At 72.1% G+C, this 115,343-nt stretch carries 97 protein-coding genes, 1 tRNA gene and 1 pseudogene (1 of these 99 running past the window's edge); 67 read left to right on the top strand and 32 right to left on the bottom strand.

Annotated features, from left to right (window positions below; all coding sequences use genetic code 11):
• Window positions 1–98: 98 nt before the first annotated feature.
• Window positions 99–1,061: an LLM class F420-dependent oxidoreductase gene (locus HTV45_RS25310; RefSeq protein WP_215208185.1), complete on the bottom strand. Its 963-nt coding sequence runs from the start codon at window positions 1,059–1,061 to the stop codon at window positions 99–101.
• Between the two features lie 144 nt (window positions 1,062–1,205).
• On the opposite strand from HTV45_RS25310, the gene HTV45_RS25315 reads away from it, so the two are divergent.
• The 13 genes from HTV45_RS25315 to HTV45_RS25375 all read left to right on the top strand — a co-directional run bounded on the left by HTV45_RS25315 (window position 1,206) and on the right by HTV45_RS25375 (window position 11,085).
• Window positions 1,206–2,849 (top strand): FAD-dependent oxidoreductase, encoded by a 1,644-nt coding sequence (locus HTV45_RS25315; protein ID WP_308309750.1) that lies wholly within the window; start codon window positions 1,206–1,208, stop codon window positions 2,847–2,849.
• The gene (locus HTV45_RS25320) at window positions 2,846–4,696 is read left to right on the top strand and encodes a transketolase (RefSeq protein ID WP_215208186.1); all 1,851 of its coding nucleotides are present in this window, start codon (window positions 2,846–2,848) and stop codon (window positions 4,694–4,696) included. The genes HTV45_RS25315 and HTV45_RS25320 overlap by 4 nt, the downstream gene beginning before the upstream one ends.
• Window positions 4,693–5,619 (top strand): non-homologous end-joining DNA ligase, encoded by a 927-nt coding sequence (ligD, locus tag HTV45_RS25325; RefSeq protein ID WP_215208187.1) that lies wholly within the window; start codon window positions 4,693–4,695, stop codon window positions 5,617–5,619. Before HTV45_RS25320 ends, ligD begins: the two co-directional genes overlap by 4 nt.
• Window positions 5,620–5,725: 106 nt before the next feature.
• Complete coding sequence (locus tag HTV45_RS25330; protein ID WP_215208188.1) at window positions 5,726–6,121, top strand: gas vesicle protein; 396 nt, start codon at window positions 5,726–5,728, stop codon at window positions 6,119–6,121.
• Window positions 6,122–6,174: 53 nt separating this feature from the next.
• Complete coding sequence (locus HTV45_RS25335) at window positions 6,175–6,609, top strand: gas vesicle structural protein GvpA (protein ID WP_215208189.1); 435 nt, start codon at window positions 6,175–6,177, stop codon at window positions 6,607–6,609.
• Complete coding sequence (locus HTV45_RS25340; protein ID WP_215208190.1) at window positions 6,606–7,379, top strand: GvpL/GvpF family gas vesicle protein; 774 nt, start codon at window positions 6,606–6,608, stop codon at window positions 7,377–7,379. Before HTV45_RS25335 ends, HTV45_RS25340 begins: the two co-directional genes overlap by 4 nt.
• A gap of 4 nt (window positions 7,380–7,383) precedes the next feature.
• Complete coding sequence (locus HTV45_RS25345) at window positions 7,384–7,647, top strand: gas vesicle protein GvpG (protein ID WP_215208191.1); 264 nt, start codon at window positions 7,384–7,386, stop codon at window positions 7,645–7,647.
• Window positions 7,644–8,246 carry a DNA primase gene (locus HTV45_RS25350; RefSeq protein ID WP_215208192.1) on the top strand — a complete coding sequence of 201 codons (603 nt, stop codon included), beginning with the start codon at window positions 7,644–7,646 and terminating at the stop codon, window positions 8,244–8,246. Before HTV45_RS25345 ends, HTV45_RS25350 begins: the two co-directional genes overlap by 4 nt.
• Window positions 8,243–9,466 (top strand): SRPBCC family protein, encoded by a 1,224-nt coding sequence (locus tag HTV45_RS25355; protein ID WP_215208193.1) that lies wholly within the window; start codon window positions 8,243–8,245, stop codon window positions 9,464–9,466. The genes HTV45_RS25350 and HTV45_RS25355 overlap by 4 nt, the downstream gene beginning before the upstream one ends.
• Window positions 9,463–9,804 carry a gas vesicle protein gene (locus HTV45_RS25360; RefSeq protein ID WP_215208194.1) on the top strand — a complete coding sequence of 114 codons (342 nt, stop codon included), beginning with the start codon at window positions 9,463–9,465 and terminating at the stop codon, window positions 9,802–9,804. The genes HTV45_RS25355 and HTV45_RS25360 overlap by 4 nt, the downstream gene beginning before the upstream one ends.
• Entirely contained in the window at window positions 9,801–10,580 is a 780-nt protein-coding gene (locus tag HTV45_RS25365; protein WP_215208195.1) for a GvpL/GvpF family gas vesicle protein, read from the top strand. Before HTV45_RS25360 ends, HTV45_RS25365 begins: the two co-directional genes overlap by 4 nt.
• Window positions 10,577–10,765 carry a gas vesicle protein gene (locus HTV45_RS25370; RefSeq protein ID WP_103544850.1) on the top strand — a complete coding sequence of 63 codons (189 nt, stop codon included), beginning with the start codon at window positions 10,577–10,579 and terminating at the stop codon, window positions 10,763–10,765. The genes HTV45_RS25365 and HTV45_RS25370 overlap by 4 nt, the downstream gene beginning before the upstream one ends.
• Window positions 10,762–11,085: a gas vesicle protein K gene (locus tag HTV45_RS25375; protein ID WP_215208196.1), complete on the top strand. Its 324-nt coding sequence runs from the start codon at window positions 10,762–10,764 to the stop codon at window positions 11,083–11,085. Before HTV45_RS25370 ends, HTV45_RS25375 begins: the two co-directional genes overlap by 4 nt.
• Window positions 11,086–11,170: 85 nt before the next feature.
• On the opposite strand, the gene HTV45_RS25380 is transcribed toward HTV45_RS25375, so the two are convergent.
• On the bottom strand, window positions 11,171–11,992 hold the full coding sequence (locus HTV45_RS25380; protein ID WP_215208197.1) for a methyltransferase domain-containing protein: 822 nt from the start codon (window positions 11,990–11,992) through the stop codon (window positions 11,171–11,173).
• 152 nt (window positions 11,993–12,144) lie between these two features.
• Here HTV45_RS25380 and HTV45_RS25385 point away from each other — a divergent pair, with 152 nt between their 5' ends.
• A complete protein-coding gene (locus HTV45_RS25385) occupies window positions 12,145–13,764 on the top strand; it encodes an ABC-F family ATP-binding cassette domain-containing protein (RefSeq protein WP_215208198.1) in 1,620 nt (539 codons plus the stop codon).
• A 116-nt stretch (window positions 13,765–13,880) separates the two neighbouring features.
• On the opposite strand, the gene HTV45_RS25390 is transcribed toward HTV45_RS25385, so the two are convergent.
• Window positions 13,881–14,987: a Vms1/Ankzf1 family peptidyl-tRNA hydrolase gene (locus tag HTV45_RS25390; protein ID WP_215208199.1), complete on the bottom strand. Its 1,107-nt coding sequence runs from the start codon at window positions 14,985–14,987 to the stop codon at window positions 13,881–13,883.
• Window positions 14,988–15,047: 60 nt separating this feature from the next.
• On the opposite strand from HTV45_RS25390, the gene HTV45_RS25395 reads away from it, so the two are divergent.
• Window positions 15,048–15,335 (top strand): DUF6158 family protein, encoded by a 288-nt coding sequence (locus HTV45_RS25395; protein ID WP_215208200.1) that lies wholly within the window; start codon window positions 15,048–15,050, stop codon window positions 15,333–15,335.
• A gap of 280 nt (window positions 15,336–15,615) precedes the next feature.
• Here HTV45_RS25395 and HTV45_RS25400 read toward each other — a convergent pair whose 3' ends face one another.
• Together HTV45_RS25400 and HTV45_RS25405 are read right to left on the bottom strand one after the other, a co-directional pair.
• On the bottom strand, window positions 15,616–16,158 hold the full coding sequence (locus tag HTV45_RS25400) for a type 1 glutamine amidotransferase domain-containing protein (RefSeq protein WP_215208201.1): 543 nt from the start codon (window positions 16,156–16,158) through the stop codon (window positions 15,616–15,618).
• 163 nt (window positions 16,159–16,321) lie between these two features.
• A complete protein-coding gene (locus tag HTV45_RS25405) occupies window positions 16,322–16,714 on the bottom strand; it encodes a DUF2795 domain-containing protein (RefSeq protein WP_215208202.1) in 393 nt (130 codons plus the stop codon).
• A gap of 162 nt (window positions 16,715–16,876) precedes the next feature.
• Between HTV45_RS25405 and HTV45_RS25410 the strand changes: the two genes are divergently transcribed.
• From HTV45_RS25410 to HTV45_RS25430, 5 genes are all read left to right on the top strand, one after another.
• Window positions 16,877–17,017: a hypothetical protein gene (locus HTV45_RS25410; protein WP_215208203.1), complete on the top strand. Its 141-nt coding sequence runs from the start codon at window positions 16,877–16,879 to the stop codon at window positions 17,015–17,017.
• Between the two features lie 147 nt (window positions 17,018–17,164).
• Complete coding sequence (locus HTV45_RS25415) at window positions 17,165–17,965, top strand: RNA polymerase sigma factor SigF (protein ID WP_215208204.1); 801 nt, start codon at window positions 17,165–17,167, stop codon at window positions 17,963–17,965.
• Window positions 17,966–18,102: 137 nt separating this feature from the next.
• Window positions 18,103–18,810 (top strand): hypothetical protein, encoded by a 708-nt coding sequence (locus HTV45_RS25420; RefSeq protein ID WP_215208205.1) that lies wholly within the window; start codon window positions 18,103–18,105, stop codon window positions 18,808–18,810.
• 150 nt (window positions 18,811–18,960) lie between these two features.
• On the top strand, window positions 18,961–20,208 hold the full coding sequence (locus HTV45_RS25425; protein WP_215208206.1) for an aminotransferase class I/II-fold pyridoxal phosphate-dependent enzyme: 1,248 nt from the start codon (window positions 18,961–18,963) through the stop codon (window positions 20,206–20,208).
• Window positions 20,205–21,290 carry an MBL fold metallo-hydrolase gene (locus tag HTV45_RS25430; protein WP_215208207.1) on the top strand — a complete coding sequence of 362 codons (1,086 nt, stop codon included), beginning with the start codon at window positions 20,205–20,207 and terminating at the stop codon, window positions 21,288–21,290. Before HTV45_RS25425 ends, HTV45_RS25430 begins: the two co-directional genes overlap by 4 nt.
• A gap of 19 nt (window positions 21,291–21,309) precedes the next feature.
• Here the strand turns inward: HTV45_RS25430 and HTV45_RS25435 are convergent, their stop codons facing one another.
• Window positions 21,310–21,942: a DedA family protein gene (locus tag HTV45_RS25435; RefSeq protein WP_215208373.1), complete on the bottom strand. Its 633-nt coding sequence runs from the start codon at window positions 21,940–21,942 to the stop codon at window positions 21,310–21,312.
• Between the two features lie 38 nt (window positions 21,943–21,980).
• Entirely contained in the window at window positions 21,981–22,754 is a 774-nt protein-coding gene (locus HTV45_RS25440) for an MBL fold metallo-hydrolase (RefSeq protein ID WP_215208208.1), read from the bottom strand.
• Window positions 22,755–22,836: 82 nt separating this feature from the next.
• Between HTV45_RS25440 and HTV45_RS25445 the strand changes: the two genes are divergently transcribed.
• The 8 genes from HTV45_RS25445 to dnaK all read left to right on the top strand — a co-directional run bounded on the left by HTV45_RS25445 (window position 22,837) and on the right by dnaK (window position 32,321).
• Window positions 22,837–23,238, top strand: a complete 402-nt coding sequence (locus tag HTV45_RS25445) for a hypothetical protein (RefSeq protein WP_215208209.1) — start codon at window positions 22,837–22,839, stop codon at window positions 23,236–23,238.
• A gap of 99 nt (window positions 23,239–23,337) precedes the next feature.
• On the top strand, window positions 23,338–25,413 hold the full coding sequence (locus HTV45_RS25450; protein WP_215208210.1) for a phage holin family protein: 2,076 nt from the start codon (window positions 23,338–23,340) through the stop codon (window positions 25,411–25,413).
• Between the two features lie 43 nt (window positions 25,414–25,456).
• On the top strand, window positions 25,457–25,999 hold the full coding sequence (locus HTV45_RS25455) for a hypothetical protein (RefSeq protein WP_215208211.1): 543 nt from the start codon (window positions 25,457–25,459) through the stop codon (window positions 25,997–25,999).
• Between the two features lie 136 nt (window positions 26,000–26,135).
• Entirely contained in the window at window positions 26,136–27,197 is a 1,062-nt protein-coding gene (locus tag HTV45_RS25460) for an ATP-binding protein (protein WP_215208212.1), read from the top strand.
• Window positions 27,194–29,011, top strand: coding sequence for a hypothetical protein (locus HTV45_RS25465; RefSeq protein ID WP_215208213.1), 1,818 nt, complete (start codon window positions 27,194–27,196; stop codon window positions 29,009–29,011). Before HTV45_RS25460 ends, HTV45_RS25465 begins: the two co-directional genes overlap by 4 nt.
• 97 nt (window positions 29,012–29,108) lie before the next feature.
• On the top strand, window positions 29,109–29,537 hold the full coding sequence (locus tag HTV45_RS25470) for an OsmC family protein (protein ID WP_215208214.1): 429 nt from the start codon (window positions 29,109–29,111) through the stop codon (window positions 29,535–29,537).
• 77 nt (window positions 29,538–29,614) lie between these two features.
• Window positions 29,615–30,358 carry a glycerophosphodiester phosphodiesterase family protein gene (locus tag HTV45_RS25475; protein ID WP_215208215.1) on the top strand — a complete coding sequence of 248 codons (744 nt, stop codon included), beginning with the start codon at window positions 29,615–29,617 and terminating at the stop codon, window positions 30,356–30,358.
• An 88-nt stretch (window positions 30,359–30,446) separates the two neighbouring features.
• Window positions 30,447–32,321, top strand: coding sequence for a molecular chaperone DnaK (gene dnaK, locus HTV45_RS25480; protein WP_215208216.1), 1,875 nt, complete (start codon window positions 30,447–30,449; stop codon window positions 32,319–32,321).
• Between the two features lie 401 nt (window positions 32,322–32,722).
• On the opposite strand, the gene HTV45_RS25485 is transcribed toward dnaK, so the two are convergent.
• Window positions 32,723–33,586: a helix-turn-helix transcriptional regulator gene (locus HTV45_RS25485; protein ID WP_215208217.1), complete on the bottom strand. Its 864-nt coding sequence runs from the start codon at window positions 33,584–33,586 to the stop codon at window positions 32,723–32,725.
• Between the two features lie 247 nt (window positions 33,587–33,833).
• Here HTV45_RS25485 and HTV45_RS25490 point away from each other — a divergent pair, with 247 nt between their 5' ends.
• Window positions 33,834–34,259: a hypothetical protein gene (locus tag HTV45_RS25490; RefSeq protein WP_215208218.1), complete on the top strand. Its 426-nt coding sequence runs from the start codon at window positions 33,834–33,836 to the stop codon at window positions 34,257–34,259.
• On the opposite strand, the gene HTV45_RS25495 is transcribed toward HTV45_RS25490, so the two are convergent.
• Window positions 34,241–35,068 (bottom strand): helix-turn-helix domain-containing protein, encoded by an 828-nt coding sequence (locus tag HTV45_RS25495; protein WP_215208219.1) that lies wholly within the window; start codon window positions 35,066–35,068, stop codon window positions 34,241–34,243. The genes HTV45_RS25490 and HTV45_RS25495 overlap by 19 nt on opposite strands.
• A 127-nt stretch (window positions 35,069–35,195) precedes the next feature.
• Between HTV45_RS25495 and HTV45_RS25500 the strand changes: the two genes are divergently transcribed.
• Complete coding sequence (locus HTV45_RS25500; RefSeq protein ID WP_215208220.1) at window positions 35,196–35,501, top strand: 4a-hydroxytetrahydrobiopterin dehydratase; 306 nt, start codon at window positions 35,196–35,198, stop codon at window positions 35,499–35,501.
• Window positions 35,502–35,506: 5 nt separating this feature from the next.
• A complete protein-coding gene (locus tag HTV45_RS25505; RefSeq protein WP_215208221.1) occupies window positions 35,507–36,274 on the top strand; it encodes a class I SAM-dependent methyltransferase in 768 nt (255 codons plus the stop codon).
• Here HTV45_RS25505 and HTV45_RS25510 read toward each other — a convergent pair.
• From HTV45_RS25510 to HTV45_RS25520, 3 genes are all read right to left on the bottom strand, one after another.
• Window positions 36,264–36,989: a peptidase E gene (locus HTV45_RS25510; protein ID WP_215208222.1), complete on the bottom strand. Its 726-nt coding sequence runs from the start codon at window positions 36,987–36,989 to the stop codon at window positions 36,264–36,266. The two genes, HTV45_RS25505 and HTV45_RS25510, sit on opposite strands and share 11 nt — an antisense overlap.
• Window positions 36,986–37,132, bottom strand: coding sequence for a hypothetical protein (locus HTV45_RS25515; protein WP_215208223.1), 147 nt, complete (start codon window positions 37,130–37,132; stop codon window positions 36,986–36,988). The genes HTV45_RS25510 and HTV45_RS25515 overlap by 4 nt, the downstream gene beginning before the upstream one ends.
• Window positions 37,133–37,349: 217 nt before the next feature.
• The gene (locus HTV45_RS25520) at window positions 37,350–40,265 is read right to left on the bottom strand and encodes a glycoside hydrolase family 48 protein (protein WP_215208224.1); all 2,916 of its coding nucleotides are present in this window, start codon (window positions 40,263–40,265) and stop codon (window positions 37,350–37,352) included.
• Window positions 40,266–40,756: 491 nt separating this feature from the next.
• Between HTV45_RS25520 and HTV45_RS25525 the strand changes: the two genes are divergently transcribed.
• Both HTV45_RS25525 and HTV45_RS25530 read left to right on the top strand, forming a co-directional pair.
• Window positions 40,757–42,487, top strand: a complete 1,731-nt coding sequence (locus HTV45_RS25525; RefSeq protein WP_215208225.1) for a glycoside hydrolase family 6 protein — start codon at window positions 40,757–40,759, stop codon at window positions 42,485–42,487.
• 166 nt (window positions 42,488–42,653) lie between these two features.
• Entirely contained in the window at window positions 42,654–43,574 is a 921-nt protein-coding gene (locus tag HTV45_RS25530) for a trans-aconitate 2-methyltransferase (RefSeq protein WP_215208226.1), read from the top strand.
• A 136-nt stretch (window positions 43,575–43,710) separates the two neighbouring features.
• On the opposite strand, the gene HTV45_RS25535 is transcribed toward HTV45_RS25530, so the two are convergent.
• From HTV45_RS25535 to HTV45_RS25545, 3 genes are all read right to left on the bottom strand, one after another.
• Window positions 43,711–44,496 (bottom strand): aldo/keto reductase, encoded by a 786-nt coding sequence (locus HTV45_RS25535; RefSeq protein ID WP_215208374.1) that lies wholly within the window; start codon window positions 44,494–44,496, stop codon window positions 43,711–43,713.
• A 127-nt stretch (window positions 44,497–44,623) separates the two neighbouring features.
• On the bottom strand, window positions 44,624–46,450 hold the full coding sequence (locus tag HTV45_RS25540) for a long-chain fatty acid--CoA ligase (protein WP_215208227.1): 1,827 nt from the start codon (window positions 46,448–46,450) through the stop codon (window positions 44,624–44,626).
• Between the two features lie 395 nt (window positions 46,451–46,845).
• On the bottom strand, window positions 46,846–47,775 hold the full coding sequence (locus HTV45_RS25545; protein WP_215208228.1) for a LysR substrate-binding domain-containing protein: 930 nt from the start codon (window positions 47,773–47,775) through the stop codon (window positions 46,846–46,848).
• A 176-nt stretch (window positions 47,776–47,951) separates the two neighbouring features.
• Here HTV45_RS25545 and HTV45_RS25550 point away from each other — a divergent pair, with 176 nt between their 5' ends.
• Window positions 47,952–49,022 (top strand): bile acid:sodium symporter family protein, encoded by a 1,071-nt coding sequence (locus tag HTV45_RS25550; protein WP_215208375.1) that lies wholly within the window; start codon window positions 47,952–47,954, stop codon window positions 49,020–49,022.
• 402 nt (window positions 49,023–49,424) lie between these two features.
• Here the strand turns inward: HTV45_RS25550 and fdhD are convergent, their stop codons facing one another.
• Complete coding sequence (gene fdhD, locus HTV45_RS25555; protein WP_215208229.1) at window positions 49,425–50,276, bottom strand: formate dehydrogenase accessory sulfurtransferase FdhD; 852 nt, start codon at window positions 50,274–50,276, stop codon at window positions 49,425–49,427.
• A gap of 221 nt (window positions 50,277–50,497) precedes the next feature.
• Here fdhD and HTV45_RS25560 point away from each other — a divergent pair, with 221 nt between their 5' ends.
• Together HTV45_RS25560 and HTV45_RS25565 are read left to right on the top strand one after the other, a co-directional pair.
• Window positions 50,498–51,871: an OFA family MFS transporter gene (locus tag HTV45_RS25560; RefSeq protein ID WP_215208230.1), complete on the top strand. Its 1,374-nt coding sequence runs from the start codon at window positions 50,498–50,500 to the stop codon at window positions 51,869–51,871.
• Between the two features lie 252 nt (window positions 51,872–52,123).
• Entirely contained in the window at window positions 52,124–53,071 is a 948-nt protein-coding gene (locus HTV45_RS25565; protein WP_215208231.1) for a beta-ketoacyl-ACP synthase III, read from the top strand.
• 30 nt (window positions 53,072–53,101) lie between these two features.
• On the opposite strand, the gene HTV45_RS25570 is transcribed toward HTV45_RS25565, so the two are convergent.
• Window positions 53,102–53,773, bottom strand: a complete 672-nt coding sequence (locus tag HTV45_RS25570; protein WP_215208232.1) for a hypothetical protein — start codon at window positions 53,771–53,773, stop codon at window positions 53,102–53,104.
• Complete coding sequence (locus HTV45_RS25575) at window positions 53,770–55,431, bottom strand: serine/threonine-protein kinase (protein WP_215208233.1); 1,662 nt, start codon at window positions 55,429–55,431, stop codon at window positions 53,770–53,772. Before HTV45_RS25575 ends, HTV45_RS25570 begins: the two co-directional genes overlap by 4 nt.
• A gap of 283 nt (window positions 55,432–55,714) precedes the next feature.
• On the opposite strand from HTV45_RS25575, the gene HTV45_RS25580 reads away from it, so the two are divergent.
• The 17 genes and pseudogenes from HTV45_RS25580 to HTV45_RS34490 form a co-directional block, all read left to right on the top strand.
• Window positions 55,715–56,896 carry an ROK family protein gene (locus tag HTV45_RS25580; RefSeq protein ID WP_215208234.1) on the top strand — a complete coding sequence of 394 codons (1,182 nt, stop codon included), beginning with the start codon at window positions 55,715–55,717 and terminating at the stop codon, window positions 56,894–56,896.
• A 261-nt stretch (window positions 56,897–57,157) separates the two neighbouring features.
• Window positions 57,158–58,675: a sugar ABC transporter ATP-binding protein gene (locus HTV45_RS25585; protein WP_215208235.1), complete on the top strand. Its 1,518-nt coding sequence runs from the start codon at window positions 57,158–57,160 to the stop codon at window positions 58,673–58,675.
• The gene (locus HTV45_RS25590) at window positions 58,672–59,691 is read left to right on the top strand and encodes an ABC transporter permease (protein ID WP_215208236.1); all 1,020 of its coding nucleotides are present in this window, start codon (window positions 58,672–58,674) and stop codon (window positions 59,689–59,691) included. The genes HTV45_RS25585 and HTV45_RS25590 overlap by 4 nt, the downstream gene beginning before the upstream one ends.
• A gap of 17 nt (window positions 59,692–59,708) precedes the next feature.
• On the top strand, window positions 59,709–60,755 hold the full coding sequence (locus tag HTV45_RS25595; RefSeq protein WP_215208237.1) for a substrate-binding domain-containing protein: 1,047 nt from the start codon (window positions 59,709–59,711) through the stop codon (window positions 60,753–60,755).
• A gap of 80 nt (window positions 60,756–60,835) precedes the next feature.
• Window positions 60,836–62,044 (top strand): Gfo/Idh/MocA family protein, encoded by a 1,209-nt coding sequence (locus HTV45_RS25600; protein ID WP_215208238.1) that lies wholly within the window; start codon window positions 60,836–60,838, stop codon window positions 62,042–62,044.
• A 15-nt stretch (window positions 62,045–62,059) separates the two neighbouring features.
• Window positions 62,060–63,058, top strand: coding sequence for a sugar phosphate isomerase/epimerase (locus HTV45_RS25605; RefSeq protein ID WP_215208239.1), 999 nt, complete (start codon window positions 62,060–62,062; stop codon window positions 63,056–63,058).
• Between the two features lie 310 nt (window positions 63,059–63,368).
• Window positions 63,369–67,085, top strand: a complete 3,717-nt coding sequence (locus HTV45_RS25610; RefSeq protein ID WP_215208240.1) for a ThuA domain-containing protein — start codon at window positions 63,369–63,371, stop codon at window positions 67,083–67,085.
• Between the two features lie 180 nt (window positions 67,086–67,265).
• Window positions 67,266–68,483 carry an inositol-3-phosphate synthase gene (locus HTV45_RS25615; protein ID WP_215208241.1) on the top strand — a complete coding sequence of 406 codons (1,218 nt, stop codon included), beginning with the start codon at window positions 67,266–67,268 and terminating at the stop codon, window positions 68,481–68,483.
• Window positions 68,480–69,634 (top strand): SCO3242 family prenyltransferase, encoded by a 1,155-nt coding sequence (locus tag HTV45_RS25620; protein ID WP_251692739.1) that lies wholly within the window; start codon window positions 68,480–68,482, stop codon window positions 69,632–69,634. Before HTV45_RS25615 ends, HTV45_RS25620 begins: the two co-directional genes overlap by 4 nt.
• Window positions 69,635–69,711: 77 nt before the next feature.
• Window positions 69,712–70,707, top strand: a complete 996-nt coding sequence (locus tag HTV45_RS25625; protein ID WP_215208377.1) for a sugar phosphate isomerase/epimerase — start codon at window positions 69,712–69,714, stop codon at window positions 70,705–70,707.
• Window positions 70,704–71,441 carry an EboA domain-containing protein gene (locus HTV45_RS25630; RefSeq protein WP_215208242.1) on the top strand — a complete coding sequence of 246 codons (738 nt, stop codon included), beginning with the start codon at window positions 70,704–70,706 and terminating at the stop codon, window positions 71,439–71,441. The genes HTV45_RS25625 and HTV45_RS25630 overlap by 4 nt, the downstream gene beginning before the upstream one ends.
• The gene (locus HTV45_RS25635; protein ID WP_215208243.1) at window positions 71,441–72,331 is read left to right on the top strand and encodes a TatD family hydrolase; all 891 of its coding nucleotides are present in this window, start codon (window positions 71,441–71,443) and stop codon (window positions 72,329–72,331) included. Before HTV45_RS25630 ends, HTV45_RS25635 begins: the two co-directional genes overlap by 1 nt.
• A gap of 3 nt (window positions 72,332–72,334) precedes the next feature.
• Entirely contained in the window at window positions 72,335–73,504 is a 1,170-nt protein-coding gene (gene eboE, locus HTV45_RS25640; protein ID WP_215208244.1) for a metabolite traffic protein EboE, read from the top strand.
• The gene (locus HTV45_RS25645) at window positions 73,501–74,880 is read left to right on the top strand and encodes a nucleotide pyrophosphatase/phosphodiesterase family protein (protein WP_215208245.1); all 1,380 of its coding nucleotides are present in this window, start codon (window positions 73,501–73,503) and stop codon (window positions 74,878–74,880) included. The genes eboE and HTV45_RS25645 overlap by 4 nt, the downstream gene beginning before the upstream one ends.
• A 116-nt stretch (window positions 74,881–74,996) precedes the next feature.
• Window positions 74,997–76,202, top strand: a complete 1,206-nt coding sequence (locus HTV45_RS25650) for a sugar phosphate isomerase/epimerase (protein WP_215208246.1) — start codon at window positions 74,997–74,999, stop codon at window positions 76,200–76,202.
• 351 nt (window positions 76,203–76,553) lie between these two features.
• Window positions 76,554–76,638 (top strand) — tRNA-Leu (locus tag HTV45_RS25655).
• 183 nt (window positions 76,639–76,821) lie between these two features.
• Window positions 76,822–77,281: pseudogene (locus tag HTV45_RS34490) on the top strand (hypothetical protein); the annotation flags it as partial.
• A 271-nt stretch (window positions 77,282–77,552) separates the two neighbouring features.
• On the opposite strand, the gene HTV45_RS25660 reads toward HTV45_RS34490, so the two are convergent.
• Together HTV45_RS25660 and HTV45_RS25665 are read right to left on the bottom strand one after the other, a co-directional pair.
• Window positions 77,553–79,097, bottom strand: a complete 1,545-nt coding sequence (locus HTV45_RS25660) for a hypothetical protein (protein ID WP_215208247.1) — start codon at window positions 79,095–79,097, stop codon at window positions 77,553–77,555.
• Between the two features lie 600 nt (window positions 79,098–79,697).
• Window positions 79,698–80,138, bottom strand: a complete 441-nt coding sequence (locus tag HTV45_RS25665) for a peptidoglycan-binding protein (RefSeq protein ID WP_215208248.1) — start codon at window positions 80,136–80,138, stop codon at window positions 79,698–79,700.
• A 445-nt stretch (window positions 80,139–80,583) separates the two neighbouring features.
• Between HTV45_RS25665 and HTV45_RS25670 the strand changes: the two genes are divergently transcribed.
• The 4 genes from HTV45_RS25670 (at window position 80,584) to HTV45_RS25685 (ending at window position 85,914) form a co-directional block, all read left to right on the top strand.
• Window positions 80,584–81,552, top strand: a complete 969-nt coding sequence (locus HTV45_RS25670; RefSeq protein WP_215208249.1) for a helix-turn-helix domain-containing protein — start codon at window positions 80,584–80,586, stop codon at window positions 81,550–81,552.
• A gap of 688 nt (window positions 81,553–82,240) precedes the next feature.
• Window positions 82,241–83,086 (top strand): hypothetical protein, encoded by an 846-nt coding sequence (locus HTV45_RS25675; RefSeq protein WP_251692740.1) that lies wholly within the window; start codon window positions 82,241–82,243, stop codon window positions 83,084–83,086.
• Window positions 83,071–84,291, top strand: a complete 1,221-nt coding sequence (locus tag HTV45_RS25680; protein WP_308309752.1) for a hypothetical protein — start codon at window positions 83,071–83,073, stop codon at window positions 84,289–84,291. The genes HTV45_RS25675 and HTV45_RS25680 overlap by 16 nt, the downstream gene beginning before the upstream one ends.
• Window positions 84,292–84,555: 264 nt before the next feature.
• Window positions 84,556–85,914 (top strand): GH1 family beta-glucosidase, encoded by a 1,359-nt coding sequence (locus HTV45_RS25685; protein ID WP_215208251.1) that lies wholly within the window; start codon window positions 84,556–84,558, stop codon window positions 85,912–85,914.
• A gap of 106 nt (window positions 85,915–86,020) precedes the next feature.
• On the opposite strand, the gene HTV45_RS25690 is transcribed toward HTV45_RS25685, so the two are convergent.
• Window positions 86,021–86,230 (bottom strand): 4-oxalocrotonate tautomerase family protein, encoded by a 210-nt coding sequence (locus HTV45_RS25690; protein WP_215208252.1) that lies wholly within the window; start codon window positions 86,228–86,230, stop codon window positions 86,021–86,023.
• Between the two features lie 115 nt (window positions 86,231–86,345).
• Window positions 86,346–87,107 (bottom strand): SDR family oxidoreductase, encoded by a 762-nt coding sequence (locus tag HTV45_RS25695; protein ID WP_215208253.1) that lies wholly within the window; start codon window positions 87,105–87,107, stop codon window positions 86,346–86,348.
• A gap of 78 nt (window positions 87,108–87,185) precedes the next feature.
• Here HTV45_RS25695 and HTV45_RS25700 point away from each other — a divergent pair, with 78 nt between their 5' ends.
• Both HTV45_RS25700 and HTV45_RS25705 read left to right on the top strand, forming a co-directional pair.
• Complete coding sequence (locus HTV45_RS25700; protein ID WP_215208254.1) at window positions 87,186–88,055, top strand: helix-turn-helix transcriptional regulator; 870 nt, start codon at window positions 87,186–87,188, stop codon at window positions 88,053–88,055.
• Window positions 88,056–88,204: 149 nt separating this feature from the next.
• A complete protein-coding gene (locus HTV45_RS25705) occupies window positions 88,205–89,272 on the top strand; it encodes a kelch repeat-containing protein (RefSeq protein WP_215208255.1) in 1,068 nt (355 codons plus the stop codon).
• A 378-nt stretch (window positions 89,273–89,650) separates the two neighbouring features.
• Here the strand turns inward: HTV45_RS25705 and HTV45_RS25710 are convergent, their stop codons facing one another.
• The 5 genes from HTV45_RS25710 to HTV45_RS25730 form a co-directional block, all read right to left on the bottom strand.
• Window positions 89,651–92,614: a DUF5682 family protein gene (locus HTV45_RS25710; RefSeq protein ID WP_215208256.1), complete on the bottom strand. Its 2,964-nt coding sequence runs from the start codon at window positions 92,612–92,614 to the stop codon at window positions 89,651–89,653.
• Window positions 92,611–93,735: an AAA family ATPase gene (locus HTV45_RS25715; protein ID WP_215208257.1), complete on the bottom strand. Its 1,125-nt coding sequence runs from the start codon at window positions 93,733–93,735 to the stop codon at window positions 92,611–92,613. The genes HTV45_RS25710 and HTV45_RS25715 overlap by 4 nt, the downstream gene beginning before the upstream one ends.
• 63 nt (window positions 93,736–93,798) lie before the next feature.
• Window positions 93,799–95,250 carry a VWA domain-containing protein gene (locus HTV45_RS25720; RefSeq protein ID WP_215208258.1) on the bottom strand — a complete coding sequence of 484 codons (1,452 nt, stop codon included), beginning with the start codon at window positions 95,248–95,250 and terminating at the stop codon, window positions 93,799–93,801.
• Complete coding sequence (locus tag HTV45_RS25725) at window positions 95,247–96,692, bottom strand: hypothetical protein (RefSeq protein WP_308309753.1); 1,446 nt, start codon at window positions 96,690–96,692, stop codon at window positions 95,247–95,249. Before HTV45_RS25725 ends, HTV45_RS25720 begins: the two co-directional genes overlap by 4 nt.
• Entirely contained in the window at window positions 96,662–97,180 is a 519-nt protein-coding gene (locus HTV45_RS25730; RefSeq protein WP_215208259.1) for a hypothetical protein, read from the bottom strand. Before HTV45_RS25730 ends, HTV45_RS25725 begins: the two co-directional genes overlap by 31 nt.
• Window positions 97,181–97,430: 250 nt before the next feature.
• On the opposite strand from HTV45_RS25730, the gene HTV45_RS25735 reads away from it, so the two are divergent.
• Entirely contained in the window at window positions 97,431–99,047 is a 1,617-nt protein-coding gene (locus HTV45_RS25735) for a phosphodiester glycosidase family protein (protein WP_215208260.1), read from the top strand.
• A gap of 66 nt (window positions 99,048–99,113) precedes the next feature.
• On the top strand, window positions 99,114–100,142 hold the full coding sequence (locus HTV45_RS25740; RefSeq protein ID WP_215208261.1) for an alpha/beta hydrolase family protein: 1,029 nt from the start codon (window positions 99,114–99,116) through the stop codon (window positions 100,140–100,142).
• Between the two features lie 182 nt (window positions 100,143–100,324).
• Here the strand turns inward: HTV45_RS25740 and HTV45_RS25745 are convergent, their stop codons facing one another.
• Window positions 100,325–101,230, bottom strand: a complete 906-nt coding sequence (locus HTV45_RS25745) for an aminoglycoside phosphotransferase family protein (protein ID WP_251692742.1) — start codon at window positions 101,228–101,230, stop codon at window positions 100,325–100,327.
• 250 nt (window positions 101,231–101,480) lie between these two features.
• Entirely contained in the window at window positions 101,481–104,276 is a 2,796-nt protein-coding gene (locus tag HTV45_RS25750) for a glycosyl hydrolase (protein WP_215208263.1), read from the bottom strand.
• 502 nt (window positions 104,277–104,778) lie between these two features.
• Between HTV45_RS25750 and HTV45_RS25755 the strand changes: the two genes are divergently transcribed.
• Entirely contained in the window at window positions 104,779–106,056 is a 1,278-nt protein-coding gene (locus HTV45_RS25755; protein ID WP_215208264.1) for a PQQ-binding-like beta-propeller repeat protein, read from the top strand.
• A 992-nt stretch (window positions 106,057–107,048) separates the two neighbouring features.
• Here the strand turns inward: HTV45_RS25755 and HTV45_RS25760 are convergent.
• On the bottom strand, window positions 107,049–107,810 hold the full coding sequence (locus tag HTV45_RS25760) for a hypothetical protein (protein ID WP_215208265.1): 762 nt from the start codon (window positions 107,808–107,810) through the stop codon (window positions 107,049–107,051).
• 159 nt (window positions 107,811–107,969) lie between these two features.
• Window positions 107,970–108,440: a helix-turn-helix domain-containing protein gene (locus HTV45_RS25765; protein ID WP_215208266.1), complete on the bottom strand. Its 471-nt coding sequence runs from the start codon at window positions 108,438–108,440 to the stop codon at window positions 107,970–107,972.
• Between the two features lie 92 nt (window positions 108,441–108,532).
• Between HTV45_RS25765 and HTV45_RS25770 the strand changes: the two genes are divergently transcribed.
• From HTV45_RS25770 to HTV45_RS25785, 4 genes are all read left to right on the top strand, one after another.
• Entirely contained in the window at window positions 108,533–109,030 is a 498-nt protein-coding gene (locus HTV45_RS25770) for a PaaI family thioesterase (protein ID WP_215208267.1), read from the top strand.
• 118 nt (window positions 109,031–109,148) lie between these two features.
• Window positions 109,149–109,538 (top strand): VOC family protein, encoded by a 390-nt coding sequence (locus HTV45_RS25775; protein WP_215208268.1) that lies wholly within the window; start codon window positions 109,149–109,151, stop codon window positions 109,536–109,538.
• A gap of 354 nt (window positions 109,539–109,892) precedes the next feature.
• Window positions 109,893–111,782, top strand: coding sequence for a DUF2075 domain-containing protein (locus HTV45_RS25780; protein WP_215208269.1), 1,890 nt, complete (start codon window positions 109,893–109,895; stop codon window positions 111,780–111,782).
• 243 nt (window positions 111,783–112,025) lie between these two features.
• Window positions 112,026–114,101 carry a DUF2075 domain-containing protein gene (locus tag HTV45_RS25785; RefSeq protein ID WP_368860933.1) on the top strand — a complete coding sequence of 692 codons (2,076 nt, stop codon included), beginning with the start codon at window positions 112,026–112,028 and terminating at the stop codon, window positions 114,099–114,101.
• A gap of 55 nt (window positions 114,102–114,156) precedes the next feature.
• Here HTV45_RS25785 and HTV45_RS34495 read toward each other — a convergent pair whose 3' ends face one another.
• Entirely contained in the window at window positions 114,157–114,285 is a 129-nt protein-coding gene (locus HTV45_RS34495) for a DUF6408 family protein (protein ID WP_251692743.1), read from the bottom strand.
• A gap of 505 nt (window positions 114,286–114,790) precedes the next feature.
• Between HTV45_RS34495 and pglW the strand changes: the two genes are divergently transcribed.
• Window positions 114,791–115,343: the start of a BREX system serine/threonine kinase PglW gene (pglW, locus tag HTV45_RS25790; protein ID WP_215208271.1), read on the top strand. Its footprint extends 4,172 nt past the window's final position; 553 of the gene's 4,725 nt are visible here — the first part of the coding sequence; the start codon lies at window positions 114,791–114,793; its stop codon lies beyond the right edge, outside the window.

A 115,343-nucleotide genomic window follows, 5' to 3' on the forward strand; every position in this document is an offset into this window, starting at 1 on the left:
CGATGGTCCGCTCCCCCGCCGCGCGGCGGGGGAGCGGACCATCGGCCGTGTCGCAGCCCTTGCCGTGGACCTCGGGAGGCCGCGGCCTCCCGTCCGGCTCAGCCGGCCTGCTGGAGCTGCGGCAGTACCTTGGTGCGGTAGAAGTCGAAGAAGCCGCGCAGGTCCGGGCCGATCTGGTTGACGTAGATCCGGTCGAAGCCCGCGTCGGCGAACCGGCGGAGCTCGGCGACATGCTCGTCCACGTCGTCGCCGCACACCCGGTTCTTCCGCACCATGTCCTCCGTGACCAGCGTCTGTGCCTGTTCGAAGTGCTTCGGTGACGGCAGCACCTGCCCCAGCTCGCCGGGCAGCTGTTCGTTCGCCCAGAGCCGGTGCACGGTGCGCACGCACGCGTCACGGTCGGTGCCGTAGCAGACCTTGGTGCCGCCGCTCACCGGCTTTCCGCCGCCCCCGCCCTTGCGGTACTGCTCGACCATCGGGGCCTCCGGCATCATGGTGATGTAGCCGTCGCCGACCCGGGCCGCCAGCTTGGTCGCCGCCGGACCGAAGCCCGAGATGTCGATCGGGACGGGCTCGTCCGGGACGGTGTACAGACGGGCGTTCTCCACCGTGTAGTGCGTGCCGTGGTGGTTGACCTCCTCGCCGCTGAACAGCCTGCGCATCACCTGGATGGACTCCTCCAGCATCTCCAGGCGGACGTGTGCGGGTGGCCAGTGCGCTCCGACGATGTGCTCGTTCAGGGCCTCGCCGGTGCCCACACCCAGCCGGAACTCCCCGGGCGACATCACCGCGCTGGTGGCCGCCGCCTGCGCCACCACCGCCGGGTGTGTCCGCACGGTCGGGCAGGTCACCGCCGTTCCCACCGGCAGGGACACCGCCTCGGACAGCGCGCCGATCACCGACCACACGAAGGGGCTCTGCCCCTGCGCGTCGTTCCACGGGTGGAAGTGGTCCGAGATCCACAGGGCCTGGAAGCCGGCCTGTTCGGCCATCCGCGCCTGCTCGATCAGCTCTGCGGGGCCGTACTGCTCGCACGAGAGGAAATAGCCGTACTCGGGCATGGGGGGTGCCTCCGCGACATGGGGTGGTTCGGGACGCGGGCCGGGTACCCGGGGGCCAGGGCGGAAACCGGCCGGACGTTTGGCGGTGCCCGCCAGGGGGACGCGGAAGTCTCCCGACGTACGCGACAGCGCCGGAGGCGAACCGTGAGTCGACCCCGCATAGTGATCGTCGGTGCCGGCTTCGCCGGATACCGCACGGCGCAGACCCTGTCCCGGCTGGCCAAGGGCCGCGCCGAGATTATCCTGCTCAACCCGACCGACTACTTTCTCTACCTTCCGCTGCTGCCCCAGGTCGCGGCCGGCATCCTCGAGCCGCGCCGGGTCACCGTCTCCCTCTCCGGCACCCTGCCGCACGTACGGCTGGTGCTGGGGGAGTCCGACCGCATCGACCTGGACGCGCGGCAGGTGCACTACACCGGGCCCGAGGGCGAGGGCGGCACCCTCTCCTACGACCGGCTGGTCCTCGCGGCCGGCAGCGTCAACAAGCTGCTGCCGATCCCCGGTGTCGCCGAGCACGCGCACGGCTTCCGGGGCCTGCCCGAAGCCCTGTACCTGCGGGACCACGTGACCCGTCAGGTGGAACTCGCCGCTGCCACCGACGACCCCGGGAGCTGTGCCTCCCGCTGCACCTTCGTCGTGGTGGGCGCCGGGTACACCGGCACCGAAGTCGCCGCGCACGGGCAGCTGTTCACCGACGCGCAGGTCGCGAAGCATCCCATGCGGACCGGAATGCGGCCGCGCTGGATGCTCCTGGACATCGCCGACCGGGTCCTGCCCGAGCTGGACGAACGGCTCTCGCGCACGGCCGACGGCGTGCTGCGCGAACGGGGCGTCGACGTGCGGATGGGCACCTCCGTGAAGGAGGCCACACACGAGGGAGTGCTGCTGACCGACGGGGAGTTCGTCGACACGCGGACGGTGGTGTGGTGCGTGGGCGTCCGCCCCGATCCGCTCGCCGAGTCCCTGGGGCTGCCCATGGAACGCGGCCGGCTGCTGGTCGACCCTCACCTGCAGGTGCCGGGCCGGCCGGAGGTGTTCGCCTGCGGTGACGCGGCGGCGGTGCCCGATCTGGAGAAGCCGGGGTCGTACACCCCGATGACCGCGCAGCACGCCTGGCGGCAGGGCAAGGTGTGCGGGCAGAACATCGCCGCGTCGTTCGGTGACGGTGAGCGGCGTGCCTACCGGCACAAGGACATGGGGTTCGTGGTGGACCTGGGCGGCGTCAAGGCCGCCGCCAACCCGCTCGGCGTCAACCTCTCCGGGGTGGCCGCGGGCGCGGTCACCCGCGGCTACCACCTCGCCGCGATGCCCGGGAACCGGGTGCGGGTGGCCGCCGACTGGCTCCTCGACGCCGTACTGCCGCGCCAGGCCGTCCAGCTCGGTCTCGTACGGTCCTGGTCGGTGCCGCTGGACACGTCGTCCCCGGAACTGCCACGCGTACCGGGCGGGCCGCGCCGGAAGCGGGAACCGGACCGGGAGTCGTCCCGGCCGGGCGCGGAACCGGCGCAGAGCCGATCGGGCGGTGAACCGGCAGGCAGCCGGCCGGGTGGTGAGCCGGCGAAGAGCCAGCCCGGGGATGAGCCGGCGAAGAGCCAGCCCGGGGGAGAGCCGGCGAAGAGCCAGCCCGGGGGAGAGCCGGCGAAGAGCCAGCCCGGGGGAGAGCCCGCGAGGGACCAGCCCGGGGGAGAGCCCGCGAGGGACCAGCCCGCCGCCGCGCCGCCGCTCGGGCCGGACGTCGCGCCCGGACCCGTCAGGCGTACCGACCGCTTTACCGAAGGAGACTCATGAACACCGGTGAACTCGTCGCTCTCGGGCAGCAGTTGCGCGTAGACAGTGTCCGCGCCGCGTCCGCCGCGGGCTCCGGGCACCCCACGTCGTCCATGTCCGCGGCGGACCTGATGGCCGTCCTGTTCGCCCGCCACTTCCGCTACGACTTCGACCGCCCCGACCACCCGGCCAACGACCGTTTCGTCCTGTCCAAGGGCCACGCCTCGCCCCTGATGTACGCCACCTACAAGGCGGCCGGCGCCATCGACGACGAGGAACTGCTCACCTTCCGGGAGAAGGGCAGCCGCCTCGAGGGACACCCCACCCCCCGGCAGTTGCCCTGGGTCGAGACGGCCACCGGCTCCCTGGGCCAGGGCCTTCCCGTCGGCGTCGGCATCGCGCTGGCCGGCAAGCGGCTGGACCGCACCGGCTACCGGGTCTGGGTGCTGTGCGGGGACAGCGAGCTGGCCGAGGGCTCGGTGTGGGAGGCGGCCGAGCAGGCCGCGTACGAGAACCTCGACAACCTCACGGCGGTCGTGGACGTCAACCGGCTGGGCCAGCGCGGCGCCACCCGGCACGGTCACGACCTCGACGCCTACGCCCGCCGCTTCCAGGCCTTCGGCTGGCACACGGTCGAGGTGGACGGCCACGACGTGGACGCCGTCGACCGCGCCTACGGCGAGGCGCTCTCCACCAGCGGCCAGCCCACCGCGATCATCGCCCGCACCCTCAAGGGCAAGGGCGTCGGGTCGGTCCAGGACCGCGAGGGCCTGCACGGCAAGCCGCTGCCGGAGGCCGAGGAGGCCATCGCCGAACTCGGCGGCCCGCGCGACGTCCGCCTGCGGGTGCAGGCACCGGCGCCGCCCGACGGGGCGCCGGCCGGCCGGCGGACCGGGACCCCGGATCTGCCCCGCTGGGACAAGGGCGAGGAGGTGGCCACCCGCAACGCCTTCGGAGAGGCGCTGACCGCCCTCGGCACCGCCCGTGACGACGTCGTCGCCCTCGACGGAGAGGTCGGCGACTCCACCCGCGCGGAGTTCTTCGCCAAGGAACATCCCGAGCGCTACATCGAGTGCTACATCGCCGAGCAGCAGATGATCGCGGCCGCGGTGGGCATCGCGGCGCGCGGCTGGACGCCGTACGCGTCCACCTTCGCGGCGTTCCTCACCCGCGCCCACGACTTCATCCGCATGGCGGCGGTCAGCGGCTCCGGCCTCGGCCTCGTCGGCTCGCACGCCGGCGTCGCCATCGGCCAGGACGGGCCCAGTCAGATGGGTCTGGAGGACCTGGCGATGATGCGCGCGGTGCACGGCTCGACCGTGCTGTACCCGTGTGACGCCAACCAGACGGCACGGCTGGTCGCCGCGATGGCCGACCTCGACGGCATCCGCTACCTGCGCACCTCGCGAGGCGAGAGCGCGGTGATCTACGGCCCCGACGAGGAGTTCCCGGTCGGAGGAGCCAAGGTGCTGCGCTCCTCCGGCAGCGACCGGCTCACCCTGGTCGCCGCGGGCGTCACCGTGCCCGAGGCGCTCGCCGCCGCGGAGGCTTTGGAGGGCGAGGGCATCGCCGTACGGGTGATCGACCTGTACTCGGTGAAGCCGGTCGACCGCGAGACCCTGCGCGCCGCCGCCGAGGAGACCGGCTGTCTGATGACGGTCGAGGACCACCACCCCGAGGGCGGCCTCGGCGACGCGGTGGCGGAGGCCTTCGGCGACGGACGCCCCGTACCGCGCCTGGTGCGCCTCGCCGTACGGAACATGCCGGGGTCGGCCTCTCCGGAGGAGCAGCTGCACGCGGCCGGTATCGACGCCGCGTCGATCGCGGCGGCCGGCCGGCTGCTGGTGGGGGAGGCGGTCGTGTCGTGAGCGGCGACGGGTCGCGCACCGTACGGGCCGGCCGCCGCACCGTGGAGATCCACCGGCCGGACAAGGTGCTCTTCCCCGGGGGCGCGGGCGTCCCCGAGTACACCAAGGGCGACCTGGCCGACTACCACCTGGCCGTCGCCCCGTACATGCTGCCGCACCTGCGGGGCCGTCCGCTGATGCTGGACCGGCGCCCGGACGGCATCGGCGGCCCCACGTTCATGCAGAAGAACACCCCGGAGGGCTACCCCGGCTGGATCACCCGCGCCGAGGTGGCGAAGGAGGGCGGCACGGTCACCCACACCGTGTGCGACAGTGCCGCCACCCTCCTCTTCCTCGTCGACCAGGCGAGCATCACCCTGCACCGCTGGCTGTCCCGCACCCGCCGGACCGGCCACCCCGACCGGCTGGTGTTCGACCTCGACCCCTCGGGGGACGACTTCGGGACGGTACGGGACGCGGCGCGGCTGCTGGGGGAGCTGCTGGAGGAGCTGAACCTGCCCTCGGCGCTGATGACCACCGGCTCCCGGGGCCTGCACGTGATCGTCCCGCTGACCGGGAACCACGACTTCGAGGACGTCCGCGCCTTCGCCCGCGAGGTCGCCGAGACCCTCGCAGGCGCCCACCCCGACCGGCTCACCACCGCGGCCCGCAAGAAGGACCGCGGCGACCGGCTCTACCTCGACATCCAGCGCAACGCCTACGCGCAGACCGCGGTCGCGCCCTGTACCGTCCGCGCACTGCCGGGCGCCCCCGTCGCCGTGCCCGTCTCCTGGGACCAGCTGGACGATCCGGAGCTGCACGCCCGCCGCTGGACCATCGCCGACGCCGTCGAACAGGCCCGCACCGACCCGTGGGACGGCCTGCTGAGCCGGGGACGCGCGCTGGGTCCGGCCCGGCGCAGGCTGGCGGGGCTGCGGGACTGAATCCGGGAGCACGGGAGCGGCCGGGGTGCCACCCGGCCGTGGCAACCGGGTGAGTGCGGGGAGGTTTGGCGAACAGACTTGCGGCCACACGGAGGGGGAGGTGGCCATGTCGAACACGAAGAACACCGAAGAGTCACAGGGTTCACGGGAGTCCCGGGAAGCACGGGAATCCCGCGGCTCCCAGGACGAACCGAGGTCGCGCAAGCAGACCGACGACAACAGAAACACGAAACGCCCGAGCCCGATGCAGGTGCTGCGCGAGGCGCGCGGACAGCTCGCGGAGCTCACCGGGATGGAAGCCGAGTCCGTGTCGTCCTTCGAGCAGACGGAGGAGGGCTGGGCGCTGGAGGTCGAGGTTCTCGAACTCGAGCGCGTGCCCGACACGATGAGCCTGATGGCGAGCTACCAGGTGGAGCTGGACCCGGACGGGCAGCTCACCGGTTACCGGCGGGTCCGCCGCTACGAGCGGGGACGAGCCGACGCGCGCGGCTCCGGCCGCTGAGCCGCCCGGGCGGACCCGGCCCGTGACCACAGACACAAGGAGGGATGTCCGGCATGACAGTTGTACCGGCACAGCAGTCCGGCGGTGGAGGCGGCAGCAGCGGCCTCTACGACGTGCTTGAGCTTGTCCTGGACAGGGGGCTCGTCATCGACGCATTCGTGCGCGTGTCCCTGGTCGGTATCGAGATCCTGAAGATCGACGTTCGTGTCGTCGTCGCCAGCGTCGACACCTATCTCCGTTTCGCCGAGGCGTGCAACCGCCTCGACCTCGAGGCCGGGCCGCGCAAGAGCCCGGGCCTGCCCGAGATCGTCGGCGAGGTCACCGAGTCCGGTGCCCGCGGCAAGTCCAAGGGCGCTCTCTCCGGTGCCGCCGAAACCATCTCCGACGCCTTCAAGCAGTCGCGTGAGGAGGGCTCCGAGCGCGAGACCGAGTCCCGTCCGCGGGCCCGCAAGAGCACGGCCGCCCGCCGGAAGGAGGAGCAGGAGTGAGCACCTATGTCTACGGCATCACGGCGGCGTCGCACCCGGCACTGCCCGAGGGCATGGGAGGGGTCGGTGATCCGGCGCGTCCGGTGCGCGTCCTGAGGCAGGGCGAGCTGGCGGCCGTCGTCAGCGACGCCCCGGAGGGACTGCGTCCCAAGCGCAGGGAGCTGCTCGCCCACCAGAACGTGCTCAGCGAGATCGGCGCGGCCGGCTGTGTGCTGCCCATGCGGTTCGGCAGCGTCGCCCCGGACGACGACTCCGTCACCGGCGTCCTCGACGAGCGTGCCGAGCACTACCTCGAGCGGCTGCAGGCGCTGGACGACCGGGTCGAGTACAACGTCAAGGCCAACCACGTCGAGGAGGCCGTACTGCACCACGTGATGGCCGGCAACCCGGAGATCCGCGCCCTCGCGGAGGCCAACCGCCAGTCCGGCGGTGGTGGTTACGAGGACAAGATCCGGCTCGGCGAGATGGTCGCCGCGGCGGTCAAGGCCAAGGAGTCCGAGGACGGCACCGCGCTGGAGAACGCCCTGGAGGGGGCCGCCGACGCCGTGAGCGTGGGCCCCGAGTCCACGGGCTGGCTCGCCAACGTCTCATACCTGGTGAAGCGGGAGGCCGCGGAGGAGTTCCTGGCCGCGGTGGAGCAGGTCCGCAAGGACATGCCCCACCTCGACGTACGTCTGAACGGTCCGCTTCCCCCGTACAGCTTCGTCGAGCCCGGTCCGGCCGAGCCGGCGGGGACGTCCGCGGGTGGGGCGGAGACCGGAACGAGGTGACGTGATGGGCCTGATCTCGGAAGTGCTGCTGCTGCCGTTCGCACCGGTGCGGGCAGGCGGCTGGGCCATCGGGCAGGTGGTGCAGGAAGCGGAACGCATCTACTACGACCCTGCCACGATCCGCGCCGAGCTGGCCCGCCTGGAGGAGCAGTTGGAAGCCGGAGAGATCACCGAGGAGGAGTTCGACCGGCAGGAGGACGAGCTCCTCGACCGGTTGGAGACCGCGACGCGCACGGGTGCGGGCAGCGGGGACGGGACGGCACGATGAATCGAATGGGAATGGGCCTCGCGATCGGGGCCGGATATCTCCTCGGACGGACGAAGAAGCTCAAGATGGCGGTCGCCGTCGGCGGGCTGGTGGCGGGCAAGAAGCTGAATCTGAGCCCGCGGATGGTCGCCGATCTGCTGTCCCGGCAACTGCGCGACAACCCGCAGTTCAAGGAGCTCGGCGATCAGTTGCGCGGCGATCTGCGCGGGGTCGGCAAGGCCGCCTCCGGTGCGCTGGTCGAGCGGCAGCTCGGCTCGCTCGCCGACCGGCTGCACGGCCGTACCGCCGAGATGCGCGAGGAGCTGAGCGGCGGCGGCCGGCGGGACCGGGCGCAGGACGCCGAGGACGCCGAGGACGCCGACGGGGAACCGGAGGACCGCGAGGACCGCGAGGACGCCGAGGACCGCGAGGAGGAGCCGGCTCCCGAGCGGCCGGCGAAGAAGGCCGCCGCCAAGAAGGCGCCGGCGAAGAAGGCCGGGCCGGCGAAGAAGGCCGCGGCCAAGAGGACGGCTCCCGCCAAGAAGGCGGCCGCCAAGAAGAGCGCGCCCGGCCCCCGGGCCGAGCGTCCCCGTACGTCGAAGGGAGGCGGTGAGCGATGACCGAGACCCTCGGAAAGGCCGGCTCCGCCGCGCGCGACGGAGCGAACGGGGCCACGGACGGCGCGACGAAGAACCCGCTCGCCGACATCGCCCACAGCGAGGCCGCGGACCGGCTGAAGTCGGAGCTGCAGGAGTACCTCGCGGCCCAGGCCACCCGCATGCTGAGCGGCCTCGGCCACAAGCTCGGCGACACCACGAACAAGCTCAACGACATCGCCGAGGGCAACAGCCCGGGTTTCGCCAAGATCGCCGCCGACGGCGGCCGCAAGCTCGCCGAGGGCAAGGGGCCGCTGCGCAGCGCCGTGGAGGTGGGTGCCTCGCAGGCGAAGGACAAGGTGAAGGACGCGTTCAAGGGTCTGGGAGGCGGCAAGGGCAAGCGCAAGCGCTCGTCCGGCAGCAAGCCCACCGTCATCATGGAGCACATCGACGTCGGGGTGCCGCTGCGCACGGCCTACGACCAGTGGACCCAGTACCAGGACTTCAGCACCTTCGCCAAGGGCGTCAAGAGCGCCGGCAAGGCCGACGACACCACGTCGGACTGGCAGGCGAAGATCTGGTGGTCGAGCCGAAGCTGGAAGGCGCAGACCACCGAGCAGGTCCCCGACGACCGCATCGCCTGGACCTCGGAGGGCGCCAAGGGCTCGACGAAGGGCGTCGTCTCCTTCCACAGCCTCGGCGACAACCTCACCCGGGTCCTGCTGGTCATCGAGTACTACCCGTCGGGCTTCTTCGAGAAGACCGGCAACATCTGGCGCGCCCAGGGCCGCCGCGCCCGGCTCGACCTGAAGAACTTCGCCCGCTTCATCACCATCAAGGGCGAGGCCGAGGACAGCTGGCGCGGTGAGATCCGCGACGGCGAGGTCGTCCGCAGCCACGAGGACGCGCTGGCCGAGGAGGAGGAAGCCGACTCCGGTGAGGGCGAGGCTTCGGAGGACGAGCACCGCGACGACGAGGCCCCGGACGACGAGTACGGCGAGGACCGGGAGTACGAGGACGAGGAGGAGCCCGGCACGGAACCCGAGGACTCCGAGCCCGAGGATTCCGAGGACTCCGAGGAGGAGTACGAGCCGGAGTCCGGGGAGGAGCCCGCCGGCGAGTACGACGAGGACGAGTACCCGGAGGAGGAGTACGAGGACGAGGACACCGAGGCCGAGGCCGGGGCGGATGAGCCCGAGCCGGAGCCCGAGGACGAGCGCGACGAGAGCCGGAGCCGCCGATGACCACCCCCAGCCGGCTCCCCGATCCCTATGGACAGGGCGGCGGCGCCAATCTCGCCGACATCCTGGAAAGGGTGCTGGACAAGGGTGTCGTGATCGCGGGTGACATCCGGATCAACCTGCTCGACATCGAACTGCTCACCATCAAACTGCGCCTGGTCGTCGCCTCCGTCGACAAGGCGAAGGAGATGGGCATCGACTGGTGGGAGTCCGACCCGGCGCTCTCCTCCCGAGCCCGCCGTGACGAACTCACGAGGGAGAACGCGGAGCTGCGTGAGCGGCTGGCCCGGCTGGAGGAACTGGGACTGGAGTCCCGCAGCGCACAGGAGGAGAGCCCGTGACCGGACTGCGGTACGTCTACGCGGTCTGCCGCCCCTTCGGCACGCCGCTCCAGTCGCAGCTGACCGGAGTCGGCGGCGATCCGCCCCGCCTGCTGCCGCACGGGGACCTGGTGGCGGTCGTCAGCCATGTGCCGGAGGCGGACTTCGCGGAGGAGCCGCTGCGCGCGCATCTGGAGGACCTGGACTGGCTGACCGGTGTCGCCCGCGCCCACCAGGGCGTGATCGACGCGCTCACCACCGTCACCACCCCGCTGCCGCTGCGGCTCGGCACCGTGTTCCGCGACGACAGCGGGGTGCGGACGATGCTGCAGGGGCGGGAGGAGGGCTTTCTGCGCACCCTGGACCGGCTGGAGGGCCGGGTCGAGTGGGGCGTCAAGGTGTTCATCGAGGCGGAGCCGGCGCCGGAGACGCCCGCCACGCCGTCGCCGAAGCCGGCGTCCGGCCGGGACTACCTGCGGCAGCGCCGTATGCAGACCAGGTCGCAGGACGACCTGTGGCAGCAGGCCGAGACCTTCGCGACCCGGCTGCACGAGACCCTCTCCGGGAGCGCCGACGACTCCCGGCTGCACGCGCCGCAGAACCCGGCGCTCTCCGGCGCCTCCGGACGCAATGTGCTCAACGCCGCGTACCTGGTGCCCCGGGTGAGGTCGGAGGAGTTCGTGGAGCAGGTGGACCGGACGAAGGACGGGGCCCCCGGCATCCGCGTCGAACTCACCGGACCCTGGGCGGCCTACTCCTTCGCCGGCGAGGAATCGGCGGGGAAGGAGGGCGTGTGACCGTCGTCGAACGCCGCGAGATAGCCCTGGTGGACCTGCTCGACCGGCTGCTGGCCGGCGGAGTCGTCATCAAGGGCGACATCACGTTGCGCATCGCGGACGTCGACCTGGTCCGTATCGACCTCAACGCACTCATCAGCTCGGTGAACGCGCAGGTCCCGTCCCCCTTCGAGGAGTCACCGTGACGACCGCCCCCGACCCCGACCACCCCGTCGAGCCGCACGGCGGCCGGCGGGGGCGGCTCGACCTGGAGCCGGACACGGTCGAACGTGATCTGATCAAACTGGTGCTCACCGTCGTGGAGCTGCTGCGCCAGCTCATGGAACGGCAGGCGCTGCGCCGGTTCGACGAGGGCGATCTGAGCGAGGAGCAGGAGGAGCGGGTCGGGCTGACCCTCATGCTGCTCGAGGACCGGATGGCGGAACTGCGGAACCGGTACGGGCTGCGGCCGGAGGACCTGAATCTGGACCTCGGACCGCTCGGACCCCTGCTTCCCCGGAACTGAGCCCCCGGTCACCGGGCGTCCACCGCGCCGGCAGCCGGGTTCCCCGGGACCGTGGTGTCCCGGGGAACCCGGCTGCCGGCCGTGCTCAGGGCTCCTTGCGGCAGAGGAGCTGCGCATGCAGCACGCCGAACCAGCCGTCCTCCCGCTCGCCCCACGCGCGCCACGCCGCGGCCGTCTTCCGCAACTGTTCGGCGGTGGCGTGGCCTCCTTCGACGGCGCGCTCGGCGTACGCCGACGCCACGGTGCGGTCCGCCCACAGCCCGCTCCACCAGGACCGCTCCTCGGCGGTCGAGAAGGTCCAGGTGTCCGAGCCGGCGGTGATGTCGGTGAACCCCGCGGCAAGCGCCCAGGACTTCAGCCGCCGCCCGGCGTCCGGCTCGCCCCCGTTGGCCCGTGCCACCCGCCGGTACAGGTCCAGCCAGTCGTCCATGCCGGGCGACGGCGGGTACCAGGTCATCGCCGCGTAGTCCGAGTCCCGTACGGCGACGAGCCCGCCCGGCGCGGTCACCCGGCGCATCTCGCGCAGCGCCCGGACGGGATCACCCACGTGCTGGAGCACCTGGTGGGCGTGGACCACGCCGAACGAGTCGTCCGGGAAGTCCAGTGCGTGCACGTCCCCCGCGGCGAAGTCCATGTTGGTCAGTCCCCGTTCGCGGGCCACCGCCCGGGCCTGCTCCAGGATCCGCGGCTCCCGGTCGAGACCGGTGACGTGGCCGTCGGGGACGAGCGCCGCGAGGTCGGCGGTGATGGTGCCCGGCCCGCACCCGACGTCCAGGATCCGCGTACCGGGCTCCAGCGCCCCGAGGAGGTACGCCGCCGAGTTCTCCGCGGTCCGCCATGTGTGCGACCGCAGTACCGACTCGTGGTGCCCGTGGGTGTAGACGGCGGTCTCCCGTGCTTGTGGCATACGGGCCCACCCCTTCCGCTCTCGTCGCTCGTTGGAGAACGCTCACGCTACCCGCACCACCCGCATGATGAGACCCGCGTTTCACATACTGGACACGCGGTCTCCCTTGATCGGTTTGCCACCCGCGTCGGCGACCCCGCACAATCCCCACCATGGGCCACCTGGAAGCAGCACATCTCGAGTACTACCTCCCCGACGGGAGGGCCCTCCTGGGCGATGTGTCCTTCCGGGTCGGAGAGGGCGCGGTGATGGCCCTGGTGGGCCCCAACGGCGCGGGCAAGACCACCCTGCTGCGCCTCCTCGCCGGCGAACTCACACCGCACGGCGGATCCGTCACCGTCACCGGCGGCCTCGGCGTCATGCGCCAGTTCGTCGGCTCCGTCAGGGACGAGACGACCGTACGCGACCTGCTCGTCTCCGTCGCCACACCCCGGATCAGGGAAGCGGCGCACGCCGTCGACCGGGCCGAGCACGCCCTCATGACCGTCGACGACGAGGCCGCCCAGCTCGCCTACGCGCAGGCCCTGGCCGACTGGGCCGAAGCCCGCGGCTACGAGGCGGAGACCCTGTGGGACATGTGCACCACGGCCGCGCTCGGCATCCCGTACGAGAGGGCGCAGTGGCGCCAGGTCCGCACCCTCTCCGGGGGCGAGCAGAAGCGGCTGGTCCTCGAGGCGCTGCTGCGCGGCACCGATCAGGTCCTCCTCCTCGACGAGCCCGACAACTACCTCGACGTACCCGGCAAACGCTGGCTGGAGGAACGGCTCGGGGAGACCCGCAAGACGGTCCTGTTCGTCTCCCACGACCGGGAACTCCTCGCCCGTGCCGCCCAGCGCATCGTCTCCCTCGAACCGGGCCCCGCCGGCGCCGACGCCTGGGTGCACGGCGCCGGCTTCGCCACCTACCACGACGCGCGGCGCGAACGCTTCGCCCGCTTCGAGGAACTGCGCCGGCGCTGGGACGAGAAGCACGCCCAGCTGAAGAAGCTCGTACTGAACCTGCGCCAGGCCGCCGCCAACAGCCCGGACATGGCCTCCCGCTACCACGCCGCCCAGACCAGACTGCGCAAGTTCGAGGAAGCGGGCCCTCCACCCGAGCCGCCCCGCGAGCAGAACATCACCATGCGCCTGAAGGGCGGCCGCACCGGCGTCCGCGCGGTCACCTGCGAGAACCTGGAACTCACCGGCCTCATGAAGCCGTTCGGCCTGGAGGTGTTCTACGGCGAGCGGGTCGCCGTGCTCGGCTCCAACGGCTCCGGCAAGTCGCACTTCCTGCGGCTGCTCGCCGGGGACGACGTGGCCCACACCGGCGGGTGGCGCCTCGGCGCCCGCGTGGTGCCCGGCCACTTCGCGCAGACCCACGCCCACCCCGAGCTGGAGGGCCGCACCCTCCTGGACATCCTGTGGAAGGAACACGCCCAGGACCGCGGAGCCGCCATGTCCCGGCTGCGCCGCTACGAACTCACCGGCCAGGCCGAGCAGACCTTCGAGCGGCTCTCCGGCGGCCAGCAGGCCCGCTTCCAGATCCTCCTGCTGGAGCTCCGGGGTGTCACGGCCCTGCTGCTGGACGAGCCCACCGACAACCTCGACCTGGAGTCCGCCGAGGCACTGCAGGAGGGCCTGGAGGCCTTCGAGGGCACGGTCCTCGCGGTCACCCACGACCGCTGGTTCGCCCGCTCCTTCGACCGCTACCTGGTCTTCGGTGAGGACGGCCACGTCCGGGAAACCCCGGAACCGGTCTGGGACGAACGCCGCGTGGCCCGCTCCCGCTGACCCCCTCAGGGGCGCGGGGACCGCGCGAACGGGGGTCTGGGGGCGAAGCCCCCAGGACGGGAAGGGACGGGAAGGGGCGGCGGGAGCGCAGAAACCCGTGCTCCCCCACTCCCACCTCACCAGCGCAGCAATGCTCCCAGCCCGCCGGCAGGGGCGTCCTGCGGAGGCCCCGCCGCGTCGACCGCCAGCGCGGGCGCATCCGTGGCGACCACCGACCGGATCAGCGCGTCGTCCGCCCGCGCCGCCCAGGAGTTCTGCTCACCCAGCACCTTCAGCTCGGTGCGCCGCACGGCCAGCTGGTCCGGATCCTCACCGATCCACACCTCCCGGTGCGCGTCCGGCCCGTCCGGCCGGATCAGCAGTTCGCCGATCCGGTGCTCCCGCGCGGCCTCCACCAGCGCGGGCACCCCCTCCACCGCCCCGGCGCGACCCTCGTCGCCGCTCCCACGGGCGGCGAGGAACCGCTCCAGCTCGGCGGCGGCGCGACCGTGGACGTGCTCCGCACGGATCCGCTCGACGTCGTCGTCGAGCAGCCTGCTGCCCGCGCCGTGCGAAGCCTCGGCGATCAGATCGTGCAGCCGCTGCGGAAGCCGCTCGCGCACCGCGCGCCGCTCACGGTCGTCACCGACCAGGATCAGCAGATCGGCACCGGTCTCCTCCTGGCAGACCGCGAGCGCGTCGGCGATCTCCGCCGCGTTGTGCTCCCAGGTGTTCTCCACCCGCAGCTGGAAGTGCCGCTCCGACCAGTCCGCGGAGGCGGTCCGGTGCAGCGGCCACTGTCGCCCGGTGACCCCGCCGGCGTCGTCGCGGCCGAGGGCACTGCGCAGTTCGAAGTCCGCACCCCTGCGGTCCACGTAGGCGACCACGCACACCGGGTCCTCACCGGCCAGCTCCAGCAGCGGTGCCACCCGGGGCAGCGGAGCCCACGTGGCCCAGTCCCGCTCGGGGGACCGGGCCAGCGGCGGGTCGAGGACGACCTCGCCGTCCCGGGCGAACAGGGCCCGGCCACGCGGTTCGCCGGAGGGCCGCAGCTCCTCGACGGCGCGCTGCACCGCCTGGCAGGTCGCCTCGTCCGCACCCTGGCCGGCCAGCTCCCGTGCCATCGCGCGGGCCGTCAGCTGCCGTTCCTGGGCGGTGTTCTCCGTGTGCCGGGAGGTGTCGACGTATACGGAGGCCCAGGGGCCGGGACGTTCGTAGAGTGGATTCAGGAATGCGAGTTCCATGGTTCCCTCCCGGTTGCCGTGCGGGTAGTGCTCGTGCCGCCGGGCGGGTACCCGGAGCCCATGGACGCACACGACGAACGGGGCACCACGATGACCGGAGTCGAGCCGGACCGCCTGGACGACCAGCAGCTCATGAAGGAGCTGGAGACCATCCACCGCACGCGCCACGACACGCTGCTGTACGGCTCCAACGGCGCGCTGCGGGCCCACAACGACCGGATGGCGCAACTGGAGGGCGAGTATCTGCGCCGCAACCCGCGCCGCCCGGTGGCCGCGGGCCGCACCCGTGAGGGGGCCCGCGAGCGGAGCGCCGCGAACGCGACGGTACCCACAACTCCGGGAACCTGACCGCGGGCGCCGGGCGCGACGCAGGCCTCCGGCACGGAGCCGGGTGCACCTCACCCGGCCACCGGACCGCGCCGCCACCCCCTGCGACCCCCTGCGACCCCGTCCGCCGGGGACCTGCCTCCGGCCCTCCGGCCACCTGATGCGGTGATGCGTGATGCGGGCAACCGGACCGCGTGTACCGGCCGCACGGACCGCGTGCCACCGCCGCCGCACATGCCGCAGGGGCCCGCGTCCGCGCGAGCCCCTGCGGCATGTGCCGGGCCGTAGGACGTGACGGACGTCAGCCCGCCTCCGCCGCGAACACCTCCAGGTACGTCTCACAGAACGCCTTCAGATCGTCCGGCTTGCGGCTGGTGACCAGTTTGTTCGACCCGTGGTCGCAGATCTTCACCTGCTCGTCGACCCAGGTCCCGCCGGCGTTGCGGACGTCGGTCCGCAGGCTGGGCCAGCTCGTCAGCTCCCGGCCGCGTACGACGTCGGCCTCGATCAGGGTCCACGGGGCGTGGCAGATCGCGGCGACCGGACGGCCCTGTTCGAAGAAGTCCCGCACGAACGCCACGGACTTCTCGTCCATGCGCAGGAAGTCCGGGTTGGCCACCCCGCCCGGCAGCACCAGTCCGCCGAAGGAGTCCGCCGAGGTCTCGCCGACGACCTCCTGCACGGGGAAGGTGTCCGCCTTGTCGAGATGGTTGAACGCCTGGATGCTGCCCGACTGTGTGGACACGAGCACGGCCTCGTGACCGGCGTCCACGGCCGCCTGCCACGGCTCGGTCAGCTCCACCTGCTCGACACCCTCGGGTGCGGTCAGAAATGCGATGCGCATGATGCTTCCCACGTTCCTTTCGTCAGTGTTCCGCGGCTCGTCGGTGTTCCGCGGCGGTCGTACGCGGCTCCCGTACAGGGCGCTGCGGCCGGGGCCCGCCGGTGCCGGCACCACGCCCGGCCGCCCGCGGGACGGCCCGGACGCGACACCGCGGACCGGCCGGTCACGCGGTCTCCGTCTCCCGGGTCCCGGTCAGCGCTTCGGCCAGTTCCTGCACGTTGCCGTAGCGGGCCTGGCGCGGCAGCCGCTCCAGCGCCTCGATCAGTGCGTCGGGGGCGTGCCGCCGGTCCAGGGCGCGCATCAGCTCGCGCGGGCCGGCGGGAAACGTCCCGCGGGTCAGGGTCCTGGCCAGTTCCAGCCGGACCGACTCCAGTGATGTCGGGCCGCGGCCCGGTGTCACCGGGCCGCGGGCGACCTCGGGGTCGTCGTCGGCGAACGGCTCCGGGTCGTTCCACTCCTCGGTGCGGGTGGGGTGCCCGGACCTGAGCAGGCCCTGCAGTTCGTGCTTCATCTCGTCGTCACGGTGGACGCTGAGCCGGTCACTGCCTCGCTGCATGTCTCCCTCCAGATCCTTCGGGGGTCCGCACCGCGTACCCGGCGAGCGGAGGCCGACACGGGGTTCGGGCAGTGGATCGTCATGGCCCGGGGTTTGGCCCCGGGGCCCGGGGAGACCCGAGGGGAGACACCCCCCACGAGCCTCTTTGGGAAAGGTCCGGCGATGGCGGTGCTCGCCCTGCTCGTCCCGTCCTTCATGCTCGGTGTGATCCTTTTGCTGGGCCGCTACGAAGACTTCCTGCTGCCGCCCGTGCAGCCACCTGAGGAACCCGCCGAACCCGGGCTCGGAAGTTTGCGACGGTGACGCGGGGGCACGCGCGGGTGAAGTGCTTCGGACAGGAGGCACGTCCGTGGAAGCGGCCCGGTGCCGCAGCGGGCGCACCTGTTCCCCTGCCGGTGCGCCCTCCCGCGGTGACGTCCCCGAGCACCTCCGAGGGAGAGGCGACGCACCATGGCGATCCGAGCGACCGCGAAGCGCCACCCGCACGACGACGCCCCCGACACCGCGGCCGCCTTCCGCAGGCTCGCCGCACTGCCCGACGGTGAGGAACGCGACGCGCTCCGCGACGAGATCGTCGAGGCCTGGCTGCCCATGGCCGACCGTCTCGCCGGCCGGTTCCGCAGCCGCGGCGAGAGCTTCGACGATCTGCGCCAGGTCGCCGCGCTGGGGCTGGTGAAGGCAGTCGACCGGTACGACCCCGGGCTCGGCAACGCCTTCGAGAGCTATGCCGTGCCGACCGTCACCGGCGAGATCAAGCGGCACTTCCGCGACCACATGTGGACCGTGCACGTACCGCGCCGGGTGCAGGAACTGCGCAACCGCGTCCGCGCTGCCTCCCAGGACCTCTCCCAGAGCATCCCCGGGCGGGCCCCGACCGTGGCCGAGATCGCCGAGCACGCCGGTCTCGGCGAGGAGGACGTACGCACCGGTCTGGAGGCGCTGGAGAGCTTCAGCGCGCTGTCTCTGGACGCCGCGCTGCCGGGCAGCGACGACGGCTACTCGCTGGGCGACGTCCTCGGGGCGCCCGATCCGGCGCTGGCCACCGTGGTGGACCGCGAAGCCGTCAGGGACCGGCTGGCCGCGCTGCCGGAGCGGGAGCGGACCATCCTCTACATGCGCTTCTTCGGCGACATGACCCAGAGCGGCATCGCCGAGGAGCTGGGCATCTCGCAGATGCACGTCTCCCGGCTGATCAGCCGTTGCTGCGGCCGGGTCCGGGAGCAGGTCATGAGCGACTCCGACGAGGACTGACGGGCCTGTTCACCCGCTCGGGTGCGCGGGGGCCCGCCATTGGTGTCCGGCCGCGCGCGGCGCGGTGACGGGCGGGCTGTGATGGCTGTGGGGCAACCGATCGCCGTGTCCCGCCGTCGCTCGAAGGAGCCCGCACCATGCGTCGCACCGCCCGTGCCCTGTCCCTCGCCGCCGTCGCCGGTACGGTCCTCGGCGCGCTCGCCCCGGCCGCGTGCGCGGGGACGGCGCCGGGCGGCGGACCGTCGTGGGGCACGGCCTCCCACTCGCCCTGCCCGGAGCCCGGCGGGCACGGCCGGGAAGGGTACGCGCCGCACAGCGCCCAGCCGGGCACGGCCGACGGCGAGGTCCCGGGACCGGAGGTCCTGGAGGCGGAGCCCCCCGGAGAGGAGGCCCTCGGCGAGAGCCTCGAGGGCGAGCTCCTCGATCCGGAGGCGATGATCCCGGACGCCGTCCCCGAGGACGCCGAGATCCCGCCCCCGGCGGGCGACGAGGCCGCGTCGCAGGCCCGGGAGCCCGGGACCACGGATCCGAGGACCGCCGGCCCGAGCACCGCCGAACCGGAGCCGCTGGACCCGGCCCCCGTGAAACCCGCCCCCGTGAAACCCGCCCCCGTACAACCGGCACCCGTGGAACCCGAACCGGTGAAGCCGAAGCCCACCGCGTCCGGCAGCGCTCACTGCGTCCCCGCCTCCGCCCCCGCCCACCAGGGCGTCGACGCGGGCGGGGGCGGTGCCTTCACCGACTCCGTGCCCGCCCTCGCCGCGGGCGGCCTGCTGATCGCGGGCGCGTTCGGCGCCGCCGCCCACCGCCTGTACCGGGACCGCACCACCCGCACGGACGCCTGACACCGGCCGCCCGGGGTTGCGGGCCGCGCGACCATGACCGGCACCCATGACACGCGGCACGCTGGGTACTGACTGGCCGAGGGCCGCACGAGCGGTCACGGGAGGACAGGCGTACGCCACCGGAGTACCAGGGACTGCGCGGAGGCAGGCATGCGGCAGACGGATCCGGAAGGCCACGGTCCCGTTCGTTTCGGGCCGCCGGACCCCGAGGACGGGCTCCCCGTCCTGCCCCAGCTGTCCGCCCATCTGGCCGCGGCGGCGTCCCGGGCCGGCGCCGAGCCGGTCGGCGGCGGCCCCGCCCTGCTGGACGCCGCGTGCGGCTACGGCGACCGGCGGGGGCTGCCCGCCGGCCCCGACCGGGTGGCCGTCGCCCCCGGCGCACCCGCCCTGCTGGTGGCGCTGACCGCCGCCATCGGCGGCGACATCCTCGTGCCCCGCCCCTGCGCCGCGTGGTGGGCCCCGTACGCGCGGCTGCTGCGCAGGCCCGTCTTCCACGTGCCGACCCCCGCCGAGAGCGGCGGTGTGCCCGACCCGTACGCCCTGCTGGAGACCGTCCGCCGGATGCGCGCCGAGGGTGGCGATCCGCGGCTGCTGGTGCTCTCCGTCGCGGACGACCCCACCGCGACCGTCGCCCCGCCCGAACTGCTGCACGAGACCGTGGAGGCGGCCGTCGGCGAGGGCCTGCACCTGGTCAGCGACGAGACCTGGCGCGGCACCCTGCACGACCCGCACGGCACGGTGCTGCTCAGCCCCGCCGAGATGCTGCCCGGCCGGGTCACCGTCGTCACCGACCTGGTCGGCGCCCTGCTCCCGCCCGGCTGGCCCGCCGCGGTGGCCCGCTTCCCGGCGGGCGAGGAGGGAAGCGCGCTGCGCGCGCGCGTGCTCGACGTGCTCACCGCCCTCGACGCACGGGTCGCCGCGCCGGTCGCCGCGGCGGCGGTGTACGCGCTGTCCGAGCCCGAACCGGTCACCACGCGGGTCGCCGACTCCGTACGTCTGCACGCGCTGCTGGCCGCCGCCGCGCACCGTGCCGTGGTCGCCGCCGGCGGGGTGTCCCGGCCGCCGTCCTGCGGCCGCCACCTGTACGTCGACCTCACACCGCTGGCGCCGGCGCTCGCCGCGCACGGAGTGGGCGACGCCCAGGAACTGGAGGACTTCCTCACCGCCCGGCTGGGCATGCCCGCCCCGGGCGGCCACCGCTTCGGCGACGACCTCGAAGCACTCCGGGTGCGGTTGTCCACCGCCCCCCTGCTGGGCGGGGCCGCCGGCCCGCGCGAGGAGTGCCTGCGCTCGCCCGACCCTCTGCAACTGCCGCATGTGCAGCACGCGCTGACCCACCTGACCTCGGTCTTCGACGATCTTCGTGACGACGCTCGGCGACGGGAGTCCCCTCGATGACGCAGCGGCCCGGGCCGACCGGGAGAACCACCACGACCCCCGCCTCCAAGGAGGCCCCACCGGAAACCGACAGCCCGGGATCCGGCCCCCCGTCCCCCTCCGCGCGTCCGTACCCGCCGCCGGCCGCGCCCCGGCCGCTCGCCGAGCACCGGGTGTGGCCGCGCGCCTTCCACGACCGGCTGACGGCTCCGCTGCCCGGCCTGAAGGCCCTCGCCCGCTTCGCCCGCGAGGGCGCCGTGCGGCCCACCCCGGACGGCCTCGCCGACATCCCCCGGCTGCCCTTCGCCCCCGGCCCGCTGCCCCGGGTGGACGCCCGTACGGTCGCCGTGACCTGGGCGGGGCACGCCAGTTGGGTGCTGCGGATCGGCGGGCTCACCGTGCTCACCGACCCGGTCTGGTCCCGCCGCATCCTCGGCACCCCGGCCCGGATCACTCCCGTCGGCGTCGCCTGGGAGGCGCTGCCGCGCGTGGACGCGGTCGTCATCAGCCACAACCACTACGACCACCTGGACGCCCCCACCCTGCGCCGGCTCCCGCGCGGCACGCCGGTCTTCGTGCCGGCCGGGCTCGCCCGCTGGTTCCACCGCCGCAGGTTCACCCACGTCACCGAGCTCGACTGGTGGGAGGCCGCCGAACTGGGCGGCGTCCGCTTCGACTTCGTCCCCGCCCACCACTGGTCCAAGCGGACCCTCACCGACACCTGCCGCTCCCTGTGGGGCGGCTGGGTGCTCACCGACCCCGAGGGCCGGCGCGTTCACTTCGCCGGGGACACCGGCTACGGGCACTGGTTCTCCCGGATCGGCCGCCGCTACCCGGGCATCGACCTGACCCTGATGCCCATCGGCGCCTACGATCCCCGCTGGTGGCTGGCCGACGTCCACTGCGACCCGGAGGAGGCCGTCCGCGCCGCCCAGGATCTCGGGGCGCGCCGCATGGCCCCGATGCACTGGGGCGCGTTCGTGCTCTCCGCGGAGCCGGTTCTGGAGCCCCTGCTCCGGGTACGCGCCGCCTGGGAGCGAACCGGGCTGCCCCGTGAGAACCTCTGGGACCTCCCGGTGGGCGCCTCCCGCGTCCTGGAGTGACCCGCCTTCCCGGCGGACCTCAGCCCGTCGCCGTTCTCCGCACGCGCCGCCACAGGCCAGGGGCCGCGCTGATGAGTACGGTCAGGACGATCGCCGCCAGGACGCCCGCCCACGCCTCCCTGAACAGGGAACCGCCGAGGACGCCGATCAGCTGGTACGTCGCCGCCCAGGCGACGCAGGCCGGCAGATTGCCGCGCACGAAGCGCCGCACCGGCCACTGCGCGAGCAGGCAGGCCAGCATCACCGGCAGCCGCCCGGCCGGCATCAGCCGGGACAGCACCAGCACGGCCACCCCGTGGTCGGTGAGTTTCCGCCGCGCCTGCTCCAGCCGGTCCTCCGGGGCCCGCCGCCGGATCGCCTCCAGCCAGCGCGAGCCGTTCCTCGACTTCATCCCGCGCCGCCCCAGCCAGTACAGCGCCACGTCCCCGAGGAACGCGGCCAGCGACGCCGTGAGGAGCAGCAGCACCATGGAGAACGGCGCCGTTCGGTGGAAGGCGACCACGGCCGCCGAACTGACCAGCGCGCCCGTCGGGACCACCGGCACCAGCGCGCCGATCAGCACCAGCAGGAACAGCGAGGGGTAGCCGACCGCCTGCTGGGTGGAATCGGGCGCGACGACCGGAAGGGCCGCCAGCGCGGCCACCGGTGACAGGGACGTGCCGGCCGCCTGGCCCAGGGCGGCGGGGAGTATCACCGTGCGCCCTCCAGGCGCACGCTCTCCCCGTGCCCGAGGCGGTGCACGCTCGACCCGGGGGCGTGCCGGGCCGCCAGTCGCTCGAACTCATGTCCGGGCGCGTGGAACTCGTGGGGGCGCACGGCATCCATCCCGATCGGCCAGTACGTGCCGTAGTGCACCGGAACCGCGCTGGGCGCCCCCAGCAGCGCCAGCGCCTCGGCCGCGCGCCCCGCGTCCAGATGCCCCTCGCCGAGATACGGTCCCCAGCCGCCCACCGGCAGCAGCGCCACGTCGACCGGACCGACCTCCTCCGCCATCCCCGCGAAGAGACCGGTGTCCCCGGCGAAGTACGTCCGCGCCTCACCCTCCACGACATAGCCGAGCGCGGGCGCGCGCCGCCGTCCGACCGGCAGCCGCCGCCCGTCGTGCCGCGCGGTCACCGTCCGTACGACGAGACGGCCGACCGTCGTCACCTCGCCGGGAGCCGTCTCGCTCACGCGCAGATGCGTGAGCCGGCGCAGCCCCGGCACCGCCCGCGCCGCGCCCCGGGGCACGAGCAGGCGGGTGCCCGGGGCGAGCAGGGCCAGGGACGGCACATGCAGATGGTCGGCGTGCAGATGGGAGACCAGGGCGACGTCCGCGTGCCGGGCGTCGGCGGGCGGCACCTCGCCGCGCCGGCGGCGCAGATGCGCGAGCCGGCGGGCGAACAGGGGGTCGGTGAGCACACGGGTGTGCGAGTCCTCGACCGTGCAGGTGGCGTGCCCCCACCACGTGACGTCCACCGGCACTTCTTCGCCTCCTTCGCGCGCCTCCCGGAAGCCTACGCGCAGGAGTAGGGTCGGCGGCGAAACCGGAGGTGAGGGGGGCTCCATGAAACCGGTGCGGGTGACGGCGATCGCGAGTCTGACGCCGCTGGAGGAACTGGACGACGATCCCTTCCTGGTGGACTCCCGCAGCCAGCACGCCATGTGCGCCCGCTGGGCCGGCGAGCGGGGCCATGTGGTGGCCCGCGAACTGCTGGTGCGGGGACTGCGGCCCGATCACAGCCTGCTGTGGGAGGGGGTGCGGCCCGGCGCCGACCTGTTCGTGGCGCCCAGCCTGCGCGTACTGGAGCGCGCGCTGTCCTCCGTGGAGGAGTTCACCGCCGAGTGCGCGCGGCGCGGGGTGCGCGTGGAGACCGTGGGGCGCGCGGAACCGTCGTACGACGCCGCGATGAAGGCCAGGGTGCACCGCAGGCTGTCGATGCCGACGGCCGGCTACGACGGCCGCTGAACCGCGCGGGAGCGCGCGGAGGGGGACGAACCGCCTGTTCCGACCGTTGTGACAGGGTGGAGAGGGGCCGGACAGGCCGGGACGTGAGGGGTACGGGGCGTGGGTGGCGGACGGTGGCGACGGGTCGCCAGTCAGATCGGGCGGAGCGTCACGGTGTGGATCGTCTCCACCCTGACCATGCTGCTGCTCGCCGGGATCCTGCCGGACTTCCGGCTGCGCTCGGCCGACGGCGGCAGCGCCACCGACACCGCGGTCACCGCCGCCCTCGGCGCCGGCGCCTTCGGTCTGCTGTCCGCCCTGGTCTGGCCCCTGCTGGTGCGCCTCCTGCTGCTGGTACCGGCGCTGGTCCTCGGACTGCTGGTGTTCTTCCTCAACGGCGCCCTGCTCTGGCTGGCCCTCTACCTCAACCCCGTCGAACGGGGCGCCGTCGTCCCCGAGACGGCGGTCGTCGTCGCCGCCGTCATGTCCGCCGTCGCCTCGGCCACCGGCGCCGCCCTCGCCGTACGCGACGACGACGCCTACCGCCGCCGCCTCTACCGCCTCGCCCACCGCAGACGGGGTTCCGCCCCGCCCTGCCCGGCCACCCCCGGCACCGTCTTCCTGCAACTCGACGGCGTCGGCCACGACGTGCTGCTCGACGCCGTCGACAAGGGGCTGATGCCGACCGTCGCCCGCTGGCTCGGCACCGGCACCGGCGGCGACCGGCCCTCCCACCGCCTCACCCGCTGGCGCACCGACTGGTCCAGCCAGACCGGCGCCAGCCAGCTCGGCATCCTGCACGGCAGCAACTACGACGTCCCCGCCTTCCGCTGGTACGAGAAGGCCCGCCGCGAGGTCATGGTCTGCAACCGGCCCACCAGCGCCGCGGAACTCCAGGCCCGGGCCATCGAGTACTCCGGTCACGCCGGACTGCTCGCCGCGGACGGTGCCAGCCGGGGCAACCTGTTCAGCGGCGGCGCCGGCGAACAGGCCCTGGTGCTGTCCATCGCCACCCGCCGCAGGGACCCCGCCGCCCGCTCCCGCGCGGGCTACTTCGCCTACTTCTCCGACCCCGCCAACGCCGTGCGCACCGCGCTGTCCTTCGTCGCCGAGGTCGGCCGGGAGATCGGCCAGTCGACCCTGGCCCGGCTGCGCGAACAGCGCCCGCGCGTCTCACGCGGCGGCCTCTACCCGTTCGTACGGGCCTTCGCGACCGTCGTCGAACGGGACGTCGTCGTCGCCGCCGTGACGGGCGACCTGCTGTCCGGCCGCACCTCCGTCTACGCCGACCTGGTGGCCTACGACGAGGTCGCCCACCACTCAGGACCCACCGGCCGGGACAGCGAGAAGGTCCTCCAGCGCCTCGACCGCTCCCTCGCCCTGATCGAGAACGTCGCCGAGCACGCCCCCCGTCCGTACCGCATCGTCGTCCTCTCCGACCACGGGCAGAGCCCCGGCGAGACCTTCCGCTCCCGCTACGGCCTCACCCTCGGCGACCTGGTGCGGGCCGGCTGCGGGCTGCCCGTGCCGCGCCGCGCCAGGCGCACCCACAGCGGCGCCGAGGCCCGCGCGGCCGTCCGCGCTGCGCTGCGCCGGCCCGTCGAGGAGGGCACCGAGCACTACCGCCCCTCGCGCGGTTCCGATCCCGTCGTGCTCGCCTCGGGCAACCTGGGTCTGATCTCCTTCCCGGACGTGCCGCACCGGATGACCAAGGAGGAGATCGACGCCCGCCACCCCGCGCTGCTGCCGACCCTCGCCAACCACCCCGGCATCGGCTTCCTCCTGGTCCGCAGCGAACGCCACGGCGGGGTCGTGCTCGGCGCGTACGGCGCCGAGATCCCGCTGGACGAGCTGGACGACACCCCCGGACCCCTGGCGGCCTTCGGCCCCGGCGCCGCCGACGTCGTGCGCCGCACCCACACCTTCCCGCACACCGCCGACATCATGGTCAACTCCTTCCACGACCCCGTGGACGGCGAGGTGCTCGCCTTCGAGGAGCAGATCGGCTCCCACGGCGGTCTCGGCGGAGCCCAGTCCCGCCCCTTCCTGCTGTCCCCGCTCGCCCTGTCGCCGCCCGTCGCCGAGGGCGCGGTCCTCGCCGGCGCCGAGCAGGTCCACCGCGTACTGCGCCGCTGGCTGACGGAAGCGGACGACGCGGGGCTGCCGTCGGCTCCGGACCACCGGCGCGCGGCCTGAACCAGCCGTTGACCCGCCCGCCACGGCCGTCGACGATGGCGCGATGAACCCGCCCGACGCGGCCCCCGACGGCGACGCGACGAACCCGCACGCCGCGTACACGCTGGGTGAACTGCGCAGGCTCGACCCGGCCGTGCGCGCGGACATCCTGTGCGTCCTGGACCGCGTCGCCCGGGACCTCCCCGCCCACTGGAGCCGCCGCAAGGGCGTCCCCCAGCTCATGGTGTTCCCCGACGGTCACGGGGACGCCCGGGTGGAGCGGACCAGCCTGCGCGAGATGGCCGAGTACGGGTACCTCGACGAGCTCCACCGCTGGGTCCGCGGCGTCCCGGCCGCCAAGGCCCGGGAGCACGGCTGCGCCGCGCTGGTGTACGGCAACCGTATCCACGCCAGGATCAACCGGATCGGCCCCTTCGGGGCGCCCCGGTTCGCCCCGGACACCCACGTGGCGGTCTGCGTGGCGCACCGGGACGTGCCGATGGCGCCGGACTTCTCGCTCACCTTCGACACCGTGGGCCGGTTCCTCCCACGGCTGGTGTTCCACGACTGGGTGGCCGAGACCCTCGACCGTGCCCGGCGGATCTGACGCGGCGGAAAACGCGTTGCGCCGGTTCCGTGCGGCGCAGTTCACTGGTATCGGCACCCCCGATCCGTGTGTTCCGGCCCGACGCCGGCAGTGCGTGCGCCCCTTCCGACCTCCCCGGCCCTCCAGGAGCCCTTGCGTGCAGGCAGCCGTCACCGTCACCCCTTCCCGTGTCCCGGAACTGCTGCTCGGTCTGGCGACCGTACGGCCGGTCTTCCTCTGGGGGGCGCCCGGCATCGGAAAATCCTCCCTGGTCCGGGAGTTCTCCGAGAGCCTGGGCCTGGAGTGCGTGAGTCTGCTGGGTACCCAGCTCGCCCCCGAGGACCTGATCGGTGTACCGCAGATCCGCGACGGCCGCTCGGTGTTCTGTCCGCCGGAGGCGATCGCCCGTGACGAGCCGTACTGCCTGTTCCTGGACGAGCTGAACGCGGCCACCCCCGATGTGCAGAAGGCGTTCTACTCGCTGATCCTGGACCGCCGGATCGGCGACTACGAGCTGCCCAAGGGCTCCATCGTCATCGGCGCCGGCAACCGCGCCACCGACAACGCGCTGGCCCGCCCGATCGCCTCCGCGCTCATCAACCGCCTCACCCACGTCCACCTCGAGGTGTCCGCCGGGGACTGGCTGGTCTGGGCGGCGAACAACGGCATCCATCCATGGATCACCGACCACCTCACCGACCGCCCCGACCACCTGTGGTCCAAGCCGCCGAAGACCGAGGAGCCCTTCTCCACGCCCCGCTCCTGGCACATGCTCTCCGACGCGCTGCACTCCTTCGGCCGCGACCTCGGCGAGGACACCCTCAAGGTCCTCGCCCACGGCACGCTCACCCCCGCCCACGCCACCGCCTTCTGCGGTTACGTCAAGATCGTCCGCAGCCGCTTCGGGATCGACGCCGTCATCAAGGGCGAGGCCCGCTGGCCGCACCGGATCGAGGACCGCGACCTGCTCTACTACCTCGCCGAGTCGTTCCGCGGACGTCTGGTCAAGGAACTCCCGGCGGCCAGGGAGCACATGTCGGCCAACGGCCGGCAGACCGCGTACCGCGCCAAGGCGCTGCTGGTGCAGCTCGCCGAGATCTCCGTCGAGGTCGCCCAGACCGTCATCGCCTCCGACGACGACGGCAACCCGGTCCTGCCGGCCTGGTTCCTCGTCGAGGCGGCCCGGGACATGCCCCGGCTGGTGGAGGCGCGCCGGTGAGCCGCGCCCACCCGAAGGGGCAGAAGAACGCGAAGGGGCGGAAGAAGCGGGACCTCGCACAGGAGGCGTTCGACGCGGGACTGCGGCTGGTGCGGGCCAACCCCGCACTGGCCGCCGTCGAGTTCGAGGTCTGCCGCCGGGAGAACTGCGAGTCCGCGCCCCGCGACGGGCTGGTGCGCGTGGACTCCGAGGCCGTCCTGCACGCCCACCCGGACCGCATGGCCGACCCGGAGGCCTGGGCGTGGGCCCTCGCGCACGCCGTCCTCCACCTCGGCTTCGGACACGTCCCGGCCGCGAAGGGCCCCCGCGAGCAGCCCGACCACAGCGAGCTCGCCGCCCGCTGCGTCGTCGTCAACCGCTTCCTGCTCGGCTTCCCCGTCGGCAGGACCCCCGATCACCTGCCCGCCGCCTACCCGGACGGGGACGAGGAGCGGCTCGCCGCGCACTGGCGCCGGGACGGCGTCCCGGCCGTGTACGAGCGCTGCGGCACGGCGGCCGGCGAGGCGGACCTGTTCCTCCTGCCGTGGGACGGCTGGTACGGGCAGCCACCGGACCACCAGCTGGCGTTCGCCACCGCCCTCGCCCGTACCGTCTCCGCCGCGATGGACCTGGCGGGCGGCCGCCGCGACAGCCTGGACGGCAAGCCCGTCCCCCGGCGCCCCTGGGAGCGGGCGCTCGGCTGGTTCATCTCCTCCTACCCCCTGCTCGGCGGCATCGCAGCCGGAATCACCCTGGTCGCCGACGCCGAACTCGCGCGAGCCCACAACATCTCCGTCGCCGCCGTCGACGCCGCGGCCGGGGAGATCTACGTCAACCCGCTGCGGCGGCTGGAGGACGGGGAATGGCGGTTCGTCCTCGCCCACGAGATGCTCCACGCCGCCCTGCGCCACGGCGACCGCTGCGGCGCACGCGACCCGTACCTGTTCAACGTCGCCTGCGACTACGTCGTCAACGACTGGCTGCGGGAGATGCGGGTCGGCACCATGCCCGAGGGCCTGCTGTACGACAAGGAGCTCGCCGGGCTGTCCGCCGAGGAGGTCTACGACCGGATCACCGCCGACCTCCGCCGCATGCGCCGGCAGGCCACGCTGCGGGGCAAGGGACTCGGCGACATCCTCGGCGGCCCCCTCGGCCCGCCCTGCGACCCCGTCGACCTCGACGGCTTCTACCGCCGCGGCCTCGCCCAGGGCCTGGATCTGCACGACCGGCAGGAGCGCGGCTTCCTGCCCGCCGGCCTGGTCCAGGAGATCCGCGCCCTCGACCACCCCCCGGTGCCCTGGGACGCCCGGCTGGCCCGCTGGTTCGACGAGTTCGTGCCCCGCCCCGAGCCCCTCCGCTCCTACGCGCGTCCCTCCCGCCGCCAGGCGTCCACCCCCGACATCCCCCGCGCGGGGCGCCACTTCCCGCCCGAGGAGATCGCCCGCTGCACCTTCGGCGTGGTCCTGGACACCTCCGGCTCCATGGACCGGGTCCTGCTCGGCAAGGCGCTCGGCGCCATCGCCTCCTACGCCGAGGCCCGCGACGTACCGGCCGCCCGCGTGGTGTTCTGCGACGCCGCACCGCACGACGCGGGGTACGTGCCGGTCACCGAGATCGCCGGGAGGGTGCGGGTGCACGGCCGGGGCGGCACCGTGCTCCAGCCCGGTATCGACTTCCTCCAGCGCGCCGACGACTTCCCGCCCGCCGCGCCGCTCCTGGTGATCACCGACGGCTGGTGCGACGTGCTCCGGGTCCGGCGCGAGCACGCGTATCTGATCCCGCGCGATGTTCGGCTGCCGTTCACCGCGAGAGGGCCCGTCTTCCGGGTGAGTTGAGCCGTGATGTGATCGGATGGGGGAGGGTGCACCGGTGATCCGGGCGCCCGGACCGAGCACCGGCGGACACAGCCGGACATGTACGAAAGGATGGGTCATGGCAGCCACGCGCTCCGCACACACCGTTTGGGAAGGCAGTCTCTTCAAGGGCAGCGGGGTCGTCGCCTTCGACTCCTCCGGCGCCATCGCCGAGCAGCCGGTGACCTGGGTGTCGCGTGCCGAGGAGGCGAACGGGAAGACCAGCCCGGAGGAGCTGATCGCCGCAGCGCACTCCAGCTGCTTCTCCATGGCCCTGTCCAACGGTCTCGACAAGGCCGGCACCCCGCCGACCAAGCTGACCACCTCCGCCGACGTCACGTTCGTGCCCGGTGAGGGCATCACCGGCATCCACCTCACCGTCGAGGGCACGGTCCCGGGCCTCGACGAGGCCGGTTTCACCGCCGCGGCCGAGGACGCCAAGGTGAACTGCCCGGTCAGCCAGGCGCTCAAGGGCACGAACATCACCCTGACGGCGAAGCTCGCCTGACCCGCTCGCCGCGTCGAGCCACCGCAGGCCGCTCCGTCCGGGGCGGCCTGCGGCACATCCCCCGGGAGCAGGCCACCATGACGTCACGCCCCGCTGTCTCCGCCCATCGCGGCGGTTCCGAGCGCGCCGCGCCGGCGACGTGGGAGGCCTACGAGGACGCGCTCGCCTCCGGTGCGGAGTACGTCGAGTTCGACGTCCGGCGCACGGCGGACGGCGTCTTCGTCGTCCACCACGACGCCCGGGTACGGCGCACCGGACCGCCGCTGTCCACGCTCACCCACGCCGAGCTGAACGAGCGCGCGGGATACCCCGTGCCCGTCGTGGACGAGGTCATGGAGCTGATCGCGGGGAAGCTCGTCGCGCACCTGGACCTGAAGGAGACCGGACACGAGCGGGAGCTGACCGACCGCGCGGTCGCCCTGCTCGGCGAGGACGGCTTCGTCGCCACCACCCTCGAGGACCGCTCCGTCGCCGCCGTCACCGCCCTCCGCCCGCGTGTGCGCGCCGTCCTGTCTCTCGGCCGGGACGGGGCTGACATCGCACGGCGCGGTCTGGTGGCCACCCGGGTCAGCGAACTGCTCCCGATGCGCCGGGTCCGCGCCTGCGGCGCCCACGGGGTGGCGGTGCACCAGCGTCTGGCCCGCGCCACCGTGCTGCGCGAGGCGGCGCGTAACAGACTGTTCACCATGGTGTGGACGGTGAACGAGGACGCGGCCCTGCGGGGTTTCCTCACGGACCCGCGCGTGGACGTGCTGATCACGGACCGTCCCCGACGCGCCGTGGAACTGCGGGAGCGCAGGGACACCCACACCCCTCGTTGACAATCACCCATTCAAACCATTGACAACAGGGCGCTCAAGTTTTGTGCTGGAAGTCGGGAGAGGTGCCCTCACGCGGAAGGGGACAGCGATGGGACGTGCCGTCGGAATCGACCTGGGAACCACGAACTCGGTGGTGGCCGTGCTGGAAGGAGGCGAGCCCACCGTCATCGCCAACGCGGAGGGGGCGCGCACCACGCCCTCGGTGGTGGCCTTCGCCAAGAACGGCGAGGTGCTGGTCGGCGAGGTCGCCAAACGGCAGGCCGTGACGAACATCGACCGCACCGCCCGCTCGGTCAAGCGGTACATGGGCGACGCCCAGTGGCGCTTCCCCGCGGAGGGCTCCGTCGACGGCACCCGCTTCACGCCGCAGGAACTGTCCGCCCGGGTCCTGCAGAAGCTGCGCCGGGACGCCGAGTCGTACCTCGGCGAGGACGTCACCGACGTGGTCATCACCGTACCGGCCTACTTCGACGACACCCAGCGGCAGGCCACCAAGGAAGCCGGGGAGATCGCCGGCCTCAAGGTGCTGCGGATCATCAACGAGCCCACGGCGGCGGCCCTGGCGTACGGCCTGGACAAGGAGAACGAGCAGACCGTCCTCGTCTTCGACCTGGGCGGCGGTACCTTCGACGTGTCTCTGCTCGACATGGGCGACGGCGTCATCGAGGTGAAGGCCACCAACGGCGACACCCACCTCGGTGGCGACGACTGGGACCAGCGCGTCGTCGAGTACCTCACCAAACGCTTCAAGGGGCAGTACGGCGTCGACCTGTCCAAGGACAAGATGGCCGTGCAGCGGCTGCGGGAGGCCGCCGAGAAGGCGAAGATCGAACTGTCCTCGTCGACCGAGACCACCATCAACCTGCCCTACATCACCGCCTCCGCCGAGGGCCCCCTGCACCTCGACGAGAAGATGACCCGCGCCCAGTTCCGCGAACTCACCGAGGACCTGCTGGAGCGCTGCAAGAAGCCCTTCCACCAGGCCGTCAAGGACGCCGGTGTGCAGCTGTCCGCGGTCGACCACGTCATCCTCGTCGGCGGCTCCACCCGGATGCCCGCCGTCACCGACCTGGTCCGCGAACTCACCGGCAAGGAACCCCACAAGGGCGTCAACCCCGACGAGGTCGTGGCTCTCGGCGCCGCCCTCCAGGCCGGTGTCATCCGCGGCGACGTCAAGGACGTGCTGCTGCTCGACGTCACGCCGCTGTCCCTGGGCATCGAGACCAAGGGCGGCATCATGACCAAACTGATCGAGCGCAACACCACGATCCCCACCCGGCGTTCGGAGACCTTCACCACCGCCGCCGACAACCAGCCCTCCGTCGGCATCCAGGTCTACCAGGGCGAACGCGAGATCGCCGCCTACAACAAGAAGCTCGGCGTCTTCGACCTCACCGGCCTGCCGCCCGCCCCGCGCGGTGTCCCGCAGATCGAGGTCGCCTTCGACATCGACGCCAACGGGATCATGCACGTCTCCGCGAAGGACCTCGCCACCGGGCGCGAGCAGAAGATGACCGTCACCGGCGGCTCGGCCCTGCCCAAGGACGACATCGACCGCATGATGCGCGACGCCGAACAGTACGCCGAGGAGGATCGCGCGCGCCGGGAGGCGGCCGAGACCCGCAACCAGGGTGAGCAACTCGTCTACCAGACCGAGAAGTTCCTGCGGGACAACGACGACAGGGTGCCCGGTGACACCAAGTCCGAGGTCGAGGCGGCCGTGACGGAACTGAAGCGGCTGCTGGAGCGGGAGGAGGCGGACACGGCCGAGCTGCGCACGGGCGTGGAGAAACTCGCCGCGGTCAGCCAGAAGATGGGCCAGGCGATGTACGCCAGTCCCTCCGGGGGCGGGCAGCAGGACACCGCCCCGCCCCGGGACGACGACGGTGACGGTGACGAGGGCGTGGTGGACGCGGAGATCGTCGACGACGACAGCGACAAACGCGGCAACGGAGCAGCCTGACTCCGCGCCTGCGGTCCGCCGCGGCTCCGGTCAGCCGTCCTACGGCTGCGGCCCGCCGTGGGCGCTGCCAGGGAGCACCCCGGCCCGGCGCCGTCCTTCGCCCTCACCGGCCCGCTGCCGTCCTCCGGCGGCGCGGCTACCGCCCTCCGCGGGCCGTCTGCCGCAGGGCGATGGAGGTCCGGCCCCCCCCCGCTCGGGCGAAGCCGCCCCGGGGTACCTCCCAGGCCCTTCGGGCACTGGGGGAGGCACGACTGCCCGCGGCCGCGGCGGGTGCGGCAGGCCGGCGGAAGGGGCGGGACGGCAGCCGGAGCGGTCCGCAGCAGCCGGCCGGAGGAGGGGCGGCACGGGGCGGACTCGCGCGGTCCGGGTGAGCGCGGACCCCCTTGGCCGGCGGGTGCCGGTCAGTAGTGTTCGCGGCACTTCCGCAGGAGTTGCTCCGTGCGGTGTGTCGAGGCCGCCCGCGCCGTCATATGGTCCAGCACCTCCAGGTGCACGGACACCTCCCGCCGGGAATCCAGATACAGCGCGCCCGTCAGGTACTCGGTGAACACCATGTCCGGCAGCTCCGGCTCGGCGAAGCGGAACAGCGAGAACGGCGCGTACGTCCCCGGATGCGGCCCGTCGGCGAACTCGGCGACCTGCAACGTGATCCGGTCCCGCGCGGAGTAGTCGAGCAGCTTGTCGAGCTGGTCGCGCATCACCCGTCCGTCGACGCTCACGGGACGCCGCAGCACCGTTTCCTCCATCAGCACCCACAGGTGCGGTGGATCGGAGCGCTCCAGCAGCCGCTGGCGCTCCATGCGCAGGGACACATGCCGCTCGACCGCGTCCCGCCCCGCGTTGCCGATGGTCCCGGCCTCCAGGACGGCGCGGGCGTAGTCCTCCGTCTGCAGCAGCCCCGGCACGAAGTGCGGCTCGTAGGAGCGGATGATCCGGGCGGCGCCCTCCAGGCTCACGTACAGGCTGAACCACTCGGGCAGCACATCGTGGTACCGCTGCCACCAGCCCGGCCGGTTCGCCTCCTCGGCGAGCTCCACGAACGCCTCGGACTCGCCGTCGGCCACCCCGTACGCGGTCAGCAGCAGCTGGACGTAGGGGATCTTCAGCGCGACCTCGGCCATCTCCATCCGCCGCACGGTCGCCGGCGCCACCCGCAGGATCCGGGCAGCCTCCTCACGCGAGAGACCTGCGGCCTCCCGCAGCTCGTACAGCCGCCTTCCCAGAACCACCTGGCCCACGGTCGGTGCGGCCCGCCGCTCACTCAACGCCACGCCTCCCCAACGCGCCCGGGCATGGGCTCAGTCTGTCATGTTCCTCCGACACTCTCACGAGCGACGGTGATCCGCTCTGTTTCCCTGCTCCCCACGGCCCTTACCCGGCAGGTAATCGACCCCGGCCGGCCCCCACGGGACCGTGGACGCACCGGGTCCCGGGCCGGCGCACTCCGGTCCGGGACCCGGCATCCCACCCGTACCCGCCACCGCGACCGAACCCGACGGAGGGTGATTCATCATGTCCGCGACCCCGCTTGCCGCGCTCGCCCGGACGGTGGAACCGCAGCTGATGCTGCACCGTTTCCTGGCCCTCGACGCGGCGGTGACGGGCGCCAACGCGCTCGCCTGCCTCGCCCTCTCCGGCCCGCTGGGCCGCTTCCTCGGCGTCGGCTCCGCCCTGCTCCTGGGGCTCGGCGCGTTCCTCGCCGTGTACGCGGCGGGTGTGGGTCTGCTGGCCGCCCGGCCGCACCCGCCGGCGGCCGGCGTACGCGTCGTCGTCGAGGTCAACCTCGCCTGGGCGGCGGTGAGTCTCGGCGCGCTCGCGCTGTGGCTCACCCCCACCGCGGCGGGCGCCGTGTGGACGGTCCTCCAGGCGCTCGTCGTGGCCGCCTTCGCCGTGCTCCAGCACCTGGCGCTGTGGCAGCGTCAGCTCAACCAGGTCTGAAGGTACTTGGCGGTCGCCGGGTCGGCCGGGAGCAGTGTCTCCACTGCCAGCTCGGCGACGGTCACGTCCATCGGTGTGTTGAAGGTCGAGATCGACGACACGAAGGACAGCCGCCGCCCTTCGTGCTCGATGACCATCGGCAGCGCGAAGTACGCCACCGGCTCCGGCGGTTCTTCCGGGTGCCGCCTGCCGGTGTCCGGCACCGGGTACGCCGCGACCTCCTCGTACAGGGCCCGCAGCGGCTCGGAACGGCGCAGCGCGATGTGCCGCCCCATCTGCTCCAGCAGATGTCCGCGCCACTCGCGCAGGTTCAGGATCCGCGGCGCCAGCCCCTGCGGGTGCAGGGTGAGCCGCACCGCGTTCAGCGGCGGGGTCAGAAGCGACTCCGGCATTCCGTCGAACAGCGTCATCACCCCCCGGTTCGCCGCCACGACGTCGTACACCGCGTCCACCACCAGCGCCGGATACGGCTCGAAGCCGCCGATCAGCCGCTCGATGCCGTCCCGCAGCGCGTCCAGCGCCGGATCGTCCAGCGGGGTGTGCGGGAACCGGGGCGCGTAACCGGCGGCCAGCAGCAGCGCGTTGCGCTCGCGCATCGGGACGTCCAGCCGCTCGGCCAGCCGCAGCACCATCTCCTCGCTGGGCCGGGAGCGGCCGGTCTCGATGAAGCTGATGTGCCGGGCGGAGGAGTCGGCGCGCAGGGCCAGCTCCAGCTGGCTGACCCGCCGCTGCTCCCGCCAGGACCGCAGCAGCGGGCCCACGCCCCCGGCGGCGGAGGAGGCGGCGGCTCGGGAGGGGACAGTGGTCATGGAAGGACCGTAGTCGAGAAGCGGCCGTACCGGAGAGCCCGTGACCAGGGCTCCGAGGGCTCTCCTGTGGCAGCCTGGAAGTCCGGCGGGAGAGCCGGATCCCCCACCCGGTGAAGGAGCGCGGCCCATGCCCGTCGAACCGCTGTCGCAGAAGGAGATCGAGGACCGGCTGGCCGGACTGCCGGGCTGGTCGCTCGACGGGGACCGCCTCACCCGCTCCTACCGGCTCGGCTCGCACTTCGCGGCGACGGCGATGGTCGTCCACATCGCCCGGGTGCAGGAGGAACTGGACCACCACTCCGACCTCACCCTCGGCTACGACACCGTGTCCCTGTCCGTCCACACCCACAGCGCGGGCGGCGCCGTCACCGACAAGGACATCGAGCTCGCCCGCAGGGTGGAGGACCTGGCAGCCGGTCACGGTGCACACTGAGGCGTGTGCTCGACTACGACGAGGAAGCGGAGCGGTACGACGCCCTGCGCGGCGGTGAGCCCCGGGCGGCGGCCGCCGCCGAGGCCGTACTGAGCCTCGTGCCCGGGGGTGCGCGGGACCTGCTGGACGTGGCCTGCGGCACCGGGATCGTGACCCGGAGGCTGTCCGCGGCCCGCACCGGTCTGCGGGTGACGGGGGTGGACCTGGCCCCGTCGATGACCCGGATGGCGGCATCCCGGCTGCCGGGCGCCGTGGTCCGCGCGGACAGCCGCCGGCTGCCGTTCGGCGACGCCCGGTTCGACGCCGTCGTCAGCGTGTGGCTGCTGCACCTCATGTCCCGCCCCGAGGACGTACGGACGGTCGTCGGCGAGTGTGCCCGCGTCCTGCGGCCCGGCGGGGTCTACGTCACCACCGTCCACAAGGGTGCCTCGCACAACGTCGGCAGTGACATCGACGCGGTCCTCGCGGCCCGCCCGCCCAGCCCGGTGCCCGACGCCCCCGCCGAGGTGACGGCCTGGTCCGCCGGGCACGGACTGCTCCCCGCCGGACAGGCCCGCTTCCGGGGCCACGGCCAGGGCCGCAGCCCCCGCCGCACCATCGCGGACCTGCGCCGCGGCTGGTTCGTCACCCTCCCCCCGGGAGGACCGCTCGCCGAGGACTTCGCCGCCCGCCTGGCCGCACTCCCCGACCAGGACCGCCCCCGCCCCGACCCCGGGTTCACCCTCCGGGCCTACCGCAAGCCAGGTCCCGCCGGCCCGGTGCTCATGCCCTGAGCGGCCGGCACTCCACAGCCCGTTCCCCGGCCTCACCACCCGCGCCCGCGCGCACCCGGTACAGGCGGGCTCCAGGCCTCCGGGTCACCGTCTCGACGAGCCGGCCGTCCGTGAACAGGGCCCCCACCCCGTCGTCCACCGCCCACCCGGCGGGCAGCCCGCCGCCCGCCACGGCCGCCCGGTAGGAGTCCCGGCGGCCTGGCTCGCTGTCGTAGTGCGGGCACACCGAACCCGGCAGCAGCCCCAGCCCGTCCCGCAGACACGTCAACGGGCCGAAGGAGTCGGTGAGCGACCCCTCGGCCCAGCAGTTGGCCCCGGCGCTGATCCCGCACAGCAGCGTTCCGCCCTCGTACGCCTCACGCATCAGGCGGTCCACGCCGTGGACCCGCCAGACGGCCAGCAGGTTGGCGGTGTTACCGCCCCCGACGTACACGACGTCCTGCGCGAGCAGGAACGCCCGCAGGTCAGCGTCGTCCGGCTCCCGCCGGAACAACGGCAGTACGGACGGCTCGCACTCCCGCGCCCGGAACGCGTCGAGGAACCTCTCGGCGTAGGCCGGGGCGTCCCCGCTCGCCGTGGGCACGAAGCACACGCTGGGTCGACGTCCGCGGGCGTGACGCAGCACCCAGGTGTCCAGCAGCCCGTCGTCGTCGGTGGAGAAACCTCCCCCGAGCAGGGCCAGACGGCGCGGGGGAACGCCGGCGTCCCGGGTCATCGGACGGCCGCCCGCACGTCGGCACCGGGGCGCGGCGCGGTGCGGAGCGGGTGGAACGACCGCCGTGTCCACAGCAGTTCCGGCGCGATGCCCGGCTTCCCCGGACCGGACGTGCCGTTCAGGACGATGGTGCGGCCGGGCACCCGGGCTCCCTCGCTGTCGCCGGTGGACTGGCCGCACCATTCTCCACCAGCGGGTTCTCAGCGCACCGTGCGGGTCTGCCGGCCCGGACGGGGGAGGGGTGTGAGAAGGACCGGGCGTGAGAGGACCGGGCGGCCCTCCGTGCGCGGAAGGGCCGCCCGGTCGGTCGGTGGCCCCGGCGTCAGGTGCCGGGGCCGGTACGCGAAGCGCCGGCGGGGGCTATTCGAGGAGCTCCGCGTACGAGCCCATGGCCAGGGCGATGTCGGCCTGGGCCCAGAACCGGTGGTACGTGAACGTGGGCGCGGCGCCGCCCGCGAGATAGCTCTCGATCTTCGACCAGGCGGGGTCGTCCTGGTAGAAGGACCGGATCGACGCGAACGTGGACGAGGAGTCGATCGTGTCGCCGTTCGGCATGGTGCCGCTCCAGCCGCTGGGGACGTACACCGGGTCGTCGAAGCGGTTGTAGTCGGCGCGGGTCTCCGGGACGGCGATGCCGAGCGCGTCCTGGTTGTTCTCCCACATGCCGTCGAGGAGCGCCTTCGCCGTGGTCGCCGCCTCGGTGTCACCGGAGCGGTCGGCGTAGTACGTCAGCGTCTTGGCGTAGGCCGCCGCCACACCGACGTCGTCGGTGTAGTCGGCGACCGTGACGTGCAGGTCGCCGTTGTCGCCCGGGGACGAGGCGTTCCAGGTGTCGGGCTGTCCCGACCACTGGAGCGTCGACGGCATCAGGAACGAGCCGTCCGGGTTGACCGTGGTCTCCGACAGGGCCCAGTCGACCCACTTGTCGAGGACGACCTCGGCGTCGGCGTCACCGGTCTGCTGGTAGTACTCGGCGACCCGCTCCATGGACCACGCCTGGAAGCCGAACCACTGGTTGGACGGCGGGTCGTGGTACACCGGCTTCTCGTCGTAGTACATGCCGTAGAAGGTGGGCGTCCCGGCCGGCGGCGCCGCGTACCGGCCGCCCCAGCTGTTGGTCGCGCCGCCCGCGATGGCACCCTCGTCGGACTGCAGCCAGCGGTAGAACTCCAGCTGCCGGTCGAGGGACCTGCCCCAGTCCGCGGCGCCGGTCGCCGACTTCGGCCTGAGGTCCGGGTAGGAGCTGAGCGCGTACGCGGCCAGGGGGTTCTGGTAGCCGCCGTGCGCGTGGCTGGAGCCGATGCGCCAGGCCCAGCCGGCGGAGGCGTCGGTGGCGCCGCCCCAGGCGTAGTACCAGGACATCAGGTAGTGCGAGGCGTCCTTGCCGGTGCCGGCCGGGCAGGACGTGCTGGTGCAGTTGCCGACCTTCTTGAAGTACTTGTCGTACATGGAGTAGCGCAGGTAGTCGCCCATCTTCGCCGCCTTGGCGACGGTGCCGGCGATCTCCCCGTCCTTGCCCTGGTCCCCGGCCCACAGATCCGCCCAGTAGGCGGCCTGCACGGCGCGTGCGTCGGCGTCCGGGGCGTTGGTGAACTTCCACTGCTTCGCGTACGAGGCGTCCTTGGTGAACAGGTCCAGGTAGCCGTTGGGTCCGCCGTACTCGAAGGCGTCACAGGTCGGCTGCGGAACCGTCTCCCACACCGACTCCTGCGCGCCGCGCTGGAAGGTGTTGATGTACGACGGTCCGGTCGCGGTCGGTCCTGCCTCGCACTCGCCGGGCTCGTTGCCGTAGCCGTAGACGTTGTCGACGTCCTGGAGCCAGTGCATGCCGTAGACGTCGTCGGTGCCGTACGCGCTCTTCAGCTCGGCGGCGATCGGGTCGGGGCCGACGGAGACACCGGAGTCCAGCTCCGACGGGTACTCGTCCGGCGTGTCGTGCTCGGGCGCGTAGGTCGCCGGCTTCGAGGGATCGTAGAAGGAGCTGGTCGCCTGGTCGGCGTGGGTGGGGATCATGTACCGCTCCATGATGTCCCAGGCCTCGTTGAACCTCGACCAGTCACCGGTCACCTTGCCGTACATCGCCTGGAGCCACAGCAGGTAGCTGTACGCCTCCGAGGTGGTCTCGTGGCCGTGGTCCGGCGCCTCGACGATCAGCGTCTCGACCGAGTGGTACGGGATGCCCTCGGGGGAGAAGTAGCCGCTGGACGGGTCGGTGATCTTCCCGTACAGCTCCAGGAAGCGCGCGTCGTACGTCTTCGCCGCGCCCAGCTGGGTCACCGTGACCGCCGCCTCGGCGTGGCCGGGTGCCGAGGACTCGAAGACGGCCGAGCCGCTGCCCGAGGCGTCGGCGGCGATCGTCACCCGCTGCGCGGTGTCCCAGTTCGACGGGGTGAAGGTGAGCGAGGCACCGGCCGACACCGACAGCCCCGGGTTGCCGCTGGTCCGCGCGGTCGTGACGGTCGTGTTCGCGCTCGGCTGTTTGGAGAGCTTCACCTCGTACGTGCCGGACTCACCCTGCTGCACGCCCAGTTGGGACGGGGTGGCGACCACGGCGGGGCCCGAGGCGACCGTGATGCCGACCGGGGTCGAACTGGCGGAGGCGCCCATGCTGTCGTACGCCTTCGCCACCAGCGAATGACTGCCCACGGTCAAGCCAGCGACCGAAAGAGTGAAGGGGGCGTCGGTGTCGGTGCCCAGCAGCTCGGTGTCGTCGTAGAACTCCACCTCGGTGATCGTCGCCTCGTCGGCCGCCGCGGCGGTGGCGGCGAGCGGGACCGTCTCGCCCTGGGTGTAGACGGCGCCGGCCTCCGGGCTGGTCAGCACGGTGATCGGCGGCTGATGGGCGCCGGCGCAGGGGGTGCCGTTGACCGCGAAGGAGGTGGGGGCGGCGTTGCTGCCGCTGTAGCTGAACTGGCCGCCGGTCGTGACGGCGGCGCCGGCGGCGATCCGGGCGTTGTACCCGGCGTCCCGCACGGAGACGGTCGTGCCGGACTGCGACCAGGTGCCGTTCCAGCCGTTCAGCAGCCGCTGGTTGCCGGCGTAGTCGTACGTCAGGGTCCAGCCGTCGATGGCGTCCGTGCCGCGGTTGGTGAGGGTCAGCTCCGCGGTGAACCCGGAGCCCCAGTCGTTCGCCCGGTAGTCGACGCTGCACTGGACGGCGGCCGCCCGAGCGGGAGTCGAGCCGGTCGAGAGCATGGTCAGCGGCAGTGCCAGAGCCGCCGCGGCGGCCGTCCACAGCCGCCGTAAGCCGCCGCGTCCTCTGGGTGGGGGATGCATGGTGCTGGTTCCTCCTGCGACTCGGTGGGGTCAAGCCTTGAACCAGTGGGAGCGCTCCCATAGTGGCGACGGGGTGGTGAGGGGTCAAGCCTTGGGGGGAATCGAAAAGATTCGACGATTCGAAGGGGGCGAATGGCGGCAGGCCCTCTGTTCCTGGCCGTCGCTTGGCGCTAGCTTCAGGAGCACCAGTGGGAGCGGTTCCATCAGTCGACGCGTCTGTCACGACGCGTCCGAGCTGCAAGGAGTCGCTCATGCGCCACCCCCGTGTTCAGTACTTCCAGCCACCCCCGTGCTCGTGACGAGCGCCTGACACGGGGTCGCTCGTACCCGTGGGATCCACCCGCCGTCCGTGCTGCCCGGATACGTCCGGCCGGCCTCGCCGGCCTGTTCCGGCCGGCCGGGACGGCATTCCCACCCCGTAAGGCACCAGGCCGCGCGATCGTCCGCGCGCGCCCCGAAGGACAGCCCCCTACGGATAGGAAACCCGCACCATGAGTCGCACCAGAACCGCGCTCCTCGCCGCCACGGCGCTGGTCGCAGGCGCCGCCGGGACGGCGATGGCCGCCGCTCCCGGAGACGTCGGCGCGTCCGCCGTCCCCTGCACCGTGGACTACCAGGTGCAGAACGAGTGGAACACCGGCTTCACCGCCTCCGTGACCGTCACCAACAACGGCCCGGCCAAGTCGTCGTGGGCGGTGAAGTGGTCCTACGCCGGCAACCAGAGGGTCACCAGCGGCTGGAACGCCAGGGTCACTCAGTCCGGCGCGGACGTCACCGCCGCCAACGAGTCCTACAACGGCAGCCTCGCCACCGGGAGTTCGGCCACCTTCGGCTTCCAGGGCAGCTACAGCGGCAGCAACGCGGTCCCCGCCGCCTTCACCCTCGACGGTGTGACCTGCAACGTCGACGACGGCGGCACGACCGACCCGGAGGACCCGACCGACCCGACCGATCCGCCCGGCGACGGTGAGCGGGTCGACAACCCCTACGACGGCGCCCAGGTGTACGTGAACCCGGAGTGGTCCGCGAACGCCGCCGCCGAGCCGGGCGGCGACCGCATCGCCGACCAGCCCACCGGTGTCTGGATGGACCGCACCGCGGCCATCGAGGGCGCGTCCGGCAAGATGGGCCTGCGCGAGCACCTCGACGAGGCACTGACCCAGAAGGGCTCCGGCGAACTGGTCTTCCAGGTCGTCATCTACAACCTGCCCGGCCGTGACTGCGCCGCCCTCGCCTCCAACGGCGAGCTCGGCCCGACGGAGATCGACCGCTACAGGACCGAGTACATCGACCCGATCGCGGAGATACTCTCCGACCCGAAGTACGCCGGGCTGCGGATCGTCACCACGGTCGAGATCGACTCCCTGCCCAACCTGGTCACCAACGTCAGTCCGCGGGAGACCGCCACGGACAACTGCGACGTCATGAAGGCCAACGGCAACTACATCAAGGGCGTCGGCTACGCCCTGAACAAGCTCGGCGACGTCCCCAACGTCTACAACTACGTGGACGCCGGCCACCACGGCTGGCTGGGCTGGGACGACAACTTCGGCCCCTCGGCGGAGCTGTTCCGGCAGGCCGCCAACGCCGAGGGCGCGACCGTCGCGGACGTGCACGGCTTCATCGCCAACACGGCCAACTACAGCGCCCTGAAGGAGGAGAACTTCTCCATCACCGACAACGTGGCCGGCACGTCGGTGCGCGAGTCGGCCTGGGTCAGCTGGAACCGCTACGTCGACGAACTGTCGTTCGCCCAGGCGCTGCGCGACGAACTGGTCTCGATCGGCTTCGACTCGGACATCGGCATGCTGATCGACACCTCCCGCAACGGCTGGGGCGGCCCTGACCGGCCCACCGGTCCCGGCGCCACCACCAGCGTGGACACGTACGTCGACGGGGGCCGCTACGACCGCCGCTTCAACACCGGAAACTGGTGCAACCAGGCGGGTGCGGGACTCGGCGAGCGGCCGCAGGCCTCCCCGGAGGCCGGGATCGACGCCTACGTGTGGATGAAGCCCCCGGGCGAGTCCGACGGGTCGAGCGAGCCCATCGACAACGACGAGGGCAAGGGCTTCGACCGGATGTGCGACCCGACGTACGAAGGCAACCCGCGCAACAACGACAACATGTCGGGGGCGCTGGGTGACGCCCCGGTCTCCGGACACTGGTTCTCCGCCCAGTTCCAGGAACTGATGAAGAACGCGTACCCGCCGCTGTCGTGACGGGCTGACCACCGGCCTGCCGGGTCCGGGCCTCCCGGGCCCGGACCCGGCAGGCCGCCGCACGCCTCTCACCCCGGACGCGCTTTTGCGGAAGCGGCAACATCGGTTGCTCGTCCCCGGTGCGTCGTCGCACCCTGGCGGCATCCGAGCGGAGAGGCTGACCACCATGGCGCACCACCCCCATGACGAACACGAACACGAGCACCACGAGCGCGGACACGGTCACGGTCACGGTCATGACCACGGGGACATCGACTGGGCCGAGCTGGCCCCCCTGCTCGAGGCGCAGGCGGAACTGTTCACCCCGCTGTACGAGCACGCCCTGAGCTGGCTGGCGCAGGAGGTGACGGAACCAGGTCTGATCGTGGACGCCGGCAGCGGTCCCGGCGTCATCTCGTCTCTGTTCGCCGAGACCTTCCCGGGTGCGCGGGTGGTGGCCGTCGACGGCTCCGAAGCCCTGCTGGAGCGTGCCCGCGCGCGGGCGGAGCGTCAGGGCGTGGCCGACCGGTTCGGGACCCTCGCGGGTGAACTCCCCGAAGTGCTCGGTGAACTGGACTACCCGGCCGATCTGCTGTGGGCCAGCCGCAGCGTGCACCACCTGGGCGACCAGGGCGCCGCGCTGGCCGCCTGCGCCGGCCGGCTGGCGCCCGGCGGCACGCTCGCGGTGATGGAGGGCGGACTGCCGGCCCGGTTCCTGCCCCGCGACATCGGATTCGGGCGGCCCGGGCTCCAGGCGCGCATCGACGTGGCGGAGGAGGAGCGGTTCGACCGGATGCGAGCCGAGCTGCCGGGCTCGGTGGCCGCCGTCGAGGACTGGCCCGCCCTGCTGGCCTCGGCCGGTCTGCACCACACCCGTTCACGCACCTTCCTCCTCGATCTCCCCGCCCCGGCCACGGACCGGGCCCGCGCCTATGTGGTCGCCGCCCTCACCCGCACCCGCGAGATCATCGCCGAGGACCTGGACGCCGACGACCGTGCCACCCTCGACCGGCTCCTCGACCCCGATGACGGGGCGAGCGTGCATCACCGCCCCGATGTGTTCGTCCTGGCCGCCCACACGGTCCACTCGGCGGTGCGGCCCGTATGACGGCGACGGCTTGGCTTCGACAACGCTCCGGGTGACGGACTCCCCGGCGTACAGCCCGGCTGACCGTCGCCGCACGACGTCGCCGCACGGACGGGCGCGGACGGCGCTCCGGGGGAGGCCGTCCGCGTGCCCGGTGTCAGTTGACGTCCGCCGGGTGCGAACCCAGCCGCCGGTCCTCGTTCAGGGCGCTGATCGCGGCGAGGTCCTCGGCGTCCAGGGTGAACCCGAAGACGTCGATGTTCTCCTCGATCCGGGACGGCGTCACCGACTTGGGGATGACGATATTGCCCAGCTGGAGATGCCAGCGCAGCACCACCTGCGCCGCCGTGCGGCCGTGCTTGCGGGCGATCGCCACGATCGCCGGGATCTCCAGGATGCCCTTGCCCGAGCCGAGCGGCGACCACGCCTCGGTGGCGATGCCCCGCTCCGCGTGGTACTCCCGCGCGGTGTGCTGCTGCAGATGCGGGTGCAGCTCGATCTGGTTGACGGCCGGGACGACGGACGTCTCGGCCATCAGGTGCTCCAGGTGGTCCGGAAGGAAGTTGGACACGCCGATGGCACGGACCCGGCCGTCGGCGAGCAGCTTCTCGAACGCCTTGTAGGTGTCGACGTAGCGGCCATGGGCGGGCGCCGGCCAGTGGATGAGGTACAGGTCGACGTAGTCGAGGCCGAGCTTGGACAGGGAGGTGTCGAAGCCGCGCAGGGTGGAGTCGTACCCCTGGTCGCTGTTCCAGAGCTTGGTGGTGACGAAGAGGTCCTCGCGGGGGACGCCGGAGTCCGCGATGGCCCGGCCGGTGCCCTCCTCGTTGCCGTAGACCGCCGCGGTGTCGATGCTGCGGTAGCCCGCCTCCAGTGCCGTCGCCACGGCCGTCTCGGCCTCCGCGTCCGGCACCTGCCAGACGCCGAACCCCAGCTGAGGCATCTCGACGCCGTTGTTCAGGATGATCGGGGGGACCTTGCTCACGAGCGTTCTCGATCCTTCGTTTGTGGACGGTTGTTACCCCCATCGTCAACGATCACGGATCGCGGCGCATTCCTGGCCCGGGGATTCACGCGCGGTAGAGCGCCTCGACCTCGTTCTCGTACGCCTTCTCGATCGCCCTGCGCTTCAGTTTCAGTGACGGCGTGAGCAGCCCGTGCTCCTCGGTGAACGGCTGCGCAAGGATCCGGAACGTACGGATCGACTCGGCCTGCGACACCAGGGTGTTGGCCGCGACCACCGCGCGCCGCACCTCCGTCTCCAGATCGGCGTCGCGTACCAGTTCGGCCGGTGGCATGGGCGCCTTGCCGCGCATCGACAGCCAGTGCTCGACGGCCTCCTGGTCCAGGGTGATCAGCGCGGCGACGTACGGGCGGTCGTTGCCGACCACGATGCACTGGTGGACCAGCGGATGGTCCCGCACCCGCTCCTCCAGCACCCCCGGCGAGAGGCTCTTGCCGCCCGAGGTCACCAGGATCTCCTTCTTCCGCCCGGTGATGGTCAGATAGCCGTCCTCGTCCAGGGAGCCGAGGTCCCCGGTGGACAGCCAGCCGTCGTCCAGGGTCGCGTCGGTGGCCTTGGGATCGTTGAGATAGCCCTCGAAGACGTTGCCGCCGCGCAGCCAGATCTCGCCGTCGTCCGCGATGTGCACGGTGACTCCGGGGATCGGCTGTCCGACCGTGCCGTAGCGGGTGAGTTCGGGCGGGTTGGCGGTGGCCGCCGCCGTCGACTCGGTGAGACCGTACCCCTCGAAGACGTGCACGCCCGCCCCCGCGAAGAACAGTCCGAGCCGGCGGTCCATCGCCGAGCCGCCCGACATGGCGTGCCGGATCCTGCCGCCCATCGCGGCACGGATCTTGGAGTAGACGAGCTTGTCGAAGAGCTGGTGCTGCATCCGCAGCGCGGCGGACGGCCCTGGTCCGTCGCCCCAGGCCCTGGCCTCCGTCGCGTCCGCGTACCGGACGGCCACGTCGACGGCCTTGTCGAACGGCCCCGCCCTGCCCTCCCGCTCCGCCTTGCGCCGGGCCGCGTTGAACACCTTCTCGAAGATGTACGGCACGGCCAGGAAGAACGACGGCCGGAACGCGGCCAGATCGGGCATCAGCGCCGCCGCGTGCAGCTCCGGCTGATGGCCGAACCGTACCCTGCCGCGGATCGCCGCGACCTGCACCATCCGCCCGAAGACGTGCGCGAGCGGCAGGAACAGCAGCGTCGACGCCTCGTCGCCCCGGCGGGAGTGGAACACCGGCTCCCAGCGCTCGATGACGGTGTCCGCCTCGTACATGAAGTTGCCGTGCGAGAGTACGCAGCCCTTGGGGCGGCCGGTGGTGCCCGAGGTGTAGATGACCGTCGCCACCGAGTCGGGGGTGACCGCCTGCCGGTGCCGGTGCACCACCTCGTCGTCCAGATGCGCGCCCGCGTCGTACAGCTCCTGCACCGCGCCCGCGTCGAGCTGCCACAGCCTGCGCATCCGGGGCAGCCGGTCGATGACGGTGGCGATCGTCATCGCGTGGTCCTCGTGCTCCACGACCGCCGCCGTCACCTCGGCGTCGTGCAGCATCCAGCAGCACTGCTCGGCGGAGGAGGTGGGATACACGGGGACGACCTGGGCGCCGATCGTCCACAGCGCGAAGTCGAACAGCGTCCACTCGTAGCGGGTGCGGGACATGATCGCGACCCGGTCGCCGAACCGGATGCCGCCCGCGAGCAGACCCTTGGCGAGCGCGAGCACCTCGTCGCGGAACTCGGCGCTGGAGACGTCCCGCCACCGGCCGCCGTCGTCCTTGCGGCCGAGCGCGATGCGAGAGGGGTCCTCCTCGGCGTACCGGAAGACCACGTCGGCCAGGCCGCCCGCCGGGGGCTCCAGGGCAAGCGGAGGGTTGGTGAACTCGCGCACAACCGCTTCCCGCCCCTCAGCGCTCGGACTCCTGCGTGACGTCCTCGTCCCGCACAGCGCCGTGAAAGCTACCCCACACGGCCCGGTGACGGGAGGGGTGTGGAAATCGGGTGAGGGCTACCGTCCGCGCTGGTCAGGGGAGGAAAATGCGCTCACAAGGGGAAGGGTCGGACAGAAACCTGACCGTAGAGTAAGTTTCGGTGGAGCTATCTCCACCGAATCTGTACGGCCCCATGACCGGCCCTTGGGGTGCGGTGGCGGGTGTCGCGCATCCGGAGGCGCGGACGCCCCGGATCGTCACCGCCGTGACCGGTCCGTCAGCGCCGCACTGACGGCTCCTTCACGGCTTTCGCGGCTTTCACGGCCTTCACCGGCTTTCACGGCTTTCGCGGCCGTCACCGCCCGTGGTGGCGGTGGTGGTGGTCGTGGCGGTCGTCACCGTCGGCACGGGCGGAGCCCCGTCCGCCCCGGTGCAGCCGGTCGCCGCCCGCGAGGATCGCCGCCGCCAGCGCGTCGGCCGCACCCCGCGCGGCGGGGCGGTGCCGGCCGTGCGCCACCACGAAGTCCACTTCGCCCGGCTCCGGCAGCCCCGCCCGCTCCGGCATCCGCACCAGACCCGGCGGGATCAGCCCGCGTGAGTGCACCATCACGCCCAGACCCGCGCGGGCCGCCGCCAGCAGCCCGTTGAGGCTGCCGCTGGTGCAGACGATCCGCCACTGACGCCCCTCCCGTTCCAGAGCCCGCAGGGCGAGGGCCCGGGTGATGCCCGGCGGCGGGTAGACGATCAGCGGTACCGGCCGGTTCGGATCCAGCCGCAGGCCCGGTGGGCCGACCCACACCAGCTCGTCCCGCCAGACCAGCTCGCCCCCCGGGTCCTCCGGCCGCCGCTTGGCCAGGACGAGGTCCAGCCGGCCCGCGGCCAGCCGCTCGTGCAGGATGCCCGACAGCTCGACCGTCAGCTCCAGATCGACCTCCGGATGCTCGTGCCGGAACCGCTCGAGGATCTCCGGCAGCCGCGTCAGCACGAAGTCCTCCGACGCGCCGAACCGCAGCCGCCCGCGTACCCGGGTGCCGGTGAAGAACTGCGCCGCCTGCTCGTGCACGTCCAGGATCCGCCGCGCGAAACCGAGCATCGCCTCGCCGTCCTCGGTCAGCTCGACCGAATGCGTGTCCCGGGCGAACAGCTGTCGTCCGGTCGCCTCCTCCAGCCGGCGCACATGCTGGCTCACCGTCGACTGACGCAGCCCGAGCCGCCGCGCCGCCTGCGTGAAGCTCAGCGTCTGCGCCACCGACAGGAACGTCCGCAACTGTGTCGGGTCGTACATGGCGGCAGCGTACCGCGGTGATCGCGGAACGTGATGACAGTGAGAGCGGTGTACCGGATTCCCGATCACGGCGGCGGGAAGCAGGATGGGCGGAGCGCGACCCCGGACACGGCGTGCGCGGAAGTGTGGATCCGAGCAAGTGGAGCACCGTGAAACGCCTGCACTGGCCGAGCTGGATGCCGGTCGACCCGTACATCCTGCTGCTGCTGGGGACCGTGGGCCTCGCCGCGCTGCTGCCCGCCCGCGGCACCGGCGCGGACCTCGCCTCCGGCGCCTCCACGGGCGCCATCGCCTTCCTCTTCTTCCTCTACGGCGCCCGGCTCTCCACGCGCGAGGCACTGGACGGACTGAAGCACTGGCGGCTCCATGTCACCGTGCTGGCCTGTACCTTCGTCGTCTTCCCGGCGCTGGGGCTCGCCGCCGGCGGACTCGTCCCGGTGCTCCTGACCGACCCGCTGTACCAGGGCCTGCTCTTCCTCACCCTCGTCCCGTCCACCATCCAGTCGTCGATCGCCTTCACCTCCATCGCCCGCGGCAACGTGCCCGCCGCGATCTGCGCCGGCTCCTTCTCCTCGCTGGCCGGCATCGTCCTCACCCCGCTGCTCGCGGCGGCGCTGCTGAGCGGCGGCGGGGGCGGCTTCTCCGGCTTCTCCGGCGGCTCGGCGGGGGCCATCGTGCTCCAGCTGCTGGTGCCGTTCGTCGCCGGACAGGTGCTGCGCCGCTGGATCGGAGGGTTCGTCGCCCGTCACCGCAGGGTGCTGGGGCTGGTCGACCGGGGCTCGATCCTGCTCGTCGTCTACACCGCGTTCAGCGAGGGCGTGGTGGAGGGCGTCTGGCATCAGGTGAGCCCCGCCCGGCTCGGCGCACTGCTCGCCGTGGAGGCCGTACTGCTCGCCGTGATGCTGCTGCTGACCTGGTACGGAGCCAAGGCGCTGCGGTTCGGCCGGGAGGACCGGATCGCGATCCAGTTCGCCGGTTCGAAGAAGTCCCTGGCGGCGGGGCTGCCCATGGCGAGTGTGCTGTTCGGGGCGCAGGCCTCGCTCGCCGTGCTGCCGCTGATGCTGTTCCACCAGATGCAGCTGATGGTGTGTGCGGTGATCGCCAGGCGCCGGTCGCGCGATCCGGTGGAAGACACCGGTGAGACCGCGCGGGTGGTCGAGGGGCGCGAGGGGAGCGAGGGGAGCGAGGGGGACGACGGGGGAACCGTCCCGGCGAGTGCCGCACGGTCACGCACCGGGGACCGGTAGCGATCGACGTTCCGGCTGAGCGGCGCGCGCGGCTCCGCCCGTCTCCCGCCGCTTCATGCCAGGGCTGAGCACCGCCCGTTCGCCCCGCTCGGCTCCGGGTCGGTATCCGGGTGGCGGACCTGGGTCCCGTACGGGGGTGGTGCGGGGTGAGCGTGGGGGCCGGAGCGGGTGGTGGGTGTCGGTCCGGGTCCGGGGCGGTGCAGGGGTGATCCTGTAGGCCGGATCGGGCGGCGGTCCGGGTTCGGGCTGGTCGAGGGTGAGCGTGTGGGCGGGCGCGGGGGTAGGTGTGGGGGTCGGATCGGGCGGTGGGCGGCGGCCGTGGTCCGGGACGGCGCGGGGCCGGTCCTGGACCCGGCCCGGTCCGACGCCACCGTGGGCAGCGCGGCAGCGCGGCGGCGCCGGTCAGCTCCGGGCGGCCGCGGCCCGCAGGGCGATCCGCTCCTCGCCCGCGTACACGTTCATGGACCCGCCGCGCAGGAAACCCACCAGGGTCAGGCCCGTCTCCGCCGCCAGGTCCACGGCCAGCGAAGAGGGTGCCGAGACCGCCGCCAGCATGGGTATGCCGGCCATCACCGCCTTCTGCGCCAGCTCGAAGGAGGCCCGCCCGGAGACCAGCAGGATCGTCCGGGACAGCGGCAGGCTCCCGCTCTGCAGGGCCCGGCCGACCAGTTTGTCGACCGCGTTGTGCCGGCCCACGTCCTCGCGTACGTCGAGCAGTTCGCCCCGCTCGTCGAAGAGGGCCGCCGCGTGCAGGCCGCCGGTGCGGTCGAAGACCTGCTGCGACGCGCGCAGCCGGTCCGGCAGTTCCGCCAGCAGCTCCGGCTCCACGCGCAGCGGGGGAGCGTCGGCGATGGGGTGGCGTGCCGTCGTCCGCACCGCGTCCAGGCTGGCCTTGCCGCACAGGCCGCACGACGACGTGGTGTAGACGTTGCGCTCCAGCGTGATGTCCGGGATCACCACGCCGGGGGCGGTCCGCACGTCGACCACGTTGTACGTGTTCGCCCCTCCCTCGCCCGTCGCCCCGGCGCAGTAGACGATGTTCCGCAGGTCCGGGGCGGCCGCGAGCACTCCCTCGCTGACCAGGAAGCCGGCCGCCAGGGCGAAGTCGTCGCCCGGGGTGCGCATGGTGATGGCGAGGGGCTTGCCGTTCAGCCGGATCTCCAGGGGCTCCTCGGCCACGAGGGTGTCCGGCCGGCTGGAGACCGCCCCGTCCCGGATGCGGAGCACCTTGCGTCGTTCCGTGACTCGTCCCATATCCCTACCAGTTCCGCTCAGTGCCGGTTCTGAACCTGCCGGCCGTGAAACGGCCCGTGACGCACAGGTTGCGGTCGGTCGCCGGACCGATCGTCGTGCGGCGGTCCGGCCTCCACGATCCCATGGTCCGAAGGCGGCTCCGGCAAGGCTTTGTGTAGTATCAGTGGTTGTCCGCTCAACCTCTTTTCAACGGCACACCGCGTCCCTACGGTGGTGGATTCATGAGTCCCCCCGTCGCACCGCCGGGCTGGAGCCGCTGGCTCGTGCCGCCCGCCGCGCTCTCCGTCCATCTGTCCATCGGCCAGGCCTACGCGTGGAGCGTGTTCAAGCCGCCGCTCGAGTCCGCGCTCGACCTCAGCGGCACCCAGAGCGCGCTGCCCTTCCAGCTCGGCATCGTGATGCTCGGCCTGTCCGCCGCGTTCGGCGGCACCCTCGTCGAACGCCGGGGACCGCGCTGGGCGATGACCGTCGCGCTGATCTGCTTCTCGTCCGGCTTCCTGATCTCCGCGCTGGGCGCGGCCACCGAGCAGTACTGGCTGATCGTCTTCGGCTACGGCTTCGTCGGCGGCATCGGCCTGGGCATCGGCTACATCTCGCCCGTCTCGACCCTGATCAAATGGTTCCCCGACCGGCCCGGCATGGCCACCGGCATCGCCATCATGGGCTTCGGCGGCGGCGCGCTGATCGCCTCGCCCTGGTCGGCGCAGATGCTCGACTCCTTCGGTTCCGACAACGTTGGCATCGCGCTCGCCTTCCTGGTGCACGGGCTGACCTACGCCGTGTTCATGCTGCTCGGCGTGATGCTGGTGCGGGTGCCCCGCCCCGCGAGCCCGGTGAGCGCGTCCGGCGGGTCCGGCTCGCCCGGCTCGTCCGACGTGCCCGCCGCGCTCACCGGGCCGCAGGTCTCGGCCCGTTCCGCGGTGCGCACCCCGCAGTTCTGGCTGCTCTGGCTCGTGCTCACCCTCAACGTCACCGCGGGCATCGGCATCCTGGAGAAGGCCGCCCCGATGATCACCGACTTCTTCGCGGACACCTCCGCACCGGTCTCGGCGACGGCCGCCGCCGGATTCGTCGCCCTGCTGTCGGCGGCCAACATGGCGGGCCGCATCGGCTGGTCGAGCACCTCCGACCTCATCGGCCGCAAGAACATCTACCGGGTCTACCTCGGGGCGGGCGCGCTGATGTACGCGCTGATCCGGCTGTTCGGCGACTCCTCCAAACCGCTGTTCGTGGTGTGCGCCCTGGTGATCCTCTCCTTCTACGGCGGAGGCTTCGCCACCATCCCCGCGTATCTCAAGGACCTCTTCGGCACCTACCAGGTGGGTGCCATCCACGGCCGGCTGCTCACCGCCTGGTCCACGGCCGGTGTCCTCGGGCCGCTGATCGTGAACTGGGTCGCCGACCGTCAGGAGGAGGCGGGCAGACACGGTCCGTCCCTGTACGGGCTGTCGCTGATCATCATGATCGGACTGCTCGTCGTCGGCTTCGTCGCCAATGAGCTGGTCCGGCCCGTCCACCCCCGTCACCACCTCCCGGGCACCGGGACACCGAAGGAGGCCGCCGATGACCGGCGAGAGCAGCGCGAGTCCGCCTAGTCCCGGCCGCCGGGGACTGATCGTCTTCTCCTGGCTCTGGGTCGGGGTGCCGCTCGCTTACGGTCTGTACGAACTCGTACGCAAGGCGACACAACTTTTCACCGGGTGACCGGAAGACAGTGAGCGGCCCGCGCCGGGCTGACGGAAGCCGACAAGCCCGGCGCGCGTTTCCTGTCGCTTCACCTGCCGTCGTACCGGTGAGTCACTGATCAGACTGGTGCATCCCGCAACCGAGAACGAGGGGTTCCACCTATGATCGGCTCGCGCATCGCCGCCGTCGGCCACTACCAGCCCGCCCGGGTCCTCACCAACGAGGATCTGGCGGGCATGGTCGACACCAGCGACGCGTGGATCACGAGCCGGGTGGGCATCAGAACCCGCCACATCGCGGGCCCCGACGAACCCGTCGACGAGCTGGCCGCGCACGCCGCCGCCAAGGCCCTGGCGGCGGCCGGCCGCACACCCGCGGAGATCGACCTCGTCCTGGTCGCCACGTCCACCGCGATCGACCGCTCGCCCAACATGGCCGCCAGGGTCGCCGCCCGGCTCGGTATGCCCGGGCCGGCGGTCATGGACCTCAACGTGGTGTGCGCCGGCTTCACCCACGCCCTGGCCACCGCCGACCACGCGGTACGTGCCGGTGGCGCGAGCCGGGTGCTGGTGGTCGGCGCCGACAAGATGTCCGAGGTGGCCGACTGGACCGACCGCTCCACCTGTGTCCTGGTCGGCGACGGGGCGGGCGCGGCCGTGGTCGAGGCATGCGAACCCGGCGGGGAGACGGGGATCGGCCCGGTGCTGTGGGGCTCGGTGCCCGAGATGGGGCACGCGGTCCGGATCGAGGGGACGCCGCCGCGGTTCGCGCAGGAAGGGCAGAGCGTCTACCGCTGGGCGGCCACCCAGCTGCCGGTCGTCGCCCGCAAGGCCTGCGAGAACGCGGGACTGGCGCCCGAGGACCTCGCCGGGGTCGTACTGCACCAGGCCAATCTGCGGATCATCGAACCCCTCGCCCGCCGGCTCGGTGCCGTCAACGCCGTCGTGGCCCGCGATGTCGTGAACTCCGGCAACACCTCGGCCGCGAGCATCCCGCTCGCCTTCTCCAAGCTCGTCGAACAGGGTGCGGTGTCGACCGGCGACCCGGTGCTGCTGTTCGGCTTCGGCGGGAATCTGTCGTACGCCGGACAGGTGGTGCGCTGTCCCTGAGCGAGCGGGCCATGTGGCGCCGCCGGCCGCTCAGGGGCATGCGTAGGTGAGGCCGGCCGTGCTGGTGCGGCCGGAGGGCGACAGGATCCGCAGCTCCGCGCGCGCCTCGTAGCGGCCCGTGCCCTCGAAGGTCCACCTCAGATGAAGCCGCGCCTCCTTCTGACCCCGCGCCATCTCCTCCCGCAGTACGCCGGACGAGGTGCCGTCGCTGCGTGTCCAGCGGTAGGCCAGGGTGCCCGGCCGGCCGTTGGTGGTGACGGTGCCCACGACGTCCGCGGTGCCGCCGCATCCCACCGTGGCGGACGGGGCCGTGATCGCCGCACCGCGTACCGCCAGCGCCGGGCCGAGTCGCTGCCACGCCAGGAGGACGAGGACGGCGAGCAGGACCAGAGCGGGCAGCGCGTACCGGCGCGGACCGGGTCGTCGTGCACGGGTGGGCGGTGGCGCCGGAGGCGGCGTCCTGGCGGACCGGTGCGCGAGCGCGCCCTGGACTCCGGGGCCGAAGCGCAGCACGGCCCCCTCGATCCGGTCCGGCCGGGTATCGCCCCCGGGCACATCACGTACGGTCGCCGTCACCGTGGTGTCCGGCTCGGGCCGCTGGAACCACTGGCTTCCCAGGACCGTGGCGCTGTACTCGTCGCCGGCTCCGGGCGGCCCGGCGTTCCCGCCGGGCGGGGGAGTGGGCTCGTCCGTCGCCTTCATCGCAGGTCACACCGCCTGGTGACCAGCTGCCGGGACGCGCCGCCGTCCGCGGAGGCCGGGTCGGTCGACGCCGTCACCGTCCAGTAGCAGCTCTGGTCCGGGTTCTGGAACACGTGCTGGGCGGTCACCGTGTACTGGGTGGCGCCGCTGCGCGGGAAGACCTGTCCGGCGCCGTCCGGGGAGCCGCCCGCGGACCAGCCGAGCCGGATCGACACCGGACCCGTGCCGTCCGTGATGACGGTGGCGGTGGCGGTGGCGGTGCCGGGACCCGTCTGCCGGAAGTCGGAGACGGTGACGTCCCTGACGGAGGGCGTGGCCGGCGCGGGGTCCGTCGGGGGCGGGGTCGGAGGGCCGGCGTCGGTCGCCGGGCCGCCGGGGGCGCCGGTCGCGGGGCCGGCGTCCGGGTCCGCCGCAGGTCCCGTGGGCGTGTCCGGGTCCGCGTCGGTGCCCGGGTCCGTCACCGCGGGCGTGGCCGTGCCGGTGGCCGGCGCCTCGCCGGGGCTCGCGGTGTCCGGGGCGTCGGGCGTGGCCGTCGGTGGTGCCGACGGGGCGGCGGGACCCTGGGCGGTGTCCGGGCCGGCGCTGGTGGTGGCGAACGCCTCGGCAGCCCGCTCGTGGACTCCGCCCGGGTCCGGCGACGCCGCGTAGGCCAGCAGCACCGCCAGGAGGGCCGCGGCCGCGGCGGCGAGCATCCCCGGCCCGGTGGGCCTCCAGGTCCGGGCCCAGCCCCCGCCCGGCGGCTGCCGCAGCACGGTACGCGCGACGTCGGTCGCCGACCGCCCCGGCGTACGGGCCGACGGGAGGAGCAGCGGCAGCAGTGCCACCAGCGCGGCGAGCCGTCCGCGGCCCCGCTCCTCCCAGCCGGGCCCGTACGCGGTGCCCGCGGCCGCCTCCAGCTCGGCGACGAACGCCTCGGCGTCGGCCGGCCGGCCGGACGGTTCCTTGGCCAGTCCGCGGCGGACCAGGGTCCGTACCGCCTCGGGTACGTCCTGCGCCGGGACCGGCGCGTCGACATGCCGCAGGGCGAGTTCGGCGATGTTGTCGCCCTGGTAGGGCTTCCGGCCGGTGAGGCACTCGAAGAAGGTGGCCGTGACCGCGTACACGTCGGTGGCCGGGGAGGCGGGTTCGCCGCGCCACTGCTCGGGCGCCATGTAGGAGGGGGTGCCCGCCACGCCGGCGCGCGCACGGGTGTCCACGGCGATACCGAAGTCCACGAGCTTCGACGTGCCGTCCGCGGTGACCAGGACGTTCTCCGGCTTGTAGTCGCGGTGCACCACCCCGAGCCGGTGCGCGTCGGCGAGGCCCAGCAGGGATCCCTTCAGGATCAGCAGCGCGGCCTCGGGGTCCAGCGGGCCCCGCCCGGCCAGCAGGCTCCGCAGGGACACCCCGTCCACCAGTTCCATCACGATGGCGGCCCCGTCCGGGCTCTCCACGTACTCGTACAGCCCGGCGACATACGGGCTGTCCAGCCCGCCCAGCAGCCGTGCCTCGGCGCGGAAGCCGTGCACGAAACCCGGGCGGGTGTGCAGCGACTCGCTGAGGTACTTGACCGCGACCGGGACACCGGTCACCTCATGGACGGCGAGCACCACGCGTCCGCTCGCCCCCGAGCCGAGTTCCAGCGACTCGGCATATCCCGGAACGGTCCAGCTGCTCATCGACAAACCCCCCGGGGCCGGTCTCCGTCCCCAGGAGTATCGCGCCACTCCGGGGCATCCGGCCCTCGCCATCACAGACACACTTCCGGCCGCCGCGGTTGCGGGTCTCCCGCCGCCGCGGAGGCGCCTTTGTCCTGTGAGTGGAAAAAGTAGGAGTCAATTCCTGCGCTACTTCTTCCCACCTCCGGCGGGCACTGCTACTTTCCCATCCGAAGGAAGCCACGCACGTGGCCGGAATCCGGCGCGCACAGGCCGATGAGGCGGGGAGGGGTTCGTGAGACGTATGACCGCACGACCCGCCAACGCCCATCAGGCGCGACTGCTCCGGCTGCTGCGCGACGGCGGCCCCAACTCCCGCGCCCAGCTGGGCGACCAGGTCGACCTCTCCCGGTCGAAACTGGCCGTGGAGGTGGACCGGCTGCTGGAGACGGAACTCGTCGTGGCCGACGGTCTCGCCGCCTCGCGCGGCGGCCGGCGCTCCCACAACATCCGGCTCAACCCGCATCTGCGGTTCCTCGGCGTCGACATCGGCGCGACCTCGGTCGACGTCGCCGTCACCAACGCCGAACTGGAGATCCTCGGTCACATCAACCAGCCCATGGACGTACGCGAGGGACCGGTCGCGGTCTTCGAGCAAGTACTGGCCATGGCAGCGAAGTTGAAGGCATCGGGGCTCGCGGAGGGGTTCGACGGCGCCGGTATCGGCGTCCCGGGCCCGGTCCGCTTCCCCGAGGGCATCCCGGTGGCTCCGCCGATCATGCCGGGCTGGGACGGCTTCCCCGTGCGGGAGGCGCTCAGCCAGGACCTCGGCTGTCCGGTCATGGTCGACAACGACGTGAACCTGATGGCCATGGGGGAACAGCACGCGGGTGTCGCCCGCACCGTCGGCGACTTCCTCTGCGTCAAGATCGGCACCGGCATCGGCTGCGGCATCGTCGTCGGCGGTGAGGTCTACCGCGGTACGACGGGCAGCGCGGGCGACATCGGGCACATCCAGGCCGTGCCCGACGGACGCTCGTGTGCCTGCGGCAACCGGGGCTGTCTGGAGGCGCACTTCTCCGGCGCGGCCCTCGCCCGGGACGCGACGGAGGCCGCCCAGCAGCAGCTCTCCGGCGAACTCGCGACCCGGCTGGAGTCGAACGGCACGCTCAGCGCCGTGGACGTCGCCGCCGCGGCCGCGGCCGGAGACGCCACCGCCCTCGATCTGATCCGCGAGGGCGGCAACCGCACCGGCCAGGTCATCGCCGGCCTGGTCAGCTTCTTCAACCCCGGCCTGGTGGTGATCGGCGGCGGGGTGACCGGCCTCGGCCACACCCTGCTCGCCGCGATCCGCACCCAGGTGTACCGAGGGTCGCTTCCCCTGGCCACCGGCAACCTGCCGATCGTCCTTGGGGAGTTGGGCCCCGCCGCCGGCGTCATCGGCGGAGCACGGCTCATCAGCGACCACCTGTTCTCACCCGCGTAGGCAGCCTCACCCTTCATCACCCCTGCTCCACCGCAAGGAACAGCTCCACATCGCGTCACCGCTCTGCTCCACCGCATCGAACAGCCCCGCACCGCGTCATCCCCGCTCCACCGCAGAACCGCACCGCGTCACCCCGCTCCGCCCACGTCACCGCGAACAGCGACCCCGCGCCGCCGCTCTGCTCCGCCCTGACCGAAAACGCCTGCCCCGCAAGGGGATCGCCCTGACACCGGCCCCGCACGCCCGCCGAGGGGAATCCGCATGGCACCACAATCACCGCTGCTCAGCATGTCCGGCATCACCAAGTCATTCCCCGGAGTCCGGGCCCTGGACGGCGTCGACCTCGAGGTCCAGGCCGGAGAGGTGCACTGCCTGCTCGGCCAGAACGGCGCCGGCAAGTCCACCCTGATCAAGGTGCTGGCCGGCGCCCACCAGCCCGACTCGGGCACCATCCGCTGGCGCGGCGAGGACGTCACACTCCGCTCGCCGATCGCCGCCATGCGCCTCGGTATCGCCACCATCTACCAGGAACTCGACCTGGTGGAACACCTGTCGGTCGCCGAGAACGTCCATCTCGGCCACGAACCCACGGCCGCCGGATTCGTCGTACGGGGGAGGGCCGCCAGGTCGTCGACCGCCGCGCTCCTCGAGCGGCTCGGGCACCCGGAGGTGGACCCGGGCCGGCTGGTGGGGGAACTGTCGGCGGCCCAGCAGCAGATCGTGTCGATGGCGCGGGCCCTCTCCCACGACGTGCGGCTCATCGTCATGGACGAGCCGTCCGCCGCCCTCGACCCGGACGAGGTCGACAACCTCTTCCGCATCGTCGGCGACCTCACCGCCGACGGAGTCGCCGTCGTCTACATCTCGCACCGTCTGGAGGAGATCCGGCGCATCGGAGACCGGGTGACGGTGCTCAAGGACGGCCGCGCCGTGGCCGGCGGGCTGCCCGCGAAGTCCACACCGACCAGTGAGGTCGTCGCGCTGATGACGGGACGCAACGTCGAGTACGTCTTCCCGCCGCGGCCCGCCGGCCCGCCGGAGGGCGCACCGGTCCTGACCGTCGAAGGGCTCAGCCGCAAGGGGGAGTTCGCGCCGCTGGACCTCCAGGTGCGCCCCGGCGAGATCGTCGGACTGGCCGGCCTCGTCGGATCGGGACGCTCCGAGATCCTGGAGACCGTCTACGGCGCCCGCAAGCCCGACACCGGCCGCGTCCTGGTCGACGGGCAGCCGCTGAGACCGGGCAGCGTGCGGGCCGCCGTACGCGCCGGGCTCGGGCTCGCCCCGGAGGAACGCAAGGCGCAGGCCCTGCTCATGCTGGAGTCCGTCACCCGCAACGTGTCGGTCTCCTCCATGTCCCGCTTCGCCAGAGCGGGCTGGATCGACCGTGGTGCCGAACTGGGGGCGGCACGCGCGGCGGTCCGTGAACTGTCCCTGCGCCCCGACAACCCGGACGTCCCGGTGCGCACCCTGTCCGGCGGCAACCAGCAGAAGGCCGTGCTCGCGCGGTGGCTGCTGCGCGGCTGCAAGGTGCTGCTGCTCGACGAACCCACCCGCGGCGTCGACGTCGGCGCCCGCGCCGAGCTCTACGCGGTCGTCCGCCGGCTGGCGGACGAGGGCCTGGCCGTACTGCTGGTCTCCAGCGAGGTCCCCGAGGTGCTCGGCCTCGCCGACCGCGTCCTGGTGCTGCGCGAGGGCGACGTCGTGCACACCGCGCCCGCCCGCGAACTCGACGAACACCGTGTACTCGATCTGGTCATGGAAGGAAGCCCGGCGTCATGACGCAGCCCGTCTCCCCGCCGCGGGACAGCACCGACAAGGTGCCGTCGGCCGCCGAAAAGCCCGCTTGGCGCGCCGTGTTGTTCCGCGCCGACGTCCGCACACTGTCGCTGCTCGGTGTACTCGCCGTACTGATCCTCATCGGCGGCATCACCAAACCGGACCAGTTCCTGGACACCCGCAACCTCCAGCTCATCCTCACCCTGGCCTCGGTCATCGGTGTCGTCACCGTCGGCATGACCTTCGTGATCATCTCCGGCGGCATCGACCTGTCGGTCGGCGCCATCGTCGCTCTCGCCTCGGTGTGGGCCACCACGGTCGCCACCCAGGAGTACGGCTTCGCCGGCATCCTCTTCACCGCCGTCCTGGTGGGACTCGGGTGCGGGCTGGTCAACGGGGTGCTCATCGCGTACGGCGGGATGGTCCCGTTCATCGCCACGCTCGCCATGCTCGCCTCGGCCCGCGGACTCGCCCTGCAGATCACGGACGGGCGGACCCAGATCGTCACCGTCGACGGCGTCCTCGACCTCGGTGAGCGCGACTCCTACGTGCTCGGCATCCCGCCGCTGGTCCTGGTCTTCGCCGCGGTCACCGTCATCGGCTGGCTGGTGCTCAACCGGACCACCTTCGGCCGCCGCTCCGTCGCCGTCGGCGGCAACGCGGAGGCCGCCCGGCTGGCCGGCATCGACGTCCGCCGCCAGCGGCTCTACATCTACCTGCTGTCCGGGCTGTGCTGCGGCATCGCCGCCTTCCTGCTGATCATTCTGACCGGCTCCGGCCAGAACACCAACGGCAACCTCTACGAACTCGACGCCATCGCCGCCGCGATCATCGGCGGCACCCTCCTCACCGGGGGCCGCGGCACCATCGTCGGCTCCGTCCTCGGTGTCCTGATCTTCACCACCATCACCAACATCTTCGCCCTGAACAACCTGCAGAGCGACGTCCAGCAGATCGCCAAGGGCGCGATCATCGTCGCCGCCGTGCTGGTCCAGCGCCGTACCGCGAACACGACCTGAGGAAAGGGTTCACCACCATGCCAGAGACACCTTTCGCGAGCCGCAGAGGACTGCTCTTCGGAGCGGCCGCCGTATCCGCCGGCGTGTTCGCCACCGGCTGTACGAGCAACGAGCCGAGCAAGGACGAGTCCGCGGCGAAGGACCAGCCGGCCGCCGACGACAAGCCCGGCAAGCCGGTCACCATCGGCTTCGCCGGACCGCAGGCCGACCACGGCTGGCTCAACGCCATCAACGACAACGCCAAGAAGCGCGCGGAGAAGTACTCCGACGTCACCCTGGAGATCACCGAGGGCTCCAACGACACCGCCCAGCAGATCGGCCAGATCGAGACCCTCATCAACAAGAAGGTCGACGTCCTGGTGATCCTGCCCGCCGACGGCAAGGCCCTCACCCAGGTCGGGCTCAAGGCGATGCGCGCCGGCATCCCCGTGGTCAACCTCGACCGCATCTTCAACACCCCCCAGGCCTACCGCTGCTGGATCGGCGGCGACAACTACGGCATGGGCCTCAACGCCGGCCACTACATCGGCGAGAAGCTCAGGGACAAGCAGGGTGCCAAGGTCGTCGAGCTGGCCGGCCTGGACAACCTGGAGCTGACCAAGCAGCGCACCCAGGGCTTCGACGACGCGCTGAAGAACTACCCCAACATCAGCAAGGTGGCCCGCCAGGCCGCCGAGTTCACCGTCGAGTCCGGCCAGGCCAAGATGGCCCAGCTGCTCCAGGCACAGTCGCAGATCGACGCGGTGTGGAACCACGACGACGACCAGGGCGTCGGCGCGCTGCGCGCCATCGAACAGGCCGGGCGCGACGAGTTCCTGATGGTGGGCGGTGCGGGCGCGCTGGCCGCCTTCGAGGCCATCAAGGCCGACAACGGTGTCCTGAAGGCCACCGTCCTCTATCCGCCGACCATGGCCGCCTCCGCGATCGACCTCGCCCGCGCCCTCGGCCAGGACAAGGGCGTCGGCGGCCTCGCCGAGTTCGAGATCCCCTCGTTGGTGACCTGCTACTCGGCCGTCGTCGACAAGGACAACGTGGACCAGTACATGTCCACCGGCTTCCGGTGAGGAGCCCCGCCCCACGGGCCTGACCAGCCCACCGGGCGGGGTCCACCCCCGCCCGCCACGACGACGAGGAGGACATCCGAATGGCACAGCCGCAAGCGTCCGAAGGGGATCGGACGGGGAAGCCACCGCTGCGCGTCGGCATGGTCGGTTACGCCTTCATGGGCGCCGCCCACTCCCAGGGCTGGCGGACCGCGGGCCACGTCTTCGATCTCCCGCTCCGCCCCGAACTGGCCGTGATCTGCGGCCGGGACGCGAAGGCCGTGCGCGCCGCGGCCGACCGGCACGGCTGGGCGGAGACCGAGACGGACTGGCACGCCCTGGTGGAGCGGGACGACATCGACCTCGTCGACATCTGCACGCCCGGTGACAGCCACGCCGAGATCGCGCTCGCCGCGCTGGCCGCGGGCAAGCACGTGCTGTGCGAGAAGCCCCTCGCCAACACCGTCGCGGAGGCCGAGGCGATGGCCCGCGCCGCACAGGAGGCGCAGGCACGCGGCCGGCTGGCGATGGTCGGCTTCAACTACCGCCGGGTGCCCGCCACCGCGCTGGCCCGGCGGATGGTGGCCGAGGGCCGGATCGGCACCCTGCGGCATGTGCGGGTGGCGTACCTCCAGGACTGGCTGGTGGACCCGGCGTTCCCGCTGACCTGGCGGCTGCGCCGGGAACAGGCCGGCTCCGGCTCGCTCGGCGACCTGGGCGCGCACATCGTGGACCTGGCCCAGTACCTGGCCGGTGAGCGGCTGGCGGGTGTCTCCGCGCTCACCGAGACCTTCGTACGGGAGCGGCCGCTGCCCAGCGCTCCCAGCAGCGGTCTGGCCGCCGTCTCCGCCGCCGGCACCGGACAGGTCACGGTGGACGACGCGGCCCTGTTCACCGGCCGCTTCGCCTCCGGCGCCCTCGCCGCCTTCGAGGCCACCCGGTACGCCACCGGCCGCAAGAACGCCCTGCGCATCGAACTCAACGGCGAGCGCGGCTCGCTCGCCTTCGACCTGGAGCGGCTCAACGAACTGGAGTTCCACGACGGCACCGGGCCCGGCACGCACGCCGGGTTCCGCCGCATCCTCGTCACCGAACCCGACCACCCCTACCTCGAGGCATGGTGGCCGCCCGGCCACGGACTCGGCTACGAGCACACCTTCGTGCACCAGGCCCGCGACCTGGTCCACGCGGTCGCAGAGGGCCGCGCGCCCGAGCCCTCCTTCGCCGACGGGCTCCAGGTGCAGCGTGTCCTGGCGGCGGTGGAGGAGAGCGCCGAGAAGAACTCCGTCTACACACCGATCGCCGCCTGAGAGGACGGAAAACAGATGCCGCGCGACTTCACACTCTTCACCGGCCAGTGGGCGGACCTGCCGCTGGAGGAGGTCTGCCGACTCGCCCGCGACTTCGGCTACGACGGCCTCGAACTCGCCTGCTGGGGCGACCACTTCGAGGTGGACAAGGCACTCGCCGACCCCTCCTATGTCGCCGGGCGCCACCAGCTCCTGGAGAAGTACGGCCTGAAGTGCTGGGCGATCTCCAACCATCTGGTCGGGCAGGCGGTCTGCGACGCCATCATCGACGAACGCCACCGGGCCATCCTGCCCGCCCGCATCTGGGGCGACGGCGAGGCGGAGGGCGTACGGCAGCGGGCCGCCGCCGAGATCAAGGACACCGCGCGCGCCGCGGCCCTCCTCGGCGTCGACACCGTCATCGGCTTCACCGGCTCCGCCATCTGGCACCTGGTCGCCATGTTCCCGCCCGCCCCCGAGTCGATGATCGAGCGCGGCTACGAGGACTTCGCCGAGCGCTGGAACCCGATCCTGGACGTCTTCGACGCCGAGGGCGTGCGCTTCGCGCACGAGGTGCACCCCAGCGAGATCGCCTACGACTACTGGACGACCGTACGTGCCCTGGACGCGGTCGGCCGCCGTCCCGCCTTCGGCCTCAACTTCGACCCGTCCCACTTCGTGTGGCAGGACCTGGACCCGGTCGGCTTCCTGCTGGACTTCCGGGACCGGATCTACCACGTCGACTGCAAGGAGGCCCGCAAGCGCCTCGACGGGCGCAACGGCCGCCTCGGCTCCCATCTGCCCTGGGGCGACCCCCGGCGCGGCTGGGACTTCGTCTCCGCCGGTCACGGCGACGTTCCCTGGGAGGACGTCTTCCGCATGCTGCGCTTCATCGACTACCAGGGGCCCGTCTCCGTGGAGTGGGAGGACGCCGGTATGGACCGTCTACAGGGCGCCCCGGAGGCGCTGACCCGGCTGAAGGCCTTCGACTTCGAGCCGCCCAGCGCGTCGTTCGACGCCGCCTTCAACAGCTGACCAAGGCGTGCGGCGGCGGTCCCGCGAGCGGGTGCCGCCGCCGTACGGCAGGCCGGGGCCGGGGACCGGCGGGTCCGCCGGCCCCCGGTCAGCCCTGCCCGTACCCCGCTTTGTCCTGTACTGGGAAAAAGTTCAACCGCTTTTTGAGCCAGGGGTGTTCGCCCCGGAAGAAGGCGGTTACCGTCCCTGAAGTGTTCAGGACACCCACGTCTCCGGGGTGACGGCGCACCCCGGCGCCCGCACCCACCCCGCGTACCGCACCTCCCCGCACCTGTTCCGTACGGCCCCACCCCGTTCCCGGAGGGACTTCGTGCACAGAAGCAGACTCACATCCACCAACACCCCGAGGCGTCGATCCGGACTGCGCGCCGGCCTCGCCCTGTTCACCGGACTGCTGCTGGCCGTGGGTACCCCGGCGACCGTCGCCGGCGCCCACCCGGGCCACCCGGAGCACGACGAACCGGCGGCAGCCGAGGGGCAGTTCCAGCAGGTGCCACTCGCCAAGGGCGAGCCCGAGACGGGTGAGCCGATGTCGCTCACCGTGCTCCCGGACCGCAGCGTGCTGCACACCTCGCGCGACGGCACACTGCGCCTCACCGACCAGGGCGGCGTCACCAAGGTCGCCGGCAGGATCCCCGTCTACAGCCACGACGAGGAGGGCCTGCAGGGCGTCGGCGTCGACCCGGACTTCGAGAACAACCGGGCGATCTACCTCTACTACGCCCCGCCGCTCGACACCCCGGCCGGCGACGCCCCGGAGAACGGCACCGCCGCGGACTTCGCGAAGTTCGACGGCGTCAACCGCCTCTCCCGGTTCGTCCTCAACGCCAACGGCACGCTGAACATGGCCAGCGAGAAGAAGGTACTGGACGTCGAGGCCTCCCGCGGTATCTGCTGCCACGTCGGCGGCGACATCGACTTCGACGCCGAGGGCAACCTGTACCTCTCCACCGGCGACGACACCAACCCCTTCGCCTCCGACGGCTACACGCCGATCGACGAACGGGCCGACCGCAACCCGGCCTTCGACGCCCGCCGCAGCTCCGGCAACACCAACGACCTGCGCGGCAAGATCCTCCGTATCAAGGTCGCCGAGGACGGTTCGTACACCGTCCCGGACGGAAACCTCTTCGCTCCCGGAACCGAGAAGACCCGCCCCGAGATCTACGCGATGGGCTTCCGCAACCCGTTCCGCATCAGCGTCGACGACAAGACCGGCGTCGTGTACGTCGGTGAGTACGGTCCCGACGCCGGCGCCGCCGACCCGAACCGCGGCCCGGGCGGACAGGTCGAGTTCGCCAGGATCACCGAGGCCGGCAACTTCGGCTGGCCGTTCTGCACCGGCGACAACGACGCCTACAACGCGTACGACTTCGCCACCGGCACCTCCGGGGAGAAGTTCGACTGCGACGCCCCGAAGAACACCTCGCGGCACAACACCGGCCTCACCGACCTGCCGCCCGCCCAGCCCGCATGGATTCCCTACGACGGCGGATCCCTGCCCGAGTTCGGCAGTGGCTCCGAATCCCCGATGGCCGGCCCGGTCTACCGCTACGACCCCGAGCTCGAGTCCTCGGTGAAGTTCCCGGAGGCGTACGACGGGGACTTCTTCGCGGGCGAGTTCGGCCGCCGCTGGATCAAGCGGATCGAGCAGACCGAGGACGGCACGGTCGAGAAGATCAACGACTTCCCGTGGACCGGCACGCAGATCATGGACATGGAGTTCGGGCCCGACGGCGCGCTCTACGTCCTCGACTACGGCGTCTCCTGGTTCCAGGGTGACGAGAACAGCGCGCTCTACCGGATCGAGAACGCCGAGGACGGCTTCTCCCCGATCGCCGAGGTCAGCGCGGACAAGACCTCCGGCGCGGCCGGTCTGAAGGTCAAGTTCACCGCCACCGCCAAGGACGCCGACTCCCCGGACCTCACCTACGGCTGGGACTTCGGCGACGGAACCACGGGCGAAGGCCTCACCCCCACCCACAAGTACAAGAAGGTGGGCACCTACACCGCGACCTTCACCGCGAAGGACCCCGAGGGCAACACCGGCAACGCCAGCGTCCGGATCGTGGTCGGCAACACCGAGCCCACGGTGAGGATCACCGTGCCGGGCAACGGCAGTCTGGCCGCCTTCGGCGAGCCCGTCCCCTTCAAGGTGACCGTCACCGACCCCGAGGAGACCGTCGACTGCTCCAGGGTCAAGGTCGCCTACAGCCTCGGCCACGACTCCCACGCCCACGAGCTGACCAGCGAGATGGGCTGTGAGGGCACCCTCGAGCCGCCCCCCGGGGACGGCGGTCATGACCCGAACGCCAACATCTACGGTGTCGTCGGCGCCAGTTACACCGACGGCGGGGCGAACGGCCAGGAGGCCCTGACCGGCACCGCCCGCACCGTGATCCAGCCGCTGCACCGCCAGGCCGAGCACTTCACCGCCCAGTCGGGGGTGGACACCTTCGACAAGGAGGGCGCCAACGGCGGCAAGACCGTCGGTGACATCCACGACGGCGACTGGATCTCCTTCAGCCCCTACCGGTTCGACGGGCAGAAGAAGATGACCGTACGGGCCTCCTCCGGCGGCTCCGGCGGCTTCGTCGAACTGCGCACCGGCTCGCCCGACGGCAAGCTGCACGGCTCGGCGTACATCCCGCCGACCGGCAGCTGGGAGACGTTCCAGGACGTCGACGTGCCGCTGAGGTCGCTGCCGAAGAAGACCTCGGAGATCTACCTCGTCTTCAGGGGCGGCGACGGCGCGCTGTACGACGTGGACGACTTCGAGTTCTCCAAGGAGCCCTTCAAGAAGGGCAAGAAGGTACTGGTCTTCTCCAAGACGGCCGGCTTCCGCCACGACTCCATCGGGGAGGGTGTCGCCGCCCTGAAGGAACTGGGTGCCCCGGCCGGCATCTCGGTCACCGCCACCGAGGAGGCCCGGCAGTTCACCACCTCCAACCTCGCCAAGTACGACGCGGTGGCCTTCCTGTCGACCACCGGTGACGTCCTGAACGCCGAACAGCAGAAGGCGTTCGAGAACTACGTGAAGAACGGGGGCGGCTACATGGGTATCCACGCAGCCGCCGACACCGAGTACGACTGGGAGTTCTACGGCGGACTCGTGGGCGCCTACTTCGACTCGCACCCGGCCATCCAGAAGGCCACCGTGCGCGTCCACGACCACGACCACCCGTCCACCGCGCACCTGGAGGACACCTGGGAGCGCACCGACGAGTGGTACAACTACCGCACCAACCCGCGTGACCAGGCCAAGGTCCTCGCCACCCTCGACGAGACCACCTATTCCGGCGGCACCATGAAGGGCGACCACCCGATCGCCTGGTGCCAGAAGTACGGCGGCGGCCGCTCCTTCTACACCGGCGGCGGCCACACCAAGGAGTCGTACGCCGACGAGGCCTTCCGCACCCATCTGCTCGGCGGGATGCAGTACGCCACCGGCCAGGTGAAGGCGGACTGCAAGCCGGACAAGGGCTACCGGGAGATCTTCAACGGCCAGACCCTGGACGGCTGGAAGCAGGCCGGCCCCGGCACGTTCGACGTCAAGGACGGCACCCTGGTGTCCGAGGGCGGCATGGGGCTGCTCTGGTACCAGGCCAAGGAGCTGCGGTCGTACTCCCTCAAGCTCGACTGGAAGATGCGGGGCGACGACAACTCCGGTGTCTTCGTGGGCTTCCCGGCCTCCGACGACCCCTGGTCCGCGGTGAACAAGGGCTACGAGATCCAGATCGACGCCACGGACGCGCCCGACCGCACCACGGGCTCCGTCTACTCGTTCCAGTCGGCGAACATCAAGGCCCGTGACCAGGTCCTGCGTCCGCCCGGCCAGTGGAACTCCTACGAGATCAAGGTCCGCGGCGAACGCCTCCAGGTGTTCCTCAACGGAGTCAAGATCAACGACTTCACCAACAAGGACCCCGAGCGGAGCCTGACCGACGGCTACATCGGTCTGCAGAACCACGGCTCCGCCGACCAGGTCTCCTTCCGCAACATCCAGATGAAGGAGCTGCCCTCCTAGGGCGACCGGAACGGCGGCGGGCGGAGGACGCCGGACCTCCGCCCGCCGTCCCGGGGGNTGTGCCCGGCACCCCGCCGGGCACACCGTCCGGCACCCCACCGGGCCGTGTGCCCGGCAGCACCCCGCTCGGTTCCGCTTCCGGCACTCGCACCCGGTTCGCGTACGACAAGGAGGCTGCCCATGTCCGCCGAACCGTTCCTCCCCGCCCCCACCGCCGAACCGTTCCTCCCCACTCCCACCGCCGGAGCTTCCCCGGCCCCCCGCTTCGGTGTCTGGTTCATCGGGGCGCGCGGCTCCGTCGCCACGACCGCGATCGCGGGCTGCGCCGCCGTCGCCGCCGGGCTGCACCCTCCGACCGGCATGGTCACCGAGACCCCCGACTTCGCCGCGTGCGGTCTGCCGTCGTTGTCGTCCCTCGTCTTCGGCGGTCACGACACCGTCGACTGCCCGCTGCCCAAGCGTGCCGAGCACCTGGCCGCCGGCGGCGTCCTGCCGCACGGCCTGCCGTCCGCCGTCCACGCCGAACTCGCGGCCGCCGACCGGGAGATCAGGTCCGGTGGTCCGCTGCCCGCCGACACCGACGGCGGTGGCCCGGTCCGCACGGAGGACGACTGGATCGACGTGTTCGCGGCCGACATCCGCGACTTCGTCAGCCGCCAGGGCCTCGCCGGCGCCGTCGTGGTGAACGTCGCCTCCACCGAACCCGCTCCCGCCGACGGCTGCCTGCCGCCCAGCTCCCTCTACGCGGCGGCCGCCCTGCGGGCCGGCTGCCCGTACGTCAACTTCACGCCCTCCACGGGGCTGCACCACCCCGCACTGGCGGCGGCCGCCGAGTCCTCGGGCCTGCCGTACGCGGGCCGTGACGGCAAGACCGGCCAGACCCTGCTGCGCTCGGTACTCGGCCCGATGTTCTTCCAGCGCGCCCTCGCCGTGCGCGCCTGGTCCGGCACCAACCTGCTGGGCGGCGGCGACGGCGCCGCCCTCGCCGACCCGGCGGCCGCCGCGGCCAAGAACGCCGGCAAGGAACGCGTCCTCACCGACACCCTCGGCGCCGCCGTCGAGGGCGAGGTCCACATCGACGACGTGCCCGCGCTCGGCGACTGGAAGACCGCCTGGGACCACATCGCCTTCGACGGCTTCCTCGGCTCCCGGATGATCCTGCAGACCATCTGGCAGGGCTGCGACTCGGCACTGGCCGCCCCGCTCGTCCTCGACCTGGCCCGCCTGGCCGTCCGCGCCCGGCAGAAGGGCCTCACCGGCCCGCTGAGCGAACTGGGCTTCTACTTCAAGGACCCGGTCGGCGACGGCCCCGCGTCACTGGCCGAGCAGTACACCGAGCTGCAACGCTTCGCCGGACGCCTCCGCGACGACACGGACCGCCCCGGGACGCGGCGATGACCCGCGACCACCCCACACCGAACACGCCGGCGCAGGACCCGCCCGTGCCGGAGAAACCCGTGCCGGACGCGCCCGCGCCGGAGGGCGCCGCGCCGCACGGGCCCATAGTGGTCGGGGCGGCGGGCGGGACGGAGGGCGCGACGGCGGGCGGACCCGCCTGCGGGGGCGATGCCTCGTCCCGCGCGGCCGGCACCGGGACGGGCGCCGGCCGCGCCGGGGCCTGGGCCGAACTGCTGCGGCTGCCCGCCCTCTTCACCGTCCCCGGCGACGCCCTGGCCGGCGCGGCGGCGGCCGGTGCGCGCCCCGGACCCCGCACCCTGCTCGCCGTCGGTTCCTCTCTGTGCCTGTACGAGGCCGGCATGGCCCTGAACGACTGGGCGGACCGTGCGGAGGACGCCGTGGAGCGGCCGCACCGCCCGCTCCCGTCCGGACGTATCCGCCCGGCCGCCGCCCTCACCGCGGCCGGTGTCCTCACCGGCGCCGGACTGGCGCTCGCCGCCGGCGCCGGACGCCCCGCCCTCGCGGTGGCCACACCGCTCGCGGCCGCCGTCTGGGCCTATGACCTCAAGCTCAAGCACACACCCGCGGGCCCGGTGGCCATGGCCGCCGCCCGCGGACTGGACCTGCTCCTGGGCGCCGCGGCCACCGCAGGCGGCACCCGGGCGGCGCTGCCCTCCGCCGCGCTGCTCGGCAGTCACACCCTCGCGGTCACGGCCGTCTCCCGCCGGGAGACCACCGGCGGCTCGGTCCTGGCCCCGCTGGCGGCGCTCGCGACGACGGGCGCGCTGACCCGGCTGGTCACCCACCGCCGCACCCGACTCCCGGCAGGCCGGCGGGCAGCAGCCGCCCCCGGTCTGCCGGGTTCCAGCCCGCCCGAGGGGCCGCCCGGGACCGCCCACACACTCGCCGCCGCCCTGGGAGCCGTCTACGCCGCCACGGCCGCCCGGCCCTACCTCCACGCGGCGCTCAACCCCTCACCCCCGCTCACCCAGCGCGCCGTCGGCGGTGGCATCCGGGCCACGATCCCGCTCCAGGCCGCGCTGGCCGCCCGTTCCGGCGCGACTGCCACGGCCCTCCTCATCGGGGCCCTCGTCCCGGCCGGCCGGATGTTCGCCAGGAGAGCCGCCATGAGGAAGGTGAGCATCACGTGAGCCCGCACCCGAACCCGGACCAGGCCGTCACCGGGGACAGCCGTGCCCCTGCCCGGAGCGGGAGCGGGAGCACCGGTGTGTCCGCGGCCCGGGACGAGAGCGGGGGCCGGCGTGCTCCCGCCCCCCTCCGCTTCGGCTACGGCACCAACGGTCTCGCCGACCTGCGTCTCGACGACGCCCTCGGTCTGCTCGCCGACCTCGGTTACGACGGGGTCGGCCTCACCCTCGACCACATGCACCTCGATCCCCTCGCCCCGGACCTCGCCGCCCGCACCCGCCGGGTCGCACAGCGGCTGGACCGGCTCGGTCTCGGCGTCACCGTGGAGACCGGGGCCCGTTACGTGCTCGACCCCCGCCGCAAGCACGGCCCGTCGCTGCTGGATCCCGGCCCGGACGACCGGGCCCGCCGTGTCGACCTCCTCCTCCGGGCGGTCAGCGTCGCCGCCGATCTCGGCGCGCACGCCGTTCACTGCTTCAGCGGGACCGTCCCCGACGGCACCGACGAGGACACCGCCTGGAAACGCCTCGCCGAGACACTCACCCCCGTGCTGGAAGCCTCCGCCACCGCCGGTGTCCCCCTCGCCGTCGAGCCCGAACCCGGCCATCTCCTCGCCACCCTCGCCGACTTCCACCACCTGCGCCGCACCCTCGGCGATCCCGAGCCGCTCGGTCTCACCCTGGACCTCGGCCACTGCCAGTGTCTCGAACCCCTCCCGCCCGCCGACTGCGTACGCGAGGCCGCCCCCTGGCTGCGCCACGTCCAGATCGAGGACATGCGCCGTGGCGTCCACGAGCACCTCCCCTTCGGGGACGGCGAGATGGACTTCCCGCCGGTCCTCGCGGCCCTCGCCGCGACCGGATACCAGGGCCTGACCGTCGTCGAACTGCCCCGCCACTCCCACGCGGGCCCCCACTTCGCCGCCCAGTCCCTCCCGTTCCTCCGCCGGGCCGCCCGGTCCGCGGCGGCCCTCCCCGGCCCTGCCGTCCCCGGCCCCTCCGTCCCCGGCCCCTCCGTCCCCGTCCCACCGCACGGCGATCCCTCCGCCACCCCCGAAGGGAGCACCACCGCATGACCCGCCCCCACGCCACCCCGGCCACCCCGGAGGCAGAGACCACCGAAAGACCGGCGGCCCCCGGTGACGGCACCACCCCCGCCCTCACCACCCCCGCCGGGCTGCACAGCCGTCTCACCGAACGGCTGGACGGAGCCGCCCGCGCCTGGCTCGACCAGGCCCTGGACGAGGCCTCCGCACACCCGGGCACCCGCGGGCCCATCTCCGTGTGGGAACTGCGCCTGGCCGAAGCCGGCCGCCGCTGCGGCCCCGCCCACGCCGACGCCGCCCGCGTCCTCATCCTGCACGCCGCCCGCGCCGACGCCGACGTGCTGACCCGGGTCTACCAGCAGGGCACCGCCGACGAACGCCGCGCCGTCCTGCACGCCCTGCCCCACCTCGTCACCGGCGCCGCCGCCCTCCCGCTCGTGGAGGACGCCCTGCGCACCAACGACACCCGGCTCGTCGCCGCCGCCCTCGGCCCCTACGGCGCCCGCCACCTCGACGCCCACGCCTGGCGGCACGCTGTGCTGAAGTGCCTCTTCACCGGCGTCGCCCTCGACCAGGTCGCGGAGCTGGCCCGGCGCGCCAGCGCCGACGCCGAACTCGCCCGCATGCTCGGCGACTACGCCGAGGAGCGCACCGCCGCCGGCCGCCCCGTCCCGGAGGACCTGCACCGCGTCCTGGCCCTGACCGGTTCCACCGCCGCCGCTCCGGCCCAGGGCACGGACGACCCCCACGGCAAGGAGTCCTGATGCGCATCTTCGACCCCCACATCCACATGACGTCCCGCACCACCGACGACTACGAGGCCATGTACACCGCCGGTGTCCGCGCCGTCGTCGAGCCCGCCTTCTGGCTGGGCCAGCCCCGCACCTCGCCCGCCTCCTTCTACGACTACTTCGACGCGCTCCTCGGCTGGGAACCCTTCCGCGCCGCCCAGTACGGCATCGCCCACCACTGCACCCTCGCCCTCAACCCGAAGGAGGCGGGCGACCCGCGCTGCACCCCCGTCCTCGACGAACTGCCCCGGTATCTCGTCAAGGACAACGTGGTGGCCGTCGGCGAGATCGGCTACGACTCCATGACGCCCGCCGAGGACGCCGCCTTCGCCGCCCAGCTCCAGCTCGCCGCCGACCACGGCCTGCCCGCGCTGGTGCACACCCCGCACCGCGACAAGCTCGCCGGCCTGCGCCGCACTCTCGACGTGGTGCGCGAGTCCGCGCTGCCCATGGACCGTGTCCTGGTCGACCACCTGAACGAGACCACGGTCAAGGAGGCGAAGGACAGCGGCTGCTGGCTCGGCTTCTCGGTCTACCCGGACACCAAGATGGACGAGGAGCGGATGGTCGCGATCCTGCGCGCCCACGGCCCCGAGCGGGTCCTGGTGAACTCCGCCGCCGACTGGGGGAAGAGCGACCCGCTCAAGACCCGCAAGGTCGCCGACCTGATGCTCGCCGAGGGCTTCACCGAGGACGACGTCGACCGGGTGCTGTGGCGCAACCCCGTCGCCTTCTACGGACTCAGCGGCCGCCTGAACCTCGACGTCACCGCCCCGGACGCCACCCACGAGGGCAACTCCATCCTGCGCGGCGCACCGAGAGACGAACCCCGGCCGGCCGGTGCCTCCGCCACGGAGGCGTGAGCCATGCGCTTCCGCCACCCCGACGGCTCCACGGTCCATCTCGCCTACTGCACCAACGTCCACCCCGCCGAGACGCTCGACGGCGTACTCGCCCAGCTCCGCGACCACTGCGAGCCGGTCCGCCGCCGCCTTGGCCGGGACCGGCTCGGCATCGGCCTGTGGCTCGCCAAGGACGCCGCGCACGCCCTCGTCACCGACCCCGCCGCACTGCGCGGACTGCGCTGCGAACTCGAACGGCGCGGCCTCGAGGTCGTCACCCTCAACGGCTTCCCCTACCAGGGCTTCGGCACCGGAGAGGTCAAGTACCGGGTCTACAAGCCGGACTGGGCCGACCCCGAACGCCTGGAGCACACCACCGCCCTGGCCCGGGTACTCGCCGGACTGCTCCCCGACGACGTCCCCGACGGCAGCATCTCCACCCTGCCCCTCGCCTGGCGCACCGCCTACGACGAGCAGCGCGCACAGACGGCCCGCACCGCCCTGCGCACCCTCGCCGAACGCCTCGACGCCCTCCGGGAACTGACCGGGCGCTCCATCCGCGTCGCCCTGGAACCGGAACCCGGCTGTGTCGTCGAGACCACCCGGGACGCCATCGCCCCGCTCACCGCCATCGCCCACGACCGGGTCGGCATCTGCGTCGACACCTGCCACCTCGCCACCTCCTTCGAGGACCCGGGCACCGCCCTGGACGACCTCGCCCGGGCCGGCGTCCCCGTGGTCAAGTCCCAGCTCTCCGCCGCCCTGCACGCCGAACAGCCCCACCTCCCCGAGGTCCGCGAGGCCCTGGCCGGCTTCGCCGAACCCCGCTTCCTGCACCAGACCCGCACGGCCACCGCCGCCGGCCTGCGCGGCACCGACGACCTCGACGAGGCCCTGGGCGGCGACACCCTGCCCGACGCGGCTCCCTGGCGCGCCCATTTCCACGTCCCCCTGCACGCGGCCCCCACCGCGCCCCTCACCTCCACACTCCCCGTCCTGAAGTCCGTGCTGTCCCGGCTCGTCGGCGGCCCGCGGCCGCTCACCCACCACCTCGAGGTGGAGACCTACACCTGGCAGGCCCTCCCGCCCGCTCTGCGCCCCCGGGGCCGCAGCCAGCTCGCCGACGGCATCGCCGCCGAACTCACCCTGGCCCGCGACCTCCTGACGGACCTCGGCCTGAAGGAACTCCCATGAGCGACCCCACCCCCCTGCTCGTCCTGGACGTCGTGGGCCTCACCCCCCGCCTCCTCGACCACATGCCCCATCTCAAGTCGCTCGGCCAGTCGGGCACCCGTGCCCCGCTCGGCACCGTCCTGCCCGCCGTCACCTGCGCCGCCCAGTCCACCTTCCTCACCGGCACCCACCCGTCCGAACACGGCATCGTCGGCAACGGCTGGTACTTCCGCGAACTCGGCGACGTCCTGCTGTGGCGCCAGCACAACGGCCTCGTCGCCGGCGACAAACTCTGGGACGCCGCCCGCCGCGCCCACCCCGGCTACACCGTCGCCAACATCTGCTGGTGGTACGCCATGGGCGCCGACACCGACATCACCGTCACCCCCCGCCCGGTCTACTACGCGGACGGCCGCAAGGAACCCGACTGCTACACCCGGCCCCCCGCCCTGCACGACGAACTCACCGAGAAGTTCGGCACCTTCCCCCTCTTCCACTTCTGGGGACCCGGCGCCGACCTGGTCTCCAGCCAGTGGATCATCGACGCCACCCGCCACATCATGGCCACCCGCCACCCCGACCTGACGCTCTGCTACCTCCCTCACCTCGACTACGACCTCCAGCGCTTCGGCCCCGACGACCCCCGCTCCCTGAAGGCCGCCACCGACCTGGACACGGCACTGGCCCCGCTCCTCGACGACGCCCACGCCGAGGGCCGCACCGTCGTCGCTCTGTCCGAGTACGGCATCACCCGCGTGAACCGGTCCGTCGACATCAACCGCGCCCTGCGCCGCGCCGGCCTGCTCGAGGTGCACACCCAGGACGGCATGGAGTACCTCGACACGATGGCCTCCCGCGTCTTCGCCGTCGCCGACCACCAGCTCGCCCACGTCTACGTCCGCCGCCCCGAGGACCTCGACGCCACCCGCGCCGCCCTCGAAGGGCTGCCCGGCATCGAGCAACTCCTCGACGACGAGGGCAAGAAGGCCCACCACCTCGACCACCCGCGCGCCGGCGAACTCGTCGCCGTCGCCGAGCCCGACGCCTGGTTCACGTACTACTACTGGCTCGACGACGCCCGCGCGCCCGACTTCGCGCAGCTCGTCGAGATCCACCGCAAACCCGGCTACGACCCGGTCGAACTGTTCATGGACCCCCTCGACCCCTACGTCAAGGTCAAAGCGGCGACCGCGCTGGCCCGCAAGAAGCTCGGCATGCGCTACCGCATGGCGGTCGTCCCCCTGGACCCCTCACCCGTTCGGGGCAGCCACGGCCGCCTCCCCGCGAGCGACGACGACGGGCCGCTCCTCATCTGCTCCACCCCCCTTGCTCTCGGAGACCGCGTCGCGGCCACCGAGGTGAAACAACTCCTGCTCCGGCTCGCCGGACTCGGCTGACACGGCATCCCGTGCGGCCCGCGCACGTCCGACTACCGAGAGTCAAACACACGGCACTGACAACGGCCGGTCCCGGCGGCTCCGGAACCGGCCACGACCGAGAAGGCAGGCCACTCGTGACCCTGTACTCCGAACCGTCCCGCACCGATGACGCCGCCGCCGACGCCCCGGACGAGGGGCTGCGCCGCAGCCTCGGTGTGGGCCGTCGCCGCTTCCTCACCACCTGCACCGCCGTGGCGGCCGGAGCCGTCGCCGCCCCCGTCCTCGGCGCGTCCCCCGCCCTCGCCCACGACAGAGGCCACGGGCACGGGCACGGACACGGCCATGGGCACGGCCACGGACGTGTGCTCGTCCCGCCGCACAAGCGCGGCATCATCCTCTACACCGTCCGTGACGCCACCGCCCGCGACCCCCTCGCGAGCGATCTGCCCTCCGGCTTCCGCGAGGTGTTCAAGCAGCTGGCCCGCCACGGCTACCGCCAGGTGGAGTTCGCCGGTTACCGCCAGCACGCGAACGCGCCCGGCGGCGACAACCTGGAAACCGTCCAGGGCGCCAGACTGCTGCGCCGCTGGCTCGACGACTACGGGCTGCGCGCCCAGGGCAACCACGGCTTCATCCCGTCCTCCTGGCCGCTGACCCCGCAGGACAAGGACACCTTCAAGAAGCACCTCGAGATCGCCAACATCCTCGGCATGGACCACATGGGCACCGGCGGCGACCCCACCGGCAGCTCCCACCGCGCCGACTGGGACGTGGCCGCCGACAAGTGGAACGCCCTGGGCGCGATAGCCCGCCGTGAGGGCATCAAGCTCTACACCCACAACCACGACAGCGCCTACGGCTTCCTGCTCGACAGCGGCCCGCTGGACGACCAGGGCCGGCCCACCCGCAGCTCCGGCATCCGGAAGCTGGAGTACTTCCTGAAGGTCACCGACCCCAGGCTGGTCTGGCTGGAGATGGACATCTTCTGGGCGCACGTCGCCCAGTACAAGTTCCACACCTACACCGCCCGCGACGGCTCCACCCGCCGCAGCGTCTTCGACCCGGCCGGCCTGGTCGCCCGCCACAACAAGCGCTACCCCCTGTTCCACGCCAAGGACGGCGTCGTCGACACCACCAACGGCATGGGCTACGACATGGTGCCCTTCGGCACCGGGGACATCGACTACACGACGTTCTTCTCCCGGGTCGGACAGAGCAACTACCGCAACCCGATGGTCGAGGACGACAACTCCCCGAGCGCCACCGACCCCGCGCAGTCGCTGCGCGAGGCCAAGATCAGTTACGACAACATGGCGGCCCTGCGCAGGCGCCGCCGCTGATCCGAACCACCGCGGAACGGGTCGGCCGGCCCGCGTGTCCGGCACAGGTCTCCCCGGGCCCCGCACGAGGTGTCCCGGCCGGAGACCGCCCTCCGCGCCGGCTCCGCCCGTACGGCGACCCCCGCACACGACGGTCTCCGGCCCCGGCACTCTCGCCGGGGCCGGATCCGGGCGGGGACCGCACGCAGGCAACGCGTTCTGCCCCGCGGAATCCGTTCGGCGGCTCCGCACGGGCGGGGGTGCCGGCGCGGGCCGGCCGGGGAAGGAAACGCAGGTGAAAGGCGCTGCGAAACCTTGGTATGGTTGTTCACGTCGCTGCGGGGGACACCCCGGCGCGGCGGCAGACACCTGGTCCGGGTGGCGGAATGGCAGACGCGCTAGCTTGAGGTGCTAGTGCCCTTTAACGGGCGTGGGGGTTCAAGTCCCCCCTCGGACACACACAGCCTTTCGAGGGCCACGACCTGAAGGTCGCGGCCCTCGTGGCGTACAGCGGCTTGTAGAGCACCGGGAGTCGAACCGCACCACCGGGACGCCCCGGCGGTGCGGTTCGTCGATCACCAGTGCGGTGCGCGCCCATGACGTACATCCCGTTCACCCGCTGCACCGCGCTCGCCTCTCGGGCGTGACCGGTGTCGTGTACGACGCCGAGGGTGTCATGGTGCCCTCTCGTACGCGCGGCAGGTAGCGCAAACCGAGAGCCGTGGCCGGCGCCCACAGGTTCGAGGCCGGGGTCCGGGAGCTGCCGCGGAGCCAGAGGGTGACGGCCGTCCCGGCGATGGTCCGCGACCTGAGGGGAAGCGCGAGAGTGTTCCTGCACGGACCTCGCCCGGGACGCGGCCATGGTCGTCCGCGAGGGTGGGGTCGAACGTTTCGGTCGCCCTGGTGACGCCGGGCGAACCGGCTCCACCTCCGTCCCTGAGGGACCCCCTCCTGGCACTGTCCACCCGTAGGGGGACGGGCGGACCGTCGGCAGGGACGACGTCCTGGCCGCCACCACGATCCAGTTGTCCGGCGGCAACCTCGGGCAGCGAGCCCTTGCCGAAGCACGCGAGGCGGCACAGGACACTTCGGTCGGCTGAGCGGGTGCGATCGGCATCGCCGCCTTGCCCTCTCATCTGCTACCGCGGACTCGCCACATGAGGTGGCCTCCGGTGCTGCCGGCTGTGACGCCGGGGACGCTCGCCCTCGGTTCCAGCACCGGCCCGGGGCGCTGAGGACGGGCACGGCGGGCGGCCGGTCCGCCAGGAAGTACGGGCTGTCGCAGATGCCTCCTCGCCCGCCGTTCCGAGCGACGACCCACCGTTAGCACGGCCTTCTTCGAGCTCGCCGACGGGGGAGCAGGGCGGGAGCTCAATCCGGCAGGGGGCAGGTGAGGGGGAGGGCGCGTTCGGTCAGTCGTCCGGTGAGGTGGGTGTCGGTGAGGGTGGCGTCGATGAGCCAGTCCGCTGCCGTCAACTGATCGATGGAAGAAACCAGTTCGTCGGAATCCACCGGGACTCGGGCGGCGAGGGTGTTCAGGGCGATGCCCTGGCCGCCGGGTCCGAGGCGTCCCGCGTCGTCCGTCCACGTGGCCAGCGTCAGGGCGAGCAGCCGGGTGGCGGCGGGGGCCTTCTTCTTGCGGAGCTTCTTGTCCGAGACGGCCCTCTGGGCCCAGCCGGAGAGCTTGGGCCGCGTCTTCCTGCCGAACGTGAAGGGGCCCGCCCCGTCCTCGCCGGGCACCAGGGAGGGGACGGTGACCGGGGTGGGGTTCTCCGGCCGGGAGGCGAGCAGGTCGCCGACCGTGCCGGGGATGTCCAGCCAGCCGCAGCCGCTCAGCTTCCCGATCAGATCCTCCGGGTCGGTCAGGCCAAGCCCGGTGACGTCCTGGCCGACGAGGTTGCCGCTGCCGGTGTGCGCGGTGCGCAGGGTCAGCATCAGCACCAGCAGCCGCGCCTCCGCTCCGGGCAGCGGCGTGTGGCCGGCCACGTGCGCGAGGACGGAACGTGCGTACTCCCACTGCGCCGGTACGGTCAGCAGGCGAGCCACGCCCGGTTCCTCGCCCTCCGCGACCTCGCCGGTGCGGTGCCGGTGCTGGCGCCGGATGACGGCGGCGGCCTGCTCGGCGCGCTGGGCCTCCAGCCGCAGGGTGACGTCGCAGCTCACATCGGACCAGGTGAGGAAGGCGCGGGCCTTGCGTTCCTGGAGATCGGCCAGCATCGCCAGGTCGGGTTCCGCGCGCTTCTGGTAGGCGCGGAAGAGGCCACCGAGTTCGACGAGCTCGTCCCGCAGGGATACGGGCCGCAGGTCGCGGGGGATGACGAGCCGGCCGATCCTCTTCTCCGGCGGGCGGCGGCGCCGTGCGGGTTCGGGGCGGGGCCCGGGAACTCCCGTTCCGCCGGTGACCTGCTGCCGGTCGGAGAACTGCGGCGTGGCTGTGCCGGTGCGGGGCGCCGAGGGCACCGGGCTGCCGGGAGCCGGGGGTGCTGATGGCCGGGAGGTGGCCGCGGTCTGTGCTCCGGGAATGGCGGCGGCGCACCGCGAACAGCATTCCAGGGCCTGCCACCAGCGCCCTGCCCGGTCGGTGACCACGGCCAGGACGACCGGCCCGCCGCACCGCCAGGGTGCCGTACGCGCCTGCCGGCCGGTGTCGGGGAAGTGAGCGTGGCAGCCGTCGGCCCGGCAGGCACAGTAGGTGTCGGCCCTGGGGGCGGGGGTGGCGCGCAGGTGGGCCTTGAGGTGGGCGACGGCGGCGGCACGGCCTGCCGCCGCGGAGGGCAGACGCTGCTCGTCACAGGCGGGTCGGCCGCACGAGACGCGCACCTCCGCGCTGCCCCGGCCGACGGGGTCCAGACGTACCGTCCACCGGCGCCCCGGCACCCGTTCGTCCAGCTCGCTGCCCGCGGCGGCCTGTGTCATCCCGTACATCCTCCGTGTCCCGTGCCCTGCGTGTTGCCACCACTTCCCCTTGTGGACGGGGTGTCGGGGCGGCGAATCCACGGTATGCAGGACCGCTGCGCGAGGGGACCCGAATTCGCACGGGGTAAGGCTTTCGGGTTACATCGCCGCCCGGATCCGCGGACTCCGCCGAGTCTCTTCTCGTCCTGAACAGTCGCAGGCCAACGGGGCTGGACGGCTTGGACGGTGGGGCGCGGCCAGGGAAGCGTCCCGGACGCTGCTGTGGGACGGGTGAGGCGCCGGACACCGTCGACCCCGCACGTGCCACCCACCGGGCGCCGGGCCGGCGGCCGGTGGGTGGCCGTCGGCCGTTCGGAGGTGAGGGTGCTCTCGCACCGTTCCAGTGGCGGGGCTCCGGCGTCGCGCCATCGGGTGATGTGCTCCTCGACGGCGTCCCGGACGCGGGGCGACCCACCCTGCCGGACCGTCCAGCACGCCTTCCGGCACGGCTTGGCAACCGCGGTGCCGGACGCCGCACAAGGGAGTCGAGCGGCCTCGCCGCTTCGGCCGGCTCCGGCCGAAGGGGCGAGGGACGGCCGGCCCCGGCGCTGAACCGCGATATCAGATGCGGGCGCAGCCCAGCGTCGGACTGTAGTGCTTCATGCTCTCACGGGTGTTCGGGCCGTAGATGCCGTCCGGGAAAAGCCCATACTTGTTCTGGAGGGCCTCAACGGCGAGAAAGGTCTGCGGGCCGTAAAACCCATCGACGCCGAGGTAGGAGTAGCCCTCGCAACTCTTCAGGCTCCGCTGCAGCGCCTTCACGGCCGGGTTCTCCCTGGTCTGGTTGAGTACCAGTTTGCATGTCAAGGTCTTGGAGCTGCCGTAGGCGGGAACCGTGACGGAGTGACCCGAGGTGACGGAGACGGCCTTGGTGGTGTTGCAGGTCGGGTATACAGCCGCGCTCGCGGAGGGGGAGACGGCGACGCCGCAGGCGAGTACGGCCGCCAGGGCCCCCAGGGCGGCAAGGGCGCGAGGCTTGTTGCGGGACGTACGGAAGGACATCGTTCTCCTAAGGGAGGTTGTCGGGCAGGCGTGAGATTGTGAGTAGGAATCAGGGTATTCGGCTATTTTCTGGACATGTCTACGCCTCGCCTGCGCGGTGCTGAAACGTCCCTGTCTGCCGGGGAACAGACCTGGTCCGGTCGTCGCGGCAGGGCCCCGGCGGCCGCATGGGCACTCAGGGTGCCCAGCGCCATCAGGCTAGGGTCGTCGCGGGCCTCCGACTTTGTCATTCATGCAGGGAACTTTGTCAGTGGTGCACCGCCTTGAGCTGACGACGCATCAGGCGGGAGGACCCTGCCGTGCCCCGTCGGGGCCGTTGCGCATCGAGAGAGAATCCAGCCACACTGACGTCCGGAACTGTGCGTGCCGAGAGGTGACTTGTGGGGAAAACGGGCCGCGGTACCGGCAGCCGACCTGATGACCGACGCAGAGGAAGGTCTGCCTCATGAGCCCGGTCCTTGACACCGCGTTCATACCGCCGCGGGACCGGGAGGAAGTGGTCCGCAACGCGGTGTGGCAATCCATGGTGGCGGTCGATATAGACCACCGTCCCGCGGCTGAGGACATCTCCGTTCGCATAGGCCTCGGCACCGTGGGGCCCGTCAGGCTCTGTTCGGCGCGGGCGACCGCGGTCGCTCTCCGCCGGACGGAGCGGCTGGCCCGGGAGGACGAAGAGCCGGCCGTCACTCTGGGTGTGCAGATGACGGGCAGCAGCGTGGTGGTGCAGAACGGTCGCGAATGCCTCCTGAGACCGGGGGAGTTCGCCGTCTATGAATCGATCGCCCCCTACACACATCTCTTCGACGAAGGAGTCGACTACCGCTTCATCCGATTCCCCCGCGCGGCACTCGCGCTCCCCGACCGGCTACTACGAGACGTCACCGCGGTCCCCCTGGGATCCGACAACCCCGTCGCGCGCCTCGCCTTCCCCTACTTCTCCCAACTGGCCGGCAGCGACGAAGCGCACCAGGGCGTGCATGCCGACGCCGTCGTGGAACCCAGCATCGAACTCCTCCGTGCCGTCCTGACGTTCCAGCACGGCAACTCCGGCCTGGCCAAGGAACCGCTGGAAGCGACACTCGGCTTGCGGATCACTCAATACATTCTGGCCCACCTGGCTGATCCCGATCTGTCGGCGGCACGCATCGCCGCCGCACACAACATCTCCGTACGTCACCTCTACGCGGTGCTCTCCCGGTCGGGCATCAGTCTCGGAGACTGGATCCGTACACGCCGCCTGGCCGCATGCAGGCGAGAGCTGGCCGGCCCGAACGGGCGACTGCAGACCATCGCGGCGGTAGGGCGGAGATGGGGCTTCGTGGACGCGACCCACTTCAGCAAGGTGTTCAAACAGGCATACGGAATCCCGCCTCGGGCCTGGCGCGACCAGAACCACCCCCGCTCCTCCGTGTGATGGTCTCCGCGCCGCCGCGCCGATGGCGCCCTTCACCGTGGTCGAGGGCGGACGGGCCATGCCCACACGCTGGACGCCGCCCGGACCCTGTCCCTGTCCCAGCACAGCCGGGTTCAGCGGTACGTACGGGCTTCGACCGGCTCGCCGAGCACGCCGCGCGGGCGCCGGTGGCTTGTGGGCTTGTCGCTGACGTCCTGGCCTCACCCGGTCCTTGACCGGATCGGCGCCTCGGCGACGAGTAAGCCAACTCCCATGACGCCTGCGGTGGTTGTCCTTATGGTGGGTGGGGGCCGATGCCCGGTGGGAAAGGGTGCCGTGTGAACTCCGGCCCGGCGCACCGGCTTCGAAAGCAGGGATCACGTGGTGAGGGGACGGCATGACGGCGACCGCGCCGGCCGGCGGGACACCGGAACCCGGGCCGGACAGCACCGGGAGCAGCGGGGGAGGCACCACTCCGGGACCGGCAGGGCAGAGCGGGGCCCCGGACGGGACCTCACCGCCCGCCCCCGTACCGCCCACGCCGACGCGCCCCCCGGACGTGCCGCCTCCGTCTCCGCCCCTGCCCCCGGTGTCCCCCGGCGCGGGCAGCGGGGCCGACGACGGTCTGCGGACGGTCCTGCCCGAAGCGCTCGGCGTACCCGCCGGAGCCTCCCGGCGCAGGAGGAGGCTGTGGCTGACGGTGGCAGCGGTGAGCGCTGTGCTGGGAGGTCTGGGCGGAGCGCTGCTGGCCTACGCCATGATCGGGCCGAGCGTCACCAAGGAGAACGACTCCAACAAGGAGTACGACGCCTCCCAGCCGCCGTTCACGGTCTCCGTCCAGCCCGAGCGGAGTGAGCCCCAGGAATGGGCGATGGTGCTCGACCGGACGCTGACCGACGAAGAGGTCCGGAGGATGAAGACCAGTCCGGACGTCTTCTCCTACCTCACGTCCCTGGGCGGCCGCCCGCTCGCCTACGCGCCGTTCCTGGAGCACGCTCCGCAGCGGTACAACGAGGCGCAGACCGCCAGTGGGCGCATGGAGCTCTCGGACACGTTCAGGATGACCGTGATGAGCACACGTCAGTACGCGGTGACCATCAACGACTGGAAGGTCACCGACCTCACCTGCCGGAAGAGCACCGCACAGGCCGTCATCGGCCTCCCCCCGCAGGGCGGGGTCGCCTACGAGGGAATCCGGCTGCACCTCCCGCCCCGCGCCGACGAACCGGTGCTGACCGACGACACCGAGGGCCAGGGCGAGCCCTATTTCGACAACCGCTTCGTGGAGGTCGGCAACGGCCAGTCGTCGGGCGGGCTCCGGGCGGAGGTCATCGCGCCGCGGGGACAGACCTGCGAATGGGGCATCCAGGTCCACTACAACGACACCCACCGGCCGGAAGGACGGTGGGTGCAACTGAAGGACGACCAGGGCGAACCGCTGCGCATCCGCACGGAGTCAGTGCCTGACAGTCCCCGGCAGAGCTGGGTCTTCGGGTCCGTTCCCTGGACGGCCTGCCACGACGAGCCCGAGGGGAATCTGTGCTCCTCGCTCTGAGAGGCAAGGCCGCGGTCCTCGTCGCCGCGCTGGCCGTCCTGTGCGTCCAGGGATGCGGCTCCTCGCAGTCCGAGGAAGAGGAAGGGCCCGCGCCGGCTCCCTCGGCGGCGCCCTACTGGGGCAACCGCGGATACGCCCTCCCTGACAGTCCGTTCACCCGAGAGGACACGGTCGTCACCGCCACATGCGGCATGGGCGCCCGCTACGCCGGGGTCAGTGTGCAGGCCTGGGACCCCGAGGGGTGGGAACTGCGCGAGACCCGGAACTTCTTCATCCCGGTCGACGCCGCGTTCACCGACTACCCGGACGCCAAGAACGTCCACAGCCCTCTTGTCGACCTCTGCGGGGTGAGTTCGGAGAGTCCGTCGCCCTACGCCGTGGACGATCTGGAGTACGTGACTCCCCGGGTCCGCGCCCTGTTCGACCTGGCGTACAGGCGCATGGCGGTGGTGCTCCGGGACGCGGACGGCGAGGCGACGCACGCCGGATACGTGGAGAGCGGCGGCAACGCCGACGACTTCGTGCGCCTCGGCGACGGGCAGGGCGACGACGAGCAGAACGCGGTGATGGCGCCCGACGGGCGCAGCGTGTGGTTCACGTACATCACGCCCGACGGTGAGCGCAGGATCGGTTCGCGGTCCACCGAGGGGGACCACCGGCTGTCGGACGAGGGCCCGGCGATCGGGCACGACCTCCCCCTGACCGTCACCGGGAAGCCGCCGCGCGCCGTCCAGGCCACCATGGTGCACCTCGCCCCCGACGGCCGCCGCCTCACCGCGACCGCGCCGAAGATCTACGGGCACGTCTTCCGGACCCGGGATTCCTCGGGACCGCTCACCGCGGCATCGGGCCGCTCCGCCGTCCTGCTCAGCGGGTGCGTCGGCATCGTCGGCTGGGTCGCGGACGAACGGGTGCTGTGCCGCACGCAGTCGGGCAGCTTCCGGCTTGTGGACGCCCGTACTGGCCGCGCCGGGAGGAACGGTGTCGCCGTGGTCCGGGAGGACGACGGGAGGGTCGCCGAGGGGATGGTGGTGTCGGCGGACGGTGCGAAGTTCATCGTCTCCGTTCATTCACCCAACGACCGCTCGGGGCAGCCGTTGGGCCTGGGCGACTTCCGGGTGATGCCGACCTCGGGGGAAGGGGTCGCGGTTCCTGTCTCCGCTGATTCCTTGACCTCCGACACGGTGTTCCTGGAGTGGCGCTGAAGCATGCGGGGCACTGCCCGGCGCCGGGGCCGGCGTCGTTCGATCCGGCACCCTTGACGCGACGACTCGGCGCGGCTTGACTCACGTCCTGAATCAAGTCGTGACACAAGGTGCCACGCGCGCCGGTGGCCGCCGGAGTCCCGCTTCTCCGGCACCATCACCCCGCCGCCGGGCCGACGGCGGGAGCCGGCGCCTGGGCGGCGGGGGCCCGCGTCTGACCGGCGGGGGCGTCGGACAGTCAACCGCTCGCCCGAAGGGACTTCCGTGACCATCGACTACGCCGCCCTCCCCGACGACTTCCTGTGGGGCACGGCCACCTCGGCGTACCAGATCGAGGGGGCCGTGGACGAGGACGACCGTTCGCCGTCGATCTGGGACACCTTCTCGCACACCCCCGGGACGATCGACAACGGCGACCACGGCGACGTCGCCTGCGACCACTACCACCGCTGGCGCGAGGACATCGGCCTGATGCGCGACCTCGGCACCAACGCCTACCGGCTGTCCGTCGCCTGGCCGCGCGTGATGCCGGGCGGCGACGGCCCGGTGAACGACAAGGGCCTGGCTTTCTACGACCGGCTGGTCGACGGCCTGCTCGAGGCCGGCATCACCCCGTCCGTCACCCTCTACCACTGGGATCTGCCGCAGACCCTCCAGGACCGCGGCGGCTGGCCCGAGCGCGACACCGCCGAGCACTTCGCCGGGTACGCCTCCGCCGTCGCCGAACGCCTCGGCGACCGCGTGCACCACTGGGCGACCCTCAACGAGCCCCTGTGCTCCGCCTGGATCGGCCATCTGGAAGGGAAGATGGCGCCAGGCCTGACCGACCTGACCGCCGCCGTCCGGGCCTCCTACCACCTCCTGCTGGGGCACGGCCTCGCCGCCCGCGCCATCCGCGCCGCGGCCCCGGACGCCCGGGTCGGCATCGTCAACAACCTCTCCACCATCCACGCCGCGAGCGACAGCCCCGAGGACCGGGCGGCCGCCGTCCGCATGGACGGCCACACCAACCGCTGGTGGCTCGACCCCGTCCACGGCCGCGGCTTCCCCGAGGACATGCGCGAGGTCTACGGCGTCGAACTCCCCGAGCACCACGGCGACCTGGACACCATCGCGGCCCCGCTCGACTGGCTCGGCCTCAACTACTACTTCCCCCAGGTGGTCGCCGCCGACTCCCACGGCCCCGCTCCCTACGCGGCGTTCGTCCGCCGCGACGGCGTCCCGCGCACCGCCATGGACTGGGAGATCGACGCAGGCGGCATCGAGGCCCTGCTGCTCCGCCTCACCGACGAGTACGGCGCCCGCAAGCTCTACGTCACCGAGAACGGCTCCGCCTTCCCGGACACCGTCCGCTCCGACGGCACGATCGACGACCCCGAGCGCCAGGACTACCTCACCCGGCACGTCGCGGCCTGTGCCGCCGCCGCACGCAAGGGCGCCCCGCTGGCCGGCTACTTCGCCTGGTCGCTGCTGGACAACTTCGAGTGGGCCTACGGCTACGACAAGCGCTTCGGTCTCGTCCACGTCGACTACGACACCCAGATCCGCACGGTCAAGGGCTCCGGACACCGGTACGCGGACATCATCCGCGGCCACCGTGACCTGGCGCGGCGGGCGGCCTGACGTTCCGGCGCGGCCGGCGGGCACGGACGCCTGGTCCCTGCCCACCGGCCCCTGCCCACCGTTCCCGCCCACCGGTCCCTGCCCACCGGTTCGGTCGGCGCGGGGGTCAGCCGTCGCCGTTGAGCATGGCGGCGGTGAGGACGTGGCCGGCCACACCCCAGCCGCCGTCGACGACCTCGTCGACGAGCACGACCGTGGTGGGCCGGGCCCGCTCGCCGTAGATCTCCACGTACAGCTCGGTGGTGCGCTCGATCATCTTCTTCTTGTCCTCAGGGGTGAGGGTGCCAGCGGGGACCTTGAAGTGGGCGAAAGGCATGTCGGTTCTCCTTCAGTAGCGATGTCGGTGATGTCACTGGTGTCAGTGATGTCGGGTGTGGTCCGCAAGCCGTGCGGACGTCCAGGCGGTGACCGGCACGAGGTCGGTCGGACGCTCACACCATGCCGCCGTTGGCCCGCAGGACCTGCCCGTTCACCCAGTGCCCGGCCGGGCTGGTGAGGAAGGCGGCGACCCGTGCGATGTCCTGCGGGGTGCCCAGCCTCTCGAGCGGCGGGACGTTCGCGAGCCGGTCGATCTCCTCGGGCGTCTTGCCGTCGAGGAACAGGTCCGTGGCCGTGGGGCCGGGCGCGATCGTGTTCACCGTGATGTCCCGCCCCCGCAGCTCGCGCGCGAGGATCAGCGTGATCGACTCGACCGCCGCCTTGCTCGCCGCGTACGCGCCGTAAGCGGGGAACTGCGTTCCGACCACGGAGGTCGACACGCCCAGGAAGGAACCGCCGGCGCGCAGCCGGCGGGCGGCCTCCCGGGCCACCACGAAGGCGCCGCGGATGTTGGTGCGGTGCACCGCGTCGAGCACCGCAAGATCGAGTTCGGCGATCGGCGACAGGGCGAGGCGGCCGGCGCAGTTCACGACGACGTCCACGCCGCCGAACTCCTGCTCCGCCCGGTCGAACAGCGCGTCGACGTCGTGCTCGTCCGCCACGTCCGCCCGTACGGGGACCGCCCGCCCTCCGGCGGCGGTGATCGTCCGGACCGTCTCCTCGGCCGAGGCGGCGTCGCTGGTGTAGTTCACCACGACGGCCAGCCCGGCACGGGCCAGCTCGACCGAGACCGCGCGGCCGATGCCGCGTGACCCACCGGCGACGACGGCGACCCGCGGGGGCACCGGTGCGGCGGGGAAGTCGTTGGTAGTCATGGCCTCCACGATGCGCCGTGCCGGCCGGCGCAACCAGGGGATGTCGTCCCCTGGGCCGGGGCCCCGGCGGAGCGGACAATGAGTGCCATGGCTTCAGTGAAATACACCGAGCTCGGAGCGTTCCTGCGGTCGCGGCGGGACCGCATCCGCCCGGCCGACGTGGGGTTTCCCGTCGGCCCCCGCCGCCGGGTGCCCGGATTGCGCCGGGACGAGGTCGCCCAGCTCGCCGGGGCGTCGGTGGACTACTACAACGAGCTGGAACGCGGCGCCGGGTCCCAGCCGTCGGAGCAGATGATCGCCGCACTGGCGCGGGCGCTGCGCCTGACCGCCGACGAGCGTGCCTACCTGTACCACCTGGCGGACCGCCCGGTGCCCGTCCCGGGCAGCGCGGCCTCACACGTCCACCCCGGCATGCTCGACCTGCTCCAGCGGATGCCCTCGACACCGGCGCAGGTCATCACCGATCTGCACGTCACCCTGGTGCAGAACCCGCTGGCGGTCGCGCTGCTGGGGGACCACTCCGGCTTCCTGGGGGACCGGGCCAGCTTCGTCCGCCGGTGGTTCACCGAACCCGAGGCCCGTCGCATGTACCCCGAGGCCGACCACGCGACCCAGTCCCGTGCCTTCGTCGCCGACCTGCGGGCCGCGGCCGCCCGGCGGGACGCCAAGGACGTCGAGGTCACGTCGATGATCCGCGCGCTGCTGGAGACGTCGCCGGAGTTCGCCGCACTGTGGGCCGACCACGACGTGGCCTTCCGGCGCGACGACCGCAAACGCATCCTGCACCCCGCGCTCGGTGTCCTGGAGGTCAACTGCCTCAACCTGTTCAGCGAGGACGGCCGGCAGCGCCTGCTCTGGTTCACCCCCGCCGTGGGCACCGACAGCGCCGACCGGCTCGAGCTGCTCGCGGTCCTCGGCACCCAGGACGTCGTCGAGTCCGCACACTGACACTGGCACTGACATGCCCTCAGCCGAGCGGGGGGACTCCCACCCACGGGATGACACCCCCTGGTTGCCCCCGCCACGCACAGAAAGACTGAACGGAACGAAGCCACCGGCTTCTGACCGACATCAGGCTCTGTGACAAGGAGTTGCTCATGCAGCGGCGGACAGTCCTCCTCCTCGGAGCGGCGTTGGCGGTGTCCCCGGCCGTCAAGGCCCACGCCCATCCGGACCACCCGGCCACACCCGGGGAGACGCCCCCCGTCGCAGAGGGGCCCTACGGCGAGGGCTGGCGGAGGCTCGCGCCGATCGCGAGCGGCCCCCGGCAGGAGCACAGCGTCGCCGCGGTCGGCGACAGGGTGTACCTCATCGGTGGCATCGTCCCCGAGGCGACCGGAGGCGTCACCACGACCGGACGGATGGACGTCTACGACACGCGTCGCGACACCTGGTCGGTCGCGCCGCCGCTGCCCGTCGCGATGAACCACCCCAATGTGGCGGTGGTCCGCGGCCGGATCTACGTCCTCGGCGGGCTGTCCGGCGGATCCGCGTGGCAGGCCCTGCGCGACAGCTTCGTCTACTCGCCGCGGGCCGGCCGATGGCGCCGGCTTCCCCCCGTCCCCGCGGGTGTCGAGCGGGGGAGCGCCGCGATGGGCGTGCACGGGACGAAGATCCTCCTCGCCGGCGGTATGCGTGTCCTCGTGCCGGGCGCGGGCGGCCTTCAGGACACGGTGGACACGGTGTCCGCGTACGACGTCGTGACCGGCCGCTGGAAGAGCCTGCCGAGCCTGCCGCAGGCCCGCGACCATGTGGGCGGAGCCGTCGTGGGCGGGACGTTCTACGTCCTCGGCGGCCGGGACCGGGGGCAGGTGAACGTACGGGACACCGTCTACGCCCTCGACCCGCGCGCCCGCCGCTGGTCCGAGCGGGCACCGATGCCCACCGCCCGGGGCGGCATCGCCGCCGCGGCCGTGGGGAGGAGGATCTACACCTTCGGCGGTGAGGGCCGGCACGACGGCACCAACCCGAACACGGTCTTCGACGAGACCGAGGCGTACGACACCGAGCGCGACCGGTGGCAGCGGCTGGCACCCATGCCGGTACCGCGCCACGGCACGGCCGCCGTCGCCGTACGCGGCACGATCCACATCCCCGGCGGCGGCGTCCTCGCGGGCGCTGCCCCGGTGGAGGTCAACGACTCCTACCGCCCCGCCCACCGGTGAGCCGCCCCTGACACCGTGGACACCTGAGGCACTCGCAGCGCGCCAGCGTGTCGCTCGACGACGCGTCGAGCGACACGGGCCGCCGAGGCCGTCATCGCCGGAACTCGTCCCTCGGACGCGACACCTCGGCCAGGCCTGCCCGGCGAGCGGCATGGTGCCCGGCCACCCCGACCGGTGACGACCCTGCGCCGTACGTCACCGCCGACACCCACGACCCCACGACCCCACGACCCCACGACCCACCGACCCACTGAGGCGGCGACGCGTCGGCGCGCCCACGTCGCGGACGATCCGGCACGGAAGGCCAGGGGGGCCGTGCGGCCGACCGGCGACGGTGGCCGGACTCACGATGGCCCCGGAGTCCGGCCGCGGCGGCCCTCACACGGAGCGGAGCAGCGCCTCCACGGCCATGGGCGCGGCCGGATGACGCTTCATGAGCGCCGCACCCGACGCGGGCGCACCGGCCGCCGGGGCCCACACGCCGTCGCAGCCCAGCAGCTCCGCCATCGCGCCGCATGTCGCCGGATGAGCGGCGAGCAGCCCCGCGCCCGGTGCAGCCGGGACGCCGGCGGGCGCCCAGCCACCGTCGCACCCCAGCAGTCCCGCCACCGCGTCGCATGCCTCCGGGTGCGCGGTGAGCAGCGCGAGACCCCGCGGGACCTCTGCCGCGGGGATCGCCCGGCGGGCGGCGAAGGGATCCGTCTCCGTCACCCGCCACGGCGGCGTCCACCCGTCCAGCTCCGCCAGCCGGCCCGGGAAGATCCGCCCCGCCTCACGGATCAGCAGCGGCGCGAGATCCGCCGCCCCCGCGCGCAGCGTCGTGATCAGCAGCGGCAGCCACGGCAGCAGCACCGTGTCCGGCAGCCGCCCGAACGCGTTCGACACCGCTTCCACGACCACGTCCGCCAGCCCCGGCACCGGCTCCAGCGCGTGCACGAACCCGCTCAGATAGCGCGGGTAGGCGGGCACCACCATCGGATTGTCCAGCAACGCGTCACACCGGGCCCGCAGTTCCGCCCGGGGCAGGGTGCCGAGCTGCACCTGCGCGGCCCACAGCAGCGCCGTCTTCGCCGGGTCGTCCGGATGCGACTGGGCGACCGCGAGCTCCAGTTGCGTCCGGTCGCAGCCCAGCGACAGTGCGAGGCTCTCCATGCTGAACAGGAAGCCGAGCATCGCCGCCACCTGTCCCACCGTCGCGTCCTCGTCGCGGAACGCGGTCGGCAGCAGCGTGCAGTAGTGCGCGTAACCCGTTTTGACGAAGGACTCGATCCAGGCCGGCAGCACCGGCTCGCTGGTGCGGTAGTACGCCAGCAGCGCACGCGCCCGGCGCAGCACCTCCGGCGCCCCGTCGACACTGCGCTCGGCGGCCAGCACCTTCAGCGCATGCGTACCGAGCTCGTCGGCGAGGCGACGGCCGCGCAGGTACAGCAGGGTGTCCTCGACCGCCGCCAGCACCGTCGCCGTGGTCGCCCGCGGCCCGTACGCGTCGCGTCGCAGCCGCTGCTCCAGCACCTGCTCGAGGGTGACGCCGCCGTAGCCGAGCTCGATGAGGGCCCGCTGGTGGGTGCCGAGGGCCAGGTCCCAGGACTCCTGGATCGACCGCTCACCCAGTCGCCGCTCACCCATGATCGGCCGTGCCGCGCCGTGCGGCATCAGCCGCCGCAGCATCCACAGGACGTCCGAGCATGCCTCGAGTTCCGGCCGGGACGTCATGTCCAGCAGTGCCCGCTGCACGCCCCGCTGCCGCAGCTTCAGCCCCAGCGGTTCCAGCCGGTCGTACACATCGCGGGCGAGTGGCGGCAGCGCCTCGTAGCCCACCTGCCCGATCCGGTCGCCGCCCATCATGATCTCGACGAGTCGCCGCACGTCCCGCCGCCCGGGGACGCTGTCCTTCTCGATGCAGGTGACCGCCGCGTCCTGGAAGTCGTACGGTGTCGGCTTGGCCCGGTCCCGCATCCCGGCGAGCAGGATCGACGTCTCGAACACGGCGATGGCGTCGGCCGTGGAGGCGAGGTAGCCGCTCCGCCGGGCGGCCCGCACGATGTCCACGGACCAGCCCAGCAGTTCGGCCTCGTCCAGAGCGTCGAGCACGGGCGGCCGGCGCAGGAACCCGGACAGTTCGTCCCCGGCGGCCCCGGCGGCCCCGGCCGGCGCCGGAACGGCCGGGGCGGCGGTCGTGGTGACGGCCGGGGCGGCGGCCGACTTCTTCCTGCCGGACTTGCCTGTCCCCGCCTGGCCGTCCAGCCGGTACGGTCTGACCCGCGTCCGCTTCAGGCTCTTCGCCCACTCCGTCGCCGCGATCGACACCGAGCCCGCCGCCAGGCCGAACTGCGCCTCGATGGCCGCGTGACTGGACGGGATCAGCCCGTACCGCCAGTTGGTGGCGGTACGCGGCGTGATCGTGAAGGTCCCGGAGCCGCCCCGCACGCCGAACTCCTCGACGCGGCTGGCCGCGTGGAAGGCGCCGCACACATACAGACAGTCCTCCGGGTCGGTGCCGGTCGCCGACAGATGCTCGCGCATCCGCGTCCACATGTACCGTTCACGGTCCTCGTCGACCCGCAGCCGGGCCCCGTCACCCGGGGCGAGCCGGCGGAACAGGCTGCCGATGAGGAACATGACCTGGCGGTAGGTGTCATGGCCGGCGGCTCCGTCGCCGAGCGGCACCTCGACGTACTGGTGCCACCACTCCGACCAGTGCCGCACCTTGCCGTGGCGCAGCAGGTGCTCCTCCAGCTCGGCGAAACGCGGCCGCAGGTCGCCGATCTCGACTCCGACGGCCTCGCCGTGCAGCGCCGCCTCCGCCCCTTCCGGCGGTTCGGTCCCCTCCTCGGGGTCCTGCTCGTCCCGGGTGTCCCACTGGAAGACGTGGTCCGAGGACCGGTCGACGAGGACCAGCTCCACCCCGGGGGTGTCCAGGGCGTAGGCGATGGCCTGGTACTCGGCGGACGCCTCGGTGATCGGCGCGACCACCGACAGCGGCGCCCACTCCTGGGGGAAGCCGTCGATGTCACCGGCGAAGGCCTGCACCGCCACCGGCAGCCGGCAGTTGCGCAGCTCGGTCAGCAGCGGCGCCATGTCCTCGCACAGTTCCAGGTACACGACCTTCGGCTGCTTCTCCCGCAGCCGCCGTGCCATGGCGAGCGCGGAGGCGGGGGAGTGGTGGCAGACGGGGAAGATCTCCAGTGGCTCGCGCACCGCGCGGTCGACGTCGTCGACCATGCCGAGCAGAATGCCCTCCAGGGTGTCCGGCCCGCCCGCGAACGTGGCCGCCGCCTCCTGGAGCTGCCCGCGCAGCGCGGCGAACGACGTGCTCTCGGTGCTCTCCTGGGGCCCGCTCATGACAGGGTGGCGATCGCGTCGCGGCCGCCCTGAAGGAACTCCGGCCAGGAGCCGCCCTCTTCCTTGCTGCGCGGCTCGACGACCCCGTGCAGATACTTGTTGAGGATGGCCAGGTCCTCGGGCTGGCGCCGGGAGAGGGAACCGACCAGCGAGGAGGCGAGGGTGCGGGCGGTGAGGGCGCGCTCGCCGAAGAAGTTGCTGTGCAGGACGGCGTCCTCCAGCACACCGATCTGCTCGGCCGTCGACAGCGCCGACTCCAGCTTCTCGTCGTCGCTGCCGGCCGCCGAGGCGGAGGCGCGCAGGTCGGCGAAGCTCTGCAGCAGCACATCGAGCAGGGTCGGCGGCACGTCCAGTTCGATCGAGTGCCGGCGCAGCAGCTCCTCGGTGCGGAAGCGGACGATCTCCGCCTCGCTCTTCTTGTTCGTCACCACCGGGATGCGGACGAAGTTGAAGCGGCGCTTGAGCGCCGACGACAGGTCGTTGACCCCCCGGTCGCGGCTGTTGGCCGTGGCGATGATCGAGAAGCCGGGCTTGGCGAACACGATGTTGTCGTCACCGCCCCCGCTCTCCAGCTCGGGGACGGAGATGTACTTCTCGGAGAGGATCGAGATCAGCGCGTCCTGCACATCACTGGTGGACCGGGTCAGCTCCTCGAACCGGCCGATGGCACCGCCCTCCATCGCCGTCATGATCGGCGAGGGGATCATCGACTCCCGCGACTGCCCCTTGGCGATGACCATCGAGACGTTCCAGGAGTACTTGATGTGGTCCTCGGTGGTACCGGCCGTGCCCTGCACCACCAGCGTGGAGTTGCGGCAGATCGCGGCCGACAGCAGCTCGGCCAGCCAGCTCTTGCCCGTGCCGGGGTCGCCGATGAGCAGCAGACCGCGGTCCGAGGCGAGCGTGACGATGGACCGCTCGACGAAGCTGCGGTCACCGAACCACTTCTGCGACACCTCCCGGTCCAGCCCGTCGGCCCGCTCGGAGCCGAGGATGAACAGGCGCACCATCTTCGGGGACAGCCGCCACGAGAACGGCTTGGGGTTGTCGTCGACCGACTCCAGCCAGTCGAGCTCCTCGGCGAACTTGATCTCGGCGGGCGCGCGCAGCAGATCGGACATGAGGGGAGTGCCTTTCGTACGGTGATCGAAGAGAAGAGAGACGTGGGACGCTGCCGCGTCGCTTCACGTGAGGAACGTCTTGAGCTCGTGCACGAGCTTCTTGATGTGGCCGGAGATCACCGGCGTACCGAGGTCCTTGAACCGCTCCCGGAACCACGGGTTGACGCTGCCGCGGCCCCCGCTGGTGACCGAGCCCACCGGGATGAACTTCGCCCCCGAGCGGTGGATGGCGGCCATGCTGTCGAACAGCTCGTCGGTGCGCCATTCGTAGAAGTCGGAGATCCACACCACCACCGTGTTGCGCGGCTCGGCGATCTTCGGCCGGGCGAGCGCCATGGCGACCGTGCCGTCGGTGCCACCGCCGAGCTTGGTGCGCAGCAGTGTCTCGAACGGGTCGTGCGACCACGGCGTGAGGTCCAGCGCCTGCGTGTCGTACGCGATCAGATGGACGTCGACCTTCGGCAGCCCGGCGAAAATGGACGCCAGGATGGTGCAGTTGACCATCGAGTCGACCATGGAGCCCGACTGGTCCACGACCACGATCAGCCGCTGCGGTGTCGTCTTGCGGCTGGTGTGCCGGTAGTAGAGGCGGTCGACGTAGAGCCGCTCCTCCTCCGGACTCCAGTTGGTGAGGTTCTTCCAGATGGTGCGGTCCAGGTCGAGGTTGCGGAAGACCCGCTTGGGCGGGACCGACCGGTCGATGTCGCCGACCGTGGCCTTCTCCACCTGGCTGCGCAGCACCTGGGCGACCTCGTCGACATAACGGCGGATCAGCGCCTTGGCGTTGGCCAGGGCCACCCCCGAGAGGTTGTCCTTGTCCCGCAGCAACTGCTCGATCAGGGACATGCTCGGAGTCAGCCGCGAGGCCAGCGCCGGGTCGGCCAGCACCTCGCGCAGCCGCATCCGCTTGACGAGGCCGGCCTCGATCGAGCCCAGCTCCGGCCCGATCTCCGGAATCAGCCGGCCGAGGTCCGGCGTGGACCCGCCGCCCTCCGTAGCCGTCGGACCGGCTCCGCTTCCGGCGCCCACCGGCCGGCCTCCACCGCTTCCGGCGCCCGCCGAACGGCCTCCACCGCCGCCGCGCAGGTCGCCGGGCCGGCAGCCCAGCGCCCGCTCCAGCCAGCCCGCGTCGGACTGCCAGCGGGCCAGCTGCTCGGCGGTGACGGCACCGGAGCCGGAGGCGAACACGTTCAGCAGGACCTTCGACGCGAGCGCCGCGCGGCGCACCTCCGCCGCCCGGTCACGTCCGTCGTCCCCGTCCGGCAGGGGCGTCATCAGCCCGTCGAACTCCGCCGCCAGCTCCGGATGCCGCTGCACCACGGAATCGACCGACGCCCCGGGGTCGAGCAGCGCGGACGGCAGCCCGATGTCCTCGACCACGGCCAGGCTCGCCGACTCCAGCGACACCTGTTCCTCGGGATCGAAGAGCCGGGCCAGCAGCCGCCAGTACAGCATCTGCCGCCGGTTCTCGCCGGCTTCGGGGACCGCCGCCCCGTCGGTACTCTCCGCGCTCATTTCCGCAGCAGCTTTCCGGCACGTTCGCGCAGCACCGTGACGGCGTCGGTCGCCGCCTTCTCGGCCCGCACGCCGGCCTTGTCGGTCGTCCCCCCGGCCCATGCCCCGGCATGCACGGCGACGTTCTTCTTCCGCACGGTCCGTTCGACGGCGAGCGGCTGGAGCAGGAACTCCCCGGCGTCCCAGCGCAGCAGTCCGACGCAGGCACCGGACGAGGCGATGGCCTCCGGCGTCAGCGGACCGGCCGCCGGCACCCGGTCGACGTCCACGGCGAGACGCCGCCCGGCGATGTCGAAGGCCACCCCGTCCTCGCCGTCCGCCACCCCGTACCCCTCCACCAGCACCGGCACGGCGATCCGCACCGGATGCCGGTCCAGCGGCGCGACCGCGGCGGCGACCGCCGTGGGCAACGCCACCCGCGCGGTGGTGAACACCTCGGCCGGCTCACCCGACCGCGCCCGGGCGTCGTCCCAGACCAGATCGCCCTCGGCGGTGACGGGCATCGCGTCCAGCTCCACGGCCCGCCCCTCACTCACCGCCGCCAGCAGGGACATGCGCGGCCGGAGCAGCTGCCACAGCCCGGCCCCGACGACCGTGTCGGGCTTCGGCGCGGACACACTGGCCCGCACCAGCCGCGCCGCACCCCCGTCCGCCGGCTCGAACACCGCATGGACCTGTGCCTGTACGGCGGTGGCATGCTCCTGGACGTCCACGCCGAGCGGCAGCAGACGCCCGGTCACCTCCGCGAGGGCCGGGGCGGACACCGCGCCGGGCAGCGTCAGCAGCACGGCCCGCGACCACAGATCCGCCCACCGGCGCACCGGAACCCGCTCCAGGGACGCCCCGGGACAGGAAGCGGCGAGTTCGGCGGCGAAGCCGTCGAGCAGCGCGGCCAGCCGGCGCAGACCCGGCTCGGGCAGCATCGCGGACACCACGGGCGCGGCTCCGGCGACCAGTTCGTGGTCGATGCCGCGCCACCCGGCCCGCGCCAGATCGCACAGCCAACTCCGGGCGGCCACCAGCAGATTGGCCGCGGGTTCCACCTCCACGCCCGCGACGGAGCCCTCCGCGTCCGCGGCGTCGTCCGCCCCGGCGGCGCGCGGCCGCCCGACGGCCTCCTCGACCCGGGCGGCGAGCGCGTCGTGCACGGAACCGAGCAGCGCGGTGCGCGCGGCGGCGAGCGCCACGAAGTGATCCTCACCGGCCGCACCGGCAGCGGTCTTCTCCGCGGCCTCCGCGACCCGCCCGGCCAGGGGCGACCCGGCGACCGCGTCGGCCAGCCCGGCGAGCCCGGCGGCCTGCGCCGGCCGCGGACGCAACAGCCCGTCGACGAGTGCCCCGTCGAAACCGTCCACGGCGGCGAGCGCCTCGTCCAGCCCCTCGACGGCGTCGCTCAGCAGATCGGCACGCATCAGGCCACCGCCCTCGTCGTCGGGAACCACTGCATCTCCGGCAGCGCGGCGGTGGCCGGCGCGAGCTCGAGATACGCCAGATGCCGCAGGAACCGGCTGAACACCTGAGCCGCCGCCGCACGGTCCCCCTGCGCGGGCCGGGTGTCGAACATGGCACTGAAGACGGTGTGCCCGTCCGGGTCCTCGCCGGTGACCTCGACCTTCAGGTACCGGGCCACCCGCTCCACCCCGTACTGCAGCACGGACTCGTCGACGAGCGCGCGTATGTGGTTGCAGAAACCGCCCCGCGCCCCGCCGCACGGACGGTTGTTGTTGGTGCTGCACGCGAAGGCGTACGTTCCCGCCTCCACCGACGACACATACACCCGCCCGATGTCCGACCCGCTGGACACCACACCCTGCAGCCGCCCGTCCGCCAGCTCGGCGAACGGCACCTTGGCGAGCTTCCGGGGCCGCGCGGGCGGCACCACCCGTGTCGTGCTCGACCTCTCCCAGACGGACAACGCACCATCTCCCATGCATGCGAAAGGGGATGCCCTCGCCGGACCGGCGGGACTGGAGACGAATCTAGCGATGACCACTGACAACGCCCCCGGAGCGGGCCCCGGCTTCCGCCGGGCGTTCTTGACGTGCGGCGGAACCGGTCGATACTTGTCCACCGTGCGTCAAGTGACTGTTCGTGTCCCTGTCAGCACGGGGTGAGAGCGTGAACGCATGGTTCCACCGGGATGCCGTTCCCTCAGATCCCCATCTCTCCAGGCGGTACAGATGAAGAAGAGAGTGTGCGGTGCGGGCGCCGTCCTCGGCGTGGTCCTCGCCATGACCGCACTGCCGGCCCCCGCATCGGCCGACACCCGCACCGGAAGACCCGCGGCCCTGCCCCTGGGCCCGTCCGACCTGACCGAGACACGGACCACGCGCACCCTGCAGCCGGGCCTGACCCTCACCCGTATCGTGCGCGGCGTCCGTGACCCGGCCCACCACTGGACCGTCGAGGCGTCCATCCCCGGCGGTGACACCTCCCCCGACCCCGACGCACCCCCGACCACCCTCAAGGACCGGACCAGCGCCGACGAACTGGCCGCCGAACTGCGAAGCGCCGGCTTCGAGACACGGGTGGAGCGGGTGACCACACCGAGGACGGCCGACTACGCCGGCGGGACCCTCGGCTGGCGGGTCCGTGTCGGCACCTTCGGCGAGCAGTCCGCCGCGACCGCGGAACGCACCCGTCTCAGAACCGCCGGATTCACCGGAGCGGTCACCTACACCGGCTGGGACGGTGAGACCACCGACCGCGGCCCCTGGCGCCTCGACGTCCTCACCCTCGACCCCCGCGTCTTCCGCGGCACCCTCGACGCCGCCCACGGCCCCGACCTGGAGAACCGCGAGACCACCAGCGCACTGGCGAACGCCGCCGGCGCCACCGCGGCGGTCAACGCCGGCTTCTTCGTCCTCGACCCACGCTCCGGCGCCCCCGGCGACCCGGCCGGCGTGGGCCTGTACGACGGCCGCCTGCTCAGCGAACCGGTGAACGGACGCCCCGGCCTGGTCGTCCACGACAACGGCCGCCGCACGCAGATCACCCGCCTCACCTGGCAGGGCACGGTCACCTCCGGCCGCGCCTCCCTGACCCTGAACGGCGTCAACCGCGTACCGGGCCTGATCAGGAACTGCGGCGGCAGCGCGGGCGACACCCCGACCGCGCTCCCTCTCCACGACGTGACCTGCACCAACCCCGACCAACTCGTCGCCTTCACACCCGACTACGGCACCAGCACACCCGACGGCGAGGGCACGGAGGCAGTACTGGACGCCGACGACCGGGTCGTCGAACTGCGCACCCCGCGCGGCGGCCCCCTCCCGGCAGGCGGCAGTTCGGTCCAGGCGACCGGCCAACGCGTCGCGGAACTCGTGGAGTCGGCCCGGCCGGGTGACCGCCTGCGCATCCGGACCACCCTGCTGGACGACCGCGGACAGCGCGTGTCCCCGTCCACGAGGACGAACATCGTCAACGCGGGCCCGGAACTCGTGCGCGACGGACGGCTGCACGTCACTCCCGCCACCGACGGCATGGTGCACCCCGGCGATCCGAGCTGGTACTACGGCTGGGTGCACAAGCGCAATCCGCGTACCCTGGCCGGAGTCGACGCCTCCGGCCGCACGGTTCTCGTCACCGCCGACGGCCGCAGCACCGACTCCCTCGGACTCGGCATCACCGAGGGCGCGAAGGTCGCCCGGTCCCTCGGCCTGCGCGACGCGGTCAACCTCGACGGCGGCGGCTCCACGACGATGGTGGCGAACGGTACCGTGATCAACGCCCCGTCCGACGCGGCGGGCGAACGCCCGGTAGGGGACGCCCTGTTGATTCTGCCCCGCAGGAACTGACCCCCGCCCCCACCACGGATCCGCGCAGCCGCCCACGCCGACGCAGCACACACCCCGGGAGCCGCCGTGCACGTGCCCGTGACCACCGTCTTGAACGGCAGAGGCCGTCTTCTGCTCGTCCTCGCCCTGCTGCTGGCCGTCCTCACCCCGACCGCCCCCGCGCTGGCCGGCGCGGGGGAGCAGGCCGGGGCCGCCCGTCAGACACCGTCGCGCGGCGCCGAGGTCGTCGACGTCACCCAGGTCGCCGACCGCCAGGTGGATCTGTCCGTCCGCTCCACGGCCCTCGGCGGCCGGACGGTGAAGGTACGCCTCCTCACCCCCGACGGCTGGAATCCGGACGGCCGCCGGCAACACTGGCCCACCTTCTGGCTGTTGCATGGCTGCTGCGGCGACTACACGTCCTGGACCGCCATGACCGACGTGGCGCAGACCGAGAGCCTGCGCGACGTGCTCGTCGTCATGCCCGAGGCCGGCTGGAACGGCTGGTACAGCGACTGGTGGAACCACGGCGAGGGCGGCGACCCCGCCTGGGAGACCTTCCACACCGTCGAACTGCGCCACCTCCTGGAGCGCGACTGGGGCGCGAGCCGCAACCGCGTCGTCGCCGGCCTGTCGATGGGAGGCCAGGGCGCCCTCCTGTACGCCGCCCGCCACCCCGGCATGTTCAAGGCCACCGCCGCCTACTCCGGCTCCGCGCACCCGCTCCTCGACGACGAGTCGGTCGACCGCATCCTGGGCCTCTTCGCCGGCCAGGACAACGACCCGCTGCGCGTCTGGGGCGATCCCGTCGCACAGCGGCGCATCTGGCGGGCCCACGACCCCGTCCACCTCGCCAAGCGCCTCAAGTCCCTGCCCGTGTACCTGTCCTGCGGCGACGGCACCACCGGGCCCCTCGACCGGCCGGGCGCCACCAGCGCCCTCGAGGCCGACTTCAACCGCCAGAACCACGCACTGGCCGCCGAGCTGGAGCGCGTCGGCGCGAAACGCGTCACCACCCACTTCTACGGCCCCGGCACCCACACCTGGGCCTACTGGCAACGCGAACTGCACGCCTCGCTCCCGATGCTGCTCGGCGCCCTGCGGGTGCGCGGCTGACGCGCCCAGACCCACGGCGCGGGCAGGACCGCGCCAACCGTGCCGCCTGCCGACACCGCTGAGGACCCGGACCCGCACGGCGGGGGCGGTCAGCAGTGGCTGCTGGTCACGCCGTTCGTGCTACCGGAGGACGGCTCCTGACGGCCGGCGCACGCACCACGACCGCGACTCGCCCCCGGTCCTCAGCCGACGAGGGCTTCGGTGATCTGCCGGGAGGTCTGGGCGGCGATCCCGGGGTTGACGGCGGCGTAGGAGGTGTAGGCGTTGAGGCCGGTGGCCAGGGCCCAGCCGCGGCCCCGCAGCCAGGTGGCCTCGTCGACGCCCAGCGCTTCGCGGAAGACGGCCCGGCTGCGGGCCGTCATCAGGGTGAAGGCGATCATCAGGTCGCGGGCCGGGTCGCCGACGCCCAGTCCGCCGAAGTCGAGGACGGCGCTGAGCCGTCCCCCGTGGGTCAGCAGGTTGCCGGTGTGGAAGTCGCCGTGGAACCAGACCGGCGGGCCGTGCCAGAGGGGGGCGTCGAGTGCCGCGTCCCACAGTCGGGTCATCGCCCCGGCATCGAAGACGCCGTCGACCCGGGCGATGGCGGCCCGCGTCGCGGTGTCCCGGTCGGCCGGCGGACCGCCGGTGAGGTCCTCGGGGAGACGGCCGGCCCCGGTGACCGCCTCGGGCGGGGGGAAGCCCTGCAACGCGGTCAGGAACCGCGCCAGTTCGACGGCGGCCGTCGCCGAGTCCGCCAGAGTCTCCACGGTCGCCACCTCCCCGTCCAGCCACCGGGACACCGCCCACGGCCACGGATAGCCGAAGGCGGGCTCACCCACCCCCACCGGCGCCGGAATCGTCAGCGGCAGATGCGGGGCGAGCAGGGGCAGCCACCGTGACTCCTTCCTGGCCTGCCCGATCGCCCCGGCGTGACGGGGCAGCCGCACGGCCAGTTCGTCGCCCAGCCGGTAGATCACATGATCCAGGCCGGCCGGGTCGAGCAGCTCCAGCGGCAGCGCCGCCCACTGCGGAAACTGCGCGTCCACCAGACGCCTGGCCAGCGCGGCGTCGATCGCGGGGCGGGTCTCCAGGGCTTCGCTGGATGCCAAGGCAGCTCCTGATGTCGGCCCGCTCCGGACGGCGGACGGCCATGACCCATCACACCGAGCGGACCGGCGCCCTGTCGACCGGTTTTCGCGACGCACGGTGGTTCTCGACCGAATCATCCGTGTCCGCCGGGAACTTCACCTGTCTGCCTGTCCTGCCTCGACCGGTCGCCCCGCGAGTCCCGGCCAGGCTCGTGCCGGTGCGGCGGAGACCGGCTGTGCGCCGGTCCCCGCCGCGGTGCTTTCGGGTGTGTCAGCTGTACGGGATGACCAGCACGGACCTGTCGGTGCCCGTCTGGAGCTTCGAGGTGCCGTTGCCGATGGCGTTCCACACCTCGAGGCGAACGGTGCCGCCGTCGAGGTTGCCCGGGGTGCCCGTGGACGCCTTGAGACCGCGCGCCTGCGTGTACTCCTCCCATCCGGTGACCGGGTCGGTCGCGAAGTAGTGGTACGTCTCGGTCCGGTCGAAGCTGCCGTCGCCGGTGAAGTCGTAGCTGATCCGGGCCTGCTGGCCCAGCCCGACCGTGCTGCCCGCGTCCACCTGGAGCCGGAAGGCGGTCTGCGCGCCCGGGGCGAGCGTGCCGTTCACTCCGCGGATCTCGTAGACGAGGGGCTGGTACGGGGTGCCGTCACGGTTGGCGCCGCCGGCGGAGGCGAGGGTGTCGCTGCCCGCCGCGCCGCCCGTCGCGGTGGTCAGGACGCCACCACCGCGGAGCTGGAAGGTGTTCCCGGTCGGCGGGTCCGGGTCCGGGTCCGGGTCGGGGTCGGGGCCCGGGTCCGTGGACCCGCTTCCGGTGCCGGTCGCGGTGGAACGGGCCGGTACGGACAGGGTCTTGCCGTCGGAGAAGGTCACGGTGCGGGCCGTGGCGGCGTGGTTGTGGGCCGCGTAGGTCCGGGTCGTGCCCTTGGTGAAGACGGCGGAGGTGGGGATGTCACCGGTCACGGTGGCGTCCGGTGCGCCGAGGGTGTCGAGGGTGGTGAGCCAGTGGTAGGTGTGCGCCTTCGACTCGCCCTCCTCCGGTGTGTAGCCCGCGTGGCCCGCGTCCCACTTCGCCTTGGCCGCGGCAGGGTCGGCGAAGGACTCGAACTCCCAGAGGAGATCGCGCCATTCGACGGCCGGACCGCCGTTCTCCCGCTCCATCTCGGCGATGTTGCGCCGGACGGCGGCCTTCTCGCCGCCGAGGTGGAGCGAACCACCGGTCACGGGGAGGACGTTGATGCCGTGGATCTCCTCGGGGTTGGCCGTCCACCAGGTGGCGTAGGCGGCGCCGCTGCCCCACACCATGCCGGCGGTGTCGTGACGGAACGAGGACGGGAAGACCTGCTCGTCGGCGTCGAACCAGTACTGGGCGATCGACTCCGACTCGGTGGTCAGCAGGAACGTACCGAGGTCACGCAGCGAGGTGTCGCCGGTGGCGGACCCCCACAGGATGAGGGCGGTGCTCAGGTTGGTGGACTCGGAGGAGGACTCCTGGTTGTTGCCGGCGGCGAAGCCCTGGTGCCCGGAGGCCCAGCCGTGGCCCGCGTAGACGTCGAAGCCGCGCAGGAAGGGGTAGGCGGAGTCGGTACGGCTGGGGTTGACGGTGTCCCGCACGAGGGTCTTGACCATGCCGCCCCAGGCGGACTCGGCGGCCCACGCCTGGTCGTACTGGGCGACGATCGCCGCCGCGAAGACGTAGTAGCCGTAGTGGAAGTGGTGGTCGTTCAGTTCGGTGTCACTGCCGTAGGAGGCGGGGTAGCCGGTGAGCGTCTTCCAGTCCTTGTCGTAGCTGAACTCGCTGGCGCCGCCCGCCGTGAACCACTCCTGGAGCTTGCCCTTCATCAGGCCGAGCATCCGGTCGCGGACGGCGGTCTCACCGATCTGGTCGGCCACCGGCACGAGTTGGGCGAGGCGGCCGAGGGCCTTGCCGGTCCAGTACGTGTCGGAGGCGCCGGAGAAGGGGTCGGAGGCGTTCACGACCTCGTTCAGGTAGCCGCGCAGCCGGGCGGTGTCCACGCCGTTCGACCTGGGCAGCGCGGGAAGCGCCGCCGCCGCCTTCTGGCTGGTGGTGAAGGAGGCCGACTCGCGGACCTTCATGGTGCCGCGCGGTGAGACGTAGGTGTAGGAGGTGAGGGGGTCCGTGGTGTGCAGCCACTGGTGGCGGTAGAGGGCCTGGAGCGTGCCCCGCTCGGTGCCTTCCTTCGCCTCGGTGGTGAGCGTGTAGGTGGCCCCGACGGTGCCCCCGGTGTAGTTCCAGGACACCTTGGAGCCGGTGACGAAGCTGTAGGCGTACTTCTTGAACGTCGCCAGCGCGTCCGTGGAGGGCAGCACGGCGACGGAGAAGTAGTCCTTGGAACCGAGACCCGCGGTGACGGTGGATCCGGCGACGTTCCAGTCGCTGCCGGTCGGCGCGAAGAGGGCGTAGTGGTGCCCGGCGACGGTGATGCCGAGGACGTTGCCCTGGTCGGCGAAGACGGCAGGGGTGCCGGCGGTGGTGATCTGGGCGTTGCCGCCGGAGCCCTTGGCGTATACGAACGGCGAGCCGTGGCCGATGGTGGTGCGCAGGGTGCGGGCGCCGTCGGACCAGTAGGGGGTGACCGTCCAGTCGGACCAGTCGTCGGCCTTGGTGTCGGGGGAGTTGAGGCCGGTCAGTCCGATGGTGAGGTCGCGCTTGTGGGCGTACTCGTACTGGCGGCCCTCACCGACGATCGCGGGTGTCGTCGGGTAGCCGACGTCGAGCCCGCCGGCCGTGGCCTGGTAGGTGAGGGGGTGGCCGTACATGGGGGTCGAGTACGGGTTGTCGCCGTAGCGCTGGAAGGCCAGGGAGGACCACCAGTCGTTGGTGGGCACCGGCCGGTCCTTGGCGGCGGCGGTCACCTTGGGGGTGACCGGCGCTCCGGTGTTGGTGGTGGGGCCCGACGTGCCGGGGGGCCGCGTGTCGGAGTAACTGCCGTTGCCCACAGGAATGGTGGCGGCGGCCGCCGGTGCGGCGGCCGGGCCGAGGCCGACGGCGGCGAGGGCTGAAGCCAGCAGCAGAACGGTTGCCGGTCTGGTGCGTGGGGATGGCATACGTCACCTCAAGTCGTGACAGGGGGAGACTCTGAGAGCGCTCTCAGATGGCCGGAACGTAAAGCCCATGTAATGCACGTGTCAATGGCTTGAACACAACAGGCCCTGCCGAGCCCGCAATTCGTCATGTCTTCGATGCTCGCCCGAGCCGGTGCGGCGGGCCACAGGGAGGAGTGAGGGAGAGCCGGTGGGCAGGCGGATCCGGGCCCTTCCCGGCGTGATCGTGGGCTACGCCCCTGGTCGACGTTCCGCTCCGGCCCCGGTCCCGGCCCCCGCCCCGGCCGACGCCGCGGAGTTCGGCCGCCGCCCGGGTGTCACGTTGTCCCGATTGCTTCACGGTGCTGTTCCGTTAGGGACCCGGTGGCGCACGCGCCGCGGGATCCCGGTTAACGTTCCTGGCCGCAGGGTCGTGCTCCCATGCGTCCGGATGTCCGGTGCGGCGGGGGAGCCTCCCTGTTTCATGTTCCCACTCTGACGAATCACGGGGGTACGGCGAATGGCCATGTCGGACAGCAAGTCGGACGGCGGATCGTTCAGGTCGCCGGGGACGCCCCGGACCACATCCCGCCGGCGCCTGCTGAGGCTGGCCGGGGGAGGTCTCGCGCTGGCCGCCCTGACCGCCGGCACGGTCGGCTGCGACGACGAAGCGGCGGACACCAAGGACCCGGCAAGCAGCGGCGGTACGACGCCGGACGGCGGCGACAAGGGCGGCTCCGGCGGCGGTGGCGCCGACAAGAAGGGCGGAGCCCCGAAGCCGCTGTGGACGGAGACGACCTCGGCCGAGACCTTCGGGGACAATGACGAACTCGTCGTCGCCGGGGGCGTCGTGATCGCCAGCGGCACCCCGCTCGACGCTCTTGACGCCGGGACGGGCAAGCAGAAGTGGTCCCTGCCGGGCGGCGTGGTCCCCGGCGCGCCCCTGCTGCTCAGCGAGGACACGCTGTACCTGGCCGGCAGCCAGTACGACGGCAGCGTCACCGGATACGACCCGGCCTCCGGCAAGGAGACCTGGCGCAGCCGCCTGGGCAAGGGCTACCGGCAGCCGAGGCCGATCGCGGTGGACGAGACGCAGGTGTACGTCATCGCCGAGATCCTGGAGGACGACGGGTCGTCCACGACCAACGTCATCGCGGCCCTCGACAGCACCACCGGCAGGATCGCCTGGAAGGAACAGCGCGACGTCGGCACCATGCAGAGCGGCATCCACGCCGCCGTCCGCGGCCGCCGGCTCGTCTACACCGACTTCAAGAAGAACCTCACCGTCCGCGACACGGCCACCGGCCGGCAGGTATGGACGCACAAGACGACCAAGACGAACTACGGCTTCTTCGCCGTCCACCAGGATCTGGTGATCGTCCCGCAGGGGCAGCGGCTCCAGGCCTTCACCCTGTCCGACGGCAAGGAGAAGTGGTCCCTGGAGACAGCGGACCTCACGCTCTTCAAGGAGCCGGCCGTGGTGGAGGACGTGCTCTACATCGCCGACAGCGCCAGGACGGTGCGGGCCGTCGACCCGGTCACCGGCAAGGAACTCTGGCAGTCCAAGGCCCTCGCCGACGCGGGACTCCAGGTGCCGCGCCAGTACGTCAAGGCGGGCGACACCCTCTACGGCGCCACGGACCTGGACCCGAAGGGCGGCATCATCGCCATGGACGCGAAGACCGGCGCCGTGCGCTGGACCTTCAACGACGGCACCGGCGACCACCACGCCTGGCTGGTGGCCACCGACGGCAAGCACGTCTTCGCCCTGCACGGCAACAAGCTGCACGCACTCCCGGTCTGACGCACACGCCGACCGCCCGCAGGCGGTCGGCGCCCCGCGAACCGACCACCTGCCGCCGGCGCCCGGGCAGCGCGATCACAACGGACTCGCACTGCCCGGGGACGTCCACGTCAACGGCGGCCCCGCGCCTTCGGCCGTCCGCCCGGTGAGCGGGGGCCGGTCTCCGTTGCGCGGTGTCAGTAGTGGTCGACCGTTTCTCCCTCGGGCACCCGGTAGCAACGGGACGTGACGTTGATCCCCAGGCTCGGTTCCGTGTCCCCGGAGTGCTGAACGATCCAGAGGCTGACCTTCTTCCGGTCAGGTCGGCGACCAGGTCGAGCGCCTGGTTCGGGCCGGCCTTTGCGTCCGCGCGACGACGCAGTCAGCAACGGCCGACTGAACCGTCCTGCGTCGTCGGACAGTTCATGGCACGTGACACGACACCATGCGGGGCGGCGTCGAAGACCGCGGTTGGCGACGCCTCATCGGGATCCGGCTGCGTCCACGAGTCACGGCTCTGGCACACATTCGTGAAGCGGTGACTGGTCCTCATCTGGAAGAAGTCTGCGAGGCGGCCCAGGTGCCTACTGCTCCGCCCAGGGCCGGCCCAGCGCATATCGCGATCGCGACGGGGACAGGAAGCGAGAGGTCCCAGATGATCACGGCGGTGATCACCATGCCCAGCCACAGCATTTGCACCATCGTGGCAGTAGTCACTTTGCGCCGGGTACTCCACTCACGGGTTGCCAACAGCGCTCGCATACGTCCCTTTCGCATCCGCATCCATCGACCAGAACCGTGCCGTAGACGCGGCCCTTGCGCGTCGCGTACTCATCGACGCCTACCACCGTGGGGGCAGGCTTACATGGCACTGACCCTCCGTGCACGGTCGTTCGCGGTCGGTCAGGTCGCACGTCGTCGGGTCCGCCGCGATCACGGCGCACCCGACGACTCGACCGTCACGGCCATTGCCCGCCGGACCGGCCCTCACCCGCCCGTCGGCACAACGGACATCACCTCACCACGACATAGTCCCCGGACGACGTCGACGGCCCGGTGGTGGTGTTGCCGTAGTACGCCCAGCGCCACGTACCCGTCCTGGAGGCCTTCACGGTCGTCCTGAGGTTGCCCGAGCCGTTCGCGTACACCTTCTTCACCGTGGTGTAGGCGGCGGTGCCGGCAGGCTTGAACTGCAGGCTCACCAGGCGGCCTCCGTAGGAGACGTACTTCCTGGTCTCCCAGTTGGCCCGCGTGACCTTTCCGGTCACGGTGATGGTCCTGCCCTTGGACACCGGTTCGGGCGAGGCGTTGACGGTCAGGCGGGAGTGGCGCTTGACGAGGACCGTCAGACCCTTGTCGTCGGCGTCACCGCCGCCGCCCTTGAAGTACACCTCGGCCCCGACCCTCCATGCCCCGGCCTCGCTGTTGCGCATGTCCCACACGCTCGGGTCGAAGTACATCGTCTCGTTGAAGTCGCAGACGCCCGAGCTCACCTTGATGCAGTCGCTCGTCTCGATGGCGTGCCACAGCCGATCCGCACCACGCCTGTACAGGAACACCGCCGGCCACTTCCACTTGTGCGTGGTCGCCATCCGGAAGGAGGCGGGCACCGCGACCTCCTTCGACACCCCGATCACGATCGGCTTGCCGTTGTTCACCTGGACACGGCTGAACGAGACCCCGCCCTCGGCCGCCCCGGCCGGCACCGCGGCCACGGCCGTGAACACCGCCGCCGCACCACCGGCCACCACGAGTCTCCAGAACTGCTTCCCCACCTGATCCCCTGTCTCCGTACGGAAAGGCACCGAGGGTTCATCCCCCGGCGCCTTACAGACGGCCGACGTCCGCACGGGGTTGTACACCCGCGCATCACAACAGGGCGTCAGATGATCAGCGGTGGCAGCCGTCACCCTCGCGTCGCGCCGTCCCGTACGTCAGGGCAGAGGCAGGGCCGCGGGGCCCGGCCTCGCGACGACCTCGCCGGGCGACAGCGCGGTGTGCCCCCGCTCGCACTCGACCACCACACGCACCGGGGCCGCGCACTCCCCGTGCCGCAGATCGAGGACCGGCCCGGCACCGTCGTCCTCCATGTGTGCCTCACCCCACTGCTTCAGCGCCACCAGGACCGGCCACAGGTCCCACCCCTTGCGCGTCACCCGGTACTCGTGGCGGGAACGGCTGCCGGGCTCCTGGTACGGCACGGCCCGCAGGATGCCCGCCGCGGTCAGCTTCCGGAGGCGGTCGCTGAGGACGGCCTCCGACAGGCCGATGTGGCGCCGGAACTCGTCGAAGCGACGGACACCGTTGCAGGCGTCACGCAGGATCAGCAGGGTCCACTTCTCGCCGACCACGCCGAGCGTGAGCTGGACCGGACAGTTCTCCGTGCTCGTCTCAAGCCACTCCATCCCCCCATCGTAGAAGCCTGGCTTCGTGATTGACAGCCAGGCGACGCACCACTAACTTCGCTTTCGGAAGTCAGAGCGGGAGGAGCGAGGCTGTGGGACGGACGCGTACGTACGAGTGGGGCGACCCCGCATCCTCGGCCGCCGCCGTGGGGCTCTCCTCCGGCCTGGACTTCCTGCGCGAACTGCAGGCCGGAAACCTGCCCGCGCCGCCCGTGAGCGCGACGCTGAGCATGAGCCTCGACGAGGTGGAGAAGGGACGCGCCGTCTTCTCGCTGCTTCCGGGCGAGGAGCACTACAACCCCATCGGCAGCGTGCACGGCGGGATCTACGCCACCCTGCTCGACTCGGCGGCCGGCTGCGCCGTCCAGTCCACCCTGCCGCCGGGCATGGGGTACACCTCGCTCGACCTGACCGTGAAGTTCCTGCGCCGGATCACGGTGGACACCGGCCGGGTCCGCGCCGTCGGCACGATCGTGCACAGCGGCCGCCGGACCGCGCTGGCCCAGGCCCAGTTGCTCGACGCGACGGACCGCGTACTCGCCCACGCCACCAGCAGCTGCATGCTGTTCCCGTTGACGCGCGCTGACTGAGAACCGGACACTGATCCGCGGGCACGGCCCGTACCGCGACGGCCGGCCCTCTTGGACCGGAGAGGTCCGCCGAAGTGACGTGACCGTGCCCTGCCGGTCGCACCGTCAAGGGGGAGTCATGACCAGCAGGTTCACCGAGTTGGCCGTCGACTGCCGCGATCCGGAGAGGCTGGCGGCCTTCTGGTGCGAGGTTCTGGACTTCGAGGTGATCGACCGGAGCGACGGCAAGGTCGAGATCGGTTCCTGGGTGCCGACCGTCGAGGAGGTCCGGGCCCGCCAGATGCCGCCCACCCTGTTGTTCCTCCGGGTGCCCGAGGACAGGACCGTGAAGAACCGGCTCCACCCCGACGTCAGCCCGATCGACCGCAGCACCGAGGACGAGGTGACGAGACTCCTCGCCCTCGGGGCGACGAGAACGGATGTGGGCCAGGGTCCGGACCGCACCTGGGTGGTGATGGCGGATCCCGAGGGCAACGAATTCTGCGTGCTGCGCACCCTGGCACCGTAGAACCGGGCCGCGGGTGCGGACCTGACCGCTGCTGTGGCGCGAAACGATGGCGCACACGTCGGCCGGCCACGGCCGGAGACCCACCTCGTCGGGGGTGACACATCCATGCCGCGGATCAAACCCGCCCCCTTGGGAAGTGAGCGACCCGTGAGTGGGGGCCGGGGCCCGCACCCGGCTCCCACGCCGGTGCATCGGCGTCCTGCGTCCCGGTCACCCGCACCGTCTCCTCTCTGACGCCAGGTAACCTCGGACACGTCGTCAACGCGGCCCGACGGGCTTCCGCTCCACCCCCGTGGAGTCTCGAAGGACATGCCCCCACCCGCACGAGTACTTCGTGCTGCCTGGGGGAAGTCCTTGCTGTTCCGCGCGTCCGCGAAAACGGTCGCCGTCATGGCGCTCGACGGTTCGCTGTTCCTGCACCTCACCGACCAGTTCGTCCATATGCACGGCTACCGGCCCGGCCCCTCTGAGCTGCGCTCCTGGGAGCGGAGCATTCCCGTTCTGGCCGCCGCACTCAACGACGCGGGTCTGGGTGACGTGGAGGTCATGCTGGAGTACGCACTCCCGCTGAACAGCAAGCGGGCCGACGTCGTGCTCGCAGGCGTGCACCCCTCCACCGGGGAGCCGTCGTACGTCGTGGTGGAGCTGAAGCAGTGGAGCCACGTCCTGCCCCACGAGGACGACCCGACGCTGTGCCACGTCAAGCCCTATCCTCGCCCCGTCCTCAATCCCATCGAGCAGGTGCGCCGCTACTGCGACTACCTGGTCAACTTCAACGGGGCGGTGGCCGAACACGGACACCGGATCAGCGGTGTGGCGTTTCTGCACAACGCCACGGAGTTCGACGTGGCGGCTCTGCGGGAGATCGAGGGCGACGGCCGCGGACTGCTGTTCACGGGGCAGCGCCGCGGCGAATTCCTCGACCATCTGCGTGCGAGGCTGAGCGAGAGGCATTCCGGTGCCCGCGCGGCGGACGAACTGCTCTCCGGTGTCACCGTGCCGTCGAAACAGCTCATGTCCGTGGCCGCCGTGGAGGTACGCGAACGCCGGCAGTTCGTGCTCCTCGACGAGCAGCAGGTCGCCTACCGGATGGTGCTGAACGCGGTGGAGAAGGCCAAGCGTGCCGACCGCAAGGAGATCGTCGTCGTCACCGGCGGCCCCGGCACCGGCAAGAGCGTGATCGCTCTCCAACTGCTCGGCGAGCTGTACCGTCGTGGGACGCCCGCCCTGCACGCCACCGGTTCCCAGTCGTTCACCAGGACGATGAGGAAGGTCGCCGGATCCCGCAAGCGGGAGGTGCAGGACCTGTTCAAGTACTTCAACAGCTTCATGACCACCGAGGCGAACAGCCTGGACGTGCTGATCTGCGACGAGGCCCACCGTATCCGGGAGACGTCGGCGAACCGTTACACGCGTGCCGAGCACCGGACCGGCAAGTCCCAGATCGACGAACTCATCGACGTCGCCCGCGTGCCCGTCTTCCTCCTCGACGAGCACCAGGTGGTGCGGCCGGGCGAGATGGGCACCGTGGCCGACATCGAGGCGGCAGCGGCCGAACGGGGCATCCCCTGCCACGTCATCCCGCTGGAGAGCCAGTTCCGCTGCGGCGGCAGCGACGCCTATCTGCGCTGGGTCGTCCGGCTCCTCGGCCTCGAACCCGGCGGCCCGGTCGTCTGGGAGCCCGACGACCGCATGCGACTGCTGGTCGCCGGCAGTCCGCAGGAGATGGAGGAGTTCCTGGAGTCCCGCCGGGCGCAGGGCTACGGCGCCCGCATGTCCGCCGGCTACTGCTGGCCCTGGTCCCCGGAGCCCAAGCCCGGCCACCCGCTCCCGCTGGATGTCGTCATCGGAGACTGGGCCCGCCCCTGGAACCTGCGCGGCGACCGCTCCGTCTCCGGCGCGCCCCCGGCCGCCCTGTGGGCCACCGACCCGGCAGGCTTCGGCCAGGTGGGCTGCGTCTACACCGCGCAGGGCTTCGAGTACGACTGGTCCGGCGTCATCATCGGCCCCGACCTGCTCTGGCGCGGCGACCGCTGGGTCACGGACCGTACGGCGTCGAAGGATCCGGTCTTCAAGAGGTCGACTCCGGATGCCGACGTCGACCGTCTGATCCGCAACACCTACAAGGTGCTGCTGACTCGAGGCATGGTCGGCACCATCGTCTGGTCGACGGACGCGGAGACGTTGGAGAAACTGCGGGAACTGGCCGGCGAACGATCGGGGCAGCGGGTTCCCACGGTCTGACGTGGGTGACGGTCCTCGCCACCTGAGCGCGCCTTTCAGCCATGATGGCCACGCTTCGAGCCGACGACGATGTCGTCGCCGTCCGTAGTGCCGCGGTCTCCCTAAGATCCCGAGTACCGATTGCGGCCCGACGGGCTTCCTCACGAGAGGACATGCCCCCACCCGCACGAGTCACTCGTGCTCTGGGGGACCCACCTCTTGTCCATGCTTCTGCTGAGGTTGGCGGCGCAGGATCTGCTGACCTTGAACTCAAGGCGCCGTATGGTGCCCCACCTCGCCGCCAGGTGGCGGCACTTCCGAGGCGCCGACGCCTCACTGTCCGAACGTTCCGCGTGGGCCGAGAGCCTCGTCAGCCTCGCCCAGGACCTGGTCGCCGCCGGTCGCGGGAACGTGGAGATGATCGTCGAGTGCGCCGCCACCATCGACGATGCCGACCGGCCCGGCGACCCTCGCCTCATCGACGTCGTCCTCGTGGGGCATCACCCCGAAGAGAGGCACCTGTCCGTCCAGTTGGTCGAGCTGAAGCGCTGGTCGACGGTCACCCGAGTGGAACGAGCCACCGCGGAACTGGTCCACGTCCCCGGAATGGGCAGGAAGAAGCACCCTGCCTTGCAGCTACGCGAATACCACGAGGCGTTCACGAGCGACCGGGGCCCACTGCGCGGACTGCAATTCGAATGCGGCGGCTTCGCCTACCTGCACAACGCCACCGACGCCTCCGTCCGTCCACTGGTGGACATCGACGCTCCCACCGGCGTCTACGCCCGGGTCTACACGAACGACCGACGCGAGCAGTTGATGTCCGACATCCGTAAGCACTTCGCCCCCGAAGGCGGCGCTTCCGCAGCCGAGTTACTGCTGCAAAACATGGGCTTACGCAACACGCCACTGCTCGACGCCATGATCCGTGCCCGCGGGGAGGACACGGTGTTCACCCTGCGGGGCCGGCAGAAGAGAGTCGCCGACGACATCCTGGAAACGGCCTCCAAGGTTCTCCCGGATCCGGCGCGTCCCGCTCTCGTGCCGGACGAGCGTCGCGTGGTCTTCATGGTCACCGGAGGCGCCGGTACCGGGAAGAGCGCCATCGGCCTGCAGATCAAGGCGGAACTGGAGGCCGGCGGCCACGCCGTCAAGTACGCCAGCGGCAGCAGGGCGTTCAACGGCGCGATCCAGGAGCACGTCGGTTACGGGGACCGCGAGTTCAGGGAGACGTTCACCTACTTCAGCAACTTCGTCACCCCACCGGACCCGCCCCTGGACGTGCTGATCTGCGACGAAGCCCACCGCCTGCGGGAGCGTTCGACGAACCGCTTCTGGAAGCCCGAGCACCAGGGAACCAAACCACAGGTCGACGAGCTTCTGGACGCGTCCCGTCTGACGGTGTTCTTCCTCGACGAAGGCCAGTCCGTGCGGCCGAACGAGGTCGGGACCGTCGACCTGATCAAGGGCGCGGCGCAACGCTACGGCGCCCGTCTGCTGCGGTACGACCTCCGGGAGCAGTACCGCTGCGGCGGCAGCGACGCCTACGTCCGCTGGGTACGCGGCGTGCTCGGGGTGACGGACGAGGATCAGGAACAGTGGACGCCCGACGGTCTGATGCACATCGAGGTGGCGGACACTCCGGAGGAGCTCGAACGGACCATCCGCGCCGAAGCGCTCGCCGGGGCGTCGGCCCGCCTCGTCGCGGGATACTGCTGGCCGTGGACCAAGCCCCTCGGCAAGGAGCGGCGGCTGGAGCCCGATGTACGGATCGGTGACTGGCACAGACCGTGGAACGCCGACAGCGACGCGTTCTGTGAGGACGGGGTACCACCGTCCAGGATCTGGTCCGTACACGAGAAGGGGCTCGGCCAGATCGGCTGTGTGTACACGGCTCAGGGGCTCGAGTGGGACTGGTGCGGTGTGATCATGGGAGAGGACATGGTGCGCCGGGACGGCCAGTGGGTGTTCCGCCGGGGCAAGGAGCGAAAGGACCCGGAAGCCGGCGTCAAGCGGGTCGCCGTCCCGGGCTCGTTCGACGCCAAGGTGCGGGCCGGAAGCGTCGACGAGGCGGAGTTCGCCCGGCTGGTCCGTCACGCCTACCACGTGCTGATGACCCGGGCCAGCCGAGCGACCGTGCTCTACTCCACGGACGCGGAGACCCGGAGCTACCTGAAAGAACGGGTGGGCGAGGTCCAGGTCCACGGACTCCGGCCCACCTGGGAGAACCTGCCGGAGGAAGCCCGGGTACCGCACCTGCCCCGGCCCCGCCGAGGCCGGGGCTCGCGCAGAAGGCGCCAGAGCGTCGTCTCGCCGCCGTCCGACCCGCGTCTGTTCTGACGGCGTCGCCGGGGAAGTGGAGTGGCGGGCTCTCCGGGCCCGCCACAGGCCCGTGTCAGATGACCAGGCGCGCTGCCGCCGCCAGCGCCGCCACCACGAGCTGGGTGGCGACACCCGCGGCGACGTCGACCAGGATCTCGCGAAGCCGGTTGCGACGTGCGGGCTTGTACTCAACGGGGTTCATGGATGACCACTCCTTGGCGTGAGCTGGGAATGGCAGGGATCGCCCTACCGGGCATCCGCACTCACGCCGCGCGCGCAGCACACAGCGGAAACCACTCGTCAGTCACAGCCGAGAACCGGGATCCGAACACCGCCGACGTACCCTCCGGGAAGGTGCGCAGCGGCAGCAACGGTAGTGCACCACTGTCTCGGGCCGGTGCTTTCCGGCCACCGCTGCAGCGCGTTCGTATGCGGTCCTGGAGGCTGTCACCGAGCAGCAGGCGCAGGCACTGGCCGACCGGTTCGGGGATGGGATGGTTTCACCCGGTATACGGAGAGCGGGCCGTTGTCGCTTCCGTACGGCTGTACGAGGCGTGGCGTCCCGTTGTGATGGTGCGGGCCGTATGTCCTATAGTCCCGTCCTTCACCGCCTCTTTTCATGCCACAGGCAGCCACTAGGATCTGCCCCGAGGACCTGACCATGGGGAACGGCGGCCCTCGAAGGACACGAGAAGCGGGGAACAGGCATGCGGGAAGGCCGGTGGGTCACGGTCACCGAGTCCGAGTTCGAGCACGAACGCCGCGGCCTGGAGGCGATCCGGGAGAAGCTGCCGGACGCCGACCCCTGGCGGGCCTGGTCGAACTTCACCTTCACCGCCAACACCGGCCACGTCCGCGAGGTCGACCTGCTGGTCGTCGCCCCCGGCGGCGTCTGCATGATCGAGCTGAAGGACTGGCACGGCTCGGTCACCTCCGAGAACGGCACCTGGGTGCAGACCACCCCCGGCGGCCGCCGCCGTACGCACGGCAACCCGCTGCACCTGGTCAACCGCAAGGCCAAGGAACTGGCCGGCCTGCTCGCGCTGCCCGGCGGCAGGCGGGTCTGGGTCGCCGAGGCCGTCTGCTTCACCGACAACGGCCTGCGCGTACGCCTGCCCGCCCACGACCGGAACGGCGTGTACACCGTCCACCAGCTGGTCGAGATGCTGGAGCAGCCCCCGCGTGACGAGCGGCGCCGGATCACCGCGATCGGCTCGCGGGAGATCGCGGCGGCCCTCAAGAGCATCGGCATCCGCAAGA

It is taken from the genome of Streptomyces sp. CHD11, from assembly GCF_018638295.1.
Taxonomy (GTDB): domain Bacteria; phylum Actinomycetota; class Actinomycetes; order Streptomycetales; family Streptomycetaceae; genus Streptomyces.

Bases quoted from the DNA above. Each gene is read 5' to 3' on its own strand.
- HTV45_RS25310 (WP_215208185.1), bottom strand. From the start codon at position 1,061: ATGCCCGAGTACGGCTATTTCCTCTCGTGCGAGCAGTACGGCCCCGCA.
- HTV45_RS25320 (WP_215208186.1), top strand. From the start codon at position 2,846: ATGAACACCGGTGAACTCGTCGCTCTCGGGCAGCAGTTGCGCGTAGAC.
- HTV45_RS25330 (WP_215208188.1), top strand. From the start codon at position 5,726: ATGTCGAACACGAAGAACACCGAAGAGTCACAGGGTTCACGGGAGTCC.
- HTV45_RS25335 (WP_215208189.1), top strand. From the start codon at position 6,175: ATGACAGTTGTACCGGCACAGCAGTCCGGCGGTGGAGGCGGCAGCAGC.
- HTV45_RS25345 (WP_215208191.1), top strand. From the start codon at position 7,384: ATGGGCCTGATCTCGGAAGTGCTGCTGCTGCCGTTCGCACCGGTGCGG.
- HTV45_RS25350 (WP_215208192.1), top strand. From the start codon at position 7,644: ATGAATCGAATGGGAATGGGCCTCGCGATCGGGGCCGGATATCTCCTC.
- HTV45_RS25355 (WP_215208193.1), top strand. From the start codon at position 8,243: ATGACCGAGACCCTCGGAAAGGCCGGCTCCGCCGCGCGCGACGGAGCG.
- HTV45_RS25360 (WP_215208194.1), top strand. From the start codon at position 9,463: ATGACCACCCCCAGCCGGCTCCCCGATCCCTATGGACAGGGCGGCGGC.
- HTV45_RS25380 (WP_215208197.1), bottom strand. From the start codon at position 11,992: ATGCCACAAGCACGGGAGACCGCCGTCTACACCCACGGGCACCACGAG.
- HTV45_RS25385 (WP_215208198.1), top strand. From the start codon at position 12,145: ATGGGCCACCTGGAAGCAGCACATCTCGAGTACTACCTCCCCGACGGG.
- HTV45_RS25390 (WP_215208199.1), bottom strand. From the start codon at position 14,987: ATGGAACTCGCATTCCTGAATCCACTCTACGAACGTCCCGGCCCCTGG.
- HTV45_RS25395 (WP_215208200.1), top strand. From the start codon at position 15,048: ATGGACGCACACGACGAACGGGGCACCACGATGACCGGAGTCGAGCCG.
- HTV45_RS25400 (WP_215208201.1), bottom strand. From the start codon at position 16,158: ATGCGCATCGCATTTCTGACCGCACCCGAGGGTGTCGAGCAGGTGGAG.
- HTV45_RS25405 (WP_215208202.1), bottom strand. From the start codon at position 16,714: ATGCAGCGAGGCAGTGACCGGCTCAGCGTCCACCGTGACGACGAGATG.
- HTV45_RS25410 (WP_215208203.1), top strand. From the start codon at position 16,877: ATGGCGGTGCTCGCCCTGCTCGTCCCGTCCTTCATGCTCGGTGTGATC.
- HTV45_RS25415 (WP_215208204.1), top strand. From the start codon at position 17,165: ATGGCGATCCGAGCGACCGCGAAGCGCCACCCGCACGACGACGCCCCC.
- HTV45_RS25420 (WP_215208205.1), top strand. From the start codon at position 18,103: ATGCGTCGCACCGCCCGTGCCCTGTCCCTCGCCGCCGTCGCCGGTACG.
- HTV45_RS25425 (WP_215208206.1), top strand. From the start codon at position 18,961: ATGCGGCAGACGGATCCGGAAGGCCACGGTCCCGTTCGTTTCGGGCCG.
- HTV45_RS25430 (WP_215208207.1), top strand. From the start codon at position 20,205: ATGACGCAGCGGCCCGGGCCGACCGGGAGAACCACCACGACCCCCGCC.
- HTV45_RS25445 (WP_215208209.1), top strand. From the start codon at position 22,837: ATGAAACCGGTGCGGGTGACGGCGATCGCGAGTCTGACGCCGCTGGAG.
- HTV45_RS25455 (WP_215208211.1), top strand. From the start codon at position 25,457: ATGAACCCGCCCGACGCGGCCCCCGACGGCGACGCGACGAACCCGCAC.
- HTV45_RS25470 (WP_215208214.1), top strand. From the start codon at position 29,109: ATGGCAGCCACGCGCTCCGCACACACCGTTTGGGAAGGCAGTCTCTTC.
- HTV45_RS25475 (WP_215208215.1), top strand. From the start codon at position 29,615: ATGACGTCACGCCCCGCTGTCTCCGCCCATCGCGGCGGTTCCGAGCGC.
- dnaK (WP_215208216.1), top strand. From the start codon at position 30,447: ATGGGACGTGCCGTCGGAATCGACCTGGGAACCACGAACTCGGTGGTG.
- HTV45_RS25490 (WP_215208218.1), top strand. From the start codon at position 33,834: ATGTCCGCGACCCCGCTTGCCGCGCTCGCCCGGACGGTGGAACCGCAG.
- HTV45_RS25495 (WP_215208219.1), bottom strand. From the start codon at position 35,068: ATGACCACTGTCCCCTCCCGAGCCGCCGCCTCCTCCGCCGCCGGGGGC.
- HTV45_RS25500 (WP_215208220.1), top strand. From the start codon at position 35,196: ATGCCCGTCGAACCGCTGTCGCAGAAGGAGATCGAGGACCGGCTGGCC.
- HTV45_RS25510 (WP_215208222.1), bottom strand. From the start codon at position 36,989: ATGACCCGGGACGCCGGCGTTCCCCCGCGCCGTCTGGCCCTGCTCGGG.
- HTV45_RS25520 (WP_215208224.1), bottom strand. From the start codon at position 40,265: ATGCATCCCCCACCCAGAGGACGCGGCGGCTTACGGCGGCTGTGGACG.
- HTV45_RS25525 (WP_215208225.1), top strand. From the start codon at position 40,757: ATGAGTCGCACCAGAACCGCGCTCCTCGCCGCCACGGCGCTGGTCGCA.
- HTV45_RS25530 (WP_215208226.1), top strand. From the start codon at position 42,654: ATGGCGCACCACCCCCATGACGAACACGAACACGAGCACCACGAGCGC.
- HTV45_RS25535 (WP_215208374.1), bottom strand. From the start codon at position 44,496: ATGCCTCAGCTGGGGTTCGGCGTCTGGCAGGTGCCGGACGCGGAGGCC.
- HTV45_RS25545 (WP_215208228.1), bottom strand. From the start codon at position 47,775: ATGTACGACCCGACACAGTTGCGGACGTTCCTGTCGGTGGCGCAGACG.
- HTV45_RS25550 (WP_215208375.1), top strand. From the start codon at position 47,952: ATGCCGGTCGACCCGTACATCCTGCTGCTGCTGGGGACCGTGGGCCTC.
- fdhD (WP_215208229.1), bottom strand. From the start codon at position 50,276: ATGGGACGAGTCACGGAACGACGCAAGGTGCTCCGCATCCGGGACGGG.
- HTV45_RS25560 (WP_215208230.1), top strand. From the start codon at position 50,498: ATGAGTCCCCCCGTCGCACCGCCGGGCTGGAGCCGCTGGCTCGTGCCG.
- HTV45_RS25565 (WP_215208231.1), top strand. From the start codon at position 52,124: ATGATCGGCTCGCGCATCGCCGCCGTCGGCCACTACCAGCCCGCCCGG.
- HTV45_RS25570 (WP_215208232.1), bottom strand. From the start codon at position 53,773: ATGAAGGCGACGGACGAGCCCACTCCCCCGCCCGGCGGGAACGCCGGG.
- HTV45_RS25575 (WP_215208233.1), bottom strand. From the start codon at position 55,431: ATGAGCAGCTGGACCGTTCCGGGATATGCCGAGTCGCTGGAACTCGGC.
- HTV45_RS25580 (WP_215208234.1), top strand. From the start codon at position 55,715: ATGACCGCACGACCCGCCAACGCCCATCAGGCGCGACTGCTCCGGCTG.
- HTV45_RS25585 (WP_215208235.1), top strand. From the start codon at position 57,158: ATGGCACCACAATCACCGCTGCTCAGCATGTCCGGCATCACCAAGTCA.
- HTV45_RS25590 (WP_215208236.1), top strand. From the start codon at position 58,672: ATGACGCAGCCCGTCTCCCCGCCGCGGGACAGCACCGACAAGGTGCCG.
- HTV45_RS25595 (WP_215208237.1), top strand. From the start codon at position 59,709: ATGCCAGAGACACCTTTCGCGAGCCGCAGAGGACTGCTCTTCGGAGCG.
- HTV45_RS25600 (WP_215208238.1), top strand. From the start codon at position 60,836: ATGGCACAGCCGCAAGCGTCCGAAGGGGATCGGACGGGGAAGCCACCG.
- HTV45_RS25605 (WP_215208239.1), top strand. From the start codon at position 62,060: ATGCCGCGCGACTTCACACTCTTCACCGGCCAGTGGGCGGACCTGCCG.
- HTV45_RS25615 (WP_215208241.1), top strand. From the start codon at position 67,266: ATGTCCGCCGAACCGTTCCTCCCCGCCCCCACCGCCGAACCGTTCCTC.
- HTV45_RS25620 (WP_251692739.1), top strand. From the start codon at position 68,480: ATGACCCGCGACCACCCCACACCGAACACGCCGGCGCAGGACCCGCCC.
- HTV45_RS25630 (WP_215208242.1), top strand. From the start codon at position 70,704: ATGACCCGCCCCCACGCCACCCCGGCCACCCCGGAGGCAGAGACCACC.
- HTV45_RS25635 (WP_215208243.1), top strand. From the start codon at position 71,441: ATGCGCATCTTCGACCCCCACATCCACATGACGTCCCGCACCACCGAC.
- eboE (WP_215208244.1), top strand. From the start codon at position 72,335: ATGCGCTTCCGCCACCCCGACGGCTCCACGGTCCATCTCGCCTACTGC.
- HTV45_RS25645 (WP_215208245.1), top strand. From the start codon at position 73,501: ATGAGCGACCCCACCCCCCTGCTCGTCCTGGACGTCGTGGGCCTCACC.
- HTV45_RS25660 (WP_215208247.1), bottom strand. From the start codon at position 79,097: ATGACACAGGCCGCCGCGGGCAGCGAGCTGGACGAACGGGTGCCGGGG.
- HTV45_RS25665 (WP_215208248.1), bottom strand. From the start codon at position 80,138: ATGTCCTTCCGTACGTCCCGCAACAAGCCTCGCGCCCTTGCCGCCCTG.
- HTV45_RS25670 (WP_215208249.1), top strand. From the start codon at position 80,584: ATGAGCCCGGTCCTTGACACCGCGTTCATACCGCCGCGGGACCGGGAG.
- HTV45_RS25690 (WP_215208252.1), bottom strand. From the start codon at position 86,230: ATGCCTTTCGCCCACTTCAAGGTCCCCGCTGGCACCCTCACCCCTGAG.
- HTV45_RS25695 (WP_215208253.1), bottom strand. From the start codon at position 87,107: ATGACTACCAACGACTTCCCCGCCGCACCGGTGCCCCCGCGGGTCGCC.
- HTV45_RS25700 (WP_215208254.1), top strand. From the start codon at position 87,186: ATGAGTGCCATGGCTTCAGTGAAATACACCGAGCTCGGAGCGTTCCTG.
- HTV45_RS25705 (WP_215208255.1), top strand. From the start codon at position 88,205: ATGCAGCGGCGGACAGTCCTCCTCCTCGGAGCGGCGTTGGCGGTGTCC.
- HTV45_RS25710 (WP_215208256.1), bottom strand. From the start codon at position 92,614: ATGAGCGGGCCCCAGGAGAGCACCGAGAGCACGTCGTTCGCCGCGCTG.
- HTV45_RS25715 (WP_215208257.1), bottom strand. From the start codon at position 93,735: ATGTCCGATCTGCTGCGCGCGCCCGCCGAGATCAAGTTCGCCGAGGAG.
- HTV45_RS25720 (WP_215208258.1), bottom strand. From the start codon at position 95,250: ATGAGCGCGGAGAGTACCGACGGGGCGGCGGTCCCCGAAGCCGGCGAG.
- HTV45_RS25730 (WP_215208259.1), bottom strand. From the start codon at position 97,180: ATGGGAGATGGTGCGTTGTCCGTCTGGGAGAGGTCGAGCACGACACGG.
- HTV45_RS25735 (WP_215208260.1), top strand. From the start codon at position 97,431: ATGAAGAAGAGAGTGTGCGGTGCGGGCGCCGTCCTCGGCGTGGTCCTC.
- HTV45_RS25750 (WP_215208263.1), bottom strand. From the start codon at position 104,276: ATGCCATCCCCACGCACCAGACCGGCAACCGTTCTGCTGCTGGCTTCA.
- HTV45_RS25755 (WP_215208264.1), top strand. From the start codon at position 104,779: ATGTCGGACAGCAAGTCGGACGGCGGATCGTTCAGGTCGCCGGGGACG.
- HTV45_RS25765 (WP_215208266.1), bottom strand. From the start codon at position 108,440: ATGGAGTGGCTTGAGACGAGCACGGAGAACTGTCCGGTCCAGCTCACG.
- HTV45_RS25775 (WP_215208268.1), top strand. From the start codon at position 109,149: ATGACCAGCAGGTTCACCGAGTTGGCCGTCGACTGCCGCGATCCGGAG.
- HTV45_RS34495 (WP_251692743.1), bottom strand. From the start codon at position 114,285: ATGAACCCCGTTGAGTACAAGCCCGCACGTCGCAACCGGCTTCGCGAG.